The organism is Chelatococcus sambhunathii, assembly GCF_001418005.1.
Classification (GTDB): domain Bacteria; phylum Pseudomonadota; class Alphaproteobacteria; order Rhizobiales; family Beijerinckiaceae; genus Chelatococcus_A; species Chelatococcus_A sambhunathii.
This window is the reverse complement of record NZ_LIOL01000009.1, coordinates 1-112,708: the sequence shown is the minus strand read 5'-3', so window position 1 is coordinate 112,708 and position 112,708 is coordinate 1. Positions and strand designations below refer to the sequence as shown.

General features: G+C 67.4%; 102 protein-coding genes, 2 tRNA genes and 2 pseudogenes (1 of these 106 cut by a window edge). 64 read left to right on the top strand and 42 right to left on the bottom strand.

Annotated features, from left to right (window positions below):
- Window positions 1–469 carry the 3' portion of a GGDEF domain-containing protein gene (locus tag ASC46_RS16315; RefSeq protein WP_055460362.1) on the top strand. The gene continues 731 nt to the left of window position 1, outside the view, so 469 of the gene's 1,200 nt are visible here — the last part of the coding sequence; its start codon lies beyond the left edge, outside the window; it ends in the stop codon at window positions 467–469.
- Window positions 470–506: 37 nt separating this feature from the next.
- Here the strand turns inward: ASC46_RS16315 and ASC46_RS16310 are convergent.
- The 3 genes from ASC46_RS16310 to ASC46_RS16295 form a co-directional block, all read right to left on the bottom strand.
- Window positions 507–583: transfer RNA gene (locus tag ASC46_RS16310), tRNA-His, on the bottom strand.
- A 150-nt stretch (window positions 584–733) separates the two neighbouring features.
- On the bottom strand, window positions 734–1,438 hold the full coding sequence (locus ASC46_RS21330) for a phasin family protein (RefSeq protein WP_082464873.1): 705 nt from the start codon (window positions 1,436–1,438) through the stop codon (window positions 734–736).
- Between the two features lie 426 nt (window positions 1,439–1,864).
- Window positions 1,865–2,248 (bottom strand): phasin, encoded by a 384-nt coding sequence (locus ASC46_RS16295; protein ID WP_055460359.1) that lies wholly within the window; start codon window positions 2,246–2,248, stop codon window positions 1,865–1,867.
- Between the two features lie 240 nt (window positions 2,249–2,488).
- Here ASC46_RS16295 and ASC46_RS16290 point away from each other — a divergent pair, with 240 nt between their 5' ends.
- The 3 genes from ASC46_RS16290 to ASC46_RS16280 all read left to right on the top strand — a co-directional run bounded on the left by ASC46_RS16290 (window position 2,489) and on the right by ASC46_RS16280 (window position 9,696).
- Window positions 2,489–5,395, top strand: a complete 2,907-nt coding sequence (locus ASC46_RS16290) for a PAS domain-containing sensor histidine kinase (protein ID WP_055460358.1) — start codon at window positions 2,489–2,491, stop codon at window positions 5,393–5,395.
- Window positions 5,396–5,493: 98 nt separating this feature from the next.
- Window positions 5,494–6,651: an acyl-CoA dehydrogenase family protein gene (locus ASC46_RS16285; RefSeq protein WP_055460357.1), complete on the top strand. Its 1,158-nt coding sequence runs from the start codon at window positions 5,494–5,496 to the stop codon at window positions 6,649–6,651.
- A gap of 315 nt (window positions 6,652–6,966) precedes the next feature.
- On the top strand, window positions 6,967–9,696 hold the full coding sequence (locus ASC46_RS16280) for a bifunctional acetate--CoA ligase family protein/GNAT family N-acetyltransferase (protein WP_055460356.1): 2,730 nt from the start codon (window positions 6,967–6,969) through the stop codon (window positions 9,694–9,696).
- A gap of 57 nt (window positions 9,697–9,753) precedes the next feature.
- On the opposite strand, the gene bfr is transcribed toward ASC46_RS16280, so the two are convergent.
- Both bfr and ASC46_RS16270 read right to left on the bottom strand, forming a co-directional pair.
- Window positions 9,754–10,233, bottom strand: coding sequence for a bacterioferritin (gene bfr, locus ASC46_RS16275; protein WP_055460355.1), 480 nt, complete (start codon window positions 10,231–10,233; stop codon window positions 9,754–9,756).
- Window positions 10,234–10,346: 113 nt separating this feature from the next.
- Window positions 10,347–10,685, bottom strand: a complete 339-nt coding sequence (locus tag ASC46_RS16270; protein ID WP_071923301.1) for a (2Fe-2S)-binding protein — start codon at window positions 10,683–10,685, stop codon at window positions 10,347–10,349.
- 241 nt (window positions 10,686–10,926) lie between these two features.
- Between ASC46_RS16270 and ASC46_RS16265 the strand changes: the two genes are divergently transcribed.
- Window positions 10,927–11,148, top strand: a complete 222-nt coding sequence (locus tag ASC46_RS16265; RefSeq protein WP_096335230.1) for a hypothetical protein — start codon at window positions 10,927–10,929, stop codon at window positions 11,146–11,148.
- A 157-nt stretch (window positions 11,149–11,305) separates the two neighbouring features.
- Here ASC46_RS16265 and ASC46_RS16260 read toward each other — a convergent pair whose 3' ends face one another.
- Complete coding sequence (locus ASC46_RS16260) at window positions 11,306–12,085, bottom strand: outer membrane protein (RefSeq protein WP_055460354.1); 780 nt, start codon at window positions 12,083–12,085, stop codon at window positions 11,306–11,308.
- Between the two features lie 338 nt (window positions 12,086–12,423).
- Window positions 12,424–13,404 carry a LysR family transcriptional regulator gene (locus ASC46_RS16255; protein ID WP_055460353.1) on the bottom strand — a complete coding sequence of 327 codons (981 nt, stop codon included), beginning with the start codon at window positions 13,402–13,404 and terminating at the stop codon, window positions 12,424–12,426.
- 268 nt (window positions 13,405–13,672) lie between these two features.
- On the opposite strand from ASC46_RS16255, the gene ASC46_RS16250 reads away from it, so the two are divergent.
- A complete protein-coding gene (locus tag ASC46_RS16250; RefSeq protein ID WP_055460352.1) occupies window positions 13,673–14,353 on the top strand; it encodes a TerC family protein in 681 nt (226 codons plus the stop codon).
- A gap of 62 nt (window positions 14,354–14,415) precedes the next feature.
- On the opposite strand, the gene ASC46_RS16245 is transcribed toward ASC46_RS16250, so the two are convergent.
- From ASC46_RS16245 to ASC46_RS16230, 4 genes are read right to left on the bottom strand one after another with little or no spacing between them, the layout of a single operon-like run.
- Window positions 14,416–14,862 (bottom strand): arsenate-mycothiol transferase ArsC, encoded by a 447-nt coding sequence (locus ASC46_RS16245; RefSeq protein ID WP_055460351.1) that lies wholly within the window; start codon window positions 14,860–14,862, stop codon window positions 14,416–14,418.
- Between the two features lie 4 nt (window positions 14,863–14,866).
- Window positions 14,867–15,355, bottom strand: coding sequence for a UPF0262 family protein (locus ASC46_RS16240; protein WP_055460350.1), 489 nt, complete (start codon window positions 15,353–15,355; stop codon window positions 14,867–14,869).
- Between the two features lie 15 nt (window positions 15,356–15,370).
- Window positions 15,371–16,663: a histidinol dehydrogenase gene (hisD, locus tag ASC46_RS16235; protein ID WP_055460349.1), complete on the bottom strand. Its 1,293-nt coding sequence runs from the start codon at window positions 16,661–16,663 to the stop codon at window positions 15,371–15,373.
- A gap of 2 nt (window positions 16,664–16,665) precedes the next feature.
- Window positions 16,666–17,115 carry a DUF2948 family protein gene (locus ASC46_RS16230; RefSeq protein ID WP_055460348.1) on the bottom strand — a complete coding sequence of 150 codons (450 nt, stop codon included), beginning with the start codon at window positions 17,113–17,115 and terminating at the stop codon, window positions 16,666–16,668.
- Between the two features lie 226 nt (window positions 17,116–17,341).
- On the opposite strand from ASC46_RS16230, the gene ASC46_RS16225 reads away from it, so the two are divergent.
- Window positions 17,342–17,680 (top strand): hypothetical protein, encoded by a 339-nt coding sequence (locus ASC46_RS16225; protein WP_141659704.1) that lies wholly within the window; start codon window positions 17,342–17,344, stop codon window positions 17,678–17,680.
- A 57-nt stretch (window positions 17,681–17,737) separates the two neighbouring features.
- Here ASC46_RS16225 and murA read toward each other — a convergent pair whose 3' ends face one another.
- Window positions 17,738–19,027, bottom strand: coding sequence for a UDP-N-acetylglucosamine 1-carboxyvinyltransferase (gene murA, locus ASC46_RS16220; protein WP_055460346.1), 1,290 nt, complete (start codon window positions 19,025–19,027; stop codon window positions 17,738–17,740).
- Window positions 19,028–19,073: 46 nt separating this feature from the next.
- Entirely contained in the window at window positions 19,074–19,244 is a 171-nt protein-coding gene (locus ASC46_RS21325) for a hypothetical protein (protein WP_157672347.1), read from the bottom strand.
- Window positions 19,245–19,533: 289 nt separating this feature from the next.
- On the opposite strand from ASC46_RS21325, the gene hemA reads away from it, so the two are divergent.
- Both hemA and ASC46_RS16210 read left to right on the top strand, forming a co-directional pair.
- A complete protein-coding gene (gene hemA / locus ASC46_RS16215) occupies window positions 19,534–20,760 on the top strand; it encodes a 5-aminolevulinate synthase (RefSeq protein WP_055460345.1) in 1,227 nt (408 codons plus the stop codon).
- 120 nt (window positions 20,761–20,880) lie between these two features.
- A tRNA-Thr gene (locus tag ASC46_RS16210) sits at window positions 20,881–20,955 on the top strand.
- Window positions 20,956–21,005: 50 nt separating this feature from the next.
- On the opposite strand, the gene mbfA is transcribed toward ASC46_RS16210, so the two are convergent.
- Window positions 21,006–21,989, bottom strand: a complete 984-nt coding sequence (gene mbfA, locus ASC46_RS16205; protein WP_055460344.1) for an iron exporter MbfA — start codon at window positions 21,987–21,989, stop codon at window positions 21,006–21,008.
- 348 nt (window positions 21,990–22,337) lie between these two features.
- On the opposite strand from mbfA, the gene ASC46_RS16195 reads away from it, so the two are divergent.
- From ASC46_RS16195 to ASC46_RS16185, 3 genes are all read left to right on the top strand, one after another.
- A complete protein-coding gene (locus ASC46_RS16195; RefSeq protein WP_082464872.1) occupies window positions 22,338–24,839 on the top strand; it encodes a calcium-binding protein in 2,502 nt (833 codons plus the stop codon).
- Between the two features lie 531 nt (window positions 24,840–25,370).
- Window positions 25,371–25,661, top strand: a complete 291-nt coding sequence (locus ASC46_RS16190; RefSeq protein ID WP_141659703.1) for a hypothetical protein — start codon at window positions 25,371–25,373, stop codon at window positions 25,659–25,661.
- Window positions 25,662–25,738: 77 nt separating this feature from the next.
- A complete protein-coding gene (locus ASC46_RS16185; RefSeq protein WP_055460340.1) occupies window positions 25,739–26,518 on the top strand; it encodes a bestrophin-like domain in 780 nt (259 codons plus the stop codon).
- A 5-nt stretch (window positions 26,519–26,523) separates the two neighbouring features.
- Here the strand turns inward: ASC46_RS16185 and ASC46_RS16180 are convergent, their stop codons facing one another.
- The 4 genes from ASC46_RS16180 to ASC46_RS16165 form a co-directional block, all read right to left on the bottom strand.
- Complete coding sequence (locus ASC46_RS16180) at window positions 26,524–27,333, bottom strand: inositol monophosphatase family protein (protein WP_055460339.1); 810 nt, start codon at window positions 27,331–27,333, stop codon at window positions 26,524–26,526.
- A gap of 38 nt (window positions 27,334–27,371) precedes the next feature.
- Window positions 27,372–28,433, bottom strand: a complete 1,062-nt coding sequence (locus tag ASC46_RS16175; protein ID WP_055460338.1) for an ABC transporter ATP-binding protein — start codon at window positions 28,431–28,433, stop codon at window positions 27,372–27,374.
- Window positions 28,430–30,667: an ABC transporter permease gene (locus ASC46_RS16170; protein ID WP_055460337.1), complete on the bottom strand. Its 2,238-nt coding sequence runs from the start codon at window positions 30,665–30,667 to the stop codon at window positions 28,430–28,432. Before ASC46_RS16170 ends, ASC46_RS16175 begins: the two co-directional genes overlap by 4 nt.
- A 238-nt stretch (window positions 30,668–30,905) precedes the next feature.
- Window positions 30,906–31,934, bottom strand: a complete 1,029-nt coding sequence (locus ASC46_RS16165; RefSeq protein WP_055460336.1) for an ABC transporter substrate-binding protein — start codon at window positions 31,932–31,934, stop codon at window positions 30,906–30,908.
- Between the two features lie 196 nt (window positions 31,935–32,130).
- On the opposite strand from ASC46_RS16165, the gene ASC46_RS16160 reads away from it, so the two are divergent.
- On the top strand, window positions 32,131–33,186 hold the full coding sequence (locus ASC46_RS16160) for a LacI family DNA-binding transcriptional regulator (protein WP_055460335.1): 1,056 nt from the start codon (window positions 32,131–32,133) through the stop codon (window positions 33,184–33,186).
- Between the two features lie 56 nt (window positions 33,187–33,242).
- Here ASC46_RS16160 and ASC46_RS16155 read toward each other — a convergent pair whose 3' ends face one another.
- Window positions 33,243–34,862: a hypothetical protein gene (locus tag ASC46_RS16155; protein ID WP_141659702.1), complete on the bottom strand. Its 1,620-nt coding sequence runs from the start codon at window positions 34,860–34,862 to the stop codon at window positions 33,243–33,245.
- 208 nt (window positions 34,863–35,070) lie between these two features.
- Complete coding sequence (locus ASC46_RS16150; RefSeq protein WP_072249527.1) at window positions 35,071–36,066, bottom strand: sugar-binding transcriptional regulator; 996 nt, start codon at window positions 36,064–36,066, stop codon at window positions 35,071–35,073.
- 312 nt (window positions 36,067–36,378) lie between these two features.
- Here ASC46_RS16150 and ASC46_RS16145 point away from each other — a divergent pair, with 312 nt between their 5' ends.
- The 3 genes from ASC46_RS16145 (at window position 36,379) to ASC46_RS16135 (ending at window position 38,651) form a co-directional block, all read left to right on the top strand.
- A complete protein-coding gene (locus tag ASC46_RS16145) occupies window positions 36,379–37,809 on the top strand; it encodes a PTS galactitol transporter subunit IIC (RefSeq protein ID WP_055460333.1) in 1,431 nt (476 codons plus the stop codon).
- 9 nt (window positions 37,810–37,818) lie between these two features.
- Complete coding sequence (locus ASC46_RS16140) at window positions 37,819–38,283, top strand: PTS sugar transporter subunit IIA (RefSeq protein WP_055460332.1); 465 nt, start codon at window positions 37,819–37,821, stop codon at window positions 38,281–38,283.
- Window positions 38,284–38,363: 80 nt separating this feature from the next.
- Window positions 38,364–38,651, top strand: a complete 288-nt coding sequence (locus ASC46_RS16135; RefSeq protein WP_019401410.1) for a PTS sugar transporter subunit IIB — start codon at window positions 38,364–38,366, stop codon at window positions 38,649–38,651.
- A 388-nt stretch (window positions 38,652–39,039) separates the two neighbouring features.
- Here the strand turns inward: ASC46_RS16135 and ptsP are convergent, their stop codons facing one another.
- From ptsP to ASC46_RS16105, 6 genes and pseudogenes are all read right to left on the bottom strand, one after another.
- Window positions 39,040–41,022 carry a phosphoenolpyruvate--protein phosphotransferase gene (ptsP, locus tag ASC46_RS16130; RefSeq protein ID WP_245280591.1) on the bottom strand — a complete coding sequence of 661 codons (1,983 nt, stop codon included), beginning with the start codon at window positions 41,020–41,022 and terminating at the stop codon, window positions 39,040–39,042.
- Between the two features lie 3 nt (window positions 41,023–41,025).
- A complete protein-coding gene (locus tag ASC46_RS16125) occupies window positions 41,026–41,409 on the bottom strand; it encodes a PTS glucitol/sorbitol transporter subunit IIA (protein WP_055460331.1) in 384 nt (127 codons plus the stop codon).
- A gap of 18 nt (window positions 41,410–41,427) precedes the next feature.
- Window positions 41,428–42,438 (bottom strand): PTS glucitol/sorbitol transporter subunit IIB, encoded by a 1,011-nt coding sequence (gene srlE, locus ASC46_RS16120; protein WP_055460330.1) that lies wholly within the window; start codon window positions 42,436–42,438, stop codon window positions 41,428–41,430.
- Between the two features lie 37 nt (window positions 42,439–42,475).
- A pseudogene (gene srlA / locus ASC46_RS16115) lies at window positions 42,476–42,994 on the bottom strand (PTS glucitol/sorbitol transporter subunit IIC); the annotation flags it as partial.
- A 111-nt stretch (window positions 42,995–43,105) separates the two neighbouring features.
- Window positions 43,106–43,546 carry a transcriptional regulator GutM gene (locus ASC46_RS16110; RefSeq protein ID WP_055460329.1) on the bottom strand — a complete coding sequence of 147 codons (441 nt, stop codon included), beginning with the start codon at window positions 43,544–43,546 and terminating at the stop codon, window positions 43,106–43,108.
- Window positions 43,547–43,895: 349 nt separating this feature from the next.
- The gene (locus ASC46_RS16105) at window positions 43,896–44,858 is read right to left on the bottom strand and encodes a sugar-binding transcriptional regulator (RefSeq protein ID WP_055460328.1); all 963 of its coding nucleotides are present in this window, start codon (window positions 44,856–44,858) and stop codon (window positions 43,896–43,898) included.
- 185 nt (window positions 44,859–45,043) lie between these two features.
- Here ASC46_RS16105 and ASC46_RS16100 point away from each other — a divergent pair, with 185 nt between their 5' ends.
- The 10 genes from ASC46_RS16100 (at window position 45,044) to ASC46_RS16055 (ending at window position 57,374) form a co-directional block, all read left to right on the top strand.
- Window positions 45,044–46,387, top strand: a complete 1,344-nt coding sequence (locus tag ASC46_RS16100) for an NAD(P)H-dependent oxidoreductase (protein WP_055460327.1) — start codon at window positions 45,044–45,046, stop codon at window positions 46,385–46,387.
- Between the two features lie 95 nt (window positions 46,388–46,482).
- Window positions 46,483–47,499, top strand: coding sequence for a thiamine pyrophosphate-dependent dehydrogenase E1 component subunit alpha (locus tag ASC46_RS16095; protein WP_055460326.1), 1,017 nt, complete (start codon window positions 46,483–46,485; stop codon window positions 47,497–47,499).
- Between the two features lie 7 nt (window positions 47,500–47,506).
- Window positions 47,507–48,505, top strand: coding sequence for an alpha-ketoacid dehydrogenase subunit beta (locus tag ASC46_RS16090; RefSeq protein WP_055460409.1), 999 nt, complete (start codon window positions 47,507–47,509; stop codon window positions 48,503–48,505).
- Window positions 48,505–49,806 carry a dihydrolipoamide acetyltransferase family protein gene (locus tag ASC46_RS16085; RefSeq protein ID WP_055460325.1) on the top strand — a complete coding sequence of 434 codons (1,302 nt, stop codon included), beginning with the start codon at window positions 48,505–48,507 and terminating at the stop codon, window positions 49,804–49,806. Before ASC46_RS16090 ends, ASC46_RS16085 begins: the two co-directional genes overlap by 1 nt.
- 114 nt (window positions 49,807–49,920) lie before the next feature.
- Entirely contained in the window at window positions 49,921–50,913 is a 993-nt protein-coding gene (locus ASC46_RS16080; protein ID WP_055460324.1) for an ABC transporter substrate-binding protein, read from the top strand.
- Window positions 50,914–50,934: 21 nt separating this feature from the next.
- Window positions 50,935–52,641: an ABC transporter permease gene (locus tag ASC46_RS16075; protein ID WP_055460323.1), complete on the top strand. Its 1,707-nt coding sequence runs from the start codon at window positions 50,935–50,937 to the stop codon at window positions 52,639–52,641.
- Window positions 52,629–53,714 (top strand): ABC transporter ATP-binding protein, encoded by a 1,086-nt coding sequence (locus tag ASC46_RS16070; RefSeq protein WP_055460322.1) that lies wholly within the window; start codon window positions 52,629–52,631, stop codon window positions 53,712–53,714. Before ASC46_RS16075 ends, ASC46_RS16070 begins: the two co-directional genes overlap by 13 nt.
- On the top strand, window positions 53,711–54,862 hold the full coding sequence (locus tag ASC46_RS16065) for an MBL fold metallo-hydrolase (RefSeq protein ID WP_055460321.1): 1,152 nt from the start codon (window positions 53,711–53,713) through the stop codon (window positions 54,860–54,862). The genes ASC46_RS16070 and ASC46_RS16065 overlap by 4 nt, the downstream gene beginning before the upstream one ends.
- 8 nt (window positions 54,863–54,870) lie before the next feature.
- On the top strand, window positions 54,871–55,620 hold the full coding sequence (gene surE / locus ASC46_RS16060) for a 5'/3'-nucleotidase SurE (RefSeq protein ID WP_055460320.1): 750 nt from the start codon (window positions 54,871–54,873) through the stop codon (window positions 55,618–55,620).
- 92 nt (window positions 55,621–55,712) lie between these two features.
- Window positions 55,713–57,374: a Na/Pi cotransporter family protein gene (locus ASC46_RS16055; RefSeq protein ID WP_055460319.1), complete on the top strand. Its 1,662-nt coding sequence runs from the start codon at window positions 55,713–55,715 to the stop codon at window positions 57,372–57,374.
- Between the two features lie 113 nt (window positions 57,375–57,487).
- Here the strand turns inward: ASC46_RS16055 and ASC46_RS16050 are convergent, their stop codons facing one another.
- From ASC46_RS16050 to ASC46_RS16020, 7 genes are all read right to left on the bottom strand, one after another.
- Window positions 57,488–58,252, bottom strand: a complete 765-nt coding sequence (locus tag ASC46_RS16050) for an SDR family NAD(P)-dependent oxidoreductase (RefSeq protein ID WP_055460318.1) — start codon at window positions 58,250–58,252, stop codon at window positions 57,488–57,490.
- A gap of 119 nt (window positions 58,253–58,371) precedes the next feature.
- Entirely contained in the window at window positions 58,372–59,430 is a 1,059-nt protein-coding gene (locus ASC46_RS16045; protein ID WP_055460317.1) for a tagatose 1,6-diphosphate aldolase, read from the bottom strand.
- On the bottom strand, window positions 59,430–60,335 hold the full coding sequence (locus ASC46_RS16040) for a PfkB family carbohydrate kinase (protein ID WP_055460316.1): 906 nt from the start codon (window positions 60,333–60,335) through the stop codon (window positions 59,430–59,432). Before ASC46_RS16040 ends, ASC46_RS16045 begins: the two co-directional genes overlap by 1 nt.
- Window positions 60,332–61,855, bottom strand: coding sequence for a tripartite tricarboxylate transporter permease (locus ASC46_RS16035; protein ID WP_055460315.1), 1,524 nt, complete (start codon window positions 61,853–61,855; stop codon window positions 60,332–60,334). The genes ASC46_RS16040 and ASC46_RS16035 overlap by 4 nt, the downstream gene beginning before the upstream one ends.
- A 6-nt stretch (window positions 61,856–61,861) precedes the next feature.
- Entirely contained in the window at window positions 61,862–62,341 is a 480-nt protein-coding gene (locus ASC46_RS16030; protein WP_055460314.1) for a tripartite tricarboxylate transporter TctB family protein, read from the bottom strand.
- A gap of 16 nt (window positions 62,342–62,357) precedes the next feature.
- Window positions 62,358–63,350, bottom strand: coding sequence for a Bug family tripartite tricarboxylate transporter substrate binding protein (locus tag ASC46_RS16025; protein ID WP_055460313.1), 993 nt, complete (start codon window positions 63,348–63,350; stop codon window positions 62,358–62,360).
- Between the two features lie 53 nt (window positions 63,351–63,403).
- Entirely contained in the window at window positions 63,404–64,306 is a 903-nt protein-coding gene (locus tag ASC46_RS16020; protein ID WP_055460312.1) for a dihydrodipicolinate synthase family protein, read from the bottom strand.
- Between the two features lie 184 nt (window positions 64,307–64,490).
- On the opposite strand from ASC46_RS16020, the gene ASC46_RS16015 reads away from it, so the two are divergent.
- The 8 genes from ASC46_RS16015 to ASC46_RS15980 all read left to right on the top strand — a co-directional run bounded on the left by ASC46_RS16015 (window position 64,491) and on the right by ASC46_RS15980 (window position 72,057).
- Window positions 64,491–65,312 (top strand): IclR family transcriptional regulator, encoded by an 822-nt coding sequence (locus ASC46_RS16015; RefSeq protein ID WP_055460311.1) that lies wholly within the window; start codon window positions 64,491–64,493, stop codon window positions 65,310–65,312.
- 114 nt (window positions 65,313–65,426) lie between these two features.
- Complete coding sequence (locus tag ASC46_RS16010; RefSeq protein WP_055460310.1) at window positions 65,427–66,059, top strand: GntR family transcriptional regulator; 633 nt, start codon at window positions 65,427–65,429, stop codon at window positions 66,057–66,059.
- Window positions 66,056–67,000, top strand: coding sequence for an alpha/beta hydrolase fold domain-containing protein (locus tag ASC46_RS16005; RefSeq protein ID WP_055460309.1), 945 nt, complete (start codon window positions 66,056–66,058; stop codon window positions 66,998–67,000). The genes ASC46_RS16010 and ASC46_RS16005 overlap by 4 nt, the downstream gene beginning before the upstream one ends.
- Window positions 67,001–67,082: 82 nt before the next feature.
- Window positions 67,083–68,345, top strand: a complete 1,263-nt coding sequence (locus ASC46_RS16000; protein ID WP_055460308.1) for an ABC transporter substrate-binding protein — start codon at window positions 67,083–67,085, stop codon at window positions 68,343–68,345.
- 90 nt (window positions 68,346–68,435) lie between these two features.
- The gene (locus ASC46_RS15995) at window positions 68,436–69,338 is read left to right on the top strand and encodes a carbohydrate ABC transporter permease (RefSeq protein WP_055460307.1); all 903 of its coding nucleotides are present in this window, start codon (window positions 68,436–68,438) and stop codon (window positions 69,336–69,338) included.
- A complete protein-coding gene (locus ASC46_RS15990; protein WP_055460306.1) occupies window positions 69,335–70,171 on the top strand; it encodes a carbohydrate ABC transporter permease in 837 nt (278 codons plus the stop codon). The genes ASC46_RS15995 and ASC46_RS15990 overlap by 4 nt, the downstream gene beginning before the upstream one ends.
- On the top strand, window positions 70,168–71,058 hold the full coding sequence (locus ASC46_RS15985; RefSeq protein WP_082464871.1) for a sugar phosphate isomerase/epimerase family protein: 891 nt from the start codon (window positions 70,168–70,170) through the stop codon (window positions 71,056–71,058). The genes ASC46_RS15990 and ASC46_RS15985 overlap by 4 nt, the downstream gene beginning before the upstream one ends.
- A gap of 3 nt (window positions 71,059–71,061) precedes the next feature.
- Window positions 71,062–72,057 (top strand): Gfo/Idh/MocA family oxidoreductase, encoded by a 996-nt coding sequence (locus ASC46_RS15980; RefSeq protein ID WP_055460304.1) that lies wholly within the window; start codon window positions 71,062–71,064, stop codon window positions 72,055–72,057.
- 123 nt (window positions 72,058–72,180) lie between these two features.
- On the opposite strand, the gene ilvD is transcribed toward ASC46_RS15980, so the two are convergent.
- Entirely contained in the window at window positions 72,181–74,034 is a 1,854-nt protein-coding gene (gene ilvD / locus ASC46_RS15975) for a dihydroxy-acid dehydratase (protein ID WP_055460303.1), read from the bottom strand.
- 113 nt (window positions 74,035–74,147) lie between these two features.
- Here ilvD and ASC46_RS15970 point away from each other — a divergent pair, with 113 nt between their 5' ends.
- A complete protein-coding gene (locus tag ASC46_RS15970) occupies window positions 74,148–75,032 on the top strand; it encodes a TrmH family RNA methyltransferase (RefSeq protein ID WP_082464870.1) in 885 nt (294 codons plus the stop codon).
- Window positions 75,033–75,258: 226 nt separating this feature from the next.
- Here the strand turns inward: ASC46_RS15970 and ASC46_RS20930 are convergent, their stop codons facing one another.
- Window positions 75,259–75,411 (bottom strand): DUF3309 family protein, encoded by a 153-nt coding sequence (locus ASC46_RS20930; protein ID WP_071923285.1) that lies wholly within the window; start codon window positions 75,409–75,411, stop codon window positions 75,259–75,261.
- 119 nt (window positions 75,412–75,530) lie between these two features.
- Here ASC46_RS20930 and ASC46_RS15965 point away from each other — a divergent pair, with 119 nt between their 5' ends.
- On the top strand, window positions 75,531–75,839 hold the full coding sequence (locus ASC46_RS15965; protein ID WP_055460302.1) for a hypothetical protein: 309 nt from the start codon (window positions 75,531–75,533) through the stop codon (window positions 75,837–75,839).
- On the opposite strand, the gene ASC46_RS15960 is transcribed toward ASC46_RS15965, so the two are convergent.
- Genes ASC46_RS15960 through ASC46_RS15945 form a run of 4 tightly spaced genes read right to left on the bottom strand, consistent with a single transcriptional unit; the run spans window position 75,800 to window position 79,825 of the window.
- Window positions 75,800–76,792 carry a metal ABC transporter permease gene (locus tag ASC46_RS15960; RefSeq protein WP_055460301.1) on the bottom strand — a complete coding sequence of 331 codons (993 nt, stop codon included), beginning with the start codon at window positions 76,790–76,792 and terminating at the stop codon, window positions 75,800–75,802. The two genes, ASC46_RS15965 and ASC46_RS15960, sit on opposite strands and share 40 nt — an antisense overlap.
- Complete coding sequence (locus ASC46_RS15955) at window positions 76,792–78,003, bottom strand: metal ABC transporter permease (RefSeq protein ID WP_055460300.1); 1,212 nt, start codon at window positions 78,001–78,003, stop codon at window positions 76,792–76,794. Before ASC46_RS15955 ends, ASC46_RS15960 begins: the two co-directional genes overlap by 1 nt.
- A complete protein-coding gene (locus ASC46_RS15950; RefSeq protein WP_055460299.1) occupies window positions 78,000–78,824 on the bottom strand; it encodes a metal ABC transporter ATP-binding protein in 825 nt (274 codons plus the stop codon). The genes ASC46_RS15955 and ASC46_RS15950 overlap by 4 nt, the downstream gene beginning before the upstream one ends.
- Window positions 78,825–78,838: 14 nt before the next feature.
- The gene (locus ASC46_RS15945; protein ID WP_055460298.1) at window positions 78,839–79,825 is read right to left on the bottom strand and encodes a metal ABC transporter solute-binding protein, Zn/Mn family; all 987 of its coding nucleotides are present in this window, start codon (window positions 79,823–79,825) and stop codon (window positions 78,839–78,841) included.
- A 308-nt stretch (window positions 79,826–80,133) separates the two neighbouring features.
- Here ASC46_RS15945 and ccoN point away from each other — a divergent pair, with 308 nt between their 5' ends.
- The 10 genes from ccoN to ASC46_RS15895 all read left to right on the top strand — a co-directional run bounded on the left by ccoN (window position 80,134) and on the right by ASC46_RS15895 (window position 88,084).
- The gene (gene ccoN / locus ASC46_RS15940; protein ID WP_055460297.1) at window positions 80,134–81,786 is read left to right on the top strand and encodes a cytochrome-c oxidase, cbb3-type subunit I; all 1,653 of its coding nucleotides are present in this window, start codon (window positions 80,134–80,136) and stop codon (window positions 81,784–81,786) included.
- A 5-nt stretch (window positions 81,787–81,791) separates the two neighbouring features.
- On the top strand, window positions 81,792–82,532 hold the full coding sequence (ccoO, locus tag ASC46_RS15935) for a cytochrome-c oxidase, cbb3-type subunit II (protein WP_019403445.1): 741 nt from the start codon (window positions 81,792–81,794) through the stop codon (window positions 82,530–82,532).
- The gene (locus tag ASC46_RS15930) at window positions 82,529–82,696 is read left to right on the top strand and encodes a cbb3-type cytochrome oxidase subunit 3 (protein WP_055460296.1); all 168 of its coding nucleotides are present in this window, start codon (window positions 82,529–82,531) and stop codon (window positions 82,694–82,696) included. The genes ccoO and ASC46_RS15930 overlap by 4 nt, the downstream gene beginning before the upstream one ends.
- A complete protein-coding gene (gene ccoP / locus ASC46_RS15925) occupies window positions 82,687–83,562 on the top strand; it encodes a cytochrome-c oxidase, cbb3-type subunit III (protein ID WP_055460295.1) in 876 nt (291 codons plus the stop codon). Before ASC46_RS15930 ends, ccoP begins: the two co-directional genes overlap by 10 nt.
- A gap of 3 nt (window positions 83,563–83,565) precedes the next feature.
- Window positions 83,566–83,784, top strand: coding sequence for a hypothetical protein (locus tag ASC46_RS15920; RefSeq protein ID WP_055460294.1), 219 nt, complete (start codon window positions 83,566–83,568; stop codon window positions 83,782–83,784).
- A 24-nt stretch (window positions 83,785–83,808) separates the two neighbouring features.
- Complete coding sequence (locus tag ASC46_RS15915; RefSeq protein WP_055460293.1) at window positions 83,809–84,603, top strand: DUF2189 domain-containing protein; 795 nt, start codon at window positions 83,809–83,811, stop codon at window positions 84,601–84,603.
- 4 nt (window positions 84,604–84,607) lie between these two features.
- On the top strand, window positions 84,608–86,869 hold the full coding sequence (locus ASC46_RS15910; protein ID WP_055460292.1) for a heavy metal translocating P-type ATPase: 2,262 nt from the start codon (window positions 84,608–84,610) through the stop codon (window positions 86,867–86,869).
- The gene (gene ccoS / locus ASC46_RS15905; protein WP_055460291.1) at window positions 86,866–87,048 is read left to right on the top strand and encodes a cbb3-type cytochrome oxidase assembly protein CcoS; all 183 of its coding nucleotides are present in this window, start codon (window positions 86,866–86,868) and stop codon (window positions 87,046–87,048) included. The genes ASC46_RS15910 and ccoS overlap by 4 nt, the downstream gene beginning before the upstream one ends.
- Window positions 87,049–87,178: 130 nt before the next feature.
- Window positions 87,179–87,433 carry a hypothetical protein gene (locus ASC46_RS21615; protein ID WP_210166003.1) on the top strand — a complete coding sequence of 85 codons (255 nt, stop codon included), beginning with the start codon at window positions 87,179–87,181 and terminating at the stop codon, window positions 87,431–87,433.
- A gap of 294 nt (window positions 87,434–87,727) precedes the next feature.
- A complete protein-coding gene (locus ASC46_RS15895; RefSeq protein ID WP_055460289.1) occupies window positions 87,728–88,084 on the top strand; it encodes an SPW repeat protein in 357 nt (118 codons plus the stop codon).
- A 439-nt stretch (window positions 88,085–88,523) separates the two neighbouring features.
- Here ASC46_RS15895 and ASC46_RS15890 read toward each other — a convergent pair whose 3' ends face one another.
- Window positions 88,524–90,089 (bottom strand): MFS transporter, encoded by a 1,566-nt coding sequence (locus ASC46_RS15890; protein ID WP_055460288.1) that lies wholly within the window; start codon window positions 90,087–90,089, stop codon window positions 88,524–88,526.
- Here ASC46_RS15890 and ASC46_RS15885 point away from each other — a divergent pair.
- Together ASC46_RS15885 and ASC46_RS15880 are read left to right on the top strand one after the other, a co-directional pair.
- Window positions 90,088–90,990: a helix-turn-helix transcriptional regulator gene (locus ASC46_RS15885; RefSeq protein WP_245280588.1), complete on the top strand. Its 903-nt coding sequence runs from the start codon at window positions 90,088–90,090 to the stop codon at window positions 90,988–90,990. The two genes, ASC46_RS15890 and ASC46_RS15885, sit on opposite strands and share 2 nt — an antisense overlap.
- Window positions 90,991–91,153: 163 nt before the next feature.
- Entirely contained in the window at window positions 91,154–92,623 is a 1,470-nt protein-coding gene (locus tag ASC46_RS15880; RefSeq protein WP_055460287.1) for an NAD-dependent succinate-semialdehyde dehydrogenase, read from the top strand.
- A 176-nt stretch (window positions 92,624–92,799) separates the two neighbouring features.
- Here ASC46_RS15880 and ASC46_RS15875 read toward each other — a convergent pair whose 3' ends face one another.
- Complete coding sequence (locus ASC46_RS15875) at window positions 92,800–93,984, bottom strand: hypothetical protein (protein ID WP_141659701.1); 1,185 nt, start codon at window positions 93,982–93,984, stop codon at window positions 92,800–92,802.
- Between the two features lie 797 nt (window positions 93,985–94,781).
- Here ASC46_RS15875 and ASC46_RS15870 point away from each other — a divergent pair.
- The 3 genes from ASC46_RS15870 (at window position 94,782) to ASC46_RS15860 (ending at window position 98,665) form a co-directional block, all read left to right on the top strand.
- Complete coding sequence (locus ASC46_RS15870; protein ID WP_055460285.1) at window positions 94,782–96,269, top strand: SulP family inorganic anion transporter; 1,488 nt, start codon at window positions 94,782–94,784, stop codon at window positions 96,267–96,269.
- Window positions 96,270–96,280: 11 nt separating this feature from the next.
- Window positions 96,281–97,132, top strand: coding sequence for a universal stress protein (locus ASC46_RS15865; protein WP_055460284.1), 852 nt, complete (start codon window positions 96,281–96,283; stop codon window positions 97,130–97,132).
- A gap of 246 nt (window positions 97,133–97,378) precedes the next feature.
- Window positions 97,379–98,665, top strand: coding sequence for an MFS transporter (locus tag ASC46_RS15860; RefSeq protein ID WP_055460283.1), 1,287 nt, complete (start codon window positions 97,379–97,381; stop codon window positions 98,663–98,665).
- A 23-nt stretch (window positions 98,666–98,688) separates the two neighbouring features.
- On the opposite strand, the gene ASC46_RS15855 is transcribed toward ASC46_RS15860, so the two are convergent.
- Window positions 98,689–99,528 (bottom strand): class I SAM-dependent methyltransferase, encoded by an 840-nt coding sequence (locus ASC46_RS15855; protein WP_063187335.1) that lies wholly within the window; start codon window positions 99,526–99,528, stop codon window positions 98,689–98,691.
- Between the two features lie 478 nt (window positions 99,529–100,006).
- Here ASC46_RS15855 and ASC46_RS15850 point away from each other — a divergent pair, with 478 nt between their 5' ends.
- The 13 genes and pseudogenes from ASC46_RS15850 to ASC46_RS15790 form a co-directional block, all read left to right on the top strand.
- Window positions 100,007–100,327: a TraR/DksA family transcriptional regulator gene (locus ASC46_RS15850; protein WP_055460281.1), complete on the top strand. Its 321-nt coding sequence runs from the start codon at window positions 100,007–100,009 to the stop codon at window positions 100,325–100,327.
- Between the two features lie 300 nt (window positions 100,328–100,627).
- Window positions 100,628–101,509 carry a substrate-binding domain-containing protein gene (locus ASC46_RS15845; protein ID WP_072249525.1) on the top strand — a complete coding sequence of 294 codons (882 nt, stop codon included), beginning with the start codon at window positions 100,628–100,630 and terminating at the stop codon, window positions 101,507–101,509.
- A gap of 3 nt (window positions 101,510–101,512) precedes the next feature.
- Complete coding sequence (locus ASC46_RS15840) at window positions 101,513–102,970, top strand: ATP-binding protein (RefSeq protein ID WP_055460280.1); 1,458 nt, start codon at window positions 101,513–101,515, stop codon at window positions 102,968–102,970.
- Window positions 102,960–104,279, top strand: a complete 1,320-nt coding sequence (locus ASC46_RS15835) for a sigma-54-dependent transcriptional regulator (RefSeq protein WP_055460279.1) — start codon at window positions 102,960–102,962, stop codon at window positions 104,277–104,279. The genes ASC46_RS15840 and ASC46_RS15835 overlap by 11 nt, the downstream gene beginning before the upstream one ends.
- A 182-nt stretch (window positions 104,280–104,461) precedes the next feature.
- Window positions 104,462–104,983, top strand: a complete 522-nt coding sequence (locus tag ASC46_RS15830; RefSeq protein WP_055460278.1) for an arsenate reductase (azurin) small subunit — start codon at window positions 104,462–104,464, stop codon at window positions 104,981–104,983.
- A gap of 11 nt (window positions 104,984–104,994) precedes the next feature.
- Window positions 104,995–107,466 (top strand): arsenate reductase (azurin) large subunit, encoded by a 2,472-nt coding sequence (locus ASC46_RS15825; RefSeq protein ID WP_055460277.1) that lies wholly within the window; start codon window positions 104,995–104,997, stop codon window positions 107,464–107,466.
- Window positions 107,467–107,574: 108 nt separating this feature from the next.
- The gene (locus tag ASC46_RS15820) at window positions 107,575–107,964 is read left to right on the top strand and encodes a c-type cytochrome (protein WP_055460276.1); all 390 of its coding nucleotides are present in this window, start codon (window positions 107,575–107,577) and stop codon (window positions 107,962–107,964) included.
- A gap of 117 nt (window positions 107,965–108,081) precedes the next feature.
- Entirely contained in the window at window positions 108,082–108,399 is a 318-nt protein-coding gene (locus ASC46_RS15815) for an ArsR/SmtB family transcription factor (RefSeq protein ID WP_055460275.1), read from the top strand.
- 48 nt (window positions 108,400–108,447) lie between these two features.
- Window positions 108,448–109,863: an FAD-dependent oxidoreductase gene (locus ASC46_RS15810; protein WP_055460274.1), complete on the top strand. Its 1,416-nt coding sequence runs from the start codon at window positions 108,448–108,450 to the stop codon at window positions 109,861–109,863.
- On the top strand, window positions 109,856–111,181 hold the full coding sequence (arsK, locus tag ASC46_RS15805) for an arsenite efflux MFS transporter ArsK (protein ID WP_072249523.1): 1,326 nt from the start codon (window positions 109,856–109,858) through the stop codon (window positions 111,179–111,181). The genes ASC46_RS15810 and arsK overlap by 8 nt, the downstream gene beginning before the upstream one ends.
- Complete coding sequence (gene arsH, locus ASC46_RS15800) at window positions 111,178–111,945, top strand: arsenical resistance protein ArsH (RefSeq protein ID WP_055460273.1); 768 nt, start codon at window positions 111,178–111,180, stop codon at window positions 111,943–111,945. Before arsK ends, arsH begins: the two co-directional genes overlap by 4 nt.
- Window positions 111,942–112,322, top strand: coding sequence for a hypothetical protein (locus ASC46_RS15795; protein ID WP_055460272.1), 381 nt, complete (start codon window positions 111,942–111,944; stop codon window positions 112,320–112,322). The genes arsH and ASC46_RS15795 overlap by 4 nt, the downstream gene beginning before the upstream one ends.
- A gap of 71 nt (window positions 112,323–112,393) precedes the next feature.
- Window positions 112,394–112,708, top strand: a pseudogene (locus tag ASC46_RS15790) (transposase); the annotation flags it as partial.

Here is a 112,708-nt window from a genome sequence, read left to right as displayed (position 1 = left end):
TGATCCGCCGCTCATCGCGATGCTCGTCTTCGACCTCGACCACTTCAAGCGCGTCAATGACCGGCATGGCCACCAGGCCGGCGACCTGGCGCTTGCCCATTTCGCCCGCATCGCAGCCGCCAGCCTCAGGGAGGGAGATGCATTCGCGCGCCTCGGCGGCGAAGAATTCGCAGCCTGCCTGCCAGTTTCAGGCCTGGCCGAGGCCGTCGCCGTCGCCGAGCGCATCCAGGGCGCCCTGCGGTCCACGCCGCTGAATGTCGCAGGCCGTCCCATCAAGATCACGGCCAGCGTCGGAGTGAGCACACGGCCGCGGCTCGTTGCGACGCTCGACGAACTCATTGCCGCAAGCGACCGTGCACTCTATGCCGCCAAGGCCGGAGGCCGTGACTGCATCATGACCGACGACGACGCCCCCGGCGCCGGCGAAAGACGCCTGCGGCCACGCACGTACAGTGCCCCGCAGGGGTGATCGCCTGTCGATGATGAGGAGAGGTCGTGACACAAAATGGTACAGCTGCCCCGGCTTGAACGGGGGACCTCCTGATCCACAATCAGGCGCTCTAACCAACTGAGCTACAGCTGCACAGCCCGGGGAGCCGAGGGCTCCGCAGTCAGGCGGAAACTAGGCGCATCGCTTTGCGATTTCAAGCCCCTTCGCCGCGTCGCGAAGGGGCTGTTGACAGCGCGCCGCGCAGGGGCCGCAAGGCGTTCCGTCGCCCGGGATTGGGGGCTTTCAGCCGCCCCGCTTCAGCCGGGTTTCCTTGCTCCAGGTATCGACGATGCGGCGTACGGGGCTGATCGAGGTCTCGGCGATGCGCCCCGTCGTCTCGGCGATGTCCTTGAGACGCGACGACGTCATCTCATAGCCCTGCCGCCAGCCCTTGGTCTGCAGTTGCACGGCTTCAGAGAACGAGCCCGCACCGAGCATTTGCCGCCACAGTCCGAAGGCGGCATCCGCCTGAGCCCGCATGAGATCGAGCACCTTGCCGTTGATCTCCACCGCGCCCTTGGACGCAATGCCGGCACTCTCGGCGAGCCCACCCTGCAGCTGTTCGAGCGACTGCCGGACCACTGCATAGCCGTCACGCACTTGCGTGAGGCCGACCCGGGTCAGCGCCTCGACACCCGACGCAGCCTGCCGCTCGCCGACGGCGGCCTCAACCCGTCGGGCCGCCTCTGCGCCGCGATCCAGTGCTTCGGCCACCGTGTGGGCCACCGCCCGCGCGGTCCGCACCACCGACGACGAAGCCACCGGAGCCGCCTTCGCGGCCGGCCGAGACGTGGCGGATGGTGTCTTGCCGACGGGTTTCACCGGCACGGCGGCGACCTTTCCGGCGCCAGAGGCCGTCTTGGCCGGCGTCGTCCGGGCTGCCGAGACTGCCGGCTTGGAAACGCTTGCAGGCTTGGAAACGCTTGCAGGCTTGGCGGGCTTCGTCACCTTAGCGGATGTCGCGGCCTTGGCCCGTTCGGACGCAGGAGCGGATTTCGGTGCCGGTGCATCCCCGGCCGACGCCGACTTCGGTAGCGGCGCCCCGGCTGCGGACGCCCGGGCTGTGGCCTCCGCGGCCGATTCCTTTGCCGCTGCCTCCCCGGCGGGACTTGCGGAAGGCTCCGGTCGCTTCGGGGCAGGCGCGGACGAGGCCTGCCCAGTCGGCGTGGCGGATATAGCGGACTTGGCCGACGGTGCCGCCGGTACCGACGAGGCAGGCATCGCAGCAGACGTACCGGCAGGCGCCCCGGCAATTGCGGGCTTCGCCGCCGGAGCGTCCTCGACCTGCGGACCCTGACCTTGCGGCTGCGACGCCCCGTTCGACTTCGCATTGGCCATGGTCGATCTCCTTCACATGTTACGGAACGCCAAGCCTCAGGCCTTGCGCTTGGTGGCTTCGCCCACGGCCTTCTCGGCAGCGAAGCCGAATTCCTTCATCTGCGCCTGCAGGGAGGCGAGTTGCTTCTGCAGATAGTCGGCCTGCAACTGCATGGCCTCCTGCATGTCCTTGGCGCGCACAAGTTTCTGCGCCAAGTCGAAGGCAGCGGCGATGTTCTGCTCCGCGAACGACAAGGTGCGGTGCGTCAGGTCCTGCGTGCTGGACTGAACCGTCGTGGCCGAGCCCTCGAAGGCAGTGACCGCCCTCTGCGCGGCAGCGATGAAGCCATCGAATGCCTTGCGCGCCTGCTCGACGCTACGCTCGGCGAAATCGCGCATCTCGGCGGGAATCTCGTAGTTGGGCATATCCTTGGCGTCCATGGAAACCTCCTCGGGTTATGCCGGCCTCGGGCCGCGGCAGGATTGTTGCGTTGCAATATATCATTGTGCGGCGCAAACTCAACCCGTGGCACCGCCGCCCCGTGCCGTTAACGCTAGCGCGAGGTCGCAGGGAAAGACGGCAAGGCCTTTCGTGACCTCGGGCACCGATGCCTATATTAAGTCTTCATTAGGCATTGGCCATATCAACCTGATGACGCGAGCAGGAGCGAACCGACAGGCATGACGCGGACCGCACCGGAAGCTGGAGCGACGCTGGATGCGCTGCGGCACGACGCGATCTTCGGACCGCTCGTTGCCGGCAACGGCGCGGTCGCGCTCGTCGACGGCCAGGGCGACATTCTCGCGGCTTCTCCCGCCGGCGGGCGTCTCGTCGCGGCGTTGCTCGCTGCCGGCGGCGGTGGCCAGATCGGCCGGCTTGCCGGCGGACTCGCGCCGTGCGAGGGCATGCGTCTCGAGCGGGTGCGGCTCTCCTGGGGCGCACGCATTCTTGCCACGACGATCGCCTGCCGTCGCATCGGCGACACCGGGACGCTCGTCATCGCCGCAACCCAGCCGCTGCCGGCCTCCCTCGCCGGCAGCGCCGCGGTCGCCGCGCCCGTGCAGCCAACGCCTGAGCCCACCCCCTGCGCCGCGGACGAAGCCGATGCCGCGACGCGCCTGCGCGCCCTCGCCGGACGCCGTGCGACCGTCCGCTTCCTCTTCGAGACCGATGCCGAGGGGCGTTTCATCAAGCTCTCGAAGGAACTGGCTGAGGTGGTTGGCGCCGGGAGCGCCAACATCGTCGGGCGCAGTTGGGCGGACATCGCCTCCGAGATCGTCAGCGATCGCGCCGGCCGTGTCGCTGACGCTCTCAGGCGACGAGAGACCTGGAGTGGCGTGACCGTGCTATGGCGCGTCGCCGGCAGTCCGCTGCGTGTCGAGGTGGAACTCGCCGGCCTGCCCGTGCAGGGACCGGACAAGGATTTCGCCGGTTTCCGCGGCTTCGGCCTGTGTCGCCTCAACGAGATCCACGAGGACGTGGCCATCGCGCCGCCCATCGGCGCCGGGACGCCCGACACGGCGGCGGCCGAGCCGGCGCCGCCGATCGCCGAATCCAGGGCAGCGCCCGAGGATGAAGCGCCGCCGGCCACTGCTGTCCCCTCGCCTTCGCAACCCACGGCATCCGAAAGCGGGGCCGTCGTTCCTTTCCCCGCCGTGCGCACCAGTGTCGGCGCGACGCTCGGCACGCCGAAAGTCGTGCCGCTGAGGATTGCCGAGACCCCGCCCGACAAGAGCGCGCAAGAACCTCTGGAGCAGCGGGCGCCCGATGCTCCGCGCCCCGGCCTGTCGCCGAGCGAGCGCAATGCGCTGCGCGAGATCGCGCGCGCCCTGGGCGCACGGTTCGAGGGCTGGGGCGACACGCCTGCTGCACCGGTGCAAAGCCCCGAAACGCCCAGCCTCCCCCCGTTGGCAGAGGCGACCTCCGTACCCGGGGCACCGGCGGCCGACGCGCCGCTGCCTGCGTCCATCCCTGCGGAGCAGGTTCTTGCGACGCCTCCTGCCACGGAAGCGGCGGCGGAGCCGTCGCAGAACCCGCAGACGATCGAGGAGCGGGCACACCAGGAACCGGCCGGCGAGGAGGCAGCGGCCGCGCACCCCCGGGACGTGGCCACTCCAGCCCCCTCGCCCTTCGCCCAGCTCGTCGACAAGCTGCCGGTCGGCGTGCTGGTGAGCCAGGGCGAGGAGCCGCTCTACGCCAACCGCACGCTGCTCGATCTCCTCGACTATCCGGATGTGGACGCCCTCGCTGCAGCCGGCATGTCGAAGGTCTTCGCGCGCCAGCCGGACCGGCCGGGCGAGGAGGAGCGCATCGCCCTGCGCAGCATCACCGGCGAGGCCATCCCGGTCGATGCACGCCTTGCGACGATCGACTGGCAGGGCGCCGCCGCCTCGCTCATGACCTTCCGCCGCGCCATGGAGCCGGAGCTGCAGCGCCACCTCGACGGGCTCGAGGAGGACCTGCGCAACTACGAGGAGCGGACGAACGAGCTCACCTCGATCCTCGACACGGCGACGGACGGCGTCATCGTGCTCGACGGGCACGGGCGCATCCTGTCCGTCAACCGGTCGGCCGAAGCGCTCTTCGGCTATGACCAGAACGAGATCGCGGGCGAGCCCTTCACCATCCTCCTCGCCCCCGAGAGCCATGCGGTCGCGCTCGACTATATCGAGGGCCTGAAGGCCGGCGGCGTCGCCAGTATCCTCAACGACGGGCGCGAGGTGACGGGGCGTGTGCGCCAGGGCGGCAAGTGCCCGCTGACCATGACCATCGGCCGCGTCAGCGAGCGCCCGCACCGCAAGTTCTGCGTCGTCCTGCGCGACATGACGGCCTCGAAGAAGGCGGAGGCGGAGCTGATGGCGGCCAAGCGCGCCGCCGAGGAGGCCAATGCCCAGAAGTCCGACTTCCTCGCCAAGATCAGCCACGAGATCCGCACGCCGCTCAACGCCATCATCGGTTTCGCCGAGGTGATGCTGGAAGAGCGTTTCGGACCCGTCGGCAACGAACGCTACAAGGAATACCTGAAGGACATCCACGTCTCCGGCGGGCATGTCATCAGCCTCGTCAACGACCTGCTCGATCTCGCCAAGATCGAGGCCGGGCGGCTCGACCTCTCCTTCACCAGCGTCAAGCTCAACGATGTCGTGGCGAGCTGCGTCGCGCTGATGCAGCCGCAGGCGAACCGCGAGCGCATCGTGCTGCGCACGAGCCTCGCCCCGCACCTTCCCGCGGTCGTCGCCGACGAGCGCTCCATGCGCCAGATCATCCTCAACGTGCTGTCGAATGCCGTGAAGTTCACCGATGCGGGCGGTCAGGTCATCGTCTCGACGGCGCTGACCGATCGCGGCGAGGTCGTCGTGCGTGTGCGGGACACCGGCATCGGCATGAACGACAAGGAAATCGCGGCCGCACTCGAGCCTTTCCGCCAGCTCGCCACCGCCCGCCGTGCCGGCGGCACCGGGCTCGGCCTGCCGCTGACCAAGGCCCTCATCGAAGCCAACCGCGGCTCGCTCGCCATCAAGAGCGCCAAGAACGAGGGTACCCTCGTCGAAATCACCCTGCCGCGCACGCGCGTGCTGGCGGAATAGGACCCGCATTCCCGCACAGCCGCCTGCCCGGCGCCGCGCGTTGCCCCTGCGGCGAGGGCGCCGTACCCTTCCGCTCAAGACGAACGGGGAGGTGCGCCATGCTTTTCGCCCTGAGCGACGAAGAGGAGATGATCCGCGAGACGGCGCGGCGCCTCGCGGCGGACCGGCTGGCCCCGCTCGCGGAAGCCCTCGATCGGGGCGAGGGCCGCGAAGGGCTTCTCGCGAACCTCCGACTGCTCGCCGAGAACGGCTTCATGGCCCTCAACGTGAAGAGCGCCTACGGCGGCACGGAGGCTGGCTCGGTCGCCTTCGCCCTCGCCGTCGAGGAGCTGGGCTACGCCTGTGCCGCGACGGCGGTCACCGTCTCCGTGACCAACATGGTCGGCGAGGTCATCCAGGCCGTCGGGAGCGAGGAGCAGAAGAGAGCCTATCTGCCGCGCCTCGCCGACGGCACCTCTCCGGCCGGGGCCTTCTGCCTCACGGAGGCGGAGGCGGGCTCCGACCCCTCCGCCATGCGCACGCGGGCGCGGCGCGACGGCGACGGCTATGTCATCGACGGCGCCAAGATCTACATCACCTCGGCCGAATATGCCGGGCTCTTCGTCGTCTGGGCGGTGACGGACCCTGACGCGCCGAAGGGGCGTGGCATTTCCCTTTTCCTCGTCGAGGCGGGCACGCCCGGGCTCGTGATCGGCAAGGCGGAGAAGAAGATGGGGCAGACCGGCTCGGCAACGAACATCGTCACCTTCGACAATTGCCGCGTGCCGGCATCGGCTCTCATGGGGCGAGAGAACGACGGCTTCCGTGTCGCGGTGGGTGAACTCGCCGGCGGGCGCATCGGCGTCGCGGCCCTGTCGCTCGGCATCGCCCGCGCGGCCATGGACGCAGCCAAGGCCTATGCGCGCGAGCGGCGCCAGTTCGGCACGCGCATCTGCGACTTCCAGGGCATCCAGTGGATGCTGGCCGACCGGGAGGTGGACCTCGAGGCCGCCCGCCTGCTCATCCTCAACGCTGCCGCTGCCAAGGACGCCGGCCGCCCCTTCGCCAAGGAAGCCTCCATGGCCAAGCTCTTCGCCTCCGAAGCGGCGCACCGCGCCACGGACACGGCTATCCAGATCCACGGCGGGGCGGGATATGTGAAGGACTATCCGGTCGAGCGCTATGCGCGCGATGCGCGCATCACGCGCATCTACGAGGGTACCTCCGAAATCCAGCGCCTCGTCATCGCGCGGGAGATCCTGCGCCAGAACGGGTGAAGGAGCGGTCGGCCGTCGGTTACTCGCACCCCGCCGGATCCAGGGGCAATCTCGTTTCACGGGCGCGTGCGGCGAAGCGGACTGCGACCCGGGAACCAGCGCAAGGGCTCGCCGAAGGCACCGTGTGAAGGAACCCCGGCCCGGCACCGCGTCATTTCATGCGGCGGCATCGGGGGTACGAGCGCGTGTTTGCAATTGCCGACCTTCGGCAACCAATGGCCTGCGAGGAACGATCGCCCCTTTACCGCGCATGGCCGGGCCGTGTTTGATGGGCGTCAATGTCGGTTCACCCCTCGTCCACCAAGGCTAGGCCCCATGTCGACCTATCGCCTCGACCGGCTGTTTTCGCCCCGCTCCATCGCTCTTATCGGCGCAAGCCCGCGCGAGGGTTCACTCGGCCGCAAGGTGCTGGCCAATCTCAAGGCCGGCGGCTTTGCCGGCCCGCTCGCGGTGATCAATCCAAAATATCCGATCATTGAGGGCATCGCTACGCTTGCATCCATTGAGGCCGTCCCGGAAACGCCCGACCTTGTCGTGCTGACCACCCCGCCCGAGACGATTCCCGGCCTCGTCGATGCCGCAGGTGCAAGAGGCGTCGCCGCGGCCGTCATCGTCACCGCCGGCCTCGGCCATGGGCCCGGGTCCCTGGCGGAGAAGGCCGAGCAGATGGCGCGGCGGCACGGCATCCGCCTCGTCGGGCCGAACTGCCTCGGCGTCATGGCGCCTGCGGCGAAGCTCAATGCCAGCTTCGCGGCACGCATGCCGCTCGGGGGCGATCTCGCGCTCCTTTCCCAGTCCGGCGCCATCGCCGCGGGCCTCGTCGAATGGGCGGCGGAGCGGGCCGTGGGCTTCTCGGCCGTCGTCTCGCTCGGCGACAAGGTGGATGTCGATTTCGGCGACCTGCTCGACTATTTCGCCCTCGACCGCGGCACGCGCGCCATCCTGCTCTATGTCGAATCCATCAACGACGCCCGCAAGTTCATGTCGGCGGCGCGCGCCGCTGCGCGCGCCAAGCCGGTCGTCGTCATCAAGTCGGGTCGGCACGCGCAGGCGGCGAAGGCGGCGGCCACGCACACGGGGGCCCTCGCCGGCTCCGACGCGGTCTATGACGCCGCCTTCCGCCGGGCCGGCCTGCTGCGCGTCTTCGACCTCGACGAGCTCTTCTCGGCGGCCGAGACGCTCGGGCGGCTGAAGCCGTTCTCGGGACGGCGCCTCGGCATCCTCACCAACGGCGGCGGTATCGGCGTCCTTGCCGTCGACCGGCTCGCCGACCTCGGCGGGGCGCTTGCCGAGCTCTCGCCGGAAACGCTGGCGGCGCTCGATGCCGCGCTGCCGTCGACCTGGTCGCGGGCCAATCCGGTCGACATCGTCGGCGATGCCGATGCCGAGCGCTACGGCGCCGCGCTCGAGGTACTGCTGGCCGACCGTGACAGCGATGCCGTCCTTGTCATGAACGTACCGACGGCGCTCGCCTCGCCTCAGGAGGCGGCACGGCGCGTGGTGGACACCGTCGAGCGCCATCGCCGGCGAGCGATGCGGCCCAAGCCCGTCTTCGCCGTCTGGCTCGGCTCCTCCGGCACGACCGACGACCTGTTCGAAGAGGCCGCCATCCCTCATTTCGCGACGGAAGCGGATGCGGTGCAGGGCTTCATGCATATCGTGCGCTACCGCGAGGCGCAGGCCCTGCTCATGGAGACACCGCCGAGCCTGCCGGAGGATTTCGCGCCCGAGACGGGCAAGGCACGGGACGTCGTTGCCAGGGCGCTCGCCGCGGGGCGCAGCTGGCTCGACCCGCTGGAGGTCACGGCCCTGTTCGAGGCCTATGGCCTGCCCATCACGCCGGCCGTCCTGGCGGTTAGCGCGGACGAGGCCGGCGAGGCGGCGCGGCCGTTCCTCGAAGCGGGCGATCCCGTCGCCGTCAAGATCCTGTCGCCGGACATCATCCACAAGTCCGACGTCGGCGGCGTCCGGCTCAACCTCACCAACGAAGCTGCAGTGCGCGAGGCGGCGCGGGACATCCTCGAGCGGGCCCGAGCGCTCCGGCCGGAGGCGCGCATCACCGGCCTCACGATCCACCCCATGATCCTGAGACCCAAGGCGCGCGAACTCATCGCCGGCCTCGCCGACGACGAGACCTTCGGGCCGGTGGTCGTCTTCGGCCGCGGCGGCACTGCCGTCGAGGTCATCAACGACAAGGCGCTGGCGCTGCCGCCGCTCGACCTCACGCTCGCCCATACGCTCATCGGCCGCACGCGCGTCTCGCGGCGGCTCAAGGCCTATCGCGACGTGCCGGCGGCGGATGAGGGCGCGATCGCACTCGTGCTCGTGAAGCTCGCGCAGCTCGCTGCCGACCTGCCGGAGGTACGCGAGCTCGACATCAATCCGCTGCTTGCCGATCAGAACGGCGTCATCGCCGTCGATGCGCGGATCGCCGTCGCGCCGAGCATCCAGCCGGTCCGCGGGCCTGCCGGCCATCCGCGCTTCGCCATCCGGCCTTATCCGAAGGAATGGGAGCGGCGGACCGCCCTGCCGGACGGCACCGGCGTCTTCATCCGGCCCGTGCGGCCGGAGGACGAGGAGCTGTTCCGCAGCTTCTTCGAGAAGGTGACGCCGGAGGACCTGCGCCTGCGCTTCTTCGCGCCCATCCGCGATTTCAGCCACACCTTCATCGCCCGGCTGACGCAGCTCGACTATGCGCGTGCCATGGCGCTCGTCGCCATTGAGGAGGAGACCGGCGCCATGCTCGGCGCCGTGCGTCTGCACGCTGACGCCAATTACGACAAGGGCGAATATGGCATCCTGGTGCGCTCGGACCTCAAGGGCCGCGGACTGGGTTGGCTGCTGATGGAGATGATCATCGCCTATGCCCGCGCCGAGGGCCTCAACGCCATCGAGGGCCAGGTGCTGCGCGAGAACACGATGATGCTCGCCATGTGCGAGAAGCTGGGCTTCGCCATCGGACCCGACCCGCACGATCCCGACATCCGGCTCGTACGGCTCGCGGTCTCCGCAGGGCCGGCCATGGCCATGCGGCCAGCTTTCTGAACGGCAAGGCCGCCGGCGAGAACCGGCGGCCTGCAGGATTTCACCGGAGATCGAAGGTCAGTCGTCCAGCTTGCCGATGTGATGCTGACTGTAGAGCTGCTCTCCGAGCTTGCCGATAAGCTCGAGCTGAGTCTCGAGGAAGTCGATGTGGCCCTCCTCATCCGCCATCAGTTCCTCGAACAGGTCCTTCGAAGGATAGTCCTTGACCGAATGACAATAGGTGGCGGCCTCCTGATAGAGGGCGCGCGCCTCGACCTCGGCTGCGAGATCGCATTCGATCACCTCCTTCACCGACTGGCCGATACGCAGCGGATCGAGGACCTGGAGATTCGGATGGCCTTCAAGGAACAGGATGCGGTCGATGAACTTGTCTGCGTGGTGCATTTCCTCGATCGATTCCTCCCGCCACTTCTTGGCGAGATCCTTCAATCCCCAGTTATCCAGCATGCGGTAATGGAGCCAGTACTGGCTCACCGCCGTCAGCTCGCTGCGCAGACCGCGGTTGAGATATTCGATGACCTTGGCGTCACCCTTCATCGCTCCACTCCACGTCCTTGGGAAATCCTATTTAGAATCATTATAAACTAATGCCCGACCACATCAAGGGTCCGGCTTGTCTCCAACGACATACACCATTGCGAAAGAAGCCGCTATTCGGCGGCGATGAGCGGGACAGCGGGCGCCTCGGCGGGTTCCTCATCGCCCGGGGCGACACGCGGACGGCCGTCGAACGGCAGCACGTTGGCGGCGGCAGGCGCGTGCGCCGCGTGCTCGACGGCGCCGGGACAGCCGGGGCAGCCGATATCGCAGGCGTCCAAGCGCGCAGCTTGCAGGAGGCGCCGCACGGTGACGAGGCAGCGCCCGCACTCGGGGCTGCAGCCGAGGCAGCGGTAGGCCTGCGCAGGCGAACGCGGAGCCCCCGGGGCCTCGCTCTGCAGCGTTTCGAGGATCTGCTTGTCAGTGAGGACGTTACAGGAGCAGACGATCATTGAGGCAGTTTGGAACGATTCAAAATTACATTGTCTTTCAATAACTTAATGCTCATCCACGCCCTTCGCAATGACAGAAATGCCGCAGGGTTCGCCCGTTGCCCGGGCGCGACGAACCATTGCACCGGAACCACGGCATCCCCATTTCGTTGACATGATCAGGCCGCTTCTGCGGAGATACGGCTGGTCGACCTTTTTGACTGAAATGCAGGAGCAACCCTCAACCGACAGGAGGACAGCGATGCAAGCGAACATGCAGGACACGGCGCGTCTTCACTACCGCTCGAGCCCGCATCTGACGGATCCCGATCACGTCATCGACTTTCCCTCGCTGGAGGATGCGGTTGCCTTCGCCATGACGCAGAACCCGGGCAATCGCGAACTCGCCTGGGCTGACACGGCGAGCGGCCGCAAGCTGCGGCCGAGCGAGATCGCAGCCCTGTGGGAACTGCGGCGCGAGTGACGCACCTATCCTGCCTCGCCCGGACTGTATGCGGCGTTGAAAAACCCGGGTTCCTCGAATGCCGGGTTTCGTGCGTCTTAGCCATCCGTGCAAAAAACAACGCCCGGCCAGGAGCCGGGCGCTGCAGGTCCGTTCGACGGTCCGTTCGGGGAAAACCTCAGAACGTGTCGAACTTGTAGTTGAGACCGACACGCACGATGCTGCCGCGATTCTTGGCCTTGAGCACGGCGACATCCGTCGGAACGGCGAAACTCGGCGCAATCGCCGTCGTGTCACCGAGGTCATAATAGAGGTACTCGGCCTTGGCCGTCAGGTTGTTGGTGAAGGCATATTCGAGACCGCCGCCGACGGTCCAGCCTGCCTGCGTGTCGGACTTGCTGCCGACGGCGAGCAGGGCGCCCGTGTTATCGAAGATGCTGTGCGTCAGCTTGGTATCGCCGTAGATCAGACCGCCCGTGGCGAAGATGAGCAGACGATCCATCGCGGCGAAGCCGAGCCGGGCACGCAACGTCCCGAACCACTCCAGCTCCTTCTTACCCTCGGCAAAGCCCGCCGCGGCGAAGGAGGTGCCCGTATCGCTCAGATCGGCATACTGTATATCGGCCTCAAGACCGACGACCACCGACCCGAATTGATAATTGTAGCCAACCTGGGCACCGCCGAGGAAACCTTCAGACTTCAGGGACAGGCTGCCCGGAAGATCGCCGGCGGCGACATCACTGAGATAAAGAGCGTCGCCCACATAGCGGGCATTACCGGAATCGGAGAAGCCGTAGCCGGCATTCACACCGACATAGAAACCCGTCCAGGTGAAAACCGGCGGCAGCGGCTCGGCCGGCGGCGTATAGGTACGGGACGGAAGATCGGCCGCAAAGGCCACAGCGCCGGAAAGCGCCAGGGCCGTCGCCGCCGCCGATAGTCGCAGGATATTCTTCATCTGAGGCACCTCTTTGAACGAAACCTGTTCCTGTCGCGCAGGCCCGAGCGGACCATCATCTCACGCCGCAGCTAGACTCGTGAAGCTTCCAAAAAGAGTCAAGCATGACATGAACGTAGCATCACACGCGCAATTTCATGCGACATTGATGCAACACAAAGAATGGATACCTATCGCGTCTATTGCTCGCCATAAGAACAACCAGGGGACCACTCACAACTGCCGACACAACCGTTATGAAGGCATGCGAAACCCGCCCCAAAAGGAAAAACGGTCGGAGAGCCCATCAGGTTCCATGGCGCATCATCTTTTTCCGAAGGAAAAGGCGCCGCCGCGGCTCAATCCCCCTGCGAGTCAGGTTTTTTTGACTGGCGTCTGATCCGCGGCAAGCGACGGAATGGCACCACCTTATCGTCGCTCGTCAGGCTGACGCGCTCGCGCAAGAGGTCGAGGAAGGCATCCCGTGCCGCGAGCCGCTGATGCGGCCGCCAGGCCACGCCGACGAGAGCCCCGTCCGGCGGCGGATCGAGCAGCAGTCCCTTGAGGCGGCGCGTCGTCACACCCGGCCAATTCATCGCCGCCGTCCAATCCGGGGCAAGCGCAAGGCCGATGCCGGCGGCCACCGCCGCGAACATCGCCGGCTTCTCGGTCACCTCCTGCACGACGTTGGGCACCGTGCCGACGCTGTCGAAATAGCTCATGACGAGATCGTAGGCGTAGGGACGCATGCGGCGCGAAGGCACGATGAAAGGCTCGCCGACGAGATCGCCCATCATGACGGCGTCACTGTCCGCGAGCGGGTGCGCTGCCGGCATGACGACGAGCGGCATCTCGACGCGCAGGATCTCGAAGGCACAGTCCACCTGGCGCCGGGGCGGACGCACGAGACAAAGGTCGAGCTTGCCGGCGTCGAGCATCTGCAGCTGGGGCGCCGTCATCGCCTCGGTGAACTGGATGTGGGCGCGGGGATGGCGCTGGCGGAACTCCGTCATGATGCGCGGCAGGAAGCTCGCCGACGCGCCATCTATGGCGCCGATGCGCAGGACTTTGCTGGTCGAGCTCGCTGCTTCGCGCACATGGCGGGCCGCATGCTCGGCCCGGGCGAGGAGTGCTTTGGCCTCGTCGAGCAGCAGCAGCCCGGCCCGCGTCAGGTTGACGCTTCGCGTCGTGCGCGTGAGAAGGTCCGCGCCAAGCTCCTCCTCCAGCGCCCGCACCTGGCGCGACAGGGCCGGCGGCGCCAGCCCCATGCGCTCTGCCGCCTTGCCGAAATGCAGCTCCTCCGCGACAGCGACGAAGCATTTGAGCTGGCGCAGATCCATCGGTTCCTACCGCCCCTCCGCGCGCCACGAGCGGCGCGACCGCACCCGGCGATGCTTGTCCGCTGTCGAATCGCCGCCTGCAGCACCGTCGGCACCGGACAGCACCGCATTATAGGATTATGTCGCCGGATTATGAAATAAGTTGACGACGATCACGCACGACACGCGCGCTAAGAGAGGCCCGACAGTGTGCCGGCGCAGTTGCGCGGTGGCTGTGCCCTCCTCCGGAGCGCCCGGTGCTCGTCCCGACCCAAGAGCTGTGAGCGTTATGGCCCTAGATGCACAGACATTGATCGCGATCGTCCAGATCATCTGGATCGATATTCTCCTGTCCGGTGACAATGCGGTGGTGATCGCGCTCGCCTGCCGCTCGCTGCCCGACAACCAGCGACGTCTCGGCGTCGTCCTCGGCGCCGGCACGGCGATCGCGCTGCGCATTCTCTTCGCCCTCATCATTTCCCAGTTGCTCGCGCTGCCCTTCCTCAAGATCGTCGGCGGCGCGCTGCTGTTCTGGATCGCGGTCAAGCTCATCCAGGGCGACGACGACAATCACGAAGTGAAAGAGAGCGGCAGCCTGTGGGAGGCCGTGCGCACGATCGCCATCGCCGATGCGGTGATGAGCCTCGACAACGTGCTCGCCATCTCGGCCGCCTCGCACGGCAACGTCTGGCTCTTCACCTTTGGCCTGCTGTTCTCCATCCCGCTCATCGTCATCGGCTCTACACTGATCATGGCGCTGATCGAGCGTTTCCCGATCTTCGTGTGGGCGGGTGCGGCGCTGCTGGGCTGGATCGCGGGCGAGATGCTTGTCGCCGACCCTTGGGTGATCGAGCAGATCGGCGGCGTCACAAGGACCCTGCATTACCTGGCGGCCGTCGTCGGCGCGGCCGTCGTCGTGGCCATCGGTCTCGTGGTGACGCGCTTCAACCGCAGCCCGGCGACGCACTGACCCCGAACGGTACGTGCCCCGGCAAAGGCCGGCGACGGCGCCGGCCTTTGCCGCCGGCGCGTTCAACGGCGCGCGAAACGCTGCCTGATGCGCTCGACGAGACCGTCGCGAACGCTGCGGTAGGCCTCGAGACGCTGCTCACGAGCGCCGTGCACGACAGTCGCGTCGAGCGTCGGCCAGTATTCCACATCGACAGCGAGGGTCCGCGTCAGTTCCAGGGCGCGATGGTGCGCCTCCGGCGACAGGGTGACGATGAGGTCGAAGCCGGCATCCTCGAGATCTTCCAGGGTCTGTGGCCGGTGGCGCGCGACGTCGATGCCGATCTCCTCCATCACCGCCACGGCGAAGGGGTCGAGTTCGTCGGGGCGTACACCGGCCGAGGCGACATAGATCGAGGCGCCGAAATAATGCCGTGCGATACCCTCCGCCATCGGCGAGCGCACCGCATTATGGGCGCACATGAAGAGGACGGATTGCACGCTGCGTCCGCCAGCGGCCCCGGGCGCCATGCGCCTAACCCTTCCAGTGCAGCGCGAAGATGAGGGTGAAGAGCCGGCGAGCGGTGTCGAAGTCCACCTCGATCTTGCCCGCGAGGCGCTCGCGCAGGAGTTCCGCAGCCTCGTCGTGCAGGCCGCGGCGACCCATGTCGATGGCCTCGATCTGTGCCGGCGAAGCGGTGCGGATGGCAGCGTAATAGCTCTCGCAGACGAGTTCGTAGTCCTTGATGACGCGGCGGAACGGTGTCAGCGAGAGGAAATGGGTCACGACCGGCTCGGCGCCGCTGTTGCGGACGTCGAGTGTCAGCTTCTTCTCGACCAGCGCCACATGCAGCGCATAAGGCCCGCCGTCATGCCCCGGCACCGCGAAATAATTGCGCTCCAGGATGTCCCAGATGGCGATGGCACGTTCGTGCTCCTGATCCGGATTGCCGCGGCCGAGCGAGCCCTCGTCGAGCGTGACGGCAGTCAGCGTGCAACGCTTCGTCGGCTCGGCTGCCTTCAAGGGCTCCTCCACTCCTTACCGGTTGAGCCTGACCGCGACCGAGCGGGCATGCGCGTCGAGCCCCTCGGCCTCGCCGAGCACGATCGCCGCCGGCGCGAGCGCCCTGAGGCCCTCCGGGCCGCAGCGCAGGATCGAGGTGCGCTTCATGAAGTCGAGCACGCCGAGTCCGGACGAGAAGCGGGCCGAGCGAGCCGTGGGCAGGACGTGGTTGGAGCCGCCGACATAATCGCCGATGGCCTCCGGCGTGTGGCCGCCGAGAAAGATGGCGCCGGCATTGCGCACCCCGGCCGCCAGGCGATCGGCATCCTCGGCCATGATCTCGAGATGCTCCGGGGCGAAGCGGTCGACGATGGGGAGCGCCTCGGCGAGGCGCTCGACGACGATCACGGCGCCGAAGTCGCGCCAGCTCGCCCCGGCGATATCGGCCCGCGGCAAGGTCTTTAGCTGATCTTCCACCGCCCGCTCGACCGCATCGGCGAGGGCGGCATCGTCGGTGATCAGCACCGACTGGGCGGCGGTGTCGTGCTCCGCCTGCGCGAGCAGATCGGCCGCGATCCAGGCCGGATTGGCGGAACCGTCTGCCAGCACCAGCACCTCGGAGGGCCCCGCGATCATGTCGATGCCGACCGTGCCGAAGACGCGGCGCTTGGCGGCCGCCACATAGGCATTGCCCGGCCCGACGATCTTGGCGACGGGCGCGATGGTCGCCGTGCCGAGGGCGAGCGCCGCCACGGCCTGCGCGCCGCCAATGCGGTAGACCTCGTCGACGCCGGCAAGATGCGCGGCCGCGAGCACGAGCGGATTGAGCTCGCCGCGCGGTGCCGGCACCGCCATGACGATGCGCGGCACACCGGCGACCTTGGCCGGCACCGCGTTCATCAACACGGAGGAGGGATAGCTCGCCGTGCCGCCGGGCACGTAGAGCCCGACCGCCTCGACGGCCGTCCAGCGCCAGCCGAGGGTGACGCCGAGATCATCCGTGAAGGTGAGGTCCTCCGGGCGCTGGCGCCGATGGAATGCCTCGATGCGGGCCTTGGCCGTCTCGAGCGCCGCGAGGGTCCTGGCATCACACCGGGCAAGCGCCTCCTCGATCTGCGACGACGCGACGCGCAACATCCCGGGCGTCAGCGCAAGCCCGTCGAAGCGGCGCGTATAGTCGATGACAGCGGCATCGCCCCGGGCGGCCACATCGGCGATGATGGCGCGCACGGCCTCGTCGACATCATGCGACACCTCCCGCTTCATCGCGAGCAGGCGCGCAAGGGCCTCCTCGAAATCGGGCGCGCGACTGTCGATCCTCAGCGCCATCGTCAGGCCTGCCTTTCATCGTTCTCGTCAAGGGGATGGTGGGGGCGGCCGATCGCCTCCCAGGCCGGACCGAGGTCCATCAGTTGCGCCTCGATGCACTCGACATCAAGCGCGATGGCCCCACCCCCGGAGAAATGCAGCGTCACGGTGCCGCCCGGTGCGTCACGCTCATCGAAGGTGACGGCCAGAAGGCTGAGCACGGCATCCGGGTCCCGCGGCGCGACGGCCCGGGTGCGGGCGGCCATCACCCGCTCGAAATGCAATGCCGACAGGCGCCGACGCGGAGGCTCACCCGGCATCGTCTGCCAGTCGTAGCGCCGCAACTCCAGGGCAAAGCGCCGCTCGCGCGGCAGATAGACGAGATCGCGTGCGCGCACGACAGCATCCTGCACATGGGCTGAGAGGACCGCGAGGTCCTGCCCATCGAGCGCAACGAGCTTCAACGGCTCCATCTCCAACGGCTCCACGACCCACCGCTTGCCTCGGCTGCATCCGGTCCCCTGTTGTTATCGGTGCCGCATGCCGCTGACAACCGATCTGCCGGCGAAGCCCGAAAGACAGGCAACCGGGGAAACCATTCGCCTTCATGAAGCGTTCAGCTTCCATCGTGCTATCTGATGATCACGCGCCGAGGCACAGGCGGCCGAAGGCCGCGGGCGGCGCCTGGATGAGACGATGATGACGAGGATCGTTCTGATTGCACTCGCTGCCGTCGCGGCGCTGATGCTGATCACCCCTCCGCCGGCCTCGGCCCAGCCCTATGGCTGGGGCCCGCCGCGCTACGAGGATGACTATGACGACTGGCGCCCGCGCCGCCCGCCGCCGCGCCGCTGGCGCGACGACGACGACTGGGACCGAGGCGGCTGGGGGCGCCCCCGCCCGCGCGGCGAGCGCTACGGCAGCGTTTGCGTCACATCGCGCGGAAACTGCAACGCCGGCTTCCGCGCGCCGCGCAATACGCCCTGCCGCTGCTTCATCCCCGGTTTCGGCGAAAAGCGTGGCGCCATCGGCTATTGAGGGCGCCATGCCTGACGGTACCCGAGGAGACCCGGCCCCGTGCCGGGTCTTCGCCTTTCAACCCGAGAGGCGCTCGATCTCAGCCCCGCACCGGCCGAGCTTTTTCTCCAGCGCCTCGAAGCCGCGATCCAGGTGATAGACGCGGTTCACCATCGTCTCGCCTTCCGCAGCGAGCGCCGCGATGACGAGCGAAACCGAGGCGCGCAGGTCCGTCGCCATCACAGGGGCACCCTTCAGTCGCGCGACGCCGTCAACATAAGCAGTGTCGCCGTCGAGGCGAATTCGGGCGCCGAGGCGGGCCAGTTCCTGCACGTGCATGAAGCGATTCTCGAAGATCGTCTCGCGGATGCGGCTCGTGCCCTTGCCGCGCGTCATCAGCGCCATGAGCTGGGCCTGCAGGTCCGTCGGAAAGCCAGGGAACGGCTCCGTCGTGACATTCACCGCCTCGATGCCGACCCCGTTGCGACGCACGCGCACACCCGCGTTGGTGGACGAGATGTCGATCCCAGCGCCTGACAGCACGTCGAGGGCCGCCTGCAGCAGCTCCGGCCGCGCACCCTCAAGCAGCACGTCGCCACCCGTTATGGCGACGGCCATGGCATAGGTGCCGGTCTCGATTCGGTCCGGCAGGACGTTGTGCTCGGCGCCGCCGAGGCGCGCCACCCCCTCGACGATGATGCGCGAGGTGCCGGCGCCGCTGATACGCGCGCCCATCTTGACGAGGCAATCGGCAAGGTCGACCACCTCCGGCTCGCGCGCGGCATTGTCGATGACGCTGGTGCCGCGGGCGAGGCTGGCGGCCATGAGGGCGACATGGGTGCCGCCGACCGTCACCTTCGGAAAGGCGAACTCGGCCCCCCGGAGTCCCTTCGGCGCCCGCGTGACCGCATAGCCGCCGTCGATCTCGACCTCGGCGCCCAGCTTCTCCAGCGCCATGAGCAGGAGATCGACCGGCCTGGTGCCGATGGCGCAGCCGCCGGGCAGGGACACGCGGGCCTCGCCCATGCGGGCCAGAAGCGGCGCGATGACCCAGAAGCTCGCTCTCATCTTCGAGACGAGTTCGTAGGGTGCGCAGGTGTCGATGATATCGCGGGCACGCAAGCGTATGGACTGGCCGGTCTCGCTCGTCTGGCCCGGGCGCTTGCCGGCAATGCCGTGATCAACGCCATGGTTGGACAGGATGCGCAACAGCAGCGACACGTCCGCAAGGCGCGGCACGTTGTGCAGCTCGAGCGTCTCGTCGGTCAGGAGACTTGCGATCATCAGCGGCAGGGCCGCGTTCTTGGCGCCGGAAATGGGAATGACGCCATCGAGCTTGTGGCCGCCAACGATGCGAATGCGATCCATGTGTCGTTCCTTGATTGACCGGAGCCAGTAGCGGAGACGCCGGCGATCAGTCCTTCGGGTCGGGGCCGGCGCCCGGCGCGGCTTCCCTGGTGCCGTGCGCCGCCTCGCCGCGCGGTTCCGCCGCGCGCTCGCGCATCTGCCGCTTGCGCCGCTTCAGATTCTCCCGCAGCGCTGCGGCCAGGCGCTCCTTCCTGTCGGGAGGCGGTGCGTGCGACATGTTCGTCGAAGACCCGGGTTCCTCGAAGCTGATCGATAGCGGGCATCGGCCTCGAGGACAAGCGCCGGCTTCCCCTCCTGCCTGCAGGCGACGTTGCAGGGACCGTCCCAAACCTGCGGTGCGCCGCCGCACTGCGGCGATGCGGCCCATTGTGCAGCCGGACGCACTATGGAACGAGAGCAATATAAACGAACATGCGACGAGAACCGCTTGCCCCGGCGCGGTTCCGGTTGTTCACTGGACCAGTTCCAAACTTGGTCTGCCGCCACGGCGGCAGACGGATGCGATCATGGATTACGACAGCTATTTCGACGAAGCGCTCGGCCTTCTGCACAAGGAGCGCCGCTATCGCGTCTTCATCACCATCGAGCGCGACGCGGAGCGGTTTCCGCGGGCCGTCTGGCACAGCGACGAGGGGCCGCGGGACGTCGTGGTGTGGTGCACCAACGACTATCTCGGCATGGGTCGCCATCCGCAGGTGATCGACGCCATGGTCACGACGGCGCAGCGCATGGGCGCCGGCGCCGGCGGCACGCGCAACATCGCCGGCAACAGCGCCCCGATCGTCGGCCTCGAGCGCGCCCTCGCCGAACTGCACCGCAAGGATGCGGCGCTCGTCTTCACCTCGGGCTATGTCTCCAACGAGACCGGCATCGCCACCATCGCCAAGCTGCTGCCGGACTGTCTCATCCTCTCGGATGCGCAGAACCACAATTCCATGATCGAGGGCGTGCGTCGCTCCGGCGCCGAGAAGGTCATCTTCCGCCACAACGACCTCGAGCATCTCGAGGACCTGCTGCGCCAGGCGGGCAAGACCCGGCCCAAGCTCATCGTCTTCGAGAGCGTCTATTCGATGGACGGGGACGTCTCCCCGATCCACGCCATCTGCGATCTCGCCGAGCGCTACGGCGCCATGACCTATATCGACGAGGTACATGCGGCAGGCCTCTACGGCGCGCGCGGCGCGGGCTATGCCGAGGAGGTGGACGCCCTCCACCGCCTCGACGTGATCGAGGCCACGCTCGCCAAGGGCTTCGGCTGCGTCGGCGGCTATATCGCGGCGCGGCGCAACATCATCGACGCGGTGCGCTCGCACGCCCACGGCTTCATCTTCACGACGGCCCTGCCGCCGGCCGTGGCCGCGGCAGCGACCGCCTCGGTGCGGCACCTGATGGAGAGCGGCGAGGAGCGCCAGCGCCACCGCCGGCAGGTCGCCCTGACCAAGGGCGCGCTCGTGGCTGCCGGCCTCCCGGTCAAGCCCGGCCCGACGCATATCGTGCCGGTGATGGTTGGCGACCCTGAGCGCGCCAAGCAGGCGAGCGACATGCTGCTCGCCGAGCACAGCATCTATGTGCAGCCCATCAACTATCCGACCGTGGCCCGCGGCACCGAGCGCCTGCGCATCACGCCCACGCCCTTCCACGACGCGGCCATGATCGAGCATCTCACCGATTCGCTCGTCGCCGTGTGGAAGGCGCTGAAGCTGCCCTTCGTCGACCGCGCAGCGGCCGCCTGAGACCGGCCGCGAGCGACCATCCACAGGCTGTCGGCCCGGACGAAAATGCCGCGCCGACGGCGCTTGCGCCGACGCCCCCCTTGTGGCAGTGTCCGCGCGCTTTGGCCCCCTCGGGGCCCTGCTGCCGTAGCTCAGTGGTAGAGCACTCCCTTGGTAAGGGAGAGGTCGCGAGTTCAATCCTCGCCGGCAGCACCAGCTAGCATGATGCCGCCCCTTCGCTTCGGAAACGTCCTTCGGGCCAGACTTCAGGCGTTGCCGATCAGGACGCCAGCGGCGAAGACGAGGCTGCCGCCGAGCACGACCTGGAAGGCCGCGCGCAGGAATGGGGTCTCCATGTAGCGGTTCTGAATGAAGGCGATGGCCCACAGCTCGACGAAGACCACGGCCACGGCGATCATCGTCGCCGTCCAGAACGATGGAATGAGATAGGGCAAGGCATGGCCGAGCCCGCCGATGGCGGTCATGATGCCTGACGCGAGCCCGCGCTTGACGGGTGAGCCGCGACCCGAGAGCTTGCCGTCGTCGTGAGCCGCCTCGGTGAAGCCCATGGAGATGCCGGCGCCGACAGAGGCCGACAGGCCGACGAGGAAGGTCTGCCAGGTGTCCTGAGTGGCGAAGGCGGCGGCGAAGATCGGCGCCAGCGTCGAGACGGAGCCATCCATCAGCCCGGCAAGGCCCGGCTGGACAAAGGTCAGGATGAACTGGCGGCGCTCGCTCTGCCGCTCCTCCTCCTGCACGCTTTCGGGCGCGTGGGTGAGGCCGAGCCGCCTGGCGAGGCTTTCGTGAACCTGCTCCGCCGCCGCCAGATCACCCAGCAGCTTGCGGGTCGAGGCGTCTCCGGCGCGCTTGGCCGCCTCCACATAGAAGCGATGGGCCTGCGCCTCCATCTCCTCCGCCTGCTGGCGCACCTTGTCGATGCCGAGGGGGCGCACCAGCCAGTCCGGCTTGCGCTCGTAATAGCCCCTCACATGCTCGCGGCGCAGCAGCGGGATGTGATCGCCGAACCGGGCCCGGTAGAGATCGATGAGCGCCTGCCGGTGCCGGTCCTCTTCCCGCGCCATCTCCTCGAAAACCCTGGCCGACTGGGGAAAGGCCTCACGCAGACCGTCCGCATAGGCAAGATAGATGCGCCCGTCGTCCTCCTCCGAGGAGATGGCGAGCGCCAGGATTTCCTGTTCGGAAAGCGAATCGAAGGAGCGGCGCCCGAAGCCGAAAACCCTGGAAAGCATCGATGACCGCCCCTAAGATTGGAATATTTCCAATCTATGGCCGGCTGCGACGCAAGGCAACGGACCAAGTCATGTCGGCAGGGCAACGGACGTCGCGAGAGGGTCGCTGTCACGGGCGCTGGACATGGAAAGGCTGCAGGCGTGGACGTTGGCTTGCGTCATTTCCAGCCCTCGCCCCCGGACGCCTCGGCGGGGGCGGCCCCTCGCGATCTCCCTATTGGCCATGGCCAGTTCGAAGGCTCATCGTATTCGATCTATATTTTCTGATTCAATCCCCACTACGTACTCGCAACGGATAATGATAATATTAATATAATTTAACAAATATAAGAAATTGGCACGATATGCATGCAAGACGCGCGCGCGTCCGATTCCCTTGTCAATCCCCGCCGCATAAATTCAGAACCAGCGATCCGGGCTACCACGACAACGGACAGCCCGCAGCCATCGCAGGCTAACGGGGCCGATCATCAAGCAATCCTATTCGTCTTACGGTCGATCTATTTCAAACTTTACGGGAGAACTGACATGGCCATGGATGGGGATGATTTCCTCGAGGGCGCCGTAGAACAGGCCGAGCAACAGCACGATCCAGGAGGTGGCGGTGTTCCAGCGGGGTCCGGCAACGCAGATGCCGTCTCGCAGCCCGACGATCTCTTCCTTTTGCAGGCCTTGGTCCCTGGTATCGAACTCGATGGTGACGAGGATGGCAATCTCCTCGTCGGCACCGGAGGCGACGACACTCTGCGCGGCCACGGCGGCAACGACACGCTCAATGGTGGAGACGGCAATGATCTGCTGCTCGGCGGAGAGGGTGACGACACGCTCGATGGCGGCAGCGGCGACGATACGCTCGACGGCGGCGAAGGATTCAACCAGCTGACCGGCGGCGCCGGGAACGATACCTTTGTCTTCAATCCGCTCGCCGGGTCGATGGATATCCGGGATATTTCCTATGAAGAAGGGAATTATGACCGGGTTGATATTCATGCCCCCGTTCTGAGCTATAATCATCTCAAGGCGCTTTCGGTTAACTATTGGGACCCAACAGGATGGACATCGACCAGCGTATATATCGGCGGTGGATTTAGCTTCTATCATAAATACTTCGAACATATTGCTCCCGAAGTTTTCGGGTTCTCATCGGAAGGGCGTCCCGACGCAACTTTCCTGCAAGGCACGGCTGGCGACGAGACACTGAACGGCGGCAGCGGCGATGACGTGCTCGTAGGCCATCACGGCACCGACACGCTCGTGGGGGGCGCCGGGCGGGATGTGTTCCTCAACCGCGGCGGCCACGTCGTCGTCGAGGATTTCACGGCCGAGGATTATCTCGACCTGCGTTACTGGGGATACTCCACCTTCGATGCGTTGATGGCGATCGCCACCGAGCAGAACGGCGACGTACTCTTCACCATCAATGCGAATACGTCGGTGCTCGTGAAGAACTTCACGAAAGCCCAGTTCACGCCAGAGATGCTGCTCGTCAATGTCGCCGGCCCGGGTACGGGAAGCGCCGGAGACGACTCCATGACCGGCGGCACTGGCGATGACACCATCGACGGCGGCGACGGCAATGACAGCATCGACGGTGGCGGTGGTCACGATACGCTCTGGGGCGGGGCCGGCAACGACACGCTCAACGGCGGCGACTTCAACGACAGCCTCGACGGCGGCGATGGCGACGACAGCCTTTCCGGCGACCAGGGCAACGACACGCTCTCCGGAGGCCAGGGCAACGACACCCTCACCGGCGGGACGGGCAACGACCGTTTCGTCTATCTCGACGGCGCCGACACCATCACCGATTTCTCGCGCGTGGCCGGCAACCGCGACGTCATCGATCTCTCGGCAACCGGCCTCACCACCTTCGCCGACATCATGGCCACGGCCCAGCAGGTGGGCAACGACGTCGTCTTCACCTTCGGTGCGGGGCAGAGCCTGACAGTCAGGAACACCACCCTCGACGCCTTCGGATCGGGGGACTTCGGCCTTGCCAATCCCGTCATCGGCACCCCCGACGACGACATCCTCGTCGGCACGCCCGATGAGGACTACATGAGCGGTGGGGCCGGCAACGACACCATCCTCGGCCACGACAGCAACGACACCATCTTCGGCAGCATCGGTAATGAGATCATCTATGGCGGCGGGGGCAACGACGTCATCTCCTCCGAGGAGGACGACGATGCGGTCTACGGCGAAGCCGGCAACGACACCATCCATGGCGGCGCCGGCAACGACACGCTCGACGGCGGCATCGGCGACGACTGGCTCGACGGCGGAGATGGCGACGACAGCCTCATCGGCGGAGCCGGCAGGGATTCCCTCCTCGGCGGCGACGGCAACGACTACATCGCAGCCGGCGATGGCGATGACCTTGTCTTCGGCCAGGCGGGCAACGACACCCTGCTAGGCGAGGCCGGCAACGACGTGATGGACGGCCATGAAGGCGATGACGTCCTCGCCGGCGGGGGCGGCAACGACGAGCTCTACGGAGGTGCTGGCAACGACACGCTCGAGGGCGGCGAAGGCGATGACACACTGATCGGTGGCACGGGAGACGACATGCTCGCCGGCGGAGCGGGCGACGATTGGCTGTTCGGCCAAGCCGGGCACGATACCTTCGTCTTTCGGCCGGACGAGGGTCTCAGCCGGATCATGGACTTCAACGTGGGCGGCGAGATCGACTATGTGAGCCTGCAAGGATTCGGCTTCACGAGTGTGGCCGAAGCTGCCTCCTTCTTCGCCGACACGGACGGCGGGGTCTATTTCGATCACAACGGCACGCAGATCGCCATCTTCGGCATCGATAAGGCAACGCTCGAGAGCAGCCTCCTCGTCGCCTGATCTGCGAGACAGGACGACAGCGATGCGGCCGGCGGCAATGCCGCCGGCCGCATCGCGCCGTCTGCAGCATCGGCTTCGCGCTTCGTGCCCGACGAAGCAGGCGGACGGCCGACGCCTTCAGGCAAGGTTCACCTGCTAGGCGTGATGATCAACCGCCACTTCCCAAGCGGAATGCTGGGGCGGTGAGACGACCGCGATCAGGGGGGATCGCACCATGAGACGAGAAGCGCACATCGATCAATCACCTCCTGTCGCCAGACGGCGACGAGGGACACGTGCCGGCGCGCGCGGACAAGAGCGACCGCTCAAGGCCCGGGCGAGCGCCTGCCGGTCATGAACAGGACGGAATGGTCGGCACGGCCCCGGCCTGACGCTCGACCGTCGGCCCCTAGGATTTTCGGCGGTCACACCACCTTTCGTACGGCTCGCCTCCGCGCAGCGGCAAACGGGCGCCGGAATCCTCCAGTCGCGACGGATGACCCGGCTCCGGGCGAACAGCGCCGGCGTTCGACGTAGGAAGGAGTGCAGCTCTTGCGCGAACCACCCATCCCGCCAGCCGTCATGGCCGAGGGCTTCGTCACCGCAGCCCTGCTGGAGACGGTCGAGGCCCTCGCCCATGCCCTGAGAGCCCAGGGCGGCGACCCTTCGCGGCTGCTCGACCTGATCGAGGCGCGCTTCGACGAGGCCCATTACCGGGCCGGGCAGCAGGCCCGCAGCTACCAACTTGACCGGGCAGCGGAAGCCTCGACCATCACCCGGCGGCGCATCCGCGAGATCTTCAGCGATCTGCGCGAGAAGCTGGGCGCCCTGCCCGTCAACTGAGCAGCCGCAGCGGCATATGGTGCCATGGCGGCGATTGGCCCAGAGTGTCGCGAGCGAAGACGGCCGGAGCGCCCGCAATGCCTTTCACCGACGTGATCTATCGGTTCTCCAACAACATCCTCGTCGTTATTTTCGTCAGCGCGGCCGTCACCGCATCGGTTCTGCTGCCGCTGATCGGCACGCGCCTCCTGAGGCAGGAGCAAGCGACGGCCAGGGCGGGTTTCGCGCTCGACGCCTTCAAGCTCATCGGGCCGGTCATCGCCATCTTCACAGCCTTCACGCTGCTGCAAGCGATCAACCGCTACCGCGAGGCCGAGACACTCGTATTGCGGGAAGCCACCGAGATCACGCAACTCGACCGTGCGCTGCGCCGGCTCGGCCCGGACGCGGCGCCGCTTCGCGATGCGCTTGCTGCCTATGGCCAGTCCGTCGTCGCGCAGGAATGGCCGGCGCTCAAGAAAGGACAGGAAAGCGCGGCGACGCAGACACTCTTCAACACTCTCATCGAGAGCATTCATGCCGTGCACCAGCGGATGGACATCGAGGCCACCACACGCGAGGCGGTCGATGACGCGGCGGACGAACTCGTGGACATCCGGGCCCTGCGCCTCAATGCCGCCACGACAGGGTTGCCGGCCATCTTCTGGCATGTCCTCGGCAGCCTCATCGTGCTGCTGGCCGCCGAAGCGCTCCTTTTCCGCTTCGACTGGAACCTCGTGGTGCCCAAGGCCGGCTATGCGGCGGCGATCGCCCTGCTCATCGCCCTACTCGTCATACTCGACTACCCCTTCCGGGGCGAGCAAAGTGTGGGGGCCGAGCCAATCACGCGGGCCCTGACGCATATCGCGCGGTACTGACGCCTTCAGGCCGCGCGGGGCAAGCCGGCGATCCGGCTGAGATCGGCGACGGCACCGGGCGCGGCCGCCATCACGGGCGCACCGCGCGTCAGCCCCTCGCCGACCGCCGGGAACGGCAGCAGCGCCCCGCCCGCCTCGGCGACGAGGCAATAGCCGGCAAGGCAATCCCAGGCGTGCATGTAGGGCTCGTAATAGCCGACGAGACGTCCCGCCGCGACATAAGCCAGCATGAGCGCGCCCGAGCCGTTGCGGATGAAGTTGCCGCCCATGCCGAGCAGGCGCTCCACGATGCCGGCGAATTCGGCCGGCGCGACGTGGTGGTTGGCGCCGAGGCCCACGACGCCATCACGCAGGGAACGCCCGGACGACACGTGCATGGGCGCCTCGTTGAGCGTCGCGCCCTGCCCCTTGCCGGCCGCGTAAAGCTCGTCCACGCAGGGTGCGTAGATGACGCCGACCACCGGTTCTTCGCCGGCGAGCACGGCGATCGACACGCACCAGCTGGGCATGCCGTTGACGAAGGGGCTGGTGCCGTCGATGGGGTCGAGCACCCAGGTGAAGCCGGACGTGCCCTCGGTGAGGCCGTATTCCTCCCCGAGCACGCCGTCACCGGGATGAGCCTCGGCGATGCGAGCGCGCAGCATCTCCTCGACCCGCCGGTCAGCGATGGAAACGACATCCTGCGGGTTGGCCTTGGCCTCGACGACCAGGGTCTCGCGCGCATTGAAATAGGCTAGTGCCACGGCCCCCGCATCGCGGGCGAGCGTGCGGGCGAGCGCCAGGCGCGCCTCGACGTCTGCGGCATCGACTGTCATGCATGTCCTCGTTGTCTCGTGAAGGGCGCGTAGCACCTTCACGCGGTGATGATGGCGACCCCACGGTTGTGAAGCCCGATCGCGACCGGCGTCGTCGCGGCAAGGCTCCGCTCCACGTCAGGATCGACGACATAGAGCGTTCCGACTTCCGTCTCCACCTCATATTCGACGTGGTCGCCGAGATAGGCCGCATGGCGCACGAGGCCCTTGAGCCCGCCGTCATCTGCCGGGGCGAGCCGGATGGCATTGGGCCGGATGGCGAGCTTGGCCGGTCCCGGCTGGGCCGCGCGGCCTGGCACGCGATGCTCGAGGGAGCCGAGCCGCACCACCGCCTCGGCTCCCTGAACGCCGACGACCTCGCAAGGCACGACGTTCGCCTCGCCCATGAAGTCGGCGATGAAGGAGGAGGCGGGCGATTCGTAGAGCGCCCGCGGCGGCCCCTCCTGCGCGATGCGGCCCTCGACCATGACGACGATGCGGTCGGAGACGGCGAGCGCCTCCTCCTGGTCGTGCGTCACATAGACTGCCGTGAAGCCGAGGCGCTGCTGCAACTCGCGGATCTCGGTGCGCACGCGCCGGCGCAGGCGCGCATCGAGGTTCGACAAGGGCTCGTCGAGCAGCAGCACCTGCGGCTCCAGCACGAGAGCGCGTGCCACCGCGACGCGCTGCTGCTGCCCGCCGGAGAGCTCGGCCGGCAGACGAGCACCGAAGCCGGCGAGGCCGACGAGGGCGAGCCCTGCCTCGGCCTTTTCGCGCGCCTCCGCCTTCCGAAGACCCGAGGATTCGAGTCCGTAGGCGACGTTCTCGAGGACCGTCATATGCGGGAAGAGCGCATAGGACTGGAAGACCATGGACACGTCGCGTTCATTCGCCGGCAGCATGGTCACGTCCTTGCCGCCGATAAGGATGCGTCCGTCGGTCGGGTGCTCGAGCCCGGCGAGCATGCGCAATGTCGTCGTCTTGCCGCAGCCCGAGGGGCCGAGCAGCGTGACGAGCGTACCCGGCTCGATCGTCAGCGACAGGTCGTGGATCGCGGTGAAGGAGCCGAAGGTCTTGCGAACGTGCTCGAAGACGACCGAGCCGGTCTTCAACCCGTTCATGCGATTTTCTCCTTGATTGTCTCGGCGGACATCGGCCGGGCCACAGCCGGGGCGGCGATGCGCGTCTCGCGTCGCAGGCGCCGCTCGCCGACGGCGAGCTGGAAGCCGGCGATGACGACGAGCATGACCACGATCAGCATGGAGGAATAGGCGATGGCGACGCCGTATTCCCCATTCTCGACGAGGCCTACGATATAGGCGGTGGCCATATTGTATTTGGCGCTGACGAGGAAGACGACGGCGCTGATGGAGGTGATCGCCCGTACGAAGGAATAGACGAGCGCCGCGACGATCGCCGGCCGCAACAGCGGCAACACCACGTGGCGGATGGTGCGCCAGCTCGAGGCGCGCAGCGTGAGCGAGGCCTCGTCGAGGCTTGCGTCGATCTGCGTCATGGCCGCGACGCCGCCGCGCACGCCCACCGGCATGTTACGGAAGACGAAGCAGGCGATGAGGATGAGCGCCGTGCCCGTCATCTCCAGCGGCGGCAGGTTGAAGGCCATGATGTAGCTGATGCCGATGACCGTGCCGGGGATGGCGAAGCTCATCATGAGCGCGAATTCGAAGACGTTGCGGCCGACGAAGCGCTGGCGGACGATGAGATAGGCCGTCATGAGGCCGACCGCGGCCGTCAGGGGCGCCGCAACGAGCGCGATCATCATCGTCGTCCAGAACGAATCCCAGGCGACGCCCGTCCATGCGATGGAGCCGTCGCGGAAGGCGAAGGAGAAGGCGCGCTCGAAATGGGCGAAGGTCAGCGAATTGTCGAGGCCCCAGGTGTTCACGAAGCCGCCGACGAGAATCATGCCGTAGACGACGAGGGTGAATGCCGTCCAGGGAATGACGAGCGCGTTGACGCCGATGGCGAGCGGCCGCGGCAGCGCCGGATGCACGCCGCCGTCGCCCTTGCCCGTGACGGTCGCGAAGTTCCTGCCCGTGAGCCACAGCCGCTGTGCGAGAAAGGCCGACAGCGTGAAGCAGAGCAGGATGATGGCGAGCACGGCCGCCCGGGATGGATCGGTCTGCGCGCCGACGACAGCGAAGAAGATCTCGGTGGACAGCACGCCGTGGCTGCCGCCGAGCACCAGCGGATTGCCGAAATCGGCCATGCTCTCGATGAAGCCGATGAGGAAGGCATTGGCGAGGCCCGGCTTCATGAGCGGCAGCGAAACGCGCCAGAAGGTGCGCCAGCGGTCGGCGCGCAGGGTCTGCGACGCCTCCTCCATGGAGGGGCTGACGCCTTCGACGACGCCGATGAGAACAAGGAACGAGATCGGCGTGAAGGAGAGCATCTGGGCGATCCAGATGCCGGTGAGCCCGTAGAGCCAGCGCCCCGGCTCGACGCCGAAAAGGTCGGAGAGGAAGGTCGTCACCACGCCGGCGCGGCCGAAGAGCAGGATGAGCGCGAGGCCGATGACGAAGGGCGGCGTGATGATCGGCAACACCGTCAGCAGTCGCAGGCCCTTCTTGAAGGGAAAGCGCGTGCGTGTGGCGACGAGTGCGAAGGCGAGGCCGAGAACGGTCGAGCCGGTGGCCGTCATCAGCGCCAGCCACAGCGTGCGCCAGGCGACACCGCAACGCCCTCCCCCAATGACACAATCGAGACTCCAGATCGCCGGGTCCTGCATGTTGCGCACGAAGCCCGAGGGCTCGAAGGAACCGTCGAAGTCCTGCACCGAGCCGACGAACATGCTCAGCACCGGATAGAATACGAAAACGGCGACAAGGGCGACGAGAAGAGCGATGGCGGCGATGACGAAGAAATCGCCCTTCATCACGCCCTGCTCGGCGAGCCCCGCCGAGAACAGGAACAGGAAGGCGAGCCCCGCGAGGACCGCACCGGCGCCCATGGCCGGTTGGCCGATGGCGAGCGGCCCGAACAGCGCCTCGCCGATGTTCCAGCTCCAGCCGCCGAAGGTGATTGCGAAGCCCTGCAGGACGAGGAAGCCCATGCCGGCCGCGCCGAGAGCGACGAGCAGGCGTCCGCGCGACACGGCCGGAGCGGCGAAGCGGACCGCGGCCGCGGCAAGGAGCAGCGCGGCGACGACGGCGAGCCACCAGCGGCCCTGCGCCGCCATCTGCACCAGGGCCGGCGCCTCCTCAGCGCCGAAGGGGAACTGCGCCGGCCAGCGAAAGGCGTAGAACCCCTCGTCGATCCTGTACCAGGGCAAGAGCACGAACCCGGCAAGGCCGAGGCCGAGCGCCATGTCCAGTCTGCGGTTGCGATGCTCCATGAGAGGTTCCGTACTGGAGAGGTTCCGTCGGGGCATGCACCGGCCATCGCAGGCAGGAGCAAGGCCTCCCCTCTCCCCGCCTGCGGGGAAAGGGTGAGGGTAAGGGGAACTGTTTCCGCAGATACGAGGGTTCAGGCTTGGGTCAACCCCGGCCCCTCATCCCCGGCCCTCTCCCCGTCAACGGGGAGAGGGAGTCTTCCCTTTCCTCCGCAACTGGCACGGCAGGCGTGCCTCGCCTTCAGTTGGCCAGCGTGCCAATCTCGCGGTCCCAGCGCTGCAGCAGGGCCTTGCGCTTCTCCGGATCGCCGTAGGTCTTGAAGTCGTAGTCGATCAGCCGGACATCCTCGAACTTCGGCGCTTCGGGCGGCACCTCGGCCTTCTTGTTGGACGGCAGTTGGAAGGACTTGGCCTCCTTCATCTGCGACTGCACCTCCGGCGACAGCACCCAGTCGTACCACTTCTTGGCATTGTCGAGGTTGCGCGCGCCCTTGACGATCGACATGGAGCCGATCTCGTAACCCGTGCCCTCGCAGGGGGCGACCACCTTCACGGGGAAGCCCTCGACCGCCTGCGCCACGGCATCATGCATGAAGACGATGCCGACCGTCGTCTCGCCGCGCGCCGCGGCCTTCACCGGCGCCGAGCCGGACTTGGTGTATTGCGAGACGTTGGCGTTGAGCTTCTTGAGGTAATCGAAGGCCTTGTCCTCGCCCATGATCTGCACGAGCGTGGCGAGCGCCGTGTAGGCCGTGCCGGAGGAGTTGGGATTGGCCACCTGGATCTCGCCCTTGAAGCCGGGATCGAGGAGGTCGGCCCAGCACTGGGGCTCCTTCAGGCCCTTCTTCGCCAGAATGTCGGCGTTGTAGCCCCAGCCCAGCGCACCGGCATAGACGCCGACAGTACGGTAGTCGGCGCTCTCGGCCTGCCTGACGGCCCAGGTCTGCAGTTCGGCAAGGCGCGGCGACTTGTATTCGAGCGTCAACCCCTCGGACGCGGCCTGAAGGTGCGGGTCGCCCGTACCGGCCCACCAGACGTCCGTCTTCGGGTTGCGTGCCTCGGCGCGGACCTTGGCATAGGCCTCGCCGGAGGACATGCGCACCATGTTGACGTCGATGCCCGTCTCCTTCTCGAAGCGGTTCTCGAGCAGCTCGCAGATGACGACGTCGGCCGAGCAGATGAGATTGAGCGAGCCTTGGGCGAGCGCCGCTGCAGGCGTGAACTGGACGGCAGCGGCCACAGCCGCGACGGCGACGAAACCGGAACGCATGTCTTCCTCCCCCTTGCGCGCCGCTGTTATCGCGGCATCTCTATTTGCAACCGTGTGCAAGGGTTCCATGCAGCCATGCCCGCTGTCAAGAAACAAGGCTGCAAACCCGCCGACAAATTTCCCTGCGACATGGTTGCACGCTGTTGCACGGCGGTGCATACGAAAGGCGTTCCCTGACGACGGCCGCAGGACTGCCATGCCATCGCCCCGAAAGTTCGTCAGTGCCCGTGAGGTGGCCGAACGTGCCGGCGTGTCGCGCTCCGCCGTGTCGCGCGCTTTCACACCCGGGGCGAGCGTCTCCGAGGATACGCGCCGCCGCGTCCTGGACGCGGCCAATGAGCTCGGTTACCACGTCAACCATCTCGCCCGAGGGCTATCGCTCAAGGAGAGCGGCATCGTCTGCCTTGTCGGCTCGGAACTGGGCACGCCCTACCGGGCAAGCCTTGTGAAGGCCATGACCCAGGCGGCGCAGGATGCCGGCAAGGTGGCCATGGTCATCAACACCGACCGCTCGGATGCGAGCGTCGGCGCCGCCCTGAGGCAGGCCCTGCACTATCGCGCCGATGCCTCGATCATCTTGTCGGGCCTGCCCGACAAGTCGATCACGCGCCTGTGCCTCGAGAACGGCCAGCGCATCGTGCTGATCAACCGCGATGACGATCAGGAAGGGCCACTGCGCATCAACCTCCAGGATGACGAGGCGGCGCGGCGCGCGCTCATCGCCTTCCTGCGCGCCGGCTGCCGGCGCCTCGCCTTCGCCAATTCCGAGGCGGGCACCCCGAGCCTGATGGCGCGCGAGCGCGGCTTCCTCGCGGCGGCCGGCACCATCGGCCTGACGGTCACCGTGGAGCGTTTCGGCCCGAGCATCTACGATAGCGGACGCGAACTGGCGCGACGCCTCCTCACTGCTCCTGAAAGGCCCGACGCCGTTTTCTGCGCGACAGACCTCATCGCCTGCGGTTTCCTCGACACGGCGCGGCACGAATTCGGACTCGCCGTGCCGGAGGACCTGTGCGTCACCGGCTTCGACGACATCGAGCAGGCGGGCTGGTCCTCCTACAGCCTGACGACCTTCGCCCAGCCGGTGTCCGACATCGCTCGCGAAGCCTTCGCATGGCTAAGGCTGACGCCGGAGGAGGCAACACGGCGACCCGCAGCCGTGGCGCTCGAGGCCCGCATGGTCTGGCGCCGGACAGTAAGGGGCAGTGCACCGGCGCCGTCACCTGCTGCGCGCTCCGCTGCGGAAAGCTGAAGGCGCTTTGAGCGCCCGGCCAGCGGATCCGTCCGCGCCGCAGCTGCATGAATGGCTCAATGCGCCTTCCCAGCGGCGGATGGAAGCCTCTCCCAGCGGCCGGAGCGCTGGTGCGGCTGCCAGGACGAAACCCGCCCCGGCGATGACCAGCGAGCGCGCTCGGGGCCAGGCGCGTGCGGACTCTCCCGGCGATCCGGCATCGGCTGCGGCGCCACCCCTTCGTCAGCATCCACCGCGGCTGCCCGATTGTAGGCATGGCCGAAGAGCTGGACAGGCATCAGGTTCCCATTGCCGTCGCGGGATAGGGGCGGGCTGGAGGGACGATCGTTCAGATAACGCACGAGATGCTCGACCCGGTCTGCATAATTCGCCGCCCGCGTTGCCTGCAGTTCGGCGGGCCCGTTCAAATAGGCCTTCAGATCCTGCGAGCGATTGTAGCCGAACTGTGCAATGCGCCCGAAACCCGTGCCGCCGCTGCGGTAGGCGACATCCTGGGCGGACATCGGCGCAATCACGTCTGCGACGAGAGGCGGCAGATGCTCCTTCGCCCCTCTTGCAAGGGTGCGCGCCACATCGTCCAGCTTCCAGCCACGCTTCAGGAGGGAGGCGAGTTGCCGCCCTCCGGGCGTCGCCATCATGGCGAGGTCGATGCCCAGCTCGGTGGCGAAGCCCTTGAGGTCGCCCTCCGTGAGCGCTTCCACCGCGCCGATGAAGGGAGCGAGATTGTTGACCATACCGCCGAGAACGCCAACGATGATCTCCGCCGGGCTCGCCTCGCGAAGCGGCTCGCGGAACGTCTCCACATAAGCATTCAGAATATTCGCCAGCGCCGAATCGATGTCTTTCAGTTCGAAGACCTTTTCCGGGATCTTCCCGGGCTGGGCAAGGTCACCGCTGATCGACAGGAATTTCAGGCTTTCCCGAGCCGGATGGCCGACCATGATGCTGTCCGCGGCATCCGGGCCGTTCATGCCGTCCCGGCTCAACCGGCGCAGCGCCCCGGTCGAGAAGCTGAACGTATATCGCTTGTAGGCATGCTGTCGCTCCGCCTCTTCGATCGCATCGATCTCGCCGCCGACCTTCAGCCCGGGGGCCGGATTGTGTCTGGGCTTTACATAGAACTCGAGCCCCGAAACCTGCCCGTCCCAGGGCCCGCCAACCACCTTGCGGTAGGTGGCCGCGAGTTGAAGACGCCTCTCTCCGATATCCGCCTTTCCGGCGAAGGCGTTCTTGACGGGATCGCCATCCGGCAGCTGCTGCAGCGAATCCCGGTACAGCGTCATCACGGCCTCGACCGTCCGACGCTTCACATCATCGAAATCCCTGTCGAAAAGCTGGTTCACCTTCCCGATCTTGCTGCGAGGATCAAGCAGCCCCTTGCCCTCGAGAATATTCAGGAACATCATGACGGGACTGTATTTCCACACCTTGGCGAAGTAATCCTCGATAAGCTCACCAGCCCCCCAGGTTTTCGGATGTTCGTAGCCGTTCTCCACCGAGACCTGCGATCTCGGCTTGAGCCTTGCATCGGAACTGCCAAGGGTGCGCGCAGCATCCCGCGCGGCGGAAGCCGAAGGCGGCGCATTGCGATCGAACAGAATACTCGCCGGATTCTTCGGAAGCGGCTGAACGTATCTCTCTAGATGCCCATTCCGATAACTGACCGGGAGCGACATATCCCACCTCTTACTGCAATAAATATAGAAACAATCGAATTTTCAAAAGAAACCGCCATTATACATTGCCGCAAAACCAAATCCAAATATATTACAAGAATTACTGCAATATACTGGCGCCCGCGTGGATCGCGAGCGGGCGCCCCGTTTTCGCGTTTCCAAACACAAGCGCCCGGCGTGGATGGGGAACTGATGGCGCCGTCGTTTCCTAACGCCTCTCCCGCAGCGGCATCGCGGCGACGAGCCGGCCGGCGAGCTCGCCGTCGATGATGAGGCGGTTGACGACGCCCGTCTTCAGCACGGCCTGCAACGCATCGGCCTTGGAGCGTCCAGCCGCGAGCATCACGACCTCGGTACGCCGCAGATCCTCCAGCGCGATGCCGATGGTGCGGGCGTTCACGCCGCACTCCACCAGCCGGCCCTCGCGGTCGAAGAACTTGCCGGCGAGCTCGCAGACGGCCCCGGCGGCGCGCAGTTCGGCGAGGTCGCCCGGCGAGAGCAGCCCGTGGCGGAAAAGGAAGGCCTCGGGCGAGCAGTCGCCGAAGCTCATCAGGTGAAAATCGGCCTCGCGTGCCAAAGCGAGCGACGCCTGCACCGGGCGCTGGCGCAGCACGGCATCAACATCGCCCGCCTCGTCGACGACGAGGGGTGCGGGCAGGAAAAAGCCCTCGCCGCTGCAGGCCTCGGCGAGGCGCACGACCTCGAAATTGTTGAGCGACACGTCGCGTGTCAGCGAGCCGATGACGGAGACGAAGCGCACGTTCTGCTTGGGGAAGGCGGTGAACGCATCGACCACGGCCGTCATGGTACGGCCGCAGCCGACGCCGATGGTGAGCCGCGGCGTGCCGAGGAGCCGCCGCGTCAGGTAGTTGGCGCCGGCCAGGCCGACGCCGCGCCGCGCCAGCCGGTCCGCCGTCTCGTCGTCGAGGCTTCCCGTCTGCTCGTCGAAGGGCGGCGTCAGGATGCATTCGGCAAGGCCGTAGCGGGCGGCGAGCCAGTCGGCCAGGGCGAGCGTCTCGCTCGTCTCGTGCTGGATCGAGATCTTGACGATGCCGGCCTCGCGCGCCTGGGCGAGCATGCGCGTGACCTTGAAGCGCGAGATCTTGAGGTCGCGCGCCACCTCCTCCTGGCCCTTGCCGTGGACGTAGTAAAGCCACGCCGCACGCACCATGAGGTCCTGATCGCCCCGCCCCGCCTCGCTCATCGCTCCTCCCTTTTCTGCACGATCGTGCACAGATCGCACGAATTGACGATAGGCAAAAAGACTGACATCATGAACTTGTGTGCATTCTGCGCACGATTGTTCAGCTCTTCGCCGACAGCTCAATATCACCGGAGGCCGCCGAAGCGCTGCAGGGAAGCCGGCTCCGGATACACGAGAGGGGCTGTCGAGGCCTCCGCCCGCTGCCGGATGGGACCAAGGACGCGGGCCGCCCCAGGCGCCCGCGCGAGGACAACGCCATAACAACGGCGCCCGCCGCGACGGCGGAACGACGGCGCCGCCGGAGGAAAGGTCATGGATGGGCTGCTGAGCGGTCTCAAGACCGTCGTCGATTCCCTGGGAGCGACCGTTCTGCTCCCCATCGTCATCTTCATCATCGCCGTCGTGCTGGGCGCGAAGCCCGGCCGCGCCTTCCGCGCGGGCGTGACCATCGGCGTCGCCTTCATCGGCATCAACCTCGTCATCGGCCTGATGTTCACGAGCCTCAGCGACGTGGCGCAGGCGATCGTGAAGAACACCGGGATCACGCGCGACGTGGTGGACGTCGGCTGGCCGTCCGCGGCGGCGATTGCCTTCGGCTCCTCGGTCGGGCTGTGGGTGATCCCCATCGGCATCGCCGTCAACGTGCTGCTGCTGATGACGCGGATGACGCGCACGCTCAATGTTGACGTGTGGAACTTCTGGCACTTCGCCTTCATCGGCTCGCTCGTCGTCGCGGCCACCGGCAGCCTCTTCTACGGCCTCGTCGCGGCGGCGCTGATGGCGGCGCTTGCCCTCCTCTTCGCCGACTGGACGGCCAAGGCCGTGCAGCGCTTCTACGGCATCCCCGGCGTATCGGTGCCGCATCTCGCCTCGGCGCAGATCCTGCCCATCGCCATCGCCGTCAACTGGGTGATCGACCGCATCCCCGGCCTCAACGCGATCAACCTCGACACCGACGTCATCCAGAAGAAGCTCGGCGTCTTCGGCGAGCCCGTCATCCTCGGCCTCGCCATCGGCCTCGTGCTCGGCGCCATCGGCTATTACGACGCCGGCGACGCCTCGACGGTGGTCAGCAAGGTGCTCCAGACCGGCATGAACCTCGCCGCGGTCATGTTCCTGCTGCCGCGCATGGTGAAGATCCTGATGGAGGGGCTCATCCCCGTCTCCGAGGCGGCGCGGACTTTCGTCCAGAAGCGCGCCGGCGACCGGGAGATCCTCGTCGGGCTCGATTCGGCCATCCTCATCGGCCACCCGGCAGCCATCTCGAGCGCTCTCATCCTGGTGCCGATCGCCATCGTCCTGTCGATCATCCTGCCCGGCAACCGCGTCATCCTCTTCGCCGATCTCGCGGTCATTCCCTTCCTCGTCGCCATGGCCGCGCCGGTCGTCGGCGGCAACGTGCTGCGCATGGTGATCATCGGCACCATCACGCTCGCGGTCGGCTTCTACGTGGCGACGGGGCTCGCGCCGCTCTTCACCAGTGCCGCGGTCGCCGCCGGTTTCGCGCTGCCGGAGGGCACGACGCAGATCACCAGCATCGTCGACGGCTTCCTGTGGGTGTCCTATGTGGTGGTCGAAGCAGTGGCGGGGCTGGGCATCGTCGGCCTCCTCGCCCTCCTTGCGGTGATCGCCCTTTGCTTCATCGCCTTCCACCGCCGGCCGGCCGCCTGGGAGCGGCTCGCTGGCAGCGACGACCCCGCGCCGGCACCAGCGAAAGCCCCCGCCGCCACGCCCGCGGAGTGACGAGGCCCCATGCACGACAGCATTTCCCGGTATCTCGACCCCGAGGCAATCTGCCTCGGGGTCGAGGCTACATCGAACCGTGACGTCATCGACCTGCTCGCCGGGCGCCTTGCCGCCCTCGGCCGCGTGCGGCCGAGCTTCGTCGGCGCCGTCCTCGCACGCGAGGCAAGCATGCCAACCGGCCTGCCGCTCGGCGGCGCCCTCAACGTCGCCGTGCCACATACGGACCCGGAGCACGTGGTGAAGCCGTCGCTTGCGCTTGCAACCCTCGCGCGGCCCGTTGGCTTCGGCAGCATGGACGATCCGGACGAGGAGATCCCCGTCGGCGTCGTGATGATGCTGGCGCTCGACAACAAGGACGCGCAGATCGACATGCTGCGCGAGGTCGCGGAGCTCATCCAGCGGCCAGGAGCGCTCGCGGCGCTCGCCGCCGCGACGTCACCGGACGAAATCTATGCAGTGCTGGGAGCCTGACGCGGGGGCGCGGAAAGGTCCGCCTTGCCTTTGCCGCCCCCGGCGACGAGCATCGCCTTACAGGAACGGGAGGAAGAAGAATGCCAAGGACCAAAGTCGTCCTCGTCGCCTGCGGCACGGCCGTCGCGACGTCGACCGTCGTTGCCAATGCCATCGAGGAGGAGATGCGCGAGCGCGGCATCGCGGTCGACATCCGCCAGTGCAAGGCAACCGAGGTGCCGGGCCTGATCGACGACGTCGATCTCGTCGTCTCGACGACACCGGTGCCGCCAGACCTCGACAAGCCGGTCATCACCACGCTCGCCTTCCTCACCGGCATCGGCAAGGCCGAGGTGCTCGACAAGATCGAGGCGGCGCTGCGGGGGTGAAGGGAAAGGGGTCGCGATCAAAGCATGATGGCTTTGAGCTGGTGTGCGCGTTGATCCTCCCCCGCGGGGGAGGTGGCGCCACGCAGTGGCGACGGAGGGGGCCACGCGGCGAACATGACCAGCGCCGTTCCTGGCCTTGACCCCGCCCGTCTCGCGCCTTCTGCGCGATCCACCCTCCCCTCAAGGGGAAGGATCAAGCCGAGCCAACTGCACCGGCTCGAATACACACTGCTCGTACACACTGCTCGAACGCGCACGACTTGTTCCCCCCGCCCCTCCCGGCAAGGGGGAGGGGAACGACAAAAAAGAACCCGCCGGAAGCTTTCCGGCGGGCATTCCAGTCAGGGGAAGAGCCCTTTGAAGCCGGGCGCCTCAGCGCCCGATCCGATCACGTTTCGCTGACGATCTTCTTGGCGCGCGGGATGAGCGAGGGGCTCATGGAGAGCTCGCTCACGCCCCAGCCGAGGAGCCGCGGGATCATGTCCGGCTCGCCGGCGGCCTCGCCGCAGACGCCGACCTTGATGCCGGCCTCGCGCGCGGCCCGGCAGGTCATCTCGATCATGGCGAGCACGGCGGGATGGTCGGCCCGGTTGAGATGGGCGAGTCGGGCGTTGGTGCGGTCCGCCGCCATCGTATATTGCGTGAGGTCATTGGTGCCGATCGAGAAGAAGTCGACCTCGCGGGCGAGCGTCGCGGCGCAGAGGGCGGCGGCCGGCGTCTCGACCATGATGCCGACTTCGAGCGGGCCGGCCTCGCGGCCTTCGTCCATGAGCTCCTGCCGGCAGGCATCGATGAGCGCCCGCGCCGCCGTCACCTCGGCGATATCCGTCACCATCGGGAACATCACGCGCGCCGTACCCACGGCCGCGGCGCGCAGGATGGCACGCAGTTGCGGCTTCAGCAGATGCGGCCGGTCTAGGCACATGCGGATGCCGCGCCAGCCGAGGAAGGGGTTTTCCTCCCGCTCGGGCGCGATGCCGGGCAGAGCCTTGTCGCCGCCGATGTCAAGCGTGCGGAAGATGACCGCATGCGGGTGGAAGGCCTTCACGACGCGCGCATAGATGCGGAACTGCTCGTCCTCGCTCGGCAGGGTCTTGCCGTGCATGAACAGGAACTCGGTGCGGAAGAGGCCGACGCCCATGGCGCCGAAGCCGAGGGCGCCGTCGATCTCCGCCTCCGAGCCGAGATTGGCCGCCACCTCGATGGCGCGCCCGTCGCGCGTCTTCGGCGCGACATGGGTGAAGGCGGCGAGCGCACGCCGCTCGGCTTCCGCCTTTTCGAGCCGCGCAGCATAGGCGGCCGCGACGGCCGTATCCGGATTGACGACGGCAACGCCCCGGCCGCCATCGATGGCGACCGTCTTCGCCGAGCGCAGCGCCGCCTCCTCGGCCTTGACGCCGACCACGGCAGGAAAGCCGAAGGAGCGGGCGAGAATGGCGATGTGCGAAGTCGGCCCACCCTCCGTCGTGACCAGCCCCCGGAGGAGACGCAGCGGCAGGCGCGCGAGATCGAACGCGCTCAGGTGCCCCGCGACGAGGATCGCCGGCTCGGCGAGCGCCGCAAGGTCGATCTCGTCGCGGCCGAGCAGCACGTTCGCGACCTGACGGGCGACGCCGCGAACGTCCTCGGCGCGGGCGCGGAAATAGGCGTCGTCGATGTGGGTGAAGCGCTCGGCAAGGTCCGCGCCGACGGCGAGCACCGCCGCGACCGGATCCTCCTGCGCGCCGATGCGCACCTCGACGGCCGTGAGGAACTCGGGATCCTGCGCGACATCCTTGAGCGCCGCCATGATGTCGGCAGCGGTCGCGGCGGCGGCATCGCCGTTGCCGGCCTTGCACTCGAGCATGGCGCAGACGGCCTCCACCGCGCGGCGGAAGCGCAGCGTCTCGGCCTCCACCTCCTGCGCCGCGATGCGGCCGCGCTCCGGCTGCGGCTCGCGCGGCAGATAGACGAAGGCCCGGCCGATGGCCACGCCCTCGCTCGCGGCGACACCAACGAGTTCTCCCGGCGCCGCAGCTTCACGGGGCGCGGCAGGCACCTGTTCTTGTGGGGTCGCCTGCGCGGCCGCTCGTGTCAGCGCGTCCGCCTCGCCGGCGACGATGGCGGCGAGGCCTTCGACGGCGGCCTCGGCATCGTCGCCGCGGGCGCGAATGACGATCTCGTCGCCCTCCTTGACGGCGAGCAGCATGAGCTTGACCGTGCTCTTGGCATTGGCCGAGCGCTCCCCCTTGACGATCTCGATGTCGGACGAGAAGCCCTTGGCGAACTGCACCACGCGCGCGGCGGGCCGCGCGTGCAGTCCTTCCTCCAGCCGCACGACCGCCGTCCGTTCGACGTCCATCACCTGCTCCACGGTTGCCTGCCCCGCCATCGTTCACGTCCTCGCCAGGATTTCGATGGCAGCCCCGGGAACGAGCAGCGGCAGCACGGCCGCCCCTTTCGTCTCCTCGAGACAGATCTCGCCCGGACGGTCGGGGCTCGCGACGCCCGAAAAGTTGAAGACGACATGGCCCATGTCGGCCACCTTCCTCCACGCCGTCTCGCCGATGGCGGTGATGGCAAAGTCCCGCCCGCCGATGCGCAGCACGTCGCCCGGAGCGGGGGCGGCGCCGGCCTCCCCCTCAGCCCGGTGCAGCACGGCGACTTCCGCGAGCTCCGGCGGCGCCCCCTCGGCGAAGAGGATGACGACGCCCCCTTCGGCGAGATCCGCCACATCGGGCCCGATCGTCGTGATCACCGTGCGATAGAGCTGCGTCATGGCGGATCTCCTTTTTCTTCAGAGCGCGAAGCTGGCGAGCCAGGCGATGACCACGGAAACGGGCCCCATGATCTGGCGGCTCAGGAGAACCGCCGGCACGCCGATCTTGATGGTTTCGGGTTTTGCCTCGCCGAGCGCGAGGCCCACGGGCACGAAGTCGCAGCCGACCTGGGTGTTGTAGGCAAACAGCGCCGGCAGGGCCATGGCGGGCGGAATGGTGCCGTTGCCGATGGCCGGGCCGATGATGGCCGCGCCGATGACCTGGGCGATGACCGCGCCCGGCCCGAGCACCGGCGACAGGAACGGCAGGCCGCAGATGGCCGAGAGCACCAGGAGGCCGAAGATGTTGCCCGCCAGCGGCTCGAGCAGGTGCGCCAGCCAGTTGCCGATGCCCGTGGCGTTGATGACGCCGATGAGCATCGTCACGAAGGCCATGAACGGCAGGACGTTGCGGATGACCTGGTCGATCGAGCGCCGGCCGCTGTTGAACAGGACGCCGACGACATGGCCCATCGAGCGGCCGATGCCGGTGATGAAGCCGACGAGGCCGCCCGATTCCGCCGCCGGCATGGCCGCCCCGGCCGGCGCGGCGAAGGGGTTGGCGCCCGCCGGCGGCGCCCCTGCGGCGGCCGGCGCGGCCGCCTCGCTGCCGTCGGCGAGGCGGATCGAATCCACCGTCACGCCGGAGACATAGATGTCCTCGGTGATGAACTGGGCGAGCGGCCCCGACTGGCCGACGGGCGTGAGGTTCACCGTCGGGATGCGCTTGCGCGGATAGACGCCGCAGCGGGCGGTGCCGCCGCAATCGACCACGACGACGGCGATCTCGCTTTCGAGGGGCGGCGCGGTGAAACCGTCGATCGCCGTCGCGCCGGTCAATTCGGCGATGCGCCGGGCGACCTCCGGGATGCCGCCGCCGGTGACGGCGACGACCTTGTCACGCTCCGCCGTGGGCTGAATGACGAGGGGCCCGCCCCATCCGCGCGCGCCGCGCTCGATCCTGACGGCCTTGAACTGCCTGTCCGACATGTCCGTGCTCCTTCTTTCGCGTCACGAGCACAGCGGCTCAGAGCGTCACGCCTTCGCGGCGCGCGATGATCTTCGTGATCCACTCGGTGACGATGCCCTTGAGCAGGATCACCACGAGGCCGACGACGAAGTAGAAGAGCGCGAGCTTGGCGAGCGAGAAGGGCGCGGTGCCGTTCTCCACGAGCTTGGTGATACCGGCCGCAACCCCGAGCCAGACGAAGAGCTCGCCCGGATTGGCATGGGGGAAGAGGCCGGTGATCGGGTGCACGAAGGACACGGCCGAATCGTAGAAGGCCGGCTTGTGCTTCTCCTCCAGGAAAACGCCGAAGGTGTAGGCCATCGGGTTGGTGAGGAAGAAGACCGCCAGCAGCGGCAGGATGGTGTATCGCGTGAAGACATTGCCCGCCGCATAGCGCGCCACCTTGTGCACGCGCTGCTCGCCGACGAGCTCGATGATGGCGTAGACCGCCGTCAGGAGCACGATCAGCGTCGGCAGGATACCCGTGACGAAGGCGATGAAGACCTTTCCGCCCTCGTTGAACACGCCGATGAAGGCCTCGGCGCCTCCGGCCAGCCATTCCAACATGGTTCACCCTCCCCAGACATTTTGCCTTGCTTGATCGATCCCTCGCGGCGACCGCCGCCGAGGGCTTCCCGGCGCCCCGCGTCAGGCGATGACGGGCGTCGGCACGGCCACGCAGCCCGGTTCAGGCGCCTCGGCGCGTCCCGTGCGCAGGCGATCGACCTGCTCCAGTGCCTGACGGAAGGCGGCGGCGCGGTTGGCGGCCCCGGCAAAGGGCGTGCCCACACGCAGCTCGGCGGCCGGCATGCCGGTCAGATCCGGCAGGGGCGCGAATTTGGCGAAGACGCTGCGCCCTTCCATGACGAGGGCCTCGCGCACCAGATCGTCTGCCCCGACGACCAGCATGGCGATGACGCCGCGGCCGAAGCTCGCCTTGGCGACGCCGACGCCGACATAGCCGTCGGCCCAGCGCGTGGTGATGTCGCCGAGCATGCGGCGGTAGTGGCGCATCTGCAGGTAGGTGCCGAGGCTCTGCAGCGCCCACAGGACGCCGAGAACGAGAAGCGCGCTTTGCCAGAAATTCATGCGTTCCTCCCCTATGCCGCACGTTTGTTCGTGTCTTGCACAAATGAGTGTACATTTGTTTATACGGTCGTCAATGTGTTTGATGTGGCAGTCGGCAGTCGGGCGGACCTCACGCCGCGGCAACCGAAAGCAACCGCGTTTCCCGGGCGCATGCCACGAAGCGGAATGCGACCCGGAAACCAGCACATGAATGTGCCGAAGGCCCGCATGAATAGGCCCCGGCTCTGCGCCGCATCATTTCATGCTGCGGCGCGTCCGGGGCACGAGGGTGCGCCAGGTGTGAAGGGCGGACTGACGTGTCGCGACTGTCCGGAATAAGGAGGCCCGGAATTGATGGCGTTATCCGCCTTCAGCCCTCGAGCAGCCCCAGCGCTGCCGGCTCGTCGGTGACGAGGACGCTCGCCGAGGTCGCCTTCAGCGCGGCGCGGATGGCGCGCACCTTGCTGTAGCCGCCGGCGGCGACGACGACCTTGGGGATGCGGCGGATGTCGTCGAGGTCGATCGCCATGATGCGGCGGTTGAAGGGATGGTCGACCACATTGCCCTCGGCATCGAGGAAATGGCACAGCACGTCGCCGACGGCGCCGGCCTTGCGCAGGCTCTCGAGCTGCGAACGCGGCAGCAGGCCCTGGCGGAAGAGCGTCGCCTCCTCGCTGACGTTGCCGACGCTGACGAGCGCGATGTCGACGCGGCGCGCCCTGTCGAGCAGCTCCTTCAGGCCCGGCTCCTCCCAGAGGAGCGCCCGCACCGCCTCATTGGCGACGAAGATCGGCGCCGTCAGCTGGTAGCATTCGGCGCCGAAGGCATCGGCCACGCGCCGGGCCACCGCGGACGGGTTGATGGTGCGCGAATGGGTGAGCCCGCCCATGAGCGAGATGACGGAGAGATTGTCGTAGCGGCCGTTGCCGAGGGCCTTGAGGCTCATGTGCAGGGTGGCGCCCCAGCCGATGCCGATGGACATGCCGTCGCGCACCTGGTCGTTGAGATAGCTGCCGGCCGCGTGGCCGACGAGCGTCGCGGTGTCGGCCTCGTCGGCGGCCGCCGGCACCACGATCGCTTCCCCGAGGCCGAGCTCACGTACGAGGCGGCGCTCCAGCGCTATCTGCTCGGCGCCCTTGGCCTCGATGCGGATGCGAACCAGCCCCTCCTCGCGCGCCGCTGCCAGCAGGCGCACGACCTTGATGCGGCCGATGTTCATAGTCTGCGCGATCTGTTCCTGCGTGAGGCCCTCGACATAATAGAGCCAAGCCGCCCGCACCTTCATGTCGGACGAAGGCTGAACCTCCTGGCGGGCAAGCTTCTCGGCACGCATCGGCAACAATTTTCCCATTCATCCAATCGGTCGCGACAGTGACTGCAAGTGCGGCGGGAGGCAAGCGCGCGGCGTACATTGCATCCCGCTTGACGCGCAATCGTTCATGAATTTATGTTCGTTGCAATGTACAAATGTGCCGGTCGCGGCACGTCACGGAAGCGCCGTTGAGAGGGGAACAGCTCATGGACACCAGAACGCCTGCGGGGCGTGCCAGCGACGATTCCCTCGTCGATGCCCTCCTGCGCCGCGAGCGCGAGGGACGGCCGGTCCGTGTGGGCCTCATCGGTGTCGGCCAGATGGGCACCGACATCGTGGTGCAGACGACGCAGATGCCCGGCATCGAGATCGTCGCTGCGGCCGATGCCATCGCCGAGCGGGTCAGCGAGGCCTGCGCCATCGCCGGCGGCAGCGCCCGGCAGCCGACGACCGCGGTGAACCCGGCCGAGGTGGCGACAGCGATCCGCGAAGGCCGCCTCGCCGTCGCCCCGTCCTATGAAGCGGTGTGCGCCGCCGAGGGCGTCGACGTCGTCATCGACGCGACGGGCAATCCCAATGTCGGGGCCATGGTCGCGCTCGCCACCATCGCCGCCGGCAAGCACATCGTGATGATGAACGTCGAGGCGGACATCACCATCGGCAGCTATCTGGCGGCCAAGGCCGACGAGAAGGGCGTCGTCTACACGCTCGCCGCCGGCGACGAACCCTGCTGCACGATGGAGCTGATCAATTTCGTGCGCAGCCTCGGCTATCCCGTCGTCGCCGCCGGCAAGGGCAAGAACAACCCGCTGAAGTTCGACGCCACGCCCGACGCCTACGAGGAGGAGGCGCACCGGCGCAATATGAACCCGCGCATGCTGGTGGAGTTCGTCGATGGCTCGAAGACCATGGTCGAGATGGTCGCCGTCGCCAATGCCGCTGGCCTGGTACCGGACCTGCCGGGCATGCACGGCCCCGCCGCGCCGCGCGAGGAGCTTCACAAGGTGCTGTGCCCGCGGGAGGACGGGGGCCTCCTGTCGCGCCGCGGCGTCGTCGATTTCTCCGTGGCGCGCGGCGTCGCGCCGGGGGTCTTCGTCATCGCCGAGATGCGCCATCCGCGCATCCGCGAGCGGATGGAGGACCTGCACCTCGGCGAAGGGCCCTACTACACCTTCTACCGGCCCTATCATCTCACCAGCATCGAGGTGCCGCTGTCGGCGGCGAACGCGGTCATCTACGGCCGCAGCCTCATGCGGCCGCTGCCGGTGCCAAGCGCGGAAGTCGGCGCCGTCGCCAAGCGCGACCTCGCCGCGGGTGAGACGCTCGATGCCATCGGCGAGTATTGCTACCGCGGCATCGCTCTCTCCCGAGCGGATGCGCTCTCGCTGAAGGCGCTCCCCATCGGCCTCGCGCAAGGGGCGAAGGTCACCCGGCCGGTGCGCAGGGGCGAGTATCTCACCTACGAGAACTGCGCTCCCGACGAGAGCCTTATGATCGCAAAGGTGCGCAAGGAGCAGGACGCCTTCGTCGCCGGGCTCGAGGGGCGGTGAGACTGACGACGCCGACGGATAGCACCTCTCCCGGCAGGCGGGGAGAGGGAGCATCGGCGCATAGGGGCCGAAACGAGCTGCGAGTTGGAAACGCGATGAAAGCAGACACCGACACCTCCGCCAGGCGGCCCAACCAGCGGCCGGAGCTGGCGGCCATCGACGACGAGACGATGCGGGGCGTGCTGCGCAAGATGCACCTCATCCGCAAGTTCGAGGAGGCGGCCGAGGCAAGCTACATGCGCGGCCTCATCCACGGCACCATGCACCTGTCGATCGGGCAGGAGGCGAGCGCTGTCGGGGCGACGCTGGCGCTGATGGACGAGGACTATATCCTCTCCACCCACCGCGGCCATGGCCATTGCATCGCCAAGGGGGCGGAACCGGCGCGCATGTTCGCCGAGTTCTTCGGCAAGGAGAACGGCTATTGCCGCGGGCGCGGCGGCTCCATGCACATTGCGGATGTCGACGGCGGCAATCTCGGCGCCAACGGCATCGTCGGCGGCGGCCTGCCCATCGCTGTCGGCGTCGGCATGAGCATCAAGGCGCAGAAGCTCGACCGGGTCGCGGTCGTCTTCTTCGGAGACGGTGCCTCCAACGAGGGCGCCTTCCACGAAGCGCTCAACATGGCCTCGATCTGGAAGCTGCCGATCCTCTTCGTCTGCGAGAACAACAAGTACGGCATGTCGATGGACATCGGCCGCGCCATGGCGGTGCCCAACGTCGCCGACCGCGCCGTGGCCTATGCCATGCCGGGCGTCGTCGTCGACGGCAACGACCTGCCCGCCGTCGCGGCGGTGGCGCGCGAGGCGGCCGAGCGGGCGCGGGCCGGCGGCGGGCCGACGCTCATCGAATGCAAGACCTATCGCCTGCGCGGCCATTCCAAGAGCGACCGCAATCTCTACCGCACCAAGGAAGAGATCGAGGAATGGCGCAGCCGCTGCCCCATCCGCCGCCTCGAAGCCGAGCTTACGGCGCACGAGCGCTTCACGCCCGAGGCGCTGATGACCATCGAGGAGGCGGCGCAGGCGGAGATCGACGCTGCGCTCGACTTTGCCAAGGCGAGCCCCGACCCGGATCCGAAGGACCTGACCCGCGATGTCTACGCTGACTGAGGCCGCCGTGGAGAGCGCGGTGCGCGAACTCACCTATGCCGAAGCCATTCGCGAGGCGCTGGCCATCGCCATGGAGGCTGACGAGCGCGTCTTCCTCTTCGGCGAGGATGTCGGCGTCTACGGCGGCGCCTTCGGCGTCTCGGGCGATCTCGTGCATCGTTTCGGCACCGAGCGGGTCATCGACACGCCGATCAGCGAGCTCGGCATCGCAGGCGCGGCGGTCGGCGCGGCGATCACCGGCATGAAGCCGGTGCTCGAGATCCAGTTCTCGGATTTCGTGACGCTCGCCATGGAGCAGATCGTCAACCAGGCGGCCAAGATCCGCTTCATGTTCGGCGGCAAGGCCAAGGTGCCGATGGTGGTGCGCCTGCCTGGCGGCTCGGGCACCGGCGCGGCGGCGCAGCACAGCCAGAGCCTCGAGGCGTGGTTCGCCCACGTGCCGGGCCTCAAGGTCATCCAACCGTCGAGCCCACACGACGCCAAGGGCATGCTGCTGTCCGCCATCGACGATCCCAATCCCGTCCTCATCTTCGAGCACAAGCTGCTCTACAAGACGAAGGGCCATGTGCCGGAGGGCGACTATCGCGTGCCGATCGGCAAGGCGGCGGTCCGGCGCGAGGGCCGCGACCTCACCATCGTCGGCTCGTCGATCATGGCCGTGCGCACCGCGGCTGCCGCGCAGAAGCTGGCGGAGGAAGGCATCGACGCCGAGGTCATCGACCTGCGCAGCCTGCGCCCCATCGATTTCGACACCATCGCCGCGAGCGTGCGCAAGACGCACCGGCTGATGGTGGTCTACGAGGGCGTTAAGACCATGGGCATCGGCGCCGAAATATCGGCCATGATCGCCGAGAGCGACGCCTTCGACTTCCTCGACGCGCCGATCGTCCGCCTCGGCGGGGCGGAGGTGCCCCTGCCCTACAACCCGGTGCTGGAGAAGGCAGCCGTGCCGCAGGAAGAGGATATCCTCGCCGCCGCGCGTCGCCTTGCCAGGGGAGATGCCTGATGCCCGTCGAGGTCATCCTCCCCAAGGTCGACATGGACATGGAGACCGGCTCCATCGAGGCCTGGAAGGTCGCCGAGGGTGATGCCGTCAAGCAGGGCGACATCCTCTTCGAGATCGGCACCAACAAGGCCGTGATGGAGGTGGAGGCCCCGGCGAGCGGCATCATCCGCAACCTCGTGCCCGCGTCCGGCGAGCCGATCGCAGTGGGCACGCCCGTGGCGTGGATCTTTCAGGAGGGTGAGGAGGCGGGCGCAGCTGCCGCGCCGTCGGCGCGAGCACCGAGCAGGTCCCTCACCCCGGGCGAAGTGGCGCAGCCCGGCGGGCCGCCATCATCGTCCGTCACGCCCCCCGCCCCCACCCCCTCTCCACAAGGGGGAGGGGAGACCGTTGCGCGGACGGCGAACGGCCAGCCTGCGTCCGCCAAGAGCGACGGCATCCGCGCGACGCCGCTCGCCCGCCGGACGGCGCGCCTCAACGGCATCGCCATCGACGAGGTGTCGGGCTCGGGACCGCGCGGGCGCATCACGGAGAAGGACGTCCTCGCCCATCTCGCGAAGGCGCACCCCCCCGCGCCTGCGCCGGTCGCGGCACGGGCGCCGGCCGAAGCGCCGACGGAAGGCGAACTCGTCCCCTTCGGCCCGGTGCGCCGCATTATCGCGAGCCGCCTTTCCGAGAGCATGCGGGTCGCGCCGCATTTCTACATGACGGCGCAGATGGACATGAGCGCCCTGCAGGCTTTGCTGAAACGCGTCGGCCCGCGCATCGAGAAGATGACAGGCGTCAAGCCGAGCCTCACGGTGCTCCTCGCGCGCGTCGTCGCCGGCATCCTGCCGCGCCACCCCATGCTCAACGCGAGCGTCGAGGGCGATGCGGCCCGCCTTCACGCCGCCGTCAACATCGGTATCGCCATGGAGCGCGACGGCGATCTCGTGGTGCCGGTGCTGCGCGGCGCGGAAGGCAAGACCCTTGCGGAGCTGACGCGCGACTTCCGACGCCTGCGCGAGGCGGTGGTGAGCCGCAGCATCCAGCCGGCGGACATGCGCGGCGGCACCTTTACCCTCTCGAATCTCGGCATGTTCGGCGTGGACAGCTTCACGGCCATCATCAACCAGCCCGAGAGCGCGATCCTCGCCGTCGGCCGCACGGTGGACACGCCGGTTGGCCGCCACGGCGAGATCGTGCTTCGACCGATGGCGACCTTCTCGCTGTCGTCGGACCATCGAATCGTCGACGGTGTCACGGCCGCACGCTTCATGGCGGACCTTCGCGAGGCCATCGAATACCCGGAGGTGCTTCTGTGAGATAACCGTCAGAAATATAAGAGAATCCATCGTCACAAAAACAATATGCCGGGACGATAGGAATGCCGGCTTCGCGCATCCTGCGCAGCCCGGCCCACAATGGGAGGAGAATTCATGAACACGCTGACCCGCCACACCCTCGCAGTCGCCGGTGTGCTCGCCGCCGCCCTCGCCCCCGCCCTCGCGCAGGCGCCGTCCGGCAAGCTCGTCCTCTACACTTCGCAGCCCGAGAAGGATGCGAGCCTGACGACCGAGGCCTTCAAGAAGGCCTATCCTGGCGTCGAGGTCGAGATCTTCCGGTCGGGCACCACCGAAGTGATGGGCAAGCTCGCGGCCGAGTTCACCGCTGGCGACCCGCGCCCCGACGTCCTGCTCATCGCCGATGCCGCCAGCATGCAGACGCTGAAGAAGGACGGCCGTCTTCTGCCTTACGCCGAGGCGAAGGTCGAAGGCTTCGACAAGGAGACCTACGACGCCGACAAGACCTACTTCGGCTCCAAGCTCATCACCACTGGCATCGCCTACAATACGGGCGCGGCCGAGAAGCCCACGTCGTGGAAGGACCTGACCAAGGCCTCCTACAAGGGCCAGATCTCCATGCCGAGCCCGCTCTATTCGGGCGCGGCCGCCATCATGCTCGGCACGATCGTGGACAATCCCGATCTCGGCTGGTCGTTCTACGAGGGGCTGAAGGCCAATGACGCAGTGGCCGTGCGCGGCAACGGCGCGGTGTTGAAGTCGGTCGCGAGCGGCGAGAAGGCCTATGGCGTTCTCGTCGACTTCATGGCGCTTAATGCCAAGGCCAAGGGCTCGCCGGTCGATTTCGTCTTCCCGGCCGAGGGCGTGCCGGCGGTGACCGAGCCGGTCGCCATCCTCAAGACCACGAAGAACGAGGCCGCCGCCAAGGCCTTCGTCGACTTCATCCTCTCCGACGAGGGCCAGAAGCTCGCCGCTTCCATGGGCTACGTGCCCGCCAAGGCCGGCATCGCCAATCCCGAATGGCTGCCGGAAGGCACGAAGATCCAGCTGATGGCGACGAATATCGCCAAGGTCGTCGAGACGACCGAGGCGGACAAGAAGCGCTTCGCCGACATGTTCGGCAACTGAGCCGGATGGGTCGCGGACACCATGAGCGGCAGTGCTGCCAAGGCCATGCGCGGCGGGGATCTCACACTCCTGTGGGGGCTCGTCGTCCTCGTCGCCATCCTCTCCATCCTGCCGCTCGCACGCCTCGTCATCGAGGGTATCGCGCCGGGCGGCGCCCTCTCGTCGGGCGTCGTCGGCTCGGTCCTCTCCGATCCGACCACCTGGGCGGCTGTTCGCAACAGTCTGGTGACGACGCTCGGCGGCACCTTGCTCGCCGTCGTCATCGGAAGCATCGTCGCCTGTTTCGTCGCCCTCACGGACATGCGGGCGCGCAATGCGTTCGTCTTCTGCTTCGTGCTGCCGCTGATGATCGCACCGCAGGTCACGGCGCTCGCCTGGCTACAGGTGACGGGGCCGTCGAGCGCCCTCCTCAACATGCTGGGGCTTGCCCCGCCGCTCGGCACGCGCAACCCGCTCTATTCGGCCGAGGGCATCATCCTGCTGCTCGGCATCCAGTATGCCCCCCTCGTCTTCCTGACGCTGCGCGCAGGCCTGCGTGCCCTGCCGAAGGAACTGATCGAGGCGGGCCTTGCCGCCGGGGCCGGCAAGCTGACGGTGCTGCGCACCATCATCCTGCCCTTGATGACGCCGCCGCTCGTCGCGGGCATCGCGCTGTGCTTCGTCTCGAGCCTCGGCAATTTCGGCATTCCGGCCTTTCTCGGCATTCCCGCCAACTACCTCGTGCTGCCGACGCTGATCTACCAGCGCCTCGCCGGGCTCGGCCCGGGCATCCTCTCCGAAGTGGCCGTCCTTTCAACCCTCATCGGCGCCATCGCCATGGCCGGCATCATCCTGCAGGACGTGATGTTGCGCCGGCGCGACTTCCGCATCACCACGACCTCGACGGCGGCGCGCCCCTTCGAGCTGCGAGGCTGGCGGCTGCCGAGCGAGATCCTGCTATGGGGGCTCGTCCTGCTCATCCTCGTGGTGCCACTCGCCGGGCTTCTCGCCACCTCTCTCGTGCCGGGCTACGGCGTGCCGCTCAATGCCGCGACGGCCACCTTCGAGAACTACGAATACGTGATGTTCGACCATGCCGGCTCTAAGCGCGCCTTCGCCAACAGCTTCGGGCTGTCGGCTGCCGCCGCGCTCGTCATCGTCGTCGTCTCGGTGCCGCTCGCCTATTTCCTCGTCTGGCGGCGCTCGCGCATGCTGCGCCTGCTGAACCTCGCGGCGGAGCTGCCCTATGCCCTGCCGGGCGTGGTGCTCGCCATTGCGGCCATCCTCATCTTCCTGAAGCCGCTGCCGGTTTTCGGCATCTCGCTCTACAATACCATCTGGATCATCTTCTTCTGCTATGTGGCGCGCTTCCTCGTGCTCGGGCTTCGCCCGGTCGCCAGCGGCTATCACCAGCTTGACCGCACGTTGGAAGAGGCGGCGCAGGTCGCGGGCGCCGGGCTCATCCGTCGGCTCGTCACCATCATCCTGCCGCTCGTCGCCCCGGCAGCAACGGCAGGTGCCCTCCTCGTCTTTCTCACCGCCTTCAACGAGCTCACGGTCTCGGCCCTCCTGTGGTCGTCCGGCAACGAGACGCTTGGTGTCGTCGTCTTCTCCTTCGAGCAGGGCGGGGATTCGACCTATGCGGCCGCCCTCGCGGTACTGACGGTCATCGTCACGCTGGCGCTGATGCTCTCCACCCTTCTCTTCGCTCGCAAGCTGCCCCAGGGAGTACTGCCGTGGCGCGACTGACCATCGACCGGGTCTCCAAGAACTTCGGCAACTACCGCGCCCTCGACGCCGTCTCGCTGGAAGTCCGTGACGGGGAATTCCTCGCCGTGCTCGGCCCCTCCGGCTGCGGCAAGACCACGCTGCTCAGGCAGGTCGCCGGCTTCGACCAGATCGACGACGGCGAGATTCGCATCGGCGACACGGTCGTGTCCGGCACCCGCCAGCATGTGCCGCCGGAGCATCGGCGCGTTGGCATCGTCTTCCAGTCCTACGCCTTGTGGCCGCACATGAGCGTGTTCGACAATGTCGCCTACGGCCTCAAGGTGGCGGGGGTGAAGGACCCCGAGCGCACGCGCCGCGTCAGGGAGGCACTCGCGCTCGTCGGGCTCGAGACCTTCGCCGAGCGCCGCCCGGGCCTCCTCTCCGGAGGGCAGCGCCAGCGCGTCGCGCTCGCGCGCTGCCTCGTTACCGAACCCTCACTCGTGCTGCTCGATGAGCCGCTCGCCAATCTCGACGTGCATCTGCGCGCAGCGATGGAGGACGAGTTCGCCCGCTTCCACGAGCGCACGGCGACAACAATGATCTACATCACCCACGATCAGGCCGAAGCGATGGCGCTCGCCGACCGCATCGCGGTGATGGACCGGGGCCGGCTGCTGCAGCTCGCGACGCCGTCCGACCTGTTCCGCCAGCCGGCCAACGAGACTGTCGCCCGCTTCATTGGCGAGGGCATGGTGCTGCCCGCCGAGGTCGCTGCCGCCGACAGCGAAGGCCGCTGCCGGGGCCGCATCCACGGCCTGGAGCTCTCGCTGCGCGCTTCGCCCCTGCAGAAGGCTGGCCATGCGAAGGTATGCCTCAGGGCGCGCGATCTCGCGATCGCCGGGCCGGGTGAACCCGGCCTTGCGGCGCATATCGTGCGGACCGTCTACCAGGGCGGCTTCTTCCGGCTCGAGGCAAGCCTCGTGCGGGCGCCCGACATCACCGTGCATCTCGAGGTACCGGAGCCCTTCCACCACGGCCCGGGCGACGTCGTCGACATCGCCGTGCACGACGGCTGGGTGCTGCCGGCGGAGACCGAAAGCTCAAGCCAATGAGGATCCACCTTCTCGGCGGCTTCGGGGAAAAAGGCCGCACGAGCCTCGCCATCGAGAGCAAGGGCTATCGCCTGATGCTCGACGCGGGCATCAACACGAGCGTGCGTATGGACGACGCGGACTATTACCCGCGCGTCTCCCCCGCCGCTCTTGCGGCCACCGATGCGCTCATCATCACCCATGCCCATGAAGATCATGTGACGGCGCTCGGCTGGGCCATCGCGCAGGGCTTTGCCGGCCGGATCCTGATGGGCGCCGAGACAGTGCGCGACGCGGACCTGGCATGGGCTGGCTATGCGGCGCCGGCGGACCGCGAGCGGGCGCGCGCGGCCGCGGTCGAGACCCTGCCGGCGCGCGGCACCGTCGCGCTCGGCCCCTTCACCGTGACCACCGGCCGCTCGGGCCACATCGTCGGCGGATCCTGGTGCGTCATCGACGACGGCGCGCGGCGCTTCGCCTATTGCGGCGATGTGGTGCCCGAAAGCCCCGTCTTCATGATGGATCCGCTGCCGCCCTGCGACGCCATCGCCATCGACGCCTCCTATGGCGACGACGACGTGCCGGCGCGCGAGCGGGCGCGGCAGGTCGCCGCCTTCGTGGCGCGGCATCCGCAGGGCTGCGTGCTGCCGACGCCGCTGGCCGGCCGCTCGCTGGAGCTGCTCGCCATCCTGCCCGAACCGATCGCGCTCGCCCCCGACATGCGCGAATCCCTTGCCGCACAGCTTGCCGCGCAGGAATGGCTGCACCCCGGCATCCGGGACCGCCTCGCCGAACGCCTCGCGGCTGCCGCCGACTGGCGGGAGGGCGAGCCGCTGCCGAAGGCCGCACTCCTCTGCCATGACGGCATGGGCATGTCCGGCCCCTCCGCCACGATCCTGCCCCTCGCCGAACGGCAGGACCATCCTGTGCTGTTCACCGGCCACCTGCCGAAGGGTAGCCCCGGCGACAGGATGGTGCAGGCCGGGCGCGCCGCCTGGAACCGCCTGCCGACCCACCCGACGCTCGGGGAGAACCGCGCCATCGTCGCCGCCAGCGGCGCGCGCATCGTCCTTGGCCATTCCTGCGACCCGGCGATGCTCCGCGCCCTGGCCGCGCACATTCCCCTCCTCCGTGCCGATCTTGCGACCGGCGCGAGCCTCGACATCTGAAGGTCTCCATGCGTGTGCTCATCGCCAACGACGACGGCATCGCCTCTCCCGGCCTCGCGCTTCTCGCCGAGGCCACACGGGCGCGCGGCGACGAGGTGTGGATCGTCGCGCCGGAGCGGAAATGGACGGCGGCGAGCCACCAGCTCTCCTTTGACACAGACATCGTGCTGACGCGCCGGGAGATCCGTACCTATGCCTGCTCGGGCGCGCCGGCGGACTGCGTCGTCGCCGCCCTGTCGGTGCTGATGGCGGAGACACCGCCTGATCTCGTCCTCTCCGGCATCAATGACGGGCGCAACGTGGGGGAGGACATGGCCTATTCCGGCACCATGGCCATCGCCCGCGAAGCGGCCATGTGGGGCCTGCCCGCCCTTGCCTTCTCGCGCACGAAGGGCGGCGAAATGGGCCTGCGCGAGCAGGACGCGGTGCGGGCGCTCATCGACCTCCTGTGGGCGGCGCGCGACGACTGGCACCACGAGGGCACCTGGCTCTCGGTCAACCTGCCGAAGGACCTGCCGGCCCCGCTCGCCGGCGCGTGCATCGGCCGCGACAAGATCGCCGCGGCCATGGACGTGACCGCACAGGACGGCGAGCGAATCACCTGCCGCATCCGCCGCGGACGGCCGCACACGTTGTCGCCCGGCGACGAGAACACCGCCATCGACAGCGGCCACGTCACCATCGTCCGGCATTGCTGGTTCGCGCACGCGCCGCTCGAGGATGCAACCGTGGCGCGCTGGCAAAGCATGGTCAAATAGCCGGCTTACAGTAAGATGCCGGCACCGGCAGAAGGAACGGACACCGGTCGAAGCAACTGGACAGGGCCGGCTTGGCGACAAGGGAGCGTTGAATGTCGGCAAATCTGGTGCTGATCGACCTTCTCGGCGCGGGGGCTTTGCTGCTCTGGGGCCTGCGCATGGTCAAGACCGGCGTCACCCGCGCCTTCGGCTCGAGCCTCCGGCACTGGATCGCGCTCGGCACCACCAATCGTTTCAAGGCCTTCTTCGCCGGCCTCGCCGCAACAATCGCCGTGCAGAGCAGCACGGCCACCGCCCTCATCACCGCCTCCTTCGCCAGCCGGGAGCTGATGACAACGGCGATGGCGCAGGCGATCATGCTCGGCGCCAATGTCGGCACGGCGCTGGTGACGCGGCTTCTCGCGCTCGATCTGCACTGGCTCTCGCCAGTGCTGATCCTGTGCGGCGTCGCCACCTTCATGGCGAGCGACAGTTCGCGCCCCAAGGCCATCGGCCGCGCCATCATAGGCCTCGGGCTCATGCTCCTGTCGCTGCAGCTCATCGGCGCGGCGACGGAGCCGATGCGCGCCTCGTCCGCACTGCAGAGCCTGCTCGCCGCTCTTGGCGCCGCGCCCGTCATCGGCCTTCTCGTGGCGGCGGTGCTCGCCTTCGTCGCCTCGTCGAGCCTCGCCATCGTGCTGCTCGTCGCCTCGCTGGCCGCCTCGAGCAACATGGATGCGGGGCTCGTCGTCGCGCTCGTCCTCGGCGCCAATCTCGGCGGGGCGGTGCCGCCGGCGCTGGCCACGGCGGGCTATGGCCCGCTCGCGCGGCGCGTCACCCTCGGCAATCTCGCGGTGCGCGGCGCCGGCTGCCTGCTCGCCCTGCCGCTCATCGGCCCCATCGACGGCTATCTCGCCCGGGCCGCGGCGCTGACCGGCAATTTCTCCGTCGACGTGCATCTTGCCTTCAACATTCTGCTCGCTCTCCTCTTCCTGCCGCTCGTCGGTCTCATCGCGCGCCTCGCAGAGCGGCTGATGCCACCCCAGCCGATCGACCGGCTGGGGCCGCGCTATCTCGACGATTCCTCCCTCGATACGCCGGTCGTGGCGCTGAGCTGCGCTGCCCGCGAGACGCTGCGCATCGGCGACGTGGTGGAGGTGATGCTGGTCAAGAGTCTTGAGGCGCTGCGCAACAACGATGCCAAGCTCAAGAACGAAATCGCCAAGATGGACGACGAGGTCGATGCGCTGCAGCAGGCCGTCAAGCTCTATCTCTCGCGCCTCGGGCACGAGGGCCTCGACGACGAGGATGCACGCAAGGCGACCGAGATCATCTCCTACGCCATCAACCTCGAGCACATCGGCGACATCATCGACAAGAGCCTGCTCGACATGATCGCCAAGAAGATCAAGTACGGCCTGCGCTTCTCGCGCGAGGGCATGGGAGAGATCGAGGAACTGCACGCGCGCACGCTGGAGAACCTGCGCATCGCGCAGAGCATCTTCATCAGCCGCGACATCGACCTCGCCCGCAAGCTGGTGGAGGTGAAGGTGGACGTGCGCCACATGGAACGCCTGTCGGCCGAGCGGCACCTGGAGCGCCTGCGCGAAGGACGCATCGAGAGCATCCAGTCGAGCACCCTGCACCTCGACGTCCTGCGCGACCTCAAGCAGATCAACGCCCATATCACGTCGGTCGCCTACCCCATCCTCGACGAGGCCGGTGCGCTGCGTGAAAGCCGCCTGCGCGGCGACGGCAAGGCGGTTGTCGCGTGAGCTTTTGAGCGACCGTCCCCTGCCCGAAGAAAAGCGGCCCGATCCTGCAGGATCGGACCGCTTCGTGGCTACCTTATGCTCGCCGGGAAAGCCTGCCCTGTTCCCCTGGCACATCAGGGCATCAGCTGGCCGCCGTTGACCTCGATGACCTGGCCGGTGATGTAGCCGCTCATGGCGGGCGAGGCGAGGAAGACATAGGCGCCGACGCAGTCCTGCGGCTCGCCGATACGCCCCATGACGATGGTCTTGCGCATGGCCTCAAGCATCTCGGCCGTCGAGAAGCGCTGGTGGAACGGGGTCATGATGACGCCTGGGGCGACCGCGTTCACGCGGATGTTGTCGCTGGCATATTCCTTGGCCATGTTGCGCGTCAGGTTCGACACGAAGGCCTTGGAACTTGCGTAGAGTGCCGCGCCCGGCCCGCCGCCGTTGCGCGCGGCGATGGAGCTGGTGTTGATGACGGTGCCGCCACCCGCCTTCTTGAGGTGCGGCACGGCCGCCTTCGAGGCCATCACCACCGAGCGCACGTTGAGGTCGAGCACCCGGTCGTAGAAATCGTCCGTGATCTCGGTCAGGGACATGCGCTGCACGAGGGCCCCGGCATTGTTGATGAGCACGTCGAGCCCGCCGAGGACACCGGCCGCCTCGTCGACGACGCGGATCGCCTCAGCCGAGGTGCTCACGTCGCCCTTGAGCATATCGGCCTTGCCGCCCGCCTTGCGGATGGCCTCGACGACGGCCTTGGCGTCGTCCTCGCTCGAATTGTAGTGAACGACGACATGGCTGCCGAGCCGGCCGAACGCCACGGCCGTCGCCGCGCCGATGCCGGTGCTCGCGCCCGTGATGAGGACGCGCTTGCCCTTGAGATCATTCAACATATCGGTCTCATCTCCCTAGCCTGGACCGCCGGCGCGGCTCACCCACAGCTCTCCGGCGATCGTTTTCCATCGGTTCGGCGCGAACCGCCACGCAGGCGGCGCGCCTCCGGCCCCGCACCTCAGGCAGCCTGCGAACCGAAGCCCGCGTAGCGCCCGGGGAAATCATGTCCCGCGTCGGCCAGCCCCGGCGCGCCTCCAAACGCAGCGGCCGTTTGCCACGGCCGGGCGGAATCGTCTGTTAATCGATTTATATCTTTCATATAGCCGATGCCGTCCGACGCCAACTCTCGTTCCATTGCCTGAAGGTCGGGGTAATGGCGGAAGGCCGGCCACCAGATAGCGCGGCCGGCAAGATAGCCATTGGCGCCGGCCCGGTAGGCATAGCTGAGGACGCGGCGGAACTCCTCCATCCCGGCGCCGGCGCTCAGCATCACCCACGGCTTGTCGATGAGCCCGGCCATGCGCGCAAAGAGCTGCTCCGTCTCAGCCACCGCGGCATCGCTGCCTGCGGGATCCGGCAGAGCGCCGGCCGGCACCGGGCTTTCGAGCTTGTAGATGTCGACGCCATAGGCCGGGTCCGCAAAGTCCGTGAGGCTCTGCAGCACGAGATCGGGGCGCTTCTCACGATCCTCGATGTAATCCGTCGTGTGATTGCTGGCGCCCTTAAAGGGATAGACGAGGAGCTCCAGCAGGAAGGCGATGTCGTAGCGCGCACAGGCCTCGCCCACCTGCCGCACCAGCGCCTGCTGGTGGGCGACGACCTCGCGCGCCGCGTCGGGGCGATACCAGAGCAGCAGCTTGACGCCGTCTGCACCCATGCGCTTGATCTTGCCGACGTCCCAGCCGGGATAGAGCCGCGTTCGGCGGCCGCGCTCGTCTTCCTCGAAGCGGAAATCCTCGAGCGTGATCAGCAGGCCGCGCCGGGCAGGGATGTGGTCGACGGCGCGGCTGTAGCCGTAGTCGGGATCGATCAGCACGGCCGAGCCCAGCGGCGTCAGCACGCGGGCGAGCAGCGCCTTGACGGCGCTGACCTCGTCGTAGCCCGGCTGGCGCGGCGCCAGCTTCTCACCGAGCACCTTCAGGATGGGCGGGCGCTGGTCGACGGCGACCATCTTGAAGCGCCCGCTGTCGTCGGCGAGCCTCTTCAACCCGCGCAACTTGCCTGCGGAAACAGTCATCATACCTCCTCGGACAAAGACATGAGGGCCTCAACTTCGGCCCGATCCGGAATGCCGGCACGGCCACCACGCCGGGTGCATTTGAGAGCGGAGGCGGCATTGGCGAAGCGCGCCGCGGCGCGCATGTCGCGCCCCTCCGCGATGGCGAGGGCGAAGGCGCCGTGGAAGACGTCGCCCGCGCCGAGGGTGTCGACCGTCTCGACGGTGAAGCCCGGCTCGCGGGCCAGGCTCTCCCCCTCCAGCCAGGCGAAGCCCTCGCCGCCAAGAGTGACGCCGACACGGCCGGGGCAGACCTGCGCCGCCGCCCGGAGCCCCTCGGCGATATCGTCCGTCCCGGCAAAGCGCGTGAGCGCCGGGCGCGAGAAGACGGCATAGTCCGAGCGCGCGACGAGCCGGTGGGCGACGTCGTCCGACGCAAGATCCGCGTCGAGCACCGCCGGCACGCCGGCCGCCCGGGCCGCATCGAGCACGATCTCGCTCGCGCGCGGCCAGCGCATGTCGGCGAGGACGGCATTCGCCGCCGCGACCTCGGCAAGGGGCAGCCACGCGGGATCAGTGTCGAGCCCGGGATCGGCGAAGGCGATGATCAGGCGCTCGCCCTCCTTGTCGACGAGCACGCCCGAGACGCCGGAGCGGGCGCCGGGGAGGAGGCGGATTGCGGGCCTGACGCCCCATTCGCCCAGTTCCTCGATGATGCGCCGGCCCACGGGATCATCGCCGACGCGCGCCCACAGCACGGCCTCGCCGCCGAGGCGCGCCACCGTCACCGCGCCGGTGGCGGCCGGTCCGCCGCCGATCTCGCTGTAGCCGGTGGCGAAGACCTTGATGGGCTCGTCCGGAATGGCGGACACGGAGAAGATCTTGTCCATCACCGCGATGCCCACCGCGATCACGCGTTTCGTCATGAGTTGTTCTCCGCGGGCTTTGCGGCGCGCGTGCCGCCGCGCAGGAGGCGCAGGCCGGCGAGGCCGAGCGGCACCGCCCAGATGAGGATGGCGGCCACGCCGAGCGCGGCGGCGACCGGGCGCTCGAAGAAGCCGGTGATGTCGCCGCCCGCAATCACCATCGAGGTCAGGAAGTTCTGCTCGAGCAGCGGCCCGAGCACGATGCCGAGGATGATGGGCGCCACGGGGAAGCCGGCGAGGTTGAGCAGGAAGGCGAGGATGCCGAAGCCGAGCATCAGGCCGATGTCGAAGACGGTGTTGTTGATGGCGAAGGAGCCGACGACGCAGAAGAGCAGGATGATCGCCATCAGCTGCGGGCGCGGCACGGTCAGGATGCGGCTCGCGAGCCGGATCGCCGCCCAGCCGAAGGGCAGGAGCAACAGGTTGGCGATGAGGAAGATGATGAAGACGGCATAGAGCATCTCCGCCTGCGCCTCGAACAGCCGCGGACCGGGGTTGAGCCCCTTCATGAAGAGCACGCCGACGGCGATCGCCGTCACAGCATCGCCCGGGATGCCGAAGACGAGCGCCGGCACCCACGCGCCTGAGAGACCGCCGTTGTTGGCCGCACCTGCCTCGATGACGCCTTCGGGATGGCCGGTGCCGAACTTCTCGGGCGTCTTCGAAAAGCGCTTGGCGGTGGCGTAGGAGATCCAGGCGGCAATGTCGCCGCCGGCGCCCGGCAGGACCCCGATCAGCGTGCCCGTGACCGAGCCGCGCGCCACGTTGCGCCAGTAGTGACGGATGAGGCCGAGGATGCCGCGGAAGATGCCGGTAACCTTCTGCGTCGCGGCAAAGCGCTCACGCGCCGTGCCGCGGACGAGGCTGTTCAGGATCTCGGAGACGGCGAACATGCCGATCATGGCGGGAATGAAGCTGATGCCGCCCAGGAGCTCCGTGACGCCGAGCGTGAAGCGCGGCGTGCCGCTGACGCCGTCCATGCCGACGCTGGCGATGAAGAGGCCGATGAGCAGGGAGACGAAGCCGCGCAAGGCGTCGTCCGAGCTCACGAAGGCGGCGCAGGACAGGCCGATGAGCGCGAGCCAGAAATATTCGAAGCTCGAGAACTGCAGGGCGATGCGCGCCAGCGCCGGCGCGGCGAGGATGAGGACGACGGTGCCGACGATGCCACCGATGACCGAGGAAACGAGGCTCGCGCCGAGCGCCTGCGCGCCGAGGCCGCGTTTCGTCATGGCAAAAGTCTCGTCCGTGTAGGCGGCCGAGGCTGGCGTGCCGGGAATGCGCAGCAGACAGCCCGGAATGTCACCGGCGGTGATAGCCATCGCCGTGCAGGCCACAATGGCGGCAACGGCCGACAGGGGATCCATGAAGAACGTGATCGGCACGAGCAGCGCCGTCGCCATGGTCGCCGTCAGGCCGGGGACGGCGCCGACGAACAGGCCGAACAGCGAGGCGAGCACCACCGTGAGAAGCACCTGCGGATCGAGCACCAGCCCAAGCGCCTGAATGACCGAATGCATGAGCGCTTACCCGAGAAGGGGTTGCAGCAGCCCGGCCGGCAGCGGCACCAGCAGCAGGCGGACGAACAGGAAATAGACGCCGAGGGTCAGGAGAAACCCGAGAACGACCGCCTGCACTGGCCGCACACCGAGCAGCAGCATGAAGCCGGCGAGATAGATGCCAAGGAGCGGCACGAAGCCGATGGCTTCGAAAGCCCGGATGATGACGACAAGCCCAGCGACCAGCCAGGCGAGCGCTCCCCAGTAGGGCCGCGTCGCAGTCGGTGCGGGCCGCCCCGCCCCCTCCACCACCGCTTCCGGCGCGGTGAAGAGGCCGCGCAGGGCGATGATGAGCCCGGCGACGACGAGCCCGCCGCCGACGAGCGAGGGGAAGAAGCCAGGCCCGTAGGCCTGCCCGATCATCGGAGGAATGGACGCCGCCTCAACGACGACGCCCGCTCCGAAGGCCGCGAAGAGCAAGCCCGCGGCGACATCCACCTTGCGCATGGAAGGAGTCCCGGCCCTATTGCTTGGCGAGGCCGGCGGCCTTCATGGCCTCGCCGAAGCGTTCATCCATCCGCTTGAGGTAATTCGCGAAATCCGGTCCGCCAGCATATTCGATGCCGAACTTGCGGGCATCCATGAACTTAACGAACTCTGGGTCCTTCACGACCTTGGCCATGGCCTTCGAGAGCGTCTCGACGACCTCCTCCGGCATGCCCTTGGGGCCGGCGACGCCGCGCCAGGCGCCGAGGCTCCAGTCGACGCCGAGCGTTTCCTTGACGGTCGGCACGTCGGGGAAGGCGGGATCGCGCTCGGGACGCATCAGGGCGAGCGTCTTCACCTCGCCGGCATCGACCATGGTCTGCGCCTCGGGCATCGTCGTCGTGACGATATCGATGGCTTTCGAGGTGAGGAGTTGCAGCGAAGGCGCCGAACCGTCCGTCGGCACCCACGGCGCGTCCTGGGCCTTGAGGCCGATGGCGTTGAGCAGGCCAACGAAGGACAGATGCGCCGCGCCGCCCTGGTTGGCGCCAGAGGCCTTGTGCTTGCCGGGGGCCGCCTTGATCGCCTCGACGAGGTCCTTGATCGTGGCCGGCCCGTCCTTGCGCACGTGCACGCCCTGCGGATCGGTGTTGTAGAGGGCGATGAGGCTGTAGCTGTCGTAGTTCAGCGCCGAGGTGCCGAGCCAGTGATACATCGACAGCTCGGTCGTCACGACGCCGATGGTGTAGCCGTCCGCCTTGGCATTGGCGATCTCGGTGTGGCCGACGATGCCGCCGCCGCCGGTGCGGTTGACGACCGACACGGGCTTGCCGAGTTCCTTCTCGAGCAGGCTCGCGACGATGCGCGCCGTCGCGTCGGTGCCGCCGCCGGCGCTCCACGGCACGATCATGGTGACGGGCCGCTCCGGCCAGGCGGCGAGCGCCGGCCCGGCGACGGCGAGCGAGACCGCCGCGGCCATGGCGACCCGGCGCGTCAGGGATATGCGCGAGAACGATTTGCGCGAGAACATGGACGTTTCCTCCAACCCGATATGCTTTTGCTTTTTTGAACAGGAGACGGCCTTCAGGCCGCCTTTGCCTTGACGGCAACGCCGAGGCCCGCCAGCGCCGCGCGGATCGCCTCGCGCTGGGCGGGCGAGGCCGGCGGCATCGGCGCGCGCGGTTCCATCGCGTTCACGCCCTGCAGGCTCTGGGCATATTTCGTGCAGGCCGGCAGGTTGTCCGAGACCATGGCGTTCCACAGCGCCAGCAGCTTGACGTGGAGATCGAGCGCGCGCGGGTGATCGCCGGCCTTCACCGCGTCCCACAGATCGACCGACGCCTTGGGCGCCGCGGCGAGGATCGCGGCGATCGAGCCGTGGGCGCCGAGCGTGTAGGAGGGATACATCAGCGCATCGACGGCGCTGAAGATCAGCTTGTCGGCAAGGTTCTCGGCCATCAGGTCGGCGAAGAGCTTGAGATCGCCGGCGCTCTGCTTGACGCCGACCACCATCGGCACCTCGCGCATGATGCGGGCGAGCAACTTCGGCGACAGATAGGTCCAGGGCACCACGTTGTAGATGATGATCGGCAGGCCGGTCTCGTCGGCGAGCGCCCGGAAGTGGCGCACCATCGCCTCGTCGTCCGGCTTGAAGAGATAGTGCACCGGCGTGACCTGCAGGGCGGCGACGCCCATGTCGCGCACCAGCTTGCCGCGGCGGATCGCGTCGCGCGTGCTGTCGACGATGATGCCGGCGATCACCGGCACCCGCCCGGCGGTGGCGGCGACCGCCGCGCTGATGAGATCGCGGAACTCCTCCGGGTCGAGCGTATGGCCCTCGCCGGTCGAGCCGCCGGCTGCCAGGCCGTGCGCTCCGGCCGCGACAAGAAAGTCCACCTGCCCGGCAACGGCCTCCAGCGCCATCGTCCCATCGGTCCGAAACGGCGTCGTCATTGGCGGAATGACACCTGCGAGTTTCCTGTGCATTTCAGCTCCCTGGTCCGAATATCGGATTTTTATTCCGTATATCAGACTTTATCGAGCCTCCAAGTCGATCGTCAACACGGAATCGGACTCCGCGCTCGCCCATCTGGACGCACGGCTCAAAAGCGCTTGACGCTCGAAGAACTTCCTCGATATGTTCCGCATGACGGAATGAACGAGGCAAAGCGTGACGCGGACCCAGCGCAAGGATCTGGTCAACTCGCTTGGCAAGATGGCGAGCATCCTGCAGTGCTTCACCAAGCACGACCGGACATTGACGCTCGGCATGATCCAGGCGCGGACGGGCTATCCCAAGGCCACCGCCCACCGGCTGCTCGCGACGATGAAGGAGATCGGCTTCATCGAGCAGGACCGAGACCGGGAGCGCTACCGCCTCGGGCTCAAGCTGTTCGAACTCGGCAGCCTCTATCTCGCCAACCTCGACCTGCACCGCGAGGCGCAGCCGCATGTCGACCGCCTCGCCAAGCTGAGCGGCGAGGTGGTCCACCTCTGCATCTTCGACGGCCTGCACGCCGTCTTCGTCGACCGCAAGGAGATGGACAGCGGCCCAAGCTCGCTCGTCATGACCATCGAGGGCGCACCGGTCTATTGTACGGGTGTCGGCAAGGCCATCCTCGCCTTCCAGGACGAGGCGACGCTGGAGCGCGTCATCGCCGCCGGGCTCAAGGCCTTTACGGAAAACACCATCGTCGACCCGCAGCGGCTGCGCGAGGAGATGGCGGCGACGCGCAAGCGCGGCCACTCCATCGACTGGTCCGAGCACCAGCGCAACCTCAACTGCGTCGCCGCCCCGATCCGTAACGCCTCGGGCAGCGTCTTCGCCTCGATCAGCGTCTCCGGCCCGGCCGAGCGCATCTCGCCGGCGCGTATCCCCGTGCTCGGCGAACTCGTCATCGAGACGGCCGACACGATCTCGCGGGCACTCGGCTGGACAGCGCCCGCGAAGCAGGCGGAAAGCCGGCCCCCCCCACGCGCCGCCGCGTCCTGAGGCCATCGCCACCTCGATCATTGCGGCCGCCCTGGCGGGCGCCGTCTTGTCAGGTTAAGCCGTTTGAATTATCAATATCAATATCGATAATAAGAAAGCGGGGAGGATTCGGACGTGCGCCCGCGCGAGGCAGCCTATTCGGCGGTCAAACGCCGCATCATCCTCAACGACCTGCAGCCTGGCATCGCCCTGACGGAACTCGGCCTCGCGCGCGAGCTTGGCTGCAGCCAGGGCACGGTGCGGGAGGCGCTGCTACGCCTGCAGGAGGACGGGCTCGTCATCCGCAGCGGCCATCGCGGCACCACCGTCACGCCTCTCGACCCGGAAGAGGCCGACGAGATCATCGCGCTCCGGCGCCGCATCGAGATGCGTGGAGCCGTGCGGGCTGCGGCGGCGGTAACGGATGGCGCGCTGCATGATTTGCAGGCCCTCCAGGACGAGATGGAGCGAGTGGCGAGCGCGGGCAACCAGTACCGGCTCATCGAGCTCGACACCGATTTCCACCTCGCCATCTTCCGCCTCGCGGGCCTGCAGGCGCTGGAGCAGATCCTCGTGCGCTGCATCCTGCATTCGCACCGGCAGAAGTTGTGGGAGCCGCGCCATCGCCGGCCGCTGCTCGAGACGGCGCGCCGGCACCAACCCATCTACGAGCGCCTCGCCGCGCGCGACGGCGCCGGCCTTGCCGAGGCGCTCGGCCACCACATCGACACCATCGTCGACGTTTCCTCGGAGCGTCAGTCAGCATGACCCTGCCCCTCGACCCAGATTTCCGGCCCATCTACGAGCGCATGCGCGCTGCGCCCGCCGTCGACTACCGCACCATGGCGATGGGTGAGGCCCGACAGACCTTCGAAGAGCTGGCGAAGCCCTGGAACGCCGGCGCGCCGGAGCTGGCGGCGGTGCGTGAGCTCACCGTCCCCACGGCTGCCGGCGGCATGCGGGCCCGTCTCTACGAACCGCAGGCGGACGCGCTGACGAACGGCCTCGTCGTCTTCGTGCACGGCGGAGGCTGGACCTTCGGCTCCATCGACACGCACGACGGCACCGTGCGCAACCTGGCCAAGGCCTCGGGCTGCGCCGTCCTCAGCATGGATTATCGCCTCGCTCCGGAACATCCCTTCCCGGCACCGCTCAACGATGTCCTCGCCACCCTCGCCTTCGCGGCCGATGGCGGCCTCGGCCAGCCCGTCGACATGGCGCGCATCGCGCTCGCCGGCGATTCGGCCGGGGCGAACCTCGCGCTCGCCGCGCTTCTCGCCCGGCGCGACAAGGGACAGGCGCTGCCCGCAACGGCCGCCCTGTTCTACGGCTGCTACGCGCCGATCTTCGACACGGCAAGCCACGAGCGCCTTGGCGACGGCAGCCTCTTTCTCGGAACCGCGATCATGCAGTGGTACTGGGGCAACTTCCTCGGCACCCTGCCGGCGGACACCACCGAGCTCGCCGTCCCGCTGCGCGCCGAACTCGACGGCCTGCCGCCGCTCTATCTCAATGCCGCGGGGCTCGATCCGTTGCTCGACGACACGCTGCTGCTGGCCGACAAACTCGCCCACACCGGCATTGCCTTCCGCCTCGACGTGACGCCCGGCGTCGTCCACGGCTTTCTGCGCATGACGCGCGAGCTGCCGGCGGCAAGGGCGGCCATCGCGGCCGGCGCGGCGCATATCAGGGAGGTTCTCGGCCGATAGGAGACGGCAATTTCCCCCTTGCAGCGAAAGGGGACCAGGGCGGTACCCCAGAAACAACACGCAAAGAACCGGAGGAGAGGACATGACCAAGGACAACATGACCCGCAAAAAGGGCATCGGGAGGCGCAGATTCCTGCAACTCGCCGGCGCGGGCGCGCTTGCCGCGCCCTTCGCGGGCAGCTTTCCCGCCCCGGCCGTCGCGCAGGGCGTGACGGTGCGCTGGTGGTACCATTTCGACAATCCGCAGCACTCGCCAGCCGAGCTCGTCGCGAAGTTCGAGAAGGAAAATCCCGGCATCAAGGTCGTCGCCGAAAGCATTCCGTGGGGCGGCGGCAACGACTACTACACGCGCCTTTTCGCCGCGCTCGTCGCGGGCAATGCGCCCGACTGCGCCATGGTGAAGCTCAACAACCAGGCCCGCCTCGTGGAGATGGGAGCGCTCGAGCCGCTCGACGACATGCTCAAGGGCTGGAACGCGCGTACCGACATCACCGAGGACATCTGGCAGCTCAACAGGGCCAGCGATGGCAAGCAATATTACCTGCCGCTACAATACGTAGTGCTCTATCTCTACTACCGACCGGATCTGTTCGAAAAGGCCGGCGTCGCAGCCCCGCACACCTTCGACGACTTCCTCAAGGCGGCGAAGGCACTGACCAGGGATGGCGTCTTCGGGTTCGGCATGCGCGGCGGAGCGGGTGGCCACGACCATTGGGGGCCATTCGTCCTCGGCGGCGGCGCCAATTTCCGCAAGGGCGGCATGGTCAGCGACAAGGCGCTCGCCGCCAACCGCTGGTTCGTCGATCTCGGTACCAAGGAGAAGGTCTTCCCGCCGTCAGCACCGACCGACGGCTTCCGCCAGATCATCGACGGCTTCAAGGCGGGCCGCACGGCCATGACCATCCACCACGTCGGCTCGTCCAACGAGATGGTTGAGGCGCTCGGCGACAAGGTCTCCGCTGTGCCGGTGCCGCGCGCGCCCGACGGCAACGGCTGGACCTCCTTTGGCGACGAATCGAACGCGGTCTTCGCGGCAAGCGCCAACAAGGAGGCCGCCTTCAAGTGGATCACCTTCCTGTCCACCGCCGAGAACAACGTCACCTTCAACGGCTTCACCGGCCAGCTCACCGTGACCACCTCGGGCATGGCGAACTGGAAGCTGCATCCCAAGCGCTTCGTCGAGGCCAGCGAGCAGTCGCTCGCCATGGCCGGTGTGCTGCCAGATAGCCCCAAGACAGCGGATTTCGTGCGCACCGTTTGGCCGACCAACATGCAGCGCGCGCTGCTCGGACAGATCAGCCCCGACGACATGATGCAGGCCATCGAGAAGCACTTCCACGGTTGATGGGTGGCGGGGGTCCCCCCTGGCCCCTGCCGACCCGGGTGGAGCGCGGCGCAATACCGCCTCCACCCACCTTTTCCGGAGTTTCGGCCCGTGACGAGCCTCGTGACGGCGGGAGCGCGCTCGCGCGCGCTTATGACGCCTTATGCCTTTCTGCTGCCCGCCCTCGTGGTCACGGCGGCGGTCATCCTCGTTCCCGTCCTGCAGACGGCGTGGATGAGCCTGCACGATTTCGTGCTCTTCCGCCCCAAGGACGTGCCCTTCATCGGCTTCGGCAATTTCCAACGCATGTGGAACGACGAGGTCTTCTGGATCTCGCTCGGCCACTCCTTCCTATGGATCGCGCTCGTCGTCGGCTTCCAGTTCCTGCTGGGGCTCGGCGCCGCGCTCCTCCTCAACGAGAGCTTCTGGTGGCGGGGCATCGCCCGCTCGCTGATCATCGTGCCCTGGGCCCTGCCGAGCGTCATCATCGGCCTGATGTGGACCTGGATGTACGACTTCAATGTCGGCGTCATCAACGACGGGCTCCTGCGGCTCGGCCTCATCTCCGAACCGGTCGCCTGGCTCGCCCATCCCGATACGGCCTTCTACGCCGTCATCCTCGCCCTCATCTGGCAGGGCTTTCCTTTCTTCGCCGTCGTCGTGCTCGCCGGCCTGCAGACGATCCCCGCCGAGCTCTACGAGGCGGCCGAGATCGACGGGGCGAGCCGCTTCCAGAAGCTCGTCTACGTCACGCTGCCGTCGATCTCCGAGGTGATCGCGACCGCGCTCCTGCTGCGCACCATCTGGGTGGCGAACTCGCTCGACGTGATCCTCGTCATGACCGGCGGCGGGCCGGGCTACGCCACCCACACCTTGCCGCTCTACGCCTTCCTCAAAGCCTACAGCGGCATGGAATTCGGCTATGGCGCGGCGCTCGCGCTGGTGCTCACAGCGCTTCTGCTCGTCGTCGTCTTCATCTATGTGCGCCGCGTGGCGCGGGAGCTCAGCCGATGATCGAACGCCGCTCCCGTCTCGCCCGCGTCGTCCAGGTGGAGATCCCGGTCCTCGCCATCGTGCTCTTCGCGCTCGCGCCCTATGCCTGGATGGTGATCACCTCCTTCAAGCCCAACGAGGAGATCGCCCAATGGCCGGTTGCGTACTGGCCGAGCGAGGGCACGCTGCAGCATTATCGGGACCTCCTCGCCCGCACGACCTTCGCCGGCAACCTCCTCAACAGCTTCATCGTCGCCGTCGGCGCGGTCACGGTCGGGCTCCTCGTCAGCGTGCCGGCGGCCTATGCCTTCTCGCGCTTCCGCTTCCGCGGGCGGCGCTTCCTGATGGTGCAGTTCCTCGTCGTGAACATGTTCCCGATCGTGCTCATCATCATCCCGCTCTTCGTGCTGATGCGCGCCCTCGGGCTGCTCGACACCTTCCTCGGCGTCATCGCCGGGCATTCCACCTTCGCGATCCCATTCTCGATCTGGATGATGACGAGCTACATGAATGCGATCCCGCCCGAACTCGACGAGGCAGCGATCATGGACGGGGCCAGCCGTCTGCAAACCATCCGCCTCGTCATCCTGCCGATCGTCATGCCCGGCATCGTGACGACGGGCATCTACATCTTCGTCACTTCCTGGAACGAATACCTCTTCGCCATGATGCTGTCGGGCCAGAACGTGCGCACCGTCACGGTTGCCCTGCAGCTCTTCATCGGCGAGTTCACGGTGCAATGGGGCCTGCTCACGGCGGGCGGAACGCTCGTCGCCATCCCCGTCACCATCCTCTTCCTCCTCGTGCAACGGCGGCTCGTGGGCGGTCTCACGGCCGGTGCGGTGAAGTCATGACCAAGCAAATGAACCCGATCGGCGTCATCTCGATGTTCTATGCCCGGCCGTTCGGCCGCGAACATTTCGCAACCTTCACCCGAGCGAAGAAGGCCGGCTGCGACTTCGTCGAACTGCTGGTGCCCGAGCCCGGCGAGCTCAATCTCGCCGAGACCAGGACCGCGCTCGCCGACAGCGGCCTCGGCGTGGTGCTGGCCGCCCGCGTCAGCCTTGCCCGCGACATTTCGAGTGCTGACGAGGGCGCCCGACAGGCGGGCATCCGTTATCTCGGCACCTGCGTCGAGACCGCGACGGCGCTCGGCGCAACCATCGTCGGCGGGCCGCTTTACGGGGCGCCGATGGTCTTCGCCGGGCGCCCGCCGGCACCGGTCGCTGAGGAGGAGCGCAAGCGGCGCATCGATCGCGTCGTCAGCGGCCTGAGGGAGGCGAGCCTGCGCGCCGAGAATGCCGGCGTGACCTTCGGGCTCGAGCCGCTCAACCGCTTCGAGACCGACATCGCCAACACCACGCGCCACGGCCTCGCCATCGCGGAGGCGGTCTCCTCGCCGGCGCTCGGCGTGATGCTCGACACCTTCCACATGAACATGGAGGATCCCTCCATCCCCGACGCCATCCGACTGGCGGGCAAGCGGCTCGTACATTTCCAGGCCAACGAGAACAACCGCGGCTTCGTCGGTTCCGGCCATATCGACTGGCCGGCGGTGGCGCGTGCCCTCGTCGACGTCGGCTACGCTGGGCCGATCACCCTCGAGCCCTTCCGCCGCGACGACGAGCGGCCGGGGGTGCCGCTCGCCCAATGGCGTGCACCGCAGCGCAACGAAGACGGAGAACTCGCCCACAGTGTGGCCTATCTCAAGGCCGCGCTCGCCTTCGCCGGGAGGGCATGAGCCATGACCATTCGCATCGGCTGGATCGGCTGCGGCACGCATGCCAACGAGATGCTGCTGCCGCAGCTCATCCGCCACGATGTCACCATCGCCGCGCTCTGCGACACCGACGAAGCGCGGCTCGCCCAGACCGCGAGACGCTACGGCATCCCGGTGCAGAACACGATGCGCGATTGGCAGGCGCTGCTGGCGCGCCAGGACATCGATGCCATCGGCATTGCTGCAGGCCCTGCCGTACATTTCGCTGTCGGCATGGCGGCGATGGCACGCAAGCTGCCCGTCTTCGTCGAGAAGCCGCCGGCAGCGACGGCGCGCGAGGCCGAGGAACTTGCCAAGGCTTCGCAGGCCGCGGGCGTACCCGTCGTGCTCGGGTTCATGAAACGCTATTCAACGGCAAACCGGATCGCCGCCAATGTCGTCGCCAAGCCGGAATTCGGCACGCCGGCAAGTTTCCTCGGCGAGTACATGACGGCGCCGACATACTTCGAAAAGGACCCGGACTACACCGGCTTCTACCTGCATCATTGCGTGCACTATCTCGACCTCGTTCCGTGGCTGATGGGCGAGGTCGCCCAAGTCGGCGCGCGCCGGCACGAACTCGCCCCCGGAAAGCTGCTGCTGCACGTCGATTTCCGCTTCGCGAGCGGCGGCCTCGGCACGCTCGTCATGGGCACGCACCAGTCGCGCGGCACGCCGATGGAATGGTGGCAGGTAATGGCCGACCACCAGCGCGTGGAGGTGCGCAACGTGCACGAGGTCCGCTACTACCGCGCGCCGCCCTTCAAGGTGAGCCGCACGGACGCGAGCCTCGTCGACGGCGAGGATACGCTCGTCTGGGAGCCGAACCTGACGGTCGCCGCCAACGAGGACCACAAGGGCTACTACGCCCTGATCGGTGACTTCCTCGCGGTGGTACGAGGTGAGCAGCGCGACGTGCCCGACGCCGCCGCCGGGGCGCGGGCGATGCGGCTTCTGGAGGCCATCGTCACGCAGGCGTAGCGACACAACAGCCCGAGCGCCCGGCGCTGGCGATGCCATGGCGGGCGGCGTCTTGACGCCCCCTCCCTCATGTAATGGGGAGGGGGCAGCGGCGCTCCAGCCCTGCGACCCGCCGAAACGTTTTCAGCGCTTGAGGCCGCTCACGTCGCGCACGGCGCCGCGGGCGGCGCTGGTCGTCAGGGCCGCGTAGGCCTTCAGGGCGGCCGAGACGGCGCGCTTGCGCGGGGCGGCCGGCTGCCAAGCGGCGTCGCCCTTCGCCTCCATGGCGGCGCGGCGGCGGGCGATCTCCTCCTCCCCCACGGCGAGATGGATGCGCCGGTTCGGGATGTCGATCTCGATGATGTCCCCCTCCTCGACGAGGCCGATGGTGCCGCCCTCGGCCGCTTCCGGCGAGACGTGGCCGATGGACAGGCCCGAGGAGCCGCCGGAGAAGCGCCCGTCGGTGACGAGAGCGCAGAGCTTGCCGAGCCCTTTCGACTTCAGGTAGCTCGTCGGATAGAGCATTTCCTGCATACCCGGGCCGCCGCGCGGCCCCTCGTAACGGATGAGGACGATCTCGCCGGCCTTGACCTTGTTGCCGAGGATGCCCTCGACCGCCGCATCCTGGCTCTCGAAGATGCGGGCGGGGCCGGAGAATTTCAGGATCGATTCATCGACGCCGGCCGTCTTCACGATGCAGCCGTCCTCGGCGAGGTTGCCGTAGAGCACGGCGAGGCCGCCGTCCTTCGAATAGGCATGCTTCGCGGCGCGGATGACACCCTTTTCACGGTCGAGGTCGAGGTCGTCCCAGCGCCGGTCCTGGCTGAAAGCGACCTGCGTCGGCACGCCGCCGGGCGCGGCCCTGTAGAACGTGCGCACGCTCTCGCTGTCGGTGCGTACGATGTCCCAGCGCTCCAGCGCCTCAGCCATCGTCGTGCTGTGCACGGTCGGCAAGCTGGTGTCGATGAGGCCGACGCGATCGAGCTCGCCCAGGATCGCCATGATGCCACCGGCGCGGTGCACATCCTCCATGTGCACGTGGCCGACCGCTGGCGCCACCTTGCACAGGACGGGCACGCGGCGCGACAGGCGGTCGATGTCGCTCATCGTGAACGGCACCTCGCCCTCATTCGCCGCGGCGAGGAGATGGAGAACCGTGTTTGTTGAGCCGCCCATGGCGATGTCGAGCGTCATCGCATTCTCGAAGGCCTTGAAGCTCGCGATGGCACGCGGCAGCACCGAGGCGTCGTCCTGCTCGTAATAACGGCGGGCGAGATCGACGATGAGGTGGCCGGCCTCGACGAAGAGGCGCTTGCGGTCGGCGTGGGTGGCGAGAGTGGAGCCATTGCCGGGCAAAGCGAGGCCCAACGCTTCGGTGAGGCAGTTCATCGAATTGGCCGTGAACATGCCCGAGCACGAGCCGCAGGTCGGGCAGGCGGAACGCTCGATGACCTTCACATCTTCGTCCGAGACGGTGTCGTCGGCGGCCGCGACCATGGCGTCGACGAGATCGAGCGCCTTTTCCTTGCCGTTGAGGACGACCTTGCCAGCCTCCATCGGTCCGCCGGAGACAAAGACGGCCGGGATGTTGAGGCGCATGGCCGCCATCAGCATACCGGGCGTGATCTTGTCGCAGTTGGAGATGCAGACCATGGCGTCGGCGCAATGCGCATTGACCATGTATTCGACGCTGTCGGCGATGATCTCGCGCGAGGGCAGGCTGTAGAGCATGCCGTCGTGGCCCATGGCGATGCCGTCGTCGACCGCGATGGTGTTGAATTCCTTGGCGACGCCGCCCGCCGCCTCGATCTCGCGCGCCACGAGCTGGCCGAGGTCCTTCAGGTGCACATGGCCAGGCACGAACTGGGTGAAGGAATTGACGACGGCGATGATCGGCTTGCCGAAGTCGCCATCCTTCATGCCGGTGGCGCGCCAGAGGCCGCGGGCACCGGCCATGTTGCGGCCGTGGGTGGAGGTTCGCGAGCGATAGCTGGGCATAGGGTCTTCCATATCCTGGCGCCCTGCGGCGCCGTCCTTGAGCGTGAGCGAGCTTTTTCTTATGGCTGTTCCAATGAGGCAAGGGACAATGCCAGCGAACGACAGGAAAAGCCATGCGTGCGAGCGCATGGCTGGCGACTGCGGCGCACAAGGCCGTGCGGGAGCCGCCCTTGGCTGAAATCATCGACATCGATGATCCGGGTGACGCCCGCATCGCCGCCTATCGCGACGTGCGCGAGCGCGATCTCGTCGGCCGGCAGGGCCACTTCGTCGCCGAGGGCGAGGTGGTGCTGCGCGTGCTCTTGACGCGCGCCGTCCACCGGACGTGCTCGTTGCTGGTGACAGCCAAGCGCTTCGACAATCTCGGCCACCTGTTGGCGCTGGTGCCGGCGGCGGTGCCCGTCTACCGCGCCTCATCGGCGGTGATGGATGCCATCGTCGGCTTCCACATTCATCGCGGCATCCTGGCGCTCGGCGAGCGGGCGCCGATGCCGGGAGCGGCCGAGCTCCTCGACCAACTGCCTGAGGAGGCGCTCGTCGTCGTCGGGCTTGGCATCGCCAACCATGACAATGTCGGCGGCATCTTCCGCAATGCAGCCGCCTTCGGCGCTGCGGGCGTGCTGCTCGACGGGGCGAGCTGCGATCCGCTCTACCGCAAGGCGATCCGCGTCTCCGTCGGCGCGAGCCTTATCGTGCCCTCGGCTCGCATCGGCGCGAGCGAGGACGTCGTGGCCCTCTTGGAGCGGCACGGCTTCGTTCCCTTCGCGCTGAGCCCGTCGGGCGCAACGCCACTTGCGCAGCTCGCGCGTCCGGCCCGGGCCGCCATCCTGCTCGGCACGGAAGGTCCGGGCCTGCCGGCCGGCGTCATGGCGCGCGCCCGCACGGTGACCATCCCCATGGCACAGGGCTTCGATTCTCTCAACGTGGCGACGACGAGCGGAATCGCGCTTTACCATCTCTCACAGGCGGCAACACGCATTCGCCGCGCGGGCGATTGACCCCCTGCCCTCGGCAGTGCCGTAAAAATCGATCGGGAGCGGGCTCGTTCAGCTTGCCCCTTCGAGAGCGCAGATCGTCACGAAGACGATCATGGAACCGAGCACACCAAGAAGCTGGATCGTCAACTCCATGTTCTCTCTCCCTGTGACCCTGAATGTCACGCCGCCGCCGGCGCGGAGAACGTGCGCCGGCGGCCGACCCGAAAACGCCTGATCCTGTCGGGCGCTACAAGCGCCCCATCAGTGCGAGAATGAGGATGACGATGAGGATGAGGCCCAGGAGGCCGCTCGGGTAATAGCCCCAGCCTGCACTGTAGGGCCAGCTCGGCAGAGCGCCGATGAGCAACAATATCAGTATGACGATGAGTATCGTGGACATGGCGTTCCACCCCTTGACTTAAGCGAGTGCCATGGAAACGCGCGAAGGGGCCATTCTGTTTCAGGCGAGCTATAATTTGTTGTTCGTCCGGCGCCCGGCGCCCATGTGGAGGCGAGACGATGAAAGCCAGCACCCTCACCCTTGCTCTGTTGATGGCCGCGTCCGTCGCTGCTCCGGCCACCCAGGCCTTCGCACAGTCGCGCCCCTATGCGCCCGCGCTCACGTGCCGCGCCCTTGCCGGCATCGTCGCCTCGCGCGGCGCCGTCGTCGTCTCGACCAGCCGGACGACCTACGACCGCTATGTCGCCAACGGCAGCTTCTGCTTCCCGACACAGGTCACCCGCCCCGCCTGGGTGCGCGCCGCGGACACGCCAAGCTGCTTCATTGGCTATACCTGCAAGGAATTCGAGATCGACGACTGGTGGTGAGATGCCCGCCTTGGGGGCGGTCGCCGCCGACGGGCGGCCGTGCGCGTGCCGAAGCGCCGCGGCCCGGCCAGGCAGGCGAGCGCGAGGATCAGCCCTGCGACAGTCGCGATCATCCCTGCGGCACTGACACTGTAGGCGGCACCCAGCCAGAGCGGGCCGTAGCCGGCCAGAACATAGCCGGCGATGGCCGAGACCACGGCGAATACGACGCTCCAGGCCAGCTGCGGCACGAGCCGGTCGGTCATTAGCCGCGCGCTGGCCGGCGGGCAGATGAACATGGCGATGACGATGATCGAGCCTACGGCATCGAAGGCCGCCACCGCCGCCACAGCCACCATGACGATGAGGGCGAAGCTCACGGGCCCGGGCCGTGCGCCGACGCTTTCCGCGAATGTCGCATCGAAGGTGCCGATGACGAGTTCTTTCCAGAAAACGAGCAGGAACAAGACGACGGCGAACGTGACGAGTGCCAGGCGCGGCAGTTGCGGCGGCAGGGCCGCGAGCGCGGCAGGATCGAGGAGCGCCGCCCAGCCTGCGCTGCCCGCGAGCCAGATGAGGCTCTCGAGATTACCGTAGAGCGCGTGCTCCACGTCGAGATGCACGGAGCTCGTGTCCGATTGCTCGAGCAGCAGCACGCCCGCGGCGAAGAACGTGGTGAAGACGACGCCCATGGCCGCGCCGGGCTCGACACGACCGACCCGGCGCACGATCTCGATGAGGAGGACCGCGAGGACGGCGGCGATGCCGGCGCCCAGCAGCATGGCGCCGGCCGCGACGGTGCCGGTGACGATGAAGGCGCCGACGATCCCCGGCAGCACTACGTGGCTCACCGCATCGCCGATGAGGCTCTGGCGACGCAACACGAGGAAATTGCCGAGCAGCGCACAGGAAACGCAGACGAGGATGCCGATTGCGAGCGGCACCAGGCTGAGGACAACGAAATCGGTACCCATCAGCGTACTCCGGTATCGGCCGGCTCGAGGCGCGCGGCAAGATCGGCCACAACGTCCGGCGGCAAGGCCGTCGCGATGGGCGCAAGCCCCTGGTGATCAAGGGCCCCCGCCTCATCGGGATGAAGCCGGCGGTAGAGACCCCACAAGGCCTCCTCGCGCACGGCGGCCGCAGCGGCGGCGCGGCCTTCGAGCGTCGCGACGCCATCGGCGCGGATATGTCCGGCCCGGCGCAGAACCTTGATGGTCAGGGGATCGTAGATGGCCTCGCCACGGGCGAGCGCGAGCAGGCCCTGACGCTCGTGCACGCGCCGCTGGAAACGCAGGCGCGTGGCAAGGCCGGACATCAGCCCGCGGACGGGCGACAGGACGAGCGAGACGGCGAAGAAAGCGGCGGCGGTGAGCACGATGACCGCCCCGGTCGGCAGGCCCCGGTCCGAGGCGGAGATGGCGGCGCCGACATAGCCTGCGGCGGCGCCGAAGGCGGCGGCGATGAGCACCATGCGTTCCGGCCGGTCGGTCCAGAACCGCGCCGTCACCGGCGGGATGATGGTGAGCGCGACGATGAGCACGAGGCCGGCCACCTTGAGGCCGATGACCGTGACGGCGAGCAGCACGCCCATCATGGCAAGGTCGGTGAGGCGCACGTCGATGCCGCGCGTCGCGGCATAGCCCTCGTCGAAGCACACCAGCGTGAAGGGCCGACGCAGGACGAAGATGGCAGCCCCCGTGGCAAGCGCGGCGACGGCGATGGTCTCCGCCTCCGAGCGCAGCATGCCGGCGGTCGAGCCCAAGAGATAGCCGGCGATGCCGGCCTGCCCGCCGGTCTGCAGCGACTGGATGACGGTGAGCAGCACGATGCCGAAGCCGAAGAAGACGGACAGGACCGCACCGATGGCCGCATCCTCGGTGAGACGCGTGCGGCGGGTGATCCACTCGACGCAGAAGAGGCCGAGGGCGGCGCTGAACGCTGCGCCCACCATGAGCGCGACGATGTTGCGTCCGTCGCCGGTCAGGAGCGCCATCAGGATGAAGGCGAGCGCGAGGCCCGGCAGCGTGCCGTGGCTGACGGCATCGCTGACGAGCGAGCGCTTGCGCAGGAGCACGAAGGTGCCGATGGCCCCGGCGCTGCCGCCGAGGATGGCAGCACCGATGGTGACGAGGGCGGTGTTGTAGCCCGCGCCGAGGGCGAGCGCCGTGAGGAAGGCCATCATCGCCCCTCCCCCGCCGCTTCCCGCCCGACCGCGACCTCCTCCACATGGGCGGCCGCGAGACGACCGCCGTAGGTCGCCTGCAGGTTGTGCGAGGTGAAGGTGGTGGCGACCGGCCCATCAGCAATCTTACGCACATTGACGAGCAGGACATGGTCGAAATAGTCGGGCACGGTAGCGAGGTCGTGGTGCACACAGACGATGGTCTTGCCGGCGCCGTTGAGCTCCTTGAGCACGGCGATGATGGCGCGCTCGGTGGCCGCATCGACGCCGGCAAAGGGCTCGTCCATCACATAGAGGTCCGCCTCCTGGGCGAGCGCGCGGGCGAGGAAGACGCGCTGCTGCTGGCCGCCGGAGAGCTGTCCGATCTGCCGGTCGGCGAAGGCCGCCATGCCGACGCGCTCGAGGCAGGCGAGGGCCCTTTCGCGATGGCGGCGGCCGGCGAAGCGCAGGAAACCGATCTCGCGGTAGAGCCCCATCAGCACGACGTCGCGCACGGTCGCCGGGAAGTCCCAGTCGACGCTGGCACGCTGCGGCACGTAGGCGATGCGGTGGCGCGCCTTTTCATAAGGAGCGCCGAAAACCGTGACCTCGCCGGCGATGCGCGGCACGATGCCGAGCGCCGCCTTGATGAGCGTCGACTTGCCGGCGCCGTTGGGGCCGACGATGGCAACCATCGCCCCCTTCGGTACGACGAAGTCAATCGAGAACAGCACGGGCTTCTCGCCGTAGCTGACCGTCAGCCCGTTGACGGCGAGCGGACTGTCGGGATGGCTCTCGCCGAGCGTGCGGCCGTTGTCGGCGATCAGGGTCGGGGTACTCATGGCGTCATGCCTCTTCAATCGACCGGGTCGAGCTTGCCCTGAAAGCCCCTGGCCGGCGCGTCGCCGCCGAGCGCCCGGGCGATCGTCGTGAGATTGTGGTCGATCATACCGACGTAGGTGCCTTCGTAGGTGCCCGGCCGACCCATGGCATCGGAATAGAGCTCGCCGCCGATGACCACCTTGTGGCCGCGCGCCGCCGCCCCTTCGATGAGGGCCCTGACGTTGCGGTCCGGCACCGAGGTCTCGACGAAGATGGCGCCGATCCTGCGCTCGACCAACGTGCCGACAAGATCCTCGATGTGCTTGAGCCCCGCCTCGCTCTCGGTCGAGATGCCCTGGATGCCGAGCACCTCAAAGCCATAGGCGCGGCCGAAGTAGCGGAAGGCATCGTGCGCGGTCACGAGGACGCGAGCCTCCGCCGGTACGCTGGCCATGGCCTTCTCGCCATAGGCGGCGAGCGCATCGATCTCGCCTAGATGTACATCGGCATTGCGGCGAAAGGTCGCCTCGCCGGCCGGGTCGAGCGCAATCAGCGCATCGCGCGCGGCAAGAACGACCCCCTTCCAGATGCGCGGCGCCATCCAGACGTGCGGATCGTAGCGGCCCTCGTAGTCCTCGTGCGCCAGCAATTCAGCCTTCGGCAGAGTTTCGCCAAGAGCGAAAACCCTTTTGTGCTTCGCAAGGTCGACGAAAAAGGCCTCGAGCTGGGCCTCGAGGTAGAGCCCGTGCCACATCACGGCGTCAGCCTGCGTCATGGCGACAATATCGGAACGGGTCTGGCGATAGGTGTGCGGATCGACACCCGGACCCATCAGGGCCTTTATCTCGGCCCGGTCCCCTGCCACCTGGCGCACGGCGTCGGCGATCATGCCGGTCGTGGCAACGATGACGAGCTTGCGAGCCGGCGGCGTTTGCGCCGCGGCCGGGCCGGCTGCGACCATGAAACCAAGCAGGGCAGCAGCCACCATAGCCATGAGGCCGCGTCGCGTCGCATCGGGCATGAAACGCCTCTCCTTATTGCGAATGAATTGCAATTGCAGATATAGGCGACGCGCAGCCGCGGCGCAAGTGCAAACGAGTTGCATTACGAATCGGTGCCCCGCCCCGCGACCATGTATCTAGCGGCGTTGCGGGCCGGGCCTCTGGCCGCGTGGGGGAACCGGGCCAAGACAGGCGCCCGGCACAGCCGAATCCGGCGTTCTTTGATCCGCATCAAACAATCGGCCGCCGGCTCGTCCTATGGCCTGTGAGACGGGCGGATTTCCGCACCCGTCGCAGGGACCAGGAGCGGAGCGGGAGCAACGCCACCATGATATCGGAACTGACGAGGGGCGAGAGGCGGCTGGCTCTTGCCGTGCTGACGGCCGTGGCGACATTCGGCCTTGCCCTGGCCATCGCCGGCCGGGGGGACATTCTTGCCGTGCACGGCGGGCTCATCATGGCCTCGGCCGTCATCCTGATGTTCTTCGTCATCGCCGGCTTCTATGCGCCAGAGCCGGGCGAGGAGCGCCTCGCCCAGTATTACGACACGCCGACGAAGGCCGGCGTCGTGCTCGCCATGATCTGGGGCGTCATCGGCATGGGCGTGGGCGACTGGGTCGCCTGGCTGCTCGTCTATCCAGACATGACCTTCGACGCCGCCTGGGCGAGCTTCGGCCGCCTCAGGCCGGTGCACACCTCCGGCGTCATCTTCGGCTTCGGCGGCAACGCGCTCATCGCCACCTCCTTCCACGTCCTGCAGCGCACGTCCCGCGCCCGCCTGCCCGACCAGTTCAGCCCGTGGTTCGTGCTCGTCGGCTACAACCTCTTCTGCCTCATCGCGGCGAGCGGCTATCTCCTCGGCATCACCCAGTCGAAGGAATATGCCGAGCCCGAGTGGTACGCCGACCTGTGGCTCGTCGTCGTGTGGGTCGTCTATTTCTCGATCTACCTGCGCACGCTGATGCGCCGGCAGGAACCGCATATCTACGTGGCCAACTGGTACTACATGGCCTTCATCCTGGTCGTGGCCATCCTGCACATCGTCAACAACCTCGCCGTGCCGATCTCCTTCGGCAGCGCCAAGAGCTACTCGGCCTTCTCGGGCGTGCAGGATGCGATGACGCAGTGGTGGTACGGCCACAACGCGGTCGCCTTCTTCCTCACCGCCGGCTTCCTCGGGATGATGTACTACTACCTGCCCAAGCGCGCGGGCCGGCCGGTGTTCTCCTACCGCATGTCGATCCTCGGCTTCTGGGGCATCACCTTCATGTACATGTGGGCGGGCTCGCACCACCTGCACTACACGGCCCTGCCGCAATGGGTGCAGACGCTCGGCATGACCTTCTCGATCATGCTGATCGTGCCCTCGTGGATGGCGGCGGCGAACGCTCTGCTCACCCTCAACGGCGCCTGGCACAAGGTGCGTGATGACGCCACGCTGCGCTTCATGATGCTGGCGGCAGTGTTCTACGGCCTCTCGACCTTCGAGGGCTCGTTCATGTCGATCCGCGCCGTCAACTCGCTCTCGCACTACACGGACTGGACGGTCGGCCACGTGCATGCCGGCGCGCTCGGCTGGGTAGCGCTCATCACCTTCGGCTCGATCTATGCCGTCGTGCCGTGGGTCTGGAAGCGGCCGGCCATGTATTCCAACAAGCTCGTCGAGGTGCACTTCTGGCTCTCGCTGGCCGGCACGCTCGTCTACGTCTTCGCAATGTGGAACTCGGGCATCATCCAGGGCCTGATGTGGCGTACCTACAACGAAGGCGGCACGCTCGCCTATTCCTTCATCGACTCGCTCGTGGCGATGCGGCCCTACTACATCGCCCGTGCCATCGGCGGCCTCCTCTTCGTCATCGGCGCAGTCGTCGGCCTCTACAACGTGTGGATGACCATCCGCGAGGCGTCGGCCGAACGGGCCGACGCGCCCGACGCGCCCGTCGTTCCCGCCCTCGCCCGGTCGCTCCAAGCGGGAGAATGATTGAGATGTTCGGCATCCATCAAAAGCTCGAACGCAACGCCATCGGCTTCGTCGTCGCCATCATCGTGGTGTCGAGCATCGGCGGCTTCATGGAGATCGCCCCGCTCTTCACCATCGACGAGACGGTCGAGGAGGCGCCCGATATGCGCGTCTACACGCCGCTCGAACTCGCGGGGCGCAACATCTACATCCGTGAGGGCTGCTATGCCTGCCACTCGCAGATGATCCGCACCCTGCGCGACGAGGTGGAGCGCTACGGACCCTATTCGCTGGCGGTCGAGTCGAAATACGACCACCCGATGCTCTGGGGCTCCAAGCGCACGGGGCCGGACCTCGCCCGCATCGGCGGCAAGTATTCCGATGCCTGGCACGTTGCGCATCTCATCAACCCGCGCGACGTGGTGCCGGAATCGATCATGCCGGCCTACCGCTGGCTCGCCGAGACGCCGCTCAAGGTGAACGACCTCTCCGACCATCTCGCCGCCCAGCGCGTGGTCGGCGTGCCCTATACGGACGAGATGATCGCCAACGCCACCGCCGACGCCTATGGCCAGGCGATGCCGGACGGCCCCTTCGCGGCCGGCGTCACCGCCCGCTACGGCGAGGCTACCAACGTGCGCGCCTTCGATGGCAAGCCCGAGCGGGTGAGCGAGATGGATGCGCTCGTCGCCTACCTGCAGGTGCTCGGCCGCCTCACGGACGCCGCCCACCAGCAGACCGCATCGACCGAAGGGGCGAAGCCATGATCGACCACGACACGCTCGTCGCGTTCTCCAAATCCTACGGCCTCTTCTACCTCATGGCGATGGCCATCACCGTCGTCGCCTACACCTTCTGGCCCTCCAACAAGGAGCGGTTCGAGGAAGCTGCCAAGAGCATCATCGACGACGAGGACACGCCATGTCGGTAGGCGAGCACGATCCCTACACCGGTCAGCGAATGACCGGGCACGAGTGGAACGGCATCAAGGAACTGAACACCCCAGTGCCGAAGGCGGTGTGGTTCTTCCTCTCCGTCACAGCCCTCTTCGCCTTCGTTTACTGGGTGCTGATGCCGGCCTGGCCGCTCGGCGTGACCTATACGAAGGGCCTGCTCGGTATCGACCAGCGCGAGATCGTGCGCGAGAGCGTCGCCGAGGCCGCGCGCCAGCGCAGCTGGGCGCAGCGCATCGCGCAGGACGATTATGCCACCATCCAGGCGGATGCAGGCCTGATGCAGAAGGTGCGCGAGAGCGGCCGCGCCCTCTTCGGCGACAATTGCGCGGTCTGCCACGGCACCGCCGGCAAGGGCGGGCCCGGCTATCCTAACCTCACGGCCGGTGCATGGCTGTGGGGCGGCACGCCCGAGGCGATCGCCGAGACGATCCGTGTCGGCATCAACAGCGGCCATCCCGAGGGCCGCATCGCACAGATGCTCGCCTTCGGCCGCGACCAGATGCTCGACAGGGCGGCCGTACTCAACGTCGTCACCTATGTGCAGTCGCTGAGCGATCCGACCCTCGCGAGCGGGCCGGAAAAAGAAGCGATTGTCGCGGGCAAGGAGGTCTATGACGCCAACTGCGCCTCGTGCCACGGGCCGGAGGGCAAGGGCAGCACCGACGTGGGGGCTCCTGACCTGACGGACGGCTTCTGGATCTACGGCGGGGACCGCCAGTCGATCTTCAATACCGTCTACGGTGGTCGCCAGGGCCACATGCCGGCGTGGGAGACGCGGCTCTCGGAGCTCGACCGCAAGATCCTCACGCTCTACGTGCTCGACCTCGGCGGAGGCAAGTGACCCATGACGGCGAGGACACGACATCGGGATCCGGCCCGCAAGCCTTTGTCGCGGGGGCGCCTCACGGCCTTCCTCATCGTCGCGGTGGCGGCCGCGGTGATCATCGGAGCGAACGCGCATCTCGTCGCGGTGGCGCTGTCCTCGCAGCCGGACTGCGTCGCCCATCTGAAGGCGCCGGGCGGGGGCGAAGGCGCCTTCCGCGCGGCCAAGTCATCGTGCTGAGCGGACGGAGCGAGGAAAAAGGACATGAGCACAGTCGCGCACGAAGCGCCGGTCAAGCCCGCCCGCGTCGATCTCGATCGCGGACTGCCTGCGTCGGAGGCCCTCACTTGGCTCCGGAAGGGCTGGCGGGACTTCACGGTGCAGCCAGGGGCGAGCCTCGCCTACGGCGTTCTCGTCTTCGCCGTCTCAGTCATCACGATCTGGGGGTTGTTCGCCTTCGGATTCGACTACATCCTCTTCCCAGCCTTGGCTGGGTTCATGGTGGTCGGACCGGTGCTCGCCATCGGCCTCTACGAAAAGAGCCGGCGCCTTGCCGAGGGGCGAAGGGCGAGCCTTGCCGGCATGATCTTCGTGAAGGCGGCCTCGACGGGGCAGATCCTCTTCACCGGCGCGCTCCTGATGATGCTGATGCTGGTATGGATGCGTGCAGCCGTCATCATCTACGCGCTGTTTTTCGGCTGGCAGCCCTTCGTACCCGGCCTCGGGCCGATCACGGCGATGCTGTTCGGCACACCGCTCGGCCTTGCCATGCTCGTCGTCGGCAGCCTCGTCGGGGCACTGTTCGCTGCCTTCTCCTTTGCCATCAGCGCCTTCTCAATCCCGATGCTGCTCGACCGGCGCGTGGATGCCTTCACGGCCATGGGCAAGAGCATGGCGCTGGTGTGGAACAATCTGCCCGTGATGCTCGCCTGGGGCGCCATCGTGCTCGCGCTCTTCCTAGCGAGCCTCGTCACGGGCCTCCTCGGGCTCATCATCACCTTCCCGGTGCTCGGCCACGGCACCTGGCACGCCTACAAGGCCATCGCGCAGGAGGAATGACCCCATGAGCTGCTGCGGGCCGGCCACGCTCGCCCTCGCCGCCGCGCCCGCGGCCGCTGAAGGAGGGCCCTCGCGGGAGGAGATCGTCCTCGCCAGCCATCGCATCGGCGAGGGCCTGTGGCAGACGGACCTGTCCGTTCCGGCCGTGCATTGCGGTGCCTGCATGCGCACGGTCGAGAACGCGCTCGGGCGCATCGACGGCGTCGAGGGCGCGCGCGTCAACCTCTCCACGCGCCGCGTCTCGGTGCGCTGGCGCGAGGCGGCGGACCCGAGCGCCTTCGTCCCGACGCTTGCGGCCATCGGCTATCCCGCCCATCTCGACGACCCGGCAGCCGACGAGCGCGACGAGACGCTCTCCAGCCTCGTGCGTGCGCTCGCGGTGGCGGGCTTCGGCGCGATGAACATCATGCTGATGTCAGTAGCGGTGTGGTCCGGCGCCGAGGCCGGCGCACGCGACCTCTTCCACCTCATCTCCGCCGCCATCGCCCTGCCGACCATCGCCTATTCCGGCCGCGTCTTCTTCAGCTCCGCCTGGAACGCACTCAGCCACGGGCGCACCAACATGGACGTGCCGATTTCCATCGGCATCCTCATCGCCTTCGGCATGAGCCTTTACGACACGGTGAACAGCGGTGCTCATGCCTATTTCGACGCAGCCGTATCGCTCATCTTCTTCCTGCTCATCGGCCGCACGCTCGATCATGTCATGCGCGAGCGGGCACGCACCGCCGTCAAGGGCCTCGCGCGTTTCGCCGCGCGCGGCGCCCATGTGGTCCGTGGCGACGGACGGCAGGAATACCTGCCGCTCTCCGAAATCGCTCCCGGCATGACGCTGATGGTGGCCGCGGGCGAACGCATCCCGGTTGACGGCGAGATCATCGCCGGGCAATCGGACATCGACTGCTCGCTCGTCAACGGCGAGAGCCTGCCGCGCGAGGCCGGCCCCGGCACCGCCGTGGAGGCCGGCACGCTCAACCTCACCGGGCCGGTGACGATGCGGGCACGGGCGGCGGCAAAGGATTCCTTCCTCGCCGAGATGTTGCGCCTCATGGAGGCGGCGGAAGGTGGACGCTCGCGCTACCGGCGGCTCGCCGACCGCGCGGCCTCTCTCTATGCGCCTTTCGTCCATGCGGCTGCGCTCGTCACCTTCCTCGGCTGGATGCTTGTCGGCGGCGGCTGGCACCAGTCGCTCACCGTCGCTGTCGCCGTGCTCATTATCACCTGCCCCTGCGCGCTGGCGCTCGCCGTGCCGATGGTGCAGGTGGTCGCCGCCCGCCGCCTTTTCGAGGCCGGCATTATGGTCAAGGACGGAGGCGCGCTGGAGCGCATCACCGAGATCGACACCGTCGTCTTCGACAAGACGGGGACGCTGACGCAGGGCATCCTCGCGCTTACGAATGCCGGCGACATTGCACCGGCCGAACTTGCGGTCGCCGCGGCCATCGCCGCCCATTCGCGCCACCCCCACGCGCGCGCCATCGCCGCCGCCGCGCAGGACCGGGTGCGGCTGGCGCCCGTCTTCGACAGCGTCGGCGAACATCCCGGCCTCGGGCTCGAGGCGACCGCGGGCGGCCATGTCTACCGCCTCGGCCGCGCGGCCTGGGCGCTCCGCGACGCCAGCGGCATCACCGGCACCGTCCTCTCGCGTAACGGCCGCCTCGTCGCCGGCTTTTCATTCGCCGACCGACTGCGGCCGGGCGCGCAGCAGGCGGTGCGGGCGCTCAAGGCCGAGGGGCTCAGGATCGTCCTCCTCTCCGGCGACCGCAGCGATGAGGTCCTGCGCCTTGCCGCCGAGCTCGGCATTACCGAATGCGCCGGTGACCTCGTGCCGGGCGACAAGGTGGCGATCCTCGCCGCGCTCGCCGCCGACGGCCGCAAGGTGCTGATGGTCGGCGACGGGCTCAACGACGCGCCGGCGCTCGCCGCCGCGCATGCGTCGATGGCACCGGCCACGGCCGCCGACATCGGCCGCAACGCAGCCGACTTCGTCTTCCTGCGCGACGGGCTCGAGGCCGTGCCGGCGGCCCTCGGCCTCTCCCGCGCGGCGCAAGCGCTGACCCGCCAGAACTTGGCCCTCGCGCTGATCTACAACGCCATCGCCCTGCCCTTCGCGGTGTTCGGCTTCGTGACACCGCTCTTCGCCGCCGTGGCCATGTCATCCTCTTCGGTGATCGTGGTTGCGAATGCGCTGCGCCTCGGCCGTGCCGACGGCGGCGCCCGAGAGGCGGGCCGGCGCGTCGGCCGGATGTCGGAGGCACGTGCATGAGCGACTTTTTCTACCTCATCCCGCTGTCGCTGGGCCTCGGTTTCGTCGGGCTCGCCGTCTTCCTCTGGTCGCTGCGCGGCGGCCAGTACGAGGATCTCGACGGCGCGGCCGAACGTGTACTCGATGACGAGGACGCGCCCATCCTGCCGCATGGAAAGTCCGCCTCCAGCCAATGCTGAACCATGCCATCGCGGGGACGCCGAGCCAGTGGAGGCATGCTCCAACCGCTTCAATAGCGCTGTTTGCAGATCGTTTTCGCCCTATCTGCGAATGCTCGGCGGCTATTCGGCTGCGACCGTAGGGCTCCTGATGGCGCCGCGCGGGGTCGGCACCATGATCGCCATGCTCGTCGCCGGCCGGCTGTCTTCGCCCGACCCGCGTCTCATTGATGCTCACGGGTATCATGATGCTCGCCTATTCGCTCTGGAACGAGAGCTACTGGACACAGGAGCTTCGGTCGCGACGCTGACCATGACGACCGTGCTGCTCCTGTCCGTGCTACAGCTCCTGATAATGCGCCGGCCGGACCTGCCGACCGCAAGGGCGAACCGGGCCATGCCGTGATGGACTGATCCCCATAACCCTTGAAAAGTAAGGCTTTCCCGGCTAAATGAAGAGCAAGCGGTCACCGTGACACGGGCCGCAGCCGGACCGGGGTCCGGAGATGTCGCCCATGCACGGTCCTCCACCGGAGGATGTGGCCATGAGGACGACGCAGTACGTGTCCCTCTCCTTCACCTTGCATGTTCGCTGGCCGCGCCGGCGGCGCGGCTTTGCGGCCCTGCCACGGCGAAGGCCGGCTGCGCGCGTCACGGACGACCGGTGTGTCAAGGAAGGAGCAGTGTCATGCCAGCGAGAATGATGAGGAAGACGGAGCATACGGCGCTCGACGTCGGCAATGCCCTCGTCGGCGTCTGCCTCGCACTCAGCCCGTGGGTGCTGGGCTTCACCATGGAGGCAGCGGCCTCCTGGAACGCTTGGCTCGTTGGGGCGGCGATCGCGCTCATCGCCATCGGCGCGCTCGTCTCCTTCGCGGAATGGGAGGAATGGGCGAACCTGGCGCTCGGCATCTGGGCGCTGATCTCGCCGTGGGTGCTCGGCTTCACCGGGATCGCTGCGGCGTTCTATCCGCACGTGATCGCGGGCGTGATCGTCGCCGTCCTCGCCGCGATCGAGCTGTGGTTCATCCACCGTCAGCCGGTAGGCGCCGCCTGACGGCAAGCTCATCCGGGCGGGCCCAGCCGTCCGTGGCAGGGCTCGCCCCTCATCATTGTCCCATGCTCCGGTCGCCGCGCCGGCCGCTGCTGCGTCAGCCCCTGTCCGGCAAACCAACGTGCAGCTTTTCGCGCAACGCCGCCAGCGCTCGACGACTCTCAGCGACTTCGCCCGGCGACATGCCGGTCATCTCCAAGATCCTCGCCGGCACGCAGGCCGCCTCGTGGGCGAGGTTGCAGCCCGCCGACGTCAGGCTGACTTCCGCGATGCGTATCGTTTTTTGCGGCCATGCAAGGCGTCCTCAGTCCTCCCGCTCGATATAATCGCGCGATTTGATCGCAATGCCCGCTTACCCCTGCCTGCCATTCGGGATGCCCCCGATACGGGTGCCTGAAACCCAATCGCTTGCAATCGGCCTGAGGCGCCCCCGTTCGGTCGCTCAATCGCCCGGGCGGCCGACATGCCTCAGCGCCACGGCGGCAAGCACCGCGAGAATGGCGACTGATACGGCGCTGACGACAGCAGCAGCGGTGAAGCCCGCCATGAAGGCGGCCCGCGCCTGGTCGATCAGCCCCGCCGGCAGCCTGCCGGCGATGGCGGAGGCCGCCCAGAGGCTGTCCGCAACCGCTTCGCGCGCATCGCCGGCGAGCGTCTCCATCCCCCGCCCCGCCATTGCGCCGCGATAGACAGCGGTGGCGAGGCTGCCGAGCGCGGCGACGCCGAGGGAGGCGCCGAGGTCCTGCACTGTCTCCGACAATGCAGACGCCGACCCCGCCTTCTCGGGGGGCGCCGAACCGACGACGAGATCCGTACCGAGCGCCGCGATCGCCCCGAGCCCGAGATAGGCCAACGAGAAGCCGGCGCCCAGCAGCCCCAGGTCCGAACCGCCGCCGTCGAGCTGCGTCAGCATGAGATAGCCGGCAACAGACAGGGCAAGCGCGCCGGAGACCACATATCCCGGCCTGACGCGCCGCGCGACAAGCGGCGCGCCGATGCCGGCAACGACCATGGCCACGGCCGGCGGTCCCATCCAGAGACCGGCGACGAGCGGCGAAAGGCCGGCCACCAGCTGCAGGTACTGCGTGACGAGCAGCATGGTGCCCCCGACGGCGACGAGGCCGAAGAGCAGCACCACCAGCGCAATGCCGAACGCCTTTTCGGCGAACAGGCTCATGTCGACGAGCGGGTCCGCGAGACGCCGCTGCCGCCGCACGAAGATGAGCGCGACGAGTACCCCGAGCCCCACGGCGACGGCTGCCTCGGGCGTGGGCCCGTCCTTCGCGAACCGCTTGACGCCGTAAATGACCGGCAGCATGGCGGCGAGTGACAGGACGACGCTCGGAAGGTCGAGGCGGCCAGCGCGCGGGGCGCGGTATTCCGGCAACAGGACCGGGGCGAGGACGAGCAGCAGCGCAACGACGGGGACGGCCAAGAGAAATGCGGCGCCCCACCAGAAATGCGCCAACAGGGCGCCGCCCACGATCGGTCCCAGAGCCATGCCGGCCGCGAACATGGTGGCCCAGACACCGATCGCCAACGCCCGCTCGCGGGGGGCGACGAACATGTTGCTGATGAGCGCCAGGGTGGACGGCATCAGCGTCGCGCCGGCGATCCCGAGCGCCGCACGCGCCGCGATCAGCATCGGTGCGGAGGGCGAGAAGGCCGCGGCGATCGAGGCGGCGGCGAAGGCGGCAGCGCCGATCATCAGGAGTCGGCGACGCCCAATGCGGTCACCCAGGGTGCCCATGGTGACGAGAAAGCCCGCGATCAGGAAACCGTAGGCATCCATGACCCAGAGCGCCTGCGTGCTCGTTGCCTGCAGGTCGGCGGCGAGCGCTGGCAGCGCCAGATGCAGCAGCGTCAGATCAAGCCCGAGTAAGATCGTCGGCAGGGAAAGAAGGGCAAGGCCCAGCCATTCCCGCAGCCGCGCCGAGGACGGGACCGTCGCGGCGTCGCCCAGGACCGCGTCTGGAAGAGAAATGTCGATGTCGCAGCGAGATGTCATGTTGCCTCCTTGTCGGAGGACTGTCGGCACGACATCATCCTGTTACAATATTGGAAGTTATCCTGTTACTTGGAGCAATCCCCTGACGAACCGAACCCTCGCCCGCACACGAAGCGACCTGTCGGACTTCCTGATACGCCACCGCCGCAGGCTGACGCCTGCCGACGTCGGCCTCGCCTCGACGGGTCGGCGCCGCACGCCGGGTCTCCGGCGCGAGGAGGTTGCTGCCCTCGCTGGCGTCGGACTGACCTGGTACACGTGGTTCGAGCAGGGGCGCGACATTCAGGTCTCCGAGGATTTCCTTCTTAAGGTGTCGAAGGCCCTCAGGCTGGACGACGCGGAATGCTGCCACCTCTTTCTGCTGGCGCATCGGCGCCCACCGCCGCTCGAAGACTATCAGTGGCTCTCGGTCAGCCCGCTCATCCAGCAGATGCTGGACGATCTCGCCGCGCGGCCGGCCTGTGTCGTCAACCTGCGCTGGGACGTGATCGCCTGGAATGCGGCCATCGACCGGCTGCTCGGCCTCTCCGGCCGCGAGCAGGCGGACCGCAACATCATGCGCATGCTCTTCGCCGACCCCGACCTGCGCCGGCGGCTGCCGGCATGGCATCGGGATGCGCCAAGGTTGCTCGCCCAGTTCCGTTACGATGTCGCCGCCGCGCCGGAGAGCCCGGTGCTCGCATCGCTGATCGGCGAGCTCAAGAGCCTGTCGGCGGATTTCCGGCGCTGGTTCGAGCAGCCGACCATGGACAGCTACAGCCGCGGCATCAGCGCCGTCATCGATCCGCACGGCAGGCATCGCACTTTTCGTCACGAGGTGCTGACGGTCGATGAACATCGCCATCTCAGGATGGTAGTCTATTTCGAGGATCCGTCGCCGGCTGAAAAACGGGACCCGTAGCTCCTGCCCACGCCGAGGGCGCAGGTCCCGATTGTCTTCATGGCCCTTGTCAGCGCCACATTGCCCTTCGAGGATGTGGGGAAGCGCATTCGCCCTCGCCTCCCCTCGCCAGTGCCGTTGAGATGCGCGCGCCAGCGAGAGAGCTCAGCTGGAGAGAACGACCATGCAGACAGAGCCCCGACTGAAGCGCCCAGAGCTGCTCCGTTCCGCCAACCTCATCGGCGGCGAATGGGTCAAGGACAGCTCGGCCGGCGAGCCCATCGCCGTCTCCGATCCGGCGACCGGCCGGCTCGTCGGCACCGTGCCCAATGCGGGCAAGGCCGAAACCGCCCGGGCCATCGAGGCCGCCGATGCCGCCTTTCCGGCCTGGCGGGCAAAGACCGCGGCCGAGCGGGCCGACCACCTGCGCCGCCTCGCCGAGCTCATCACCGACAACAAGGAGGACCTTGCCCGCATCCTCACCGCCGAGCAGGGCAAGCCGCTCGCCGAGGCACGCGGCGAGGTCGGCATGTCGGCGGCCTATGTGCTGTGGTTCGCCGAGGAGGGCCGGCGCATCTACGGCGACGTCATCCCCTCGCCGTGGCAGAACCGGCGCATCCTCGTCACGAAGGACCCGGTGGGCGTCGTCGGCGCCATCACGCCGTGGAATTTCCCCTCCTCCATGATCGCGCGCAAGCTCGGCGCCGCGCTCGCCGCCGGCTGCACCATCGTGGTCAAGCCGGCCTCGCAGACGCCCTATTCGGCGCTCGCCTGGGGCGTGCTCAGCGAGGAGGCCGGCATTCCCGCCGGCGTCGTCAACATTCTCACCGGGGCGGCGCGGCAGATCGGCGGAGAGCTGACGTCGAACCCCCTCGTTAAGAAGATCACCTTCACCGGCTCGACGGAGGTCGGCAAGCAGCTCGCCGAACAGGCGGCGCGCACCATGAAGAAGGTGTCGATGGAGCTCGGCGGCAACGCGCCCTTCATCGTCTTCGACGACGCCGACCTCGACCGCGCCGTCGAGGGCGCCATGATTGCCAAGTACCGCAACGCCGGCCAGACCTGCGTCTGTACCAATCGTTTCCTCGTCCAGGACGGCATCTACGACGCTTTCGCCGAACGTCTCGCCAAGGCCTCGGCCGCCATGAAGATCGGCAACGGCTTCGAGGACGGCGTCGTGCAGGGCCCGCTCATCGACGAGAAGGCGGTCGCCAAGGTGGAGGAGCATATCGCTGACGCCCTCGCCAAGGGCGGGCGCATGCTCACGGGCGGCCGGCGCCACCAAGGCCTCGGCGGCAATTTCTTCGAGCCGACGGTGATCGCGGACGCGACGCCGGCCATGGCCGTCGCCCGCGAGGAGACTTTCGGGCCGCTGGCCCCTCTCTTCCGCTTCAAGGATGAGGCACAGGCCGTGCAGCTTGCCAACGACACGCAATACGGCCTCGCCTGCTACTTTTACACGCGCGACCTCGGCCGTGCCTTCCGCGTTTCGGAAGCGCTCGAATACGGCCTCGTCGGCATCAACGAGGGGCTGATCACCACCGAGGTCGCGCCTTTCGGCGGGGTCAAGGAATCCGGCGTCGGGCGCGAGGGCTCCAAATATGGGATCGACGATTACCTGAACATCAAATACGTCTGCGTCGGCGGCCTGTGAGGCAAGCGCAGCCCTCCCCAGCGGGTTTCCGCAACACCCCCGCGCCGGCTCCGGCGACCGGCTCGGGCATCGAGCAGCGGCTCCGTTCCCAACCTTGTCATCGCATGGACGATAGGGGGCTCGGCCTCGCCACCTTTTTCCTATCGCCGGCGCCGCTGGCGCCTCCCTCGCGGCGATCAGCCGTTCGGCGGCGCGTTTCCCGTTTCCGGATCATAGCCCAATGCCCTCGATAGCGGGCCAACCATGTCAGCCTTGTTCTGATTGGTATAGTTCGTGTTCTGATGCTTCCGGACGAAGGGATACATGACCCCATCGTCATCGTCGTGCATCAGTTCATACTTATGGCCGAACTCATGCTTGAGGACACCATCATCGAGATGATTGAAGGCGATCATCATGTACGCCCTGCCAGGAGCGGCCTGACCGATGACGCCATGAGGGACATCAGAAACAAGTATGTACGTCGTTGCGGAGTCGATAACCATGGGGCGATTGTGGGGATTACGATTGTTCTCATAGATGTAGAGAGCCAGGTCATCCCGGAAGCGGCGCCCATCCCGGCGCGCCAGATCCTGCGCACCCGTCGGCGCGTGGCCGTTGAAGTCGAACCTGAAATCCCAACTCAGCGGAACGTTGGGCGCAAAGGTCTCAAAGTCGGTGGCAACCGGCTCGATCCCCTTCTTCTGAATGGCATCTATGATTCTGCTCTGGATCGAGGGATCGCCGATCTCGCCGCCGAGGGCTTTGGCAACATTCGGGTGGACGAGGAAGATGCTATCCTTTGAACCGACGGACTGCCTTGGCGGCGGATGGTCCAGTTCCCACTTGATCGTCTCGTAGAGCCTCCCGCCGCCCCGGCGAGGCTGACCGATCTGGTTGCCGGCACCTTTCGGCTCGCCCGTCTCGAGACCCAGCTTCTTCAAAGTGCCGTCGGCGGTGCGCCAGCCGACCTGACGTGGTTGTCCATCCGCACCGATGCGAAAGACGGGATCGCCGTGCGTCGTGTCCCACGACGGCAGCTTGTCGGGAGTGTCGTCATTCTTGCGCGACACCTGATAGATCTTGCGATGGCGCGGGCGATGCTTGCGCGCCCCATCCACGGCCCTCTCCCGGCGCAGCTCCGCATCGCCAGCGACATCCGAACAGGCGCGGGTCTCAGGAAACATCTGATTGATGAAGGTTGCGGCCTCTCGAATTTGTTCCTCGAGCCTGGCCCCCACCTCCGGAGCCGGAGGATGGAAGGCCGGCGAACCTACGTTGCCCGGCCCCACACCCGGCCTCTGCGGCAAGAACGGCGCCCGATGATCGGCTGTCATGGAAATACCGAGGGACAGGTTGTTGAAAACGGATGCTGGAATCATTCTTTCACTCGCAATTCGACATGCCGCTACAGACCAGGCGACAAACAGCGATGGGGGAATGTTGCGTCCCATCCGGAACGCCGCTCCCGGACCGACCCGCCCGGACGTTCACAACCAAACGCAGAGAACTCAAGTTCGAAATATATAAAACTGTCGTGTCATCTCACGCGTGAAGAATAATGTATTCATGGCGCCCGTCAGCATATCAGAACCCCGAACGACTTTTATGACAAGTGATATACGTTCGAAAGACAACGCGGCACAACAACACAACTTACAGGCAGCCGCCATGCTTGCTGCTGCCGCCGGCCTTCGTGTCGACCCAAGTCGGAGCGCGATCGTCGTCAGGCGGTAAGCCGCAGGATCGGCCCGCGGCAATGCCGATCGCCGGGCATGGGTGTGGGCGTCGTGAAGGGAAACCTTGAAACGTTCATCTGCAGCCGTGTCGGGAAGCCTGCGCCTGGCAATCCGCCGCTCCGGCGCAGCCACCGGGACTGGTCTGCCCTGGTCTTGCTGCCGACCGCCCGATCAACGGGCTTGCAATGACACGCCGCCCTGTCTATGCACGCACCATCGATGCTGCGCTGCAGCAGCCTTTGTTCCCAGAGACGAACGAGCCGATGTAAGCTACGCGCTCTCCTGCCTGTATCTGCGTTCCCCGCTCGGCCGCGCCGTGTCGGCGATCGCGTGCTCTCAGGCGGCCGCTGCGACATCCCGTTCTCTCCTGTTCCTTCACGACAAACTGACCTCTCTTGCCGCGCCGGACCAACGGCGCGCCTGCACGGAGCCCTGTTTCTATGTCCTCCTCCCTTTCGCGGCTCAGAACCGAATGGTTCGGCAACATCCGCGCCGACATTCTCGCCGGCCTCGTGGTCGCCCTGGCTCTCATCCCGGAGGCCATCGCGTTCTCCATCATCGCCGGCGTCGACCCCAAGGTCGGGCTCTATGCCTCCTTCTCGATTGCCGTCATCATCGCCTTCACGGGCGGGCGCCCCGGCATGATCTCGGCGGCAACGGCGGCAACGGCCGTACTGATGATCACGCTCGTCAAGGAACACGGGCTGCAATACCTGCTCGCCGCGACGGTGCTCGCCGGCGTCTTGCAGGTCGGCGCTGGCCTGCTGCGGCTCGGTTACGTCATGCGCTTCGTCTCGAAATCGGTCATGACCGGCTTCGTCAACGCCCTCGCGATTCTCATCTTCATGGCGCAGCTGCCGGAGCTCACCAATGTGCCGTGGCTCACCTATGTGATGGTGGCGGCGGGGCTTGCCATCATCTACCTACTGCCCCTCATCACGAAGACGATCCCCTCGCCGCTCGTCTGCGTCGTCGTGCTCACCGCCGTCTCGATCGGCCTCGGACTCGATCTGAGAACCGTCGGCGACATGGGCGAACTGCCGTCCACGCTGCCCGTCTTCCTCCTGCCGGACGTGCCGCTGAATCTCGACACGCTTCTTGTCATCCTGCCCTATTCGGCAGCGGTGGCCGCCGTCGGCCTGCTCGAATCCCTGATGACGGCCACCATCGTCGACGAACTGACCGACACGAGGAGCGACAAGAACCGCGAATGCATCGGCCAGGGCATCGCCAATTTCGCCACCGGATTCATCGGCGGCATGGCGGGCTGTGCCATGATCGGCCAGTCCGTCATCAACGTGAAGTCGGGCGGCCGCGGGCGGCTGTCCACCTTCTGTGCCGGCGTCTTCCTGCTCGTCCTGTGCGTGGGCCTCGGCGACTGGGTGAAGCAGATTCCCATGGCCGCCCTCGTCGCCGTGATGATCATGGTCTCGATCGGCACTTTCAGTTGGGTGTCGCTGAAGAACCTCGCCACCCATCCGCGCTCGTCCTCCATCGTCATGGTGGCGACCGTCCTCGGCGTCATCGCCACGCACAACCTCGCCATCGGCGTTCTCATCGGCGTGCTGCTGTCCGGCATCTTCTTCGCCTGGAAGATCGCCCAGATCTTCCGCGTCACATCATATCTGTCGCCCGACGGAACCCACCGTACCTATGTCGTCGAGGGCCAGGTCTTCTTCGCCTCTGCGGATGCCTTCACCGATGCCTTCGATTTCAAGGAGGCGCTGGAGAAGGTCACAATCGATGTCTCGCGCGCCCACATCTGGGACATTTCCAGCGTTGCAGCGCTCGACATGGTAGTGCTCAAATTCCGGCGGGAGGGTGCCGAGGTCGAGATCCTCGGGCTCAACGAAGCGAGCGAGACCATCGTCGACCGGCTCGCCATCCATGACAAGCCCGGCGCCCTTGAGCGCCTGATGGGCCATTGAGGGGAAACGCCATGACGAAGCTTCTCGCCCTGATCGATGCCTCCGTCTATGCGCAAAGCGTCTGCGACCATGCCGCTTGGGCGGCCGCCCGCCTGGACGCCTCGGTCGAGGTGCTGCATGTCCTGGGCCGACGCGACACCTCCAGCATTCCCGCGGACTATACCGGCAGCCTCTCGGCGGATGCCCGCGACACCCTGCTCGCCGAACTCGCCGCGCTGGACGAGGAGAAGGCACGCCTTGCCCAGAAGCGCGGTCGTCTCGTCCTCGACGAAGCGAAGGCGCGCCTTGCCGCTGCCGGCATCGATGCCGTGACCAGCCTGCGCCTTGGCGATCTCACTGAAACGGTCGCCGAGCGCGAGATGGACGCCGAACTCGTGGTCATCGGCAAGCGCGGCGAGGCAGCGGATTTCGCCAAGCTGCACCTCGGCTCCAACCTGGAACGTGTGGTGCGCGCCAGCCGCCGCCCGGTACTTGTCGCGGCGCGCGCCTTCAGGCCAATCGAACGCGTCCTCGTCGCCTTCGACGGCGGCGCCAGTGCTCTGAAGGCGGTGGACCACATTGCGCGCAGCCCGATGTTCGCCGGGCTTTCCTGCCGGCTGCTCATGGTGGGCGCTGAGACGTCCGACGCGCGGAAGAAGCTCGACGGCGCCGTGGCCCAGCTCGCCGCCGCGGGCTACGTGCCGAAAGCCGACCTCGTGCCCGGCCAGCCGGAACAGGTGATTGCCCAGAGCGTCGAACGCGAGGGCATCGACCTCCTTGTCATGGGCGCCTACGGCCACTCCCGCATCCGCAACCTCATTGTCGGTTCGACCACCGTCGAGATGGTCCGTTCCTGCAAGATCCCGATCATGATGTTCCGGTAGGGCATCAGGGAAGCGGAGGATGCGCTCCGGGTTGCAAGGGAGGCAGGGCAGACGTGCCTTGCCCGTACTGTCCTACCGGCGCGCCCCTGTCTAGGCTCACGGCCATGCCACCATTCGACAACGGCTGCCCAACTTGCAGCGTGCGCGCGGCACCGCTTCCTGTCCGGTGCGCTCCTGCGGGAGCCGGCGCCGGTCGTCATTGCGTCCCTTCCGGCACCGTGGCCCGTCAGGCGGTGGGCCTCGACCATGGCTGATGTACCAGGCATCGCCGGGCCGCAGACGGGCGCGGCCCGTCCCGCACCGGGTCTTCGGTCGGCTGGTCTTCAGCGCGCTCCGGCGCCGACCGAATTCGTCGTCGCCGCCATCGTGATGACCATGTCATCCGCCTTCGGGCAGACCTATTTCATCGCGGTCTTCGCGCCGTGGCTGAAAGCCGACCTCGCTCTCTCCGACGGCGGCTTCGGCACCCTGTACAGCCTGGGCACGATCGCCAGCGCCTGCGTTCTGATGTGGGGCGGGAAGATCGCCGACCGCTTCAGGATCCGCGGACTGGCGGTGCTCGCGCTTCTTGCCCTGGCCGCGATGTGCATGGGAATGTCACAAGTCCGTTCGCCATGGCTGCTGCTTCCGATCCTGTTCGGGCTGCGCCTGTTCGGCCAGGGCGCAATGGGACATCTGGCGCTCACCGGCGTCGGCCGGTGGTATATCAAGCGGCGCGGCCGCATGATGTCGCTCGCGGTGCTGGGATTTCCGGTGAGCGAAGCGTTCATGCCGGCGACCGCCGTCGCCCTCATGGCGGCGATAGGCTGGCGCCAGACGTGGCTCGTCGGCGCCTTCGTCCTCTGTGCCGTGTCCGTTCCGCTCACGCTCGCCCTGCTGCGTCGGGAGCCGCGGCACGATCACACCGAGACCGGCGGCGAGGCGGAAGGCACCGGCCAGAAACAGTGGACCCGCGGGGAGGTCCTGCGCCGTCCCGAATTCTTTGCCGCCCTGGTCGCGGTCGTGGCGCCCTCCTTCGTCATGACGGGGATATTCTTTCATCAGGCCTATCTCGTTGACGACAAGGGCTGGACGCTTTCCTGGTTCGCCGGCTGGTTCCCGGTCTATGCGAGCGTGAGCGTGGTCACGGCACTGTCCACCGGCTGGCTCATCGATCGTTTCGGCTCGATCCGGCTGTTGCCGTTCTTCCTTTTGCCGATGGCGGGCGCCGTCACCGTCCTCGCCCTGTCGGCTTCGCCATGGAGTGTGCCGGTCTTCATGGCCCTCGGTGCACTCACCAACGGGGGCGCCTCGACGCTGCTCGGCGCGCTATGGGCGGAGCTGTTCGGCACGCGCCATCTCGGCGCGATCCGATCCGTCGCCTTTGCGGCCCAGGTCATTGCCTCGGCACTCGCGCCGGGGCTCATGGGCGTTCTACTCGATCTGGGCGCGCCGCTTGCTCTGCAATATCTCGCCATGGTGGCCTATGCTCTTGCCGCCGCGGCATGCCTGGGAGTGCTCATGCCGCGACTGCGTCGGCTGGCGCGATTCTAGGACACAGCGAGAAGGGCCGACCGCTACGCGATGGGAGGCTTCACCAATGTCGCCCACATGTTGTCCGAGGTCGGCACAAGCGTCAGCAGATCGAACCGCACGTTGAAGCCGGCCGCACCGGCCATACGCCTGAGCGTTCCCGGCGTGAAGTAATTGACATGATCCGGAAGACGGATGCCACACCAGCGCTGCCCCATGATCAATCGGTTGATGCTCGCGAAATTGGGCACCTTGACCAGCGCGACACCGCCCGGCACGAGCACGCGGTTGAGCTCCTCCAGAATTGGCAACGGTCGGATGTCGTGCTCGAGGAACGAACGCAACAGAGCTCCCGAGAAGAAGCCATCATCGAACTCCCGCAATCCGTCGAGTGCCGAGGCCTGCACCGTGCGGCCACCGCGCGCGCGAAAGAGCCGGTCCGATATCTCCGCGAGCTCGCGCGAGATCTCCACGCCATAGGGTGTGTAGCCCTCCGGCAGGTCTTCCAGATGGCGTCCCGTGCCGCAGCCCAGATCGAGCACGGCGCCGCGCGCGGCGGAGCGCGCGATCCTTCCAGCAGGCGACGCTGCCCGGCCGAGTCTCAGCCTCCATCGTGTCGCATGATCCAGCGCCTGCCACAGCGGATTGCGCTTCCTGCGCCTGTCGCGCTCAACATGAAAGCTCTTCTCCCAGGCAAGCTCGCTTTCCAGTGCCTTGAGCGGCGGCGCGTGCGACAGATGCACGAAGTCGCAGATCGGGCACGCGACGACCGACCATCGCTCATCCGAATAGCGCTGCAGCTTCTTTCGTTTCCTCTCGTTTCCGCACAAAGGGCAGGCGCGTGCAATGCGTGCCGTTTGCGGCTGCGGGGCCGCATTCATCATCGTGATCTCCGGGCATAGGTGAGGACGCAGGCGGCGTTCAGCGCGCTACGGCGGAGTACTTGCCGGATTGGACGACGGTCGCATCTGGCAGGGGACGTCGGCCATGCGGACGAGATGCGAAACGAGCCGAAACAGCAGGCGCCACTGAGGCCCAACCGCAATCGAGGCATCGAACATGGCAACGCACGGATACAACAACAAGCAATCCATCCCAGTCCATCACGCGTCGAGCCGCATGAGGCTCACCGGTGAACACGCCCTTTCACACCCGGTCACTGTGTTATTCTGAACCACAAACCAATTTCTTGCTCAAACTTAGGCTAAAACAAACCGGACGACATGCCCTGCAGAATGCACAATTATGAGCAATAATCGATCTATTTTGGAAAGCGCGAGAAGTTCGGCATTACCCGCAGACGCGGACGGGACGGATGGCAAGGCAAGGGAGGATCCATTGAGAGAGGAATACGACAGGACAATGCGCGCACTGTTCGGTCCCCGGCTCGAACGGGCGCTGGAGGAAACGAATGCGGAGATCGAGGCCCAGGCCGCCAATGTGGCACCTGTCGAGCTCGACCAGCAGAGTGTCGGGCGGCTCAGCCGCATGGACGCCATGCAGGCGCAGGCCATGGCCCAGGCCTACGAGCGCCGGTTGAAGGCCCAGAAGGTCCGCATCGAGCACGCGCTGACGCGCCTCGCAGCCGGGGAATACGGCTATTGCACCGAATGCGGCGAGGAAATCGGCATGCGGCGGCTGGACATCGACCCCGCCGCGCATCGGTGTGTCAGATGCGCCTGATCGGCCGCTGAGATGCCGGAGCCAGCGTCGCCCCGACGCGGCGCCAGCCGAGCCGATCCGCCAGGGCAAGGCAGCTTTGCCAGTCCTCAACGCTGTCGGTCGTGCCGAGACTCCGCAACGAGGCTGCGGACCACTTTGCATGACCTCGCCCGAGCAACTGGACGCGCTCGCCAGTCAGTCCCCGACGGCGGCCTCGAACCTGCGACGCAAGTGTTCTCGGTCGCGCACTGTCCGGGGTTCCCGTCTGGGATGGTCGGGGCTATCATTTTGTACAATTAACAAAGAACGAGGGGAGGCGACATGCGCGCGGAAGGTTCGGCCCCGCCGGATCGTCGCCGGGTTATTGCCGTTCTGGCCGCTGCCCTCGTGGCTTGCCGGGCCGGCGCGAGCGAGGCCGCGCCCATCGGGGAGATCCGCTTCGGCCTGACGCCGGTCTTCCTCAACAACGATCTCGAGCTGCTCGCCCGGCTTCAGAGCTATCTCGAACGTGCCACCGGCCATCCGGTCAGGCTCATCACGCGGCGGACTTATCAGGAAATCACGGCGCTCCTGACCACGCGCCAGATCGACGCGGCGTGGATCTGCGGCTACCCGTTCGTCACGCACCGCAGCGAACTGCAGCTGGTCGCCGTGCCGCTGTGGCGCTCGCGCCCTTTGTATCAATCCTATGTCATCGTCGGCAATGACAGCGAGGCACGTAGCGTCGCCGATCTCGCCGGCGGCATCCACGCCTTCTCCGATCCCGATTCCAATTCCGGCTTCCTGGTCACGCGCGCCCTGCTGGCGGAGATGGGCGTGCGGCCCGAAGGCTTCTTCGCCCGAGCATTCTTCACCTACGGCCATCGCAACGTCATCCGCGCTGTGGCGAGCGGCCTCGCGGGATCGGGCTCGGTCGACGGCTATGTCTATGAGGTCATGGTCCAGATCGAGCCCGAGCTGACGGGGCGCACGCGCGTTCTGCGGCGATCGGAATGGCTTGCCTTTCCGCCCGTTGCGGCGCCGCGCACACCACTCGACGAGACCCGGCTCGCGAAGCTCGCCGGGGCGCTCCTTGCGATGCCGGCGGATCCGGACGGCCACGCGGTCCTCGCCATGCTGCGTCTTGACGGCTTCGCCCGCGAACCAGCGAGCCTGTTCGATGCGATTGCCGCCAAGGTCGACCTTCTGGCGCGGGCGGGCTGAACGATGCTCGGCCGCCTCGATCCGCGCTCCTGGCCCATTACAGCGAAGGTGCCGCTGGCCGTCGCCGGCCTGATGGTGCTCGTCGGCCTCATCCTCTCCGAACGCGTCCTCGCCCGGCTTGCCGACACGCAGGAGCGGCACCTGCGCGATCTCGCCCAGAGCTATCTCGACGGCCTGTCTTCGGCTGTCGCGCCCTCCATGCTGCGCGACGATACCTGGGAGGTGTTCGATGCGATCGAACGCGCACGGGACCTGCACAGGAGCCTGCGCCCGCTCGAGACGGTCGTCAGCCATGCCGACGGCCGGGTGATCGCCGCCTCCGATCCGCGTCGGTATCCTGTGGGATCATTGAACGAGGAGCGCCAGCGCGTGCAGGTGGCCGGTGCCGACAGCTTCAGCTTCGAAGCAGGGGCTGACACGGCGACGGCCGTGCGCAAGCTGTCCTATCCGGGGCAGACGGTCGGCTTCATCGAGGCGGTCTTCGACACGCGGCATCTCGCCGCCGAGCGGCGCAGCGTCATGTTCGCACTTGTTGCGACAAACGGGCTGCTCACGCTCGTCCTGGCAACCGCTGGTTGGTTCCTCATGGCGCGCATGATGCGGCCGGTCACCATCCTCACCAACCATCTGGGGCTTGCTCGCAGCGTTTCCGCAGTGCCCATCGCCGAGGATGTCGTCATGCGCCAGCGTGGCGAATTCGGCCGTCTCTTCCGCGCCTACAACGCTTTGGCGGCATCCATGGATGAGCGCGAGACGCTCGTGAAGAAGCTCGCCGAAGAGGAGCGCCTTGGCAGCCTCGGGCGCCTCGCCTCGGCCCTTGCGCACGAGATCAACAACCCGCTCGGCGGTCTTTTCAACGCCCTTGCGACGCTCAGAACCCACGGCCATCTCGCACATGTCCGCGCCAATGCCATCGGCTTGCTCGACCGTGGTCTTCTCGGCATCCGAGACGTGGTGCGCACCACGCTGGCCGCCTACCGCGAGGAGAAGCGTGCGCGCGACCTCGCCGCGTCGGATCTCGCCGATCTTCAACTTCTGATTGCACCGGAGGCGCGGCGCAAGGCTGTCGGCGTGTTGCTTGACAACGGCCTCGACGGCACGGTGCCGCTGCCGAGTACGCCCGTGCGGCAAGCCATCCTCAACCTATTGCTGAACGCCGTGGCGGCCTCACCTGAAGGGGCAAGCGTCTTCCTGTCAGCGGAGGTGAGCGGCCACCTTTTCGTTGCCTCGGTGCGTGATCGAGGTCCCGGCCTGCCGGAGGCGGCCGCGCAGGTTCTTACGGGGCCGGCAGCAGCGACGCCGCTGCGCGACGGCGGGCTCGGGCTCGGCCTCTGGACGACCCGGCGCCTCGTGAGCGAGCTTGGCGGCCGTATCGAGGTCGACCGCCCCGGGGAAGGCGGCACGGTGCTGCGGCTCATTATCCCGCTGCGATCCGGCGAGGAACTGTCCGATGTCGCTTGAGCCCGTCACCATCGCGCTCGTCGAGGACGACCCCATCATGGGCGAGAGCCTCGTGCAGCGCCTCTCGCTCGAAGGTCTCACCGTCCGCTGGTGGCAGCGCGGGCGCGAGGCCGTCTCGGCCCTGAGGGAAGCCCGTGTTCGGGCTGTCGTCTGCGACATACGGCTGCCGGATATCGACGGCGAGACCCTCTTTCGCGAGATCGCCCGACGGCCGGATGCTCCGCCGTTCCTGTTTATCACCGGTTTCGGCGATATCGACCAGGCCGTGCGGCTGATGCGTGCCGGTGCCGCCAACTACGTGACGAAACCCTTCGACCTCGAGGATTTCCTCGTGCGGCTGGCGGAACTCGTCCGCCCCACCCCAGGCGACGATACGCCTGTCCTCGGCGTATCGCAGGCCATGGGCGAGGTCGAGCGGCTGCTGTCCCGCCTCGCCCGCGTGGCGGCGCCCGTCCTCATCTGCGGCGAAACCGGAACGGGCAAGGATGTCGCCGCCCGCTTCCTGCATGCCCGCTCGGAGGCTGCCGCGAAGCCCTTCGTCGCCGTCAACTGCGCCGCCATCCCGGCCGACCTGATGGAGAGCGAGCTCTTCGGCCATGAGAAGGGCGCCTTCACGGGCGCCATTCAGCGCCACGTCGGCTATGCGGAGCGAACAGCCGGCGGTGTCCTCTTCCTCGACGAGATCGGCGAATTACGTCCGGAGCTGCAGGCCAAGCTGCTGCGTCTCATCGAGGAGCGCAGCTTCCACCGGGTGGGCGGCGAGCGGCCGGTCGCCTTCGACGGCCGTATCCTCGCGGCGACCAATGCGGACCTGCCGGCTCTCGTCGAAGCCGGGCGCTTCCGGCAGGATCTCTACTATCGCATCAATGTGGTCACCGTCCGCATGCCCGCGCTCCGGGACCGGCCCGACGACATTCCGTGGCTGATGAACCGCTTCTTCACGGAATTCGCCGAACGTCACGAGACATCGGTGAAGGGGATCAGCGCCCTGACGGAGGAAGCGGCACGGGCCCATGCCTGGCCCGGCAACATCCGCGAGCTGCGCAACCGGATGGAGCGGGCGATGGCCCTGGCGCTCGGTGCCTGGCTCATGCCGGGCGATCTCTTTCCCGACCTGGCGGAATACGGCGGGCCGGGGCTGTCCGGCTTCGGCTCCCTCGAGGATGCGAGGCTCGAGGCGGAACGTCGCCATATCGTGCGGGCCCTTGCCGCGACCGGGGGCGAGATCGCTGCGGCTGCCCGGCTCCTCGGCATCGGCCGCACGACGCTGTGGGAAAAGATGCGCCGCCTCAGCATCGCGGTGCAGTAGCAGGCAGCATGTTCGGCATCCCGAACCTTCGGCACCGCACCATGTTCGGAAACCCGGACACAAGACCGGGCGCCACCTGCGCCCTCGCCGCCCATCCGACTGATACGTAAATCGTTTTCGCGCTGGCCCACATCCTGCAGAAGCCTCCCCGACCATGATCGTCCATGCCGAAGGGGACAGCGATGAAACGATGCGACAGGTTGATCGACGTGGGCCGGCGGCGCTTCCTCACCGGGGCGGGCGCCATGACGGCCGGCGCCGCGGCAGCGTCGGTGCTGGCGCCGGAGGCAAAGGCAACACCCGGCGCCGCCCTCGTCAGCTATCCACCGAACCGGCTCGCCAATGTGAGCGATCTCAAGGTGAACGAACCCCTCGACGTCGCCTATCCGGATGACGAAGCGCCGGGCGTGCTGATCAAGCTCGGCACGCGTGTGCCGACGGGCGTCGGTCCCGACGGCGACATTGTCGGCTTTACCATCCTGTGCCCGCACAAAGGATTCCCCATGGCCTACGACGCCGCGGACAAGACGCTCAACTGCCCCGGCCATTATTCGCGCTTCGACTGCGAGCGCGGCGGGCAGCAGATCTGGGGTCACGCGACCCAGAACCTGCCGCAATACGCGCTGCGCGTCGACGAGAAGGGCGACATCTACGCCGAGGGAGTCGACGAGCTCATCTACGGCCGCCTGTCGAACGTGCTGTGAGGGAGGGGAGAATGGCCTACAAGCGTCAGATCGGCCGGCTGCCCATCGTCCCGGCCGACGCCAAGGAACACAACGTCGTCTGCCACTATTGCATCGTCGGCTGCGGCTACAAGGCCTACACCTGGGATGCGCGCTACGAAGGCGGCACGGCTCCATCCGAGAACAAGTTCGGCACCGACCTCACCGCGCAGCAGGAGGCGGAGACCGCCGCCTGGTACGCGCCGTCGATGTACAACATCGTCCGGCAGGACGGGCGGGACGTCCATCTCGTCATCAAGCCGGACAAGGAGTGCGTCGTCAATTCCGGCCTCGGCTCCGTGCGCGGGGCGCGCATGGCGGAGATGAGCTATTCGCGCCAGCGCAACACGCAGTTGCACCGGCTCACCGATCCGCTCGTCTGGCGCTACGGGCAACTGCAGCCGACAAGTTGGGACGATGCGCTCGACCTCGTGGCGCGCGTAACCGCCGCGGTCATCGACGAGCAGGGCGAGGACGGGCTCTTCGTCTCGGCCTTCGACCACGGCGGCGCGGGGGGCGGTTACGAGAACACCTGGGGCACCGGCAAGCTCTATTTCGGCGCTATGAAGGTGAAGAACATCCGCATTCACAACCGGCCGGCCTACAATTCGGAGGTCCACGCCAGCCGCGACATGGGCGTCGGCGAACTCAACAACTGTTACGAGGATGCCGAACTCGCCGACACGATCGTCGCCGTCGGCACCAATGCGCTCGAGACGCAGACCAACTATTTCCTCAACCACTGGGTGCCGAACCTGCGCGGCACGTCGCTCGCCAAAAAGCAGGCCGAGTTCGGCAGCGAGCCGGTGGACCGCGCCCGGATCATCATCGTCGATCCCCGCCGCACGGTCACGGTCAATGCCTGCGAGGTGGAGGCGGGCAAGGACAACGTCCTGCACCTTGCCATCAATTCAGGCACCGACCTCGCGCTGTTCAACGCGCTGCTCACCCACATCGCTGACAAGGGATGGACGGACAAGGCTTTCATCGACGCCTCGACGAGTGGCTTCGAAAAGGCACTGACGGCGAACAGGATGACCGTCGAGGAGGCGGCGCGGATCACGGGCCTCGCCGCAGGGGACATCGTCAAGGCCGCCGAATGGATCGCCCGGCCCAAAGCGGGTGGCGTCCGCCGGCGCACGATGTTCGCCTATGAGAAGGGGCTGATCTGGGGCAACGACAACTACCGCACCAATGGCGCACTGGTGAACCTTGCCCTCGCCACCGGCAACATCGGGCGGCCGGGCGGCGGCTGCGTGCGCATGGGCGGCCACCAGGAGGGCTATTCACGCCCGTCGGATGCCCATGTCGGCCGGCCGGCGGCCTATGTCGACAAGCTCCTCATCGAAGGCAAGGGCGGCGTCCATCACGTCTGGGCCTGCGACCACTACAAGACGACGCTCAACGCCATGGAGTTCAAGCGCGTCTACAAGAAGCGCACCGACCTCGTGAAAGACGCTATCAATTCCGTCCCTTATGGTGATCGAGAGGCGATGGTCGCCGCGATCATGGGCGCCATCCGGCAGGGTGGACTGTTCAGCGTCGACGTCGACATCGTGCCGACGAAAATCGGCGAGGCGGCCCACGTCATCCTGCCGGCGGCCACCTCCGGCGAGATGAACCTCACCTCCATGAACGGCGAGCGGCGCATGCGGCTCACCGAGCGCTACATGGATCCGCCGGGCCAGGCGTTGCCCGACTGCCTGATCGCAGCGCGGCTCGCCAACCATCTCGAACGCGTCTTCCGCGCTGCGGGCAAGACGGACACCGCCGACAAGTTCAAGGGCTTCGACTGGAAGAGCGAGGAAGACGCCTTCATGGACGGCTACCACGCCCATGAGAAAGGCGGCGCGTTCGTCACCTACGAGCGGCTGCGGGCGATGGGCACCAACGGCTTCCAGGAGCCGGCGGTGGCCGTCGAGAATGGCCGGATCGTCGGCACCAAGCGGCTCTATGCCGACGGCAAGTTCAACCGGCCCGACGGCAGGGCGCAGTTCATGGAGACCGCATGGCGCGGCCTCCAGGCGGCCGGAAAGGAGGCCGAGAAGGAGAAGTTCGCCTTTCTCATCAACAACGGCCGCACCAACGACGTGTGGCAGAGCGCCTATCTCGACGTCGAGAACGAGTTCGTCATGGACCGCTGGCCCTACCCCTTCATCGAGATGAACCCGCAGGACATGGCGGAGCTAACGTTGAAGGAAGGCGACCTCGTCGAGGTCTACAATGACAACGGCTCGACCCAGGCGATGGTCTATCCGACCCCCACGGCACGGCGCAAACAGGTGTTCATGCTCTTTGCCTATCCCGCCGGCGTGCAGGGCAATGTCGTCTCGGCCGGCGTGAACGAGTTCATCATCCCCAACTACAAGCAGACCTGGGGCAATATCCGCAAGATCGCGGATGCACCGGACGGTGTTCGGCATCTGTCGTTCAAGTCGCCGGAATATCCGGCGAGCCCAGCTTGATCCTCCCGCAACTTCGCGGCCCACGGGCGCTTCGGCACCCGTGGGCTTCGTGCCCGTCGCTCAGGCGGGCATATCGCGCCTTCCGGTCCCTTGAAGCACAGGCTCCCGATGACAAGACTGCTCACGCTCGCGTTCGCCGCCATGTTTCTCCTGGACCCCCGCCTCGCCGTCGCGCAGGATGCGCAGGCGGGAAAACGCGTCTTCAACAAATGCAGCGCATGCCACGCGGTCGGGCCGAACGCGCCCAACAAGATAGGCCCGCAGCTCAACGGGCTTTTCGGCCGCACCGCAGGCTCCGTCGAAGGCTACACATACTCGCCGGCCAACAAGCAATCCGGGATCACGTGGACCGAAGAGACGTTCGCGAACTACATCAAGGACCCGCGCGGCGCGATCAAGGGAACGAAGATGGTCTTCGCCGGCATCAGGAACGAGCAGGAGGTCAGGGATCTTACGGCCTATCTGCGGTCCTTCGCAGCGGACGGCGAACCCCAGTAGCCATTGCAGCGGATAAGGGCTCGAGGCGCCTGGCGGGGCGCGCGGCGACTGCATAAAAATTCGACTTATATCGAAATAACTATTGACGCGGCTCAGCCGGAAGCATAGCTTATTTCCATGAAGATCGAAGAAGCAGCCCAGCAACTCGAAGCGCTGGGCAATCCGACCAGGCTCGAGGTTTATCGAACGCTTGTGCGCGCGGGCGGCGTGGGATTACCGGTCGGCCGCCTGCAGGAGAGGCTCGGGATTGCAGCCTCCACGCTGTCGCACCACCTGCACCGGCTCATTGCAACGGGGCTCATGACGCAGGAGCGCCAGGGAACGACGCTCATCTGCCGGGCGCATTATCCGGCCATGGATAGCCTCATCAGCTTCCTTACGGAGGAATGCTGCATCGAGTCGGCCTGCACCAGGGAAGAGGGAAAGGCGGCCTGAGGCTGTCTTTTCACATCCGCTAATTCGATATTTTTGGGAGGATCGAATATGTCCATCGAGACCCTGCCCGTTGCCATCATCGGCGGTGGTCCGGTCGGCCTTGCCGCGGCGGCCCATCTCATCGCCCGCGCCGTGCCGGTGAAACTCTATGAGGCCGGGCCCACCGTTGGCGCCAGCATGCGCGAGTGGGGTCATGTGCGGGTTTTCACACCCTGGCGGTACTGCGTCGACGAGACGGCAGCCGCTCTCCTCGCCAGGCATGGCTGGCACCGGCCGCCGGCAGAGGCTTTCCCGACCGGCGGCGAGATCGTTGCCCACTATCTCGAGCCGCTGGCCGCGGTGCCGGCGCTTGCACGCGTCATCGAGACCGATGCCCGCGTCACGGCTGTGTCGCGGCAAGGTCTCGACAAGGTCGTCAGCCGCGGCCGGGCGGAGCGTCCGTTCGTCGTGACGGTCGAAACACCCGGCGGCCGCCGACAGGACCTTGCCCGGGCGATCATCGACGCCTCCGGCACCTGGAGAACGCCGAATCCGCTCGGAGCCAGCGGCATCGCCGTGGAGGGCGAGGCGGCCTTCGCCGGGCGCATCGCCTACGGCATCCCGGATGTGGCCGGACGGAAGCGTGACCTCTTTGCCGGAGCGACCACACTGGTGGTCGGCGCCGGCCATTCCGCGGCCAATGTGCTGCTCGATCTTGCCCGTCTCGCCGAGGCCGAGCCGTCGACATCGATCCTGTGGGCGACGCGCGGCCGCGATCTCTCGCGCGTCTACGGCGGCGGCAGCGCCGACCGGCTGCCGGCGCGTGGCGAACTCGGCGCCGAGATGCGCCGGCTCGTCGCAAGCGGCCGTGTTGCCCTCGCCACCGGCTTTGCCATCACCGGGCTGCACGAGGAGGCCGGCCGCCTCGTCGTGACCGGCGAGACAGCCGACGGTCAGCGCCGCCTCGGGCCTATCGACCGCATCGTCGTCGCCACGGGCCAGCGGCCGGACCTGTCGCTGACGCGCGAACTGCGCCTCGATCTCGATCCGTGGCTGGAAAGCGCCCGGGCGCTCGGTCCGCTCATCGATCCGAACGTGCATTCCTGCGGATCCGTACCGCCGCACGGCCACCGCGAGCTCTCCCACCCCGAGCCAGGCTTCTACACGGTGGGCATCAAGAGCTACGGCCGTGCGCCCACCTTCCTGCTGCTGACCGGCTATGAGCAGGTCCGTTCCGTGGCCGCCGCGCTTGCCGGCGACATGGCCGCGGCGGATGACGTGCATCTCGTGCTGCCGGAGACGGGCGTATGCACGACGCAGGTCGCCGGGACCACGCAAACGGCTGCCGGCTGCTGCGGCGGTCCGGCGCCGGAGGACGTCGAGGTCTGCTGCGTTGCCGATGCCGAGGCCAGACAGTCGGGGCGTGCGGGTTGCGGCTGCGGGGCGCAGGGTTCAGCGGCCCGATCGGCGGTGCTCGATGCGTGATCGCGCATTTCCCGTCTGGGCTATCTGGGCTCTGGGCCTGACCCAGATCATCGGCTACGGCACGCTCTACTACAGCTTTCCCGTCCTGGCGCCGGCGATCGCGCGGGAGTTCACTCTTTCGGAACAATGGATCTTCGCGGCGCTGTCGGCGTCCCTCCTTGCCGGCAGCCTGCTTGCCCCGACGGCAGGGCGCTGGATGGACCGCGTCGGCGCTGCATGGCTCATGACCATCGGTTCGGCTGCCGCGGCGCTGGCGTTTGTCCTATGTGCCCTGGCGCCCGGGCGCGTGACCTTCGTGACCGCTCTTCTCGCCATGGAGCTCACCTCCTGCTTCGTGCTCTATGGCGCGGCCTTCGCTGCCATCGTGCAGGCGGGCTCGCCACAGGCTCAGCGCAGCATCACGCATTTGACGCTGATCGCCGGCTTTGCCTCGACATTGTTCTGGCCCCTGACATCGGCCCTTCACGCTCACTTGAGCTGGCGGGAGGTTTATGGCGTGTTCGCCGCCCTCAATCTTGGCCTGTGCATGCCGATCCACTGGGCTCTCCTGCGCATCGCGCGCCGTGGGTCCCGACTGGCGCCCTCTCCTCCCGAGGTGGCCCCCGTTGCGGGACCGGCGGCAAATGAAGGCAGCACGCTCGACGCGCGCTCGCGGCGGACGGCTTTCCTTCTCATGCTTGCCGGTTTCGCCATCGAAGGCTTCGTCCTCTCGGCGCTCCTGATGCACATGGTGCCCCTCATGGCGACGCTCGGACTTGGCGCTGCAGGGCTCTTCATCGCGACGCTGTTCGGACCGGCGCAGGTCGCCAGCCGTCTCGTCAACATGCTGTTCGGCGGCCGGCTGGCTCAGACGCATCTCGCCACCATCGCCGCCGTGCTTCTTGCGCTCGGCGTCGCCATTCTCGCCGCGACGGCCCCATGGCTGGCCGGTGCCGTCCTCTTCGCGGTCCTCTTCGGGCTCGGCTCGGGTCTCATCAGCATCGTGAGCGGCACGCTGCCGCTGGAGCTGTTCGGCCGCGACAGCTATGGCGCCAGGCTCGGATGGGTTTCCGCCGCGCGCCAGTTCACCTCGGCTCTGGGCCCGTTTGCCTTTGCCCTCCTGATGTCGCGAACGGCCGTCGAAACCTCGTTGTGGAGCGTGGCCGTGGCGGGCCTCCTCGGCCTTTCCGCCTTCGTGCTCATCGACATGGTCAAGCAGCGTGGCCGGCGGGGACGTCATCCGGTTCTGGGCAACATCATTGGCACGATCCGGAGCGATCAAGGGCCGCGAAGGCACCAGGCGCCTTCGAGTGGCCCCCACGACATGGAAAAGATATGAGAACGCGCACGCTTCCCGATCCTGACACGCTTCCCGCCTTGGACCGGCGTTACGCTCCGGGTCATCCGGCGCTCGACCTGCCGAACGGCGGGCTGGGCCATCCGCCGCGCATCCTGCTGCTGTACGGTTCGCTCCGCGAACGCTCCTATTCACGTCTTGTGGTCGAAGAGGCAGCGAGACTGCTACGGCATTTCGGCGCCGAGCCGCGCATCTTCGATCCGTCTGACCTGCCGCTGCCGGATCAGGTCAAAGGCGATGATCATCCCGCCGTGCGCGAACTGCGCGAACTCGCCATGTGGTCGGAGGGACAGGTGTGGTGTAGCCCCGAGCGGCACGGGCAGATTACGGGCGTGATGAAGACGCAGATCGACCACCTGCCGCTCAGCATCGGCGGCCTGCGCCCGACTCAGGGACGAACCCTGGCCGTCATGCAGGTCTCGGGCGGCTCGCAATCCTTCAACGCAGTCAACACGCTGCGCCTTCTCGGCCGCTGGATGCGGATGTTCACCATCCCGAACCAGTCGAGCATCGCCAAGGCGTTCCAGGAATTCGACGAGAACGGACGCATGCGGCCATCGAGCTACTACGAGCGGATCGTCGACGTCGTCGAGGAACTCGTGCGCTTCACGGTGCTCCTGCGCCCCCACGTCCGGACGCTGACCGACCGCTACTCCGAGCGCAAGGCCGCGGGCGCGCCGATCGACATGGCAAAGGATCTCTCTGCCATCGCCATCGCACGGCAGACGAAAGGCGCTGGAAGGTGACGAAGCTGTTCTGGCTCACCGATCTTCGGCGGTTTTCCTTCGGCACGCACGACGGCCGGCGATTGAATGTCGAAACCCTCGCGTTGCACAAGCCCGATCCGGAACATTCCGCCTTGGCGTCGGGCGGCAGTCGTCCCGTGCCCGTCGCCATCGGCGGGTCCGGAAAGAAGAAGCGAAGTGCAAGAAGCGCCCTGCGAAACTACGGCTACAAGACGGCCGACGCATTCCGAAACCATTGTCGCCTGCAAGGCCTGCCGGACGATTTCGATCTGCCGCCGTTCACCGTCGCGGCCAAGGTCAAAGCGGTGGGGAACCGCGTTCCGCTAGCGATGGGCCGCGCTGTCGCTCAAGCGGTGGCTCGCGCGATCGCCGCATGAGGTTTCCGATGACCTGCCCCCTTCCTGATCCCTCGGTTTGAGTGAGAGTCCGTCACCTAGAGGAGACGGACGTGAAGAAGAGCAGGTTCAACGAGGCGCAGATCATCGGCGTGCTGCGGGAGCAGGAGGCCGGAAGCCCGACGGCGGAGGTGTGTCGGCGGCACGGGATCAGCGAGCAGACCTTCTATCGCTGGACGGCCAAGTACAGCGGCATGAGCGTGTCGGACGCGCAGAAGCTGAAGACGCTTGAGGACGAGAACCGGCGGCTGAAGAAGCTGCTGGCGGAGTCGATGCTGGACGTCTCGGCCCTGAAGGACCTTCTGGGAAAAAACTGATCGGGCCTGCAGCGCGCCGGGAGGCTGTGCTTCGCCTGATGGCGGAGCGCG

What these genes read in the sequence shown, in the direction of transcription:
- ASC46_RS16260 (WP_055460354.1), bottom strand. Translation starts at nt 12,085, where the DNA reads ATGAAGAATATCCTGCGACTATCGGCGGCGGCGACGGCCCTGGCGCTT.
- murA (WP_055460346.1), bottom strand. Translation starts at nt 19,027, where the DNA reads ATGGATCGCATTCGCATCGTTGGCGGCCACAAGCTCGATGGCGTCATT.
- ccoP (WP_055460295.1), top strand. Translation starts at nt 82,687, where the DNA reads ATGTCGGTAGGCGAGCACGATCCCTACACCGGTCAGCGAATGACCGGG.
- ilvD (WP_055460303.1), bottom strand. Translation starts at nt 74,034, where the DNA reads ATGCCCAGCTATCGCTCGCGAACCTCCACCCACGGCCGCAACATGGCC.
- ASC46_RS15855 (WP_063187335.1), bottom strand. Translation starts at nt 99,528, where the DNA reads ATGATGAATGCGGCCCCGCAGCCGCAAACGGCACGCATTGCACGCGCC.
- ASC46_RS15990 (WP_055460306.1), top strand. Translation starts at nt 69,335, where the DNA reads ATGATCGAACGCCGCTCCCGTCTCGCCCGCGTCGTCCAGGTGGAGATC.
- hemA (WP_055460345.1), top strand. Translation starts at nt 19,534, where the DNA reads ATGGATTACGACAGCTATTTCGACGAAGCGCTCGGCCTTCTGCACAAG.
- ASC46_RS15860 (WP_055460283.1), top strand. Translation starts at nt 97,379, where the DNA reads ATGGCTGATGTACCAGGCATCGCCGGGCCGCAGACGGGCGCGGCCCGT.
- ASC46_RS16295 (WP_055460359.1), bottom strand. Translation starts at nt 2,248, where the DNA reads ATGGACGCCAAGGATATGCCCAACTACGAGATTCCCGCCGAGATGCGC.
- ASC46_RS15880 (WP_055460287.1), top strand. Translation starts at nt 91,154, where the DNA reads ATGCAGACAGAGCCCCGACTGAAGCGCCCAGAGCTGCTCCGTTCCGCC.
- ASC46_RS21325 (WP_157672347.1), bottom strand. Translation starts at nt 19,244, where the DNA reads ATGTCGCACGCACCGCCTCCCGACAGGAAGGAGCGCCTGGCCGCAGCG.
- ASC46_RS16170 (WP_055460337.1), bottom strand. Translation starts at nt 30,667, where the DNA reads ATGGAGCATCGCAACCGCAGACTGGACATGGCGCTCGGCCTCGGCCTT.
- ASC46_RS15980 (WP_055460304.1), top strand. Translation starts at nt 71,062, where the DNA reads ATGACCATTCGCATCGGCTGGATCGGCTGCGGCACGCATGCCAACGAG.
- ASC46_RS16175 (WP_055460338.1), bottom strand. Translation starts at nt 28,433, where the DNA reads ATGAACGGGTTGAAGACCGGCTCGGTCGTCTTCGAGCACGTTCGCAAG.
- ASC46_RS15965 (WP_055460302.1), top strand. Translation starts at nt 75,531, where the DNA reads ATGAAAGCCAGCACCCTCACCCTTGCTCTGTTGATGGCCGCGTCCGTC.
- ASC46_RS21615 (WP_210166003.1), top strand. Translation starts at nt 87,179, where the DNA reads ATGGCGCCGCGCGGGGTCGGCACCATGATCGCCATGCTCGTCGCCGGC.
- ASC46_RS15850 (WP_055460281.1), top strand. Translation starts at nt 100,007, where the DNA reads ATGCGCGCACTGTTCGGTCCCCGGCTCGAACGGGCGCTGGAGGAAACG.
- ASC46_RS15830 (WP_055460278.1), top strand. Translation starts at nt 104,462, where the DNA reads ATGAAACGATGCGACAGGTTGATCGACGTGGGCCGGCGGCGCTTCCTC.
- ASC46_RS16100 (WP_055460327.1), top strand. Translation starts at nt 45,044, where the DNA reads ATGGACACCAGAACGCCTGCGGGGCGTGCCAGCGACGATTCCCTCGTC.
- ptsP (WP_245280591.1), bottom strand. Translation starts at nt 41,022, where the DNA reads ATGGCGGGGCAGGCAACCGTGGAGCAGGTGATGGACGTCGAACGGACG.
- ASC46_RS16110 (WP_055460329.1), bottom strand. Translation starts at nt 43,546, where the DNA reads ATGAATTTCTGGCAAAGCGCGCTTCTCGTTCTCGGCGTCCTGTGGGCG.
- ASC46_RS15885 (WP_245280588.1), top strand. Translation starts at nt 90,088, where the DNA reads ATGTTGCCTCCTTGTCGGAGGACTGTCGGCACGACATCATCCTGTTAC.
- ASC46_RS16245 (WP_055460351.1), bottom strand. Translation starts at nt 14,862, where the DNA reads ATGGCGCCCGGGGCCGCTGGCGGACGCAGCGTGCAATCCGTCCTCTTC.
- ASC46_RS16165 (WP_055460336.1), bottom strand. Translation starts at nt 31,934, where the DNA reads ATGCGTTCCGGTTTCGTCGCCGTCGCGGCTGTGGCCGCTGCCGTCCAG.
- surE (WP_055460320.1), top strand. Translation starts at nt 54,871, where the DNA reads ATGCGTGTGCTCATCGCCAACGACGACGGCATCGCCTCTCCCGGCCTC.
- ASC46_RS16095 (WP_055460326.1), top strand. Translation starts at nt 46,483, where the DNA reads ATGAAAGCAGACACCGACACCTCCGCCAGGCGGCCCAACCAGCGGCCG.
- ASC46_RS15930 (WP_055460296.1), top strand. Translation starts at nt 82,529, where the DNA reads ATGATCGACCACGACACGCTCGTCGCGTTCTCCAAATCCTACGGCCTC.
- ASC46_RS15985 (WP_082464871.1), top strand. Translation starts at nt 70,168, where the DNA reads ATGACCAAGCAAATGAACCCGATCGGCGTCATCTCGATGTTCTATGCC.
- ccoO (WP_019403445.1), top strand. Translation starts at nt 81,792, where the DNA reads ATGTTCGGCATCCATCAAAAGCTCGAACGCAACGCCATCGGCTTCGTC.
- ASC46_RS16225 (WP_141659704.1), top strand. Translation starts at nt 17,342, where the DNA reads ATGACGAGGATCGTTCTGATTGCACTCGCTGCCGTCGCGGCGCTGATG.
- ASC46_RS15865 (WP_055460284.1), top strand. Translation starts at nt 96,281, where the DNA reads ATGACGAAGCTTCTCGCCCTGATCGATGCCTCCGTCTATGCGCAAAGC.
- ASC46_RS16125 (WP_055460331.1), bottom strand. Translation starts at nt 41,409, where the DNA reads ATGACGCAGCTCTATCGCACGGTGATCACGACGATCGGGCCCGATGTG.
- ASC46_RS16000 (WP_055460308.1), top strand. Translation starts at nt 67,083, where the DNA reads ATGACCAAGGACAACATGACCCGCAAAAAGGGCATCGGGAGGCGCAGA.
- ASC46_RS16195 (WP_082464872.1), top strand. Translation starts at nt 22,338, where the DNA reads ATGCAAGACGCGCGCGCGTCCGATTCCCTTGTCAATCCCCGCCGCATA.
- ASC46_RS16020 (WP_055460312.1), bottom strand. Translation starts at nt 64,306, where the DNA reads ATGCACAGGAAACTCGCAGGTGTCATTCCGCCAATGACGACGCCGTTT.
- ASC46_RS15910 (WP_055460292.1), top strand. Translation starts at nt 84,608, where the DNA reads ATGAGCTGCTGCGGGCCGGCCACGCTCGCCCTCGCCGCCGCGCCCGCG.
- ASC46_RS15820 (WP_055460276.1), top strand. Translation starts at nt 107,575, where the DNA reads ATGACAAGACTGCTCACGCTCGCGTTCGCCGCCATGTTTCTCCTGGAC.
- ASC46_RS15840 (WP_055460280.1), top strand. Translation starts at nt 101,513, where the DNA reads ATGCTCGGCCGCCTCGATCCGCGCTCCTGGCCCATTACAGCGAAGGTG.
- ASC46_RS16050 (WP_055460318.1), bottom strand. Translation starts at nt 58,252, where the DNA reads ATGTTGAATGATCTCAAGGGCAAGCGCGTCCTCATCACGGGCGCGAGC.
- ASC46_RS16075 (WP_055460323.1), top strand. Translation starts at nt 50,935, where the DNA reads ATGAGCGGCAGTGCTGCCAAGGCCATGCGCGGCGGGGATCTCACACTC.
- ASC46_RS16270 (WP_071923301.1), bottom strand. Translation starts at nt 10,685, where the DNA reads ATGATCGTCTGCTCCTGTAACGTCCTCACTGACAAGCAGATCCTCGAA.
- ASC46_RS16140 (WP_055460332.1), top strand. Translation starts at nt 37,819, where the DNA reads ATGCACGACAGCATTTCCCGGTATCTCGACCCCGAGGCAATCTGCCTC.
- ASC46_RS16085 (WP_055460325.1), top strand. Translation starts at nt 48,505, where the DNA reads ATGCCCGTCGAGGTCATCCTCCCCAAGGTCGACATGGACATGGAGACC.
- ASC46_RS15915 (WP_055460293.1), top strand. Translation starts at nt 83,809, where the DNA reads ATGAGCACAGTCGCGCACGAAGCGCCGGTCAAGCCCGCCCGCGTCGAT.
- ASC46_RS16035 (WP_055460315.1), bottom strand. Translation starts at nt 61,855, where the DNA reads ATGCATTCGGTCATTCAGGCGCTTGGGCTGGTGCTCGATCCGCAGGTG.
- ASC46_RS16265 (WP_096335230.1), top strand. Translation starts at nt 10,927, where the DNA reads ATGCAAGCGAACATGCAGGACACGGCGCGTCTTCACTACCGCTCGAGC.
- ASC46_RS16255 (WP_055460353.1), bottom strand. Translation starts at nt 13,404, where the DNA reads ATGGATCTGCGCCAGCTCAAATGCTTCGTCGCTGTCGCGGAGGAGCTG.
- ASC46_RS15845 (WP_072249525.1), top strand. Translation starts at nt 100,628, where the DNA reads ATGCGCGCGGAAGGTTCGGCCCCGCCGGATCGTCGCCGGGTTATTGCC.
- ASC46_RS15920 (WP_055460294.1), top strand. Translation starts at nt 83,566, where the DNA reads ATGACGGCGAGGACACGACATCGGGATCCGGCCCGCAAGCCTTTGTCG.
- ASC46_RS15825 (WP_055460277.1), top strand. Translation starts at nt 104,995, where the DNA reads ATGGCCTACAAGCGTCAGATCGGCCGGCTGCCCATCGTCCCGGCCGAC.
- ASC46_RS16155 (WP_141659702.1), bottom strand. Translation starts at nt 34,862, where the DNA reads ATGTCGCTCCCGGTCAGTTATCGGAATGGGCATCTAGAGAGATACGTT.
- ASC46_RS15875 (WP_141659701.1), bottom strand. Translation starts at nt 93,984, where the DNA reads ATGATTCCAGCATCCGTTTTCAACAACCTGTCCCTCGGTATTTCCATG.
- ASC46_RS16135 (WP_019401410.1), top strand. Translation starts at nt 38,364, where the DNA reads ATGCCAAGGACCAAAGTCGTCCTCGTCGCCTGCGGCACGGCCGTCGCG.
- ASC46_RS16030 (WP_055460314.1), bottom strand. Translation starts at nt 62,341, where the DNA reads ATGCGCAAGGTGGATGTCGCCGCGGGCTTGCTCTTCGCGGCCTTCGGA.
- ASC46_RS16150 (WP_072249527.1), bottom strand. Translation starts at nt 36,066, where the DNA reads ATGAGCGAGGCGGGGCGGGGCGATCAGGACCTCATGGTGCGTGCGGCG.
- ASC46_RS16080 (WP_055460324.1), top strand. Translation starts at nt 49,921, where the DNA reads ATGAACACGCTGACCCGCCACACCCTCGCAGTCGCCGGTGTGCTCGCC.
- ASC46_RS16280 (WP_055460356.1), top strand. Translation starts at nt 6,967, where the DNA reads ATGTCGACCTATCGCCTCGACCGGCTGTTTTCGCCCCGCTCCATCGCT.
- ccoN (WP_055460297.1), top strand. Translation starts at nt 80,134, where the DNA reads ATGATATCGGAACTGACGAGGGGCGAGAGGCGGCTGGCTCTTGCCGTG.
- ASC46_RS20930 (WP_071923285.1), bottom strand. Translation starts at nt 75,411, where the DNA reads ATGTCCACGATACTCATCGTCATACTGATATTGTTGCTCATCGGCGCT.
- ASC46_RS16230 (WP_055460348.1), bottom strand. Translation starts at nt 17,115, where the DNA reads ATGGAGCCGTTGAAGCTCGTTGCGCTCGATGGGCAGGACCTCGCGGTC.
- ASC46_RS16290 (WP_055460358.1), top strand. Translation starts at nt 2,489, where the DNA reads ATGACGCGGACCGCACCGGAAGCTGGAGCGACGCTGGATGCGCTGCGG.
- ASC46_RS16250 (WP_055460352.1), top strand. Translation starts at nt 13,673, where the DNA reads ATGGCCCTAGATGCACAGACATTGATCGCGATCGTCCAGATCATCTGG.
- bfr (WP_055460355.1), bottom strand. Translation starts at nt 10,233, where the DNA reads ATGAAGGGTGACGCCAAGGTCATCGAATATCTCAACCGCGGTCTGCGC.
- ASC46_RS15815 (WP_055460275.1), top strand. Translation starts at nt 108,082, where the DNA reads ATGAAGATCGAAGAAGCAGCCCAGCAACTCGAAGCGCTGGGCAATCCG.
- srlE (WP_055460330.1), bottom strand. Translation starts at nt 42,438, where the DNA reads ATGTCGGACAGGCAGTTCAAGGCCGTCAGGATCGAGCGCGGCGCGCGC.
- ASC46_RS15810 (WP_055460274.1), top strand. Translation starts at nt 108,448, where the DNA reads ATGTCCATCGAGACCCTGCCCGTTGCCATCATCGGCGGTGGTCCGGTC.
- ASC46_RS16180 (WP_055460339.1), bottom strand. Translation starts at nt 27,333, where the DNA reads ATGACAGTCGATGCCGCAGACGTCGAGGCGCGCCTGGCGCTCGCCCGC.
- ASC46_RS15895 (WP_055460289.1), top strand. Translation starts at nt 87,728, where the DNA reads ATGATGAGGAAGACGGAGCATACGGCGCTCGACGTCGGCAATGCCCTC.
- hisD (WP_055460349.1), bottom strand. Translation starts at nt 16,663, where the DNA reads ATGGCGCTGAGGATCGACAGTCGCGCGCCCGATTTCGAGGAGGCCCTT.
- ASC46_RS15890 (WP_055460288.1), bottom strand. Translation starts at nt 90,089, where the DNA reads ATGACATCTCGCTGCGACATCGACATTTCTCTTCCAGACGCGGTCCTG.
- ASC46_RS15960 (WP_055460301.1), bottom strand. Translation starts at nt 76,792, where the DNA reads ATGGGTACCGATTTCGTTGTCCTCAGCCTGGTGCCGCTCGCAATCGGC.
- ASC46_RS15945 (WP_055460298.1), bottom strand. Translation starts at nt 79,825, where the DNA reads ATGCCCGATGCGACGCGACGCGGCCTCATGGCTATGGTGGCTGCTGCC.
- ASC46_RS16045 (WP_055460317.1), bottom strand. Translation starts at nt 59,430, where the DNA reads ATGACTGTTTCCGCAGGCAAGTTGCGCGGGTTGAAGAGGCTCGCCGAC.
- arsH (WP_055460273.1), top strand. Translation starts at nt 111,178, where the DNA reads ATGAGAACGCGCACGCTTCCCGATCCTGACACGCTTCCCGCCTTGGAC.
- ASC46_RS15955 (WP_055460300.1), bottom strand. Translation starts at nt 78,003, where the DNA reads ATGATGGCCTTCCTCACGGCGCTCGCCCTCGGCGCGGGCTACAACACC.
- ASC46_RS16160 (WP_055460335.1), top strand. Translation starts at nt 32,131, where the DNA reads ATGCCATCGCCCCGAAAGTTCGTCAGTGCCCGTGAGGTGGCCGAACGT.
- ASC46_RS16025 (WP_055460313.1), bottom strand. Translation starts at nt 63,350, where the DNA reads ATGTTCTCGCGCAAATCGTTCTCGCGCATATCCCTGACGCGCCGGGTC.
- ASC46_RS16285 (WP_055460357.1), top strand. Translation starts at nt 5,494, where the DNA reads ATGCTTTTCGCCCTGAGCGACGAAGAGGAGATGATCCGCGAGACGGCG.
- ccoS (WP_055460291.1), top strand. Translation starts at nt 86,866, where the DNA reads ATGAGCGACTTTTTCTACCTCATCCCGCTGTCGCTGGGCCTCGGTTTC.
- ASC46_RS16005 (WP_055460309.1), top strand. Translation starts at nt 66,056, where the DNA reads ATGACCCTGCCCCTCGACCCAGATTTCCGGCCCATCTACGAGCGCATG.
- mbfA (WP_055460344.1), bottom strand. Translation starts at nt 21,989, where the DNA reads ATGCTTTCCAGGGTTTTCGGCTTCGGGCGCCGCTCCTTCGATTCGCTT.
- ASC46_RS16055 (WP_055460319.1), top strand. Translation starts at nt 55,713, where the DNA reads ATGTCGGCAAATCTGGTGCTGATCGACCTTCTCGGCGCGGGGGCTTTG.
- ASC46_RS16185 (WP_055460340.1), top strand. Translation starts at nt 25,739, where the DNA reads ATGCCTTTCACCGACGTGATCTATCGGTTCTCCAACAACATCCTCGTC.
- arsK (WP_072249523.1), top strand. Translation starts at nt 109,856, where the DNA reads ATGCGTGATCGCGCATTTCCCGTCTGGGCTATCTGGGCTCTGGGCCTG.
- ASC46_RS16145 (WP_055460333.1), top strand. Translation starts at nt 36,379, where the DNA reads ATGGATGGGCTGCTGAGCGGTCTCAAGACCGTCGTCGATTCCCTGGGA.
- ASC46_RS15835 (WP_055460279.1), top strand. Translation starts at nt 102,960, where the DNA reads ATGTCGCTTGAGCCCGTCACCATCGCGCTCGTCGAGGACGACCCCATC.
- ASC46_RS16065 (WP_055460321.1), top strand. Translation starts at nt 53,711, where the DNA reads ATGAGGATCCACCTTCTCGGCGGCTTCGGGGAAAAAGGCCGCACGAGC.
- ASC46_RS15870 (WP_055460285.1), top strand. Translation starts at nt 94,782, where the DNA reads ATGTCCTCCTCCCTTTCGCGGCTCAGAACCGAATGGTTCGGCAACATC.
- ASC46_RS15950 (WP_055460299.1), bottom strand. Translation starts at nt 78,824, where the DNA reads ATGAGTACCCCGACCCTGATCGCCGACAACGGCCGCACGCTCGGCGAG.
- ASC46_RS15970 (WP_082464870.1), top strand. Translation starts at nt 74,148, where the DNA reads ATGCGTGCGAGCGCATGGCTGGCGACTGCGGCGCACAAGGCCGTGCGG.
- ASC46_RS16105 (WP_055460328.1), bottom strand. Translation starts at nt 44,858, where the DNA reads ATGCGTGCCGAGAAGCTTGCCCGCCAGGAGGTTCAGCCTTCGTCCGAC.
- ASC46_RS16040 (WP_055460316.1), bottom strand. Translation starts at nt 60,335, where the DNA reads ATGACGAAACGCGTGATCGCGGTGGGCATCGCGGTGATGGACAAGATC.